This is a genomic window from Streptomyces liliifuscus (assembly GCF_016598615.1).
In the GTDB taxonomy this organism is placed as follows: Bacteria; Actinomycetota; Actinomycetes; order Streptomycetales; family Streptomycetaceae; genus Streptomyces; species Streptomyces liliifuscus.
On the sequence record NZ_CP066831.1, the window covers coordinates 7,334,883 to 7,449,980 of the forward strand.

Sequence of the window (115,098 nt, forward strand, 5' to 3'; positions counted from 1 at the left end):
GATACCCCGGGGCGGCATGACCTGTGCCCCGTCAGGGGCGCGGGGAACTGCGCGCTCGGTCACGACGAACCCGCACCCGACCTACAAGCTCAGCCCACCCCCTCCACCCTCTCCACCCGCACCGCACAGGCCTTGAACTCCGGCATCCGCGACGTCGGGTCGAGCGCCGGATTGGTCAACGTGTTGGCCCGCCCCTCGCCCGGCCAGTGGAACGGCATGAACACGGTGTCGGGCCGAATGGAGGTGGTGATCCGCGCGGGCGCGACGGCACGTCCACGCCGGGACACCACGGCCAGTGGCTCCCCCTCCACGGCCCCGACCCGCTCGGCCAGCCGAGGATGCAACTCCACGAACGAACCGGGCGCGGCGGCGTTCAGCTCGTCGACCCGCCGGGTCTGCGCACCGGACTGGTACTGCGAGACCACCCGCCCGGTGGTCAGCAGCACCGGATACTCCTCGTCCGGCTCCTCCGCCAACGGCCGATGGTTCACGGCGACGAACCGCGCACGCCCGTCGGGGGTGGCGAACCGATCGAGAAAGAGTCGCGGCGTACCAGGATGAGCACCCGGTTCCTGGACCCCACCCTCCCGATCCTCGGCGGAGCCACCCGCGGAGCCACCCGCGGAGCCACTCGTTGATCCACCCGCGGAGCCATCCACTGAGCCGCTCCCGGAACCCTCCGCCGAGCTGTCCGCCGAGCCGTCCGCCGGACACGGCCAGAAAACCCCGTTCTCCTCCGCCAGACGCCGATACGTGATGCCCGAGTAGTCGGCGGGCCCGCCCGCGCTGGCCCGGCGCAGTTCCTCGAAGACCTCCTCCGGGTCGGTGGGGAAGCCCTTCTCCACGCCCAGCCGGTCGGCGAGTTCGTGCATGACGTGCAGATCGCTGTGGACGCCCTCCGGAGGAGTGATCGCCTGCCTGCGCAGCAGGACCCGCCCCTCCAGGTTGGTCGTCGTGCCGCTCTCCTCGGCCCACTGGGTGACGGGCAGGACGACGTCCGCGAGCTCGGCCGTCTCGGACAGCACCACATCGGCGACCGCGAGGAAGTCGAGGGACTTCAGCCGCTCCTCGACATGGGCCGCCCGAGGCGCGGACACCACCGGGTTCGACGCCATCAGCAGCAGCGCGCGGATGTCCGTACCCATGGCATCGAGCAGCTCGTACGCGCTGCGGCCGGGCCCCGGCAGCGAGTCGGGGTCGACGCCCCAGACCTCGGCGACGTGACGGCGGGCCGCGGGATCGTCGAGCTTGCGGTAGCCGGGCAACTGGTCGGCCTTCTGGCCGTGTTCACGCCCGCCCTGCCCGTTGCCCTGCCCGGTGAGACAGCCGTACCCGGAGAAGGGCCGCCCCGGACGCCCGGTCGCCAGGCAGAGGTTGATCCACGCGCCGACGGTGTCCGTGCCCTTGGAGTGCTGCTCGGGCCCGCGCGCGGTGAGCACCATCGCGGACTCCGGCTCGCAGAACATCCGTACCGTCTCCCGGAGTTGGGGGACGGAGACGCCCGTGATCCGCTCCACGTACTCCGGCCAGTGCGCCATCGCGGCGGCCCGCGCCTCCTCCCAGCCGCTGGTGCGCTCCTGGATGTACGCCTCGTCCGTACGCCCCTCCGCCACCACCAGGTGCAACAGCCCCAGGGCCAGGGCGAGATCGGTGCCGGGGCGGGGCGCGAGGTGCAGGTCCGCCTGCTCGGCGGTCCGGGTGCGGCGCGGGTCGATGACGACCAACGTGCCGCCGTTCTGCTTGAGTTCGGTGAGATAGCGGAGCGCCGGCGGCATGGTCTCGGCGAGGTTGGAACCGACCAGGACGACGCACCCCGTCCTCGGGATGTCCTCCAGGGGGAAGGGCAGCCCCCGGTCCAGGCCGAAGGCCTTGATGCCACCGGCCGCCGCCGAGGACATGCAGAAGCGGCCGTTGTAGTCGATCTGCGAGGTGCCGAGCACGACCCGGGCGAACTTCCCGAGCGTGTACGCCTTCTCGTTGGTCAGCCCGCCCCCGCCGAACACCCCGCACGCGTCCGGGCCGTGCTCCGTGCGCGTGCGGGCCAGCTCCTCGGCGATCCGGTCGAGCGCCTCGTCCCAGCCGGCCGGCTCCAGCACTCCCGCCCTGCGGATCAGGGGCGAGGTCAGCCGCACGCCGGGGGAGAGCAGTGCGGGCGCCGTACGGCCCTTGCCGCACAGGGCGCCCCGGTTCACCGGGAAGTCCGGGCGCTCCGTCACCTCGACCGGACTGCCGCCGCCGTCCGGCGTGGGCGTCAGATTCATGCCGCACTGCAACGCGCAGTACGGGCAGTGGGTGGGCGTGGCGGTGGTCTGCATACCGGTCAGCGTGCGTCGGCCGTGTTTCGCGGCGCGACGCTCCCCGTTACACGGCAGGCACGGGGACCTCCCCGCCGGGATCGGCGGGACGTGAGGACGTCCCGCCGGCCCGCTCAGGAGCAGCGCTCACTCAGCCGCTGGTTCAGCACACGTACGCGTAGTACGGGACGTCGCCCGGGTCCAGACCGATGCGTCCGACCCCGCCGGGGCCGATCTGGATACAGCCCGGGTCGAAGCCGTCGACTTCGACAGTGGCCTTGATCGTGTAGTTGCACACGTTGTGGATGTCGGCCCAACCGTCGCCGTAGGCACCGAGCTTGGCGCATCCCGGCTCCTTCGCGGCGTCATCGTCCGCCACGGCGGTTGTCATGGCGGCCGGAACCGAGAACAGCGCGGCCGCCATGGCGGCGACGAAGGCGGTACGCAGACCAGTCATCATGTGTCCTTTCTCGTGGGCCCGGTTCGGATCCGAGCCCCTGAAAAAGACACTATCCGTAATCAGTTGACTACAGAGTGCTGCGGAATCGGTTTCACGCGGCAGGGTGAGCGGTCCGCGTCAAACCAGGCGGCCCACGTGATCTGCGTCTCGTCGACTATCGGCCACCCGCCGCCAACGCCCGTTCCACGCCCGGCTCTTGGGGCCCGAGGAAGTGGGGATCCGGCTCGAAGACCGCGTCCAGGAGTGCCTTCCCCGCCGCGAGGACCTCCCGGGCGCCCCCGTAGTACCAGGTCGCGTCGTGCACGGCGTCCACCCCGACCCCGTACGACGTGACGCCCGCCTCCTCGCAGAGCGCGACCGCCCGCCGGATGTGGAAGCCCTGGCTGATCAGCACGGCCTTGTCGACGCCGAAGATCTTCTTGGCGCGAACGCAGGAGTCCCAGGTGTCGAAGCCCGCGTAGTCGCTGACGATCCGCGCGTCGGGCACGCCACGATCCGTGAGATACGTGCGCATGGCGTCCGGCTCGTCGTAGTCCTCGCGGCTGTTGTCGCCGGTGACCAGAACCACCTCCACGCGTCCGTCCCGGTACAGCTCGGCCGCCGCGTCCAGCCGGTGCGCGAGATACGGCGACGGCTCACCGCGCCACAGCCCCGCCCCGAAGACGACCGCCACCTCGGTGCGCGGCACGTCCGCCGTGGTCCGCAGCCGGTCGCCCGTGACCACGTACATCCACGTCGACGGGAGCAGCGCGAGGACACACCCGGCCATCACGGCCTGCACGGCCCGGCGCTGCCCCGTCCGGGTGCGCGGCAGGCGTAGTCGCGGCAGGCGCGGTCTCGGCAGTCGTGGCCGCGGCAGCTTCGGACGACGCATCGGGCGGTCCCTCCCCAGGTGGCCTCGACCCTGAGGACGCCGATTACGGTGATCCGGTTCGCCCGGCACACGGTGACCAGCTTCACGCGGGGAGCCGCAACCGCAGGTCACCGCGCCTCACAGACCCCGTACACCCCACCGTGAACCCCCGGAAAACACCCGTCATTCCCACGCAACGGGGAGGCAACCTCCGACCCGCACCATCGGTGCATGACGGCGTCGAACCCTCCTCGCGACGAGTCCAAGCCCCGCCCCGGCGGCCAGCCGCCGCGTGGCGCCCACCTCGACAGTACGGCGCAACTCATGAACCGGATCAGCAGTCAGCTCGGCAGCCAGCTCAGCCTCGTGTCCCTCGACGGCACCCGGCGCCCCGCCCCGCCCGCGCTCGTCCTCGTGGGCCACGGCAGCCGCGACCCGCGCGCCCTGAGCACCGTCCGGACCCTCCTGGACCGGATCCGCGACCTGCGCCCCGGCCTGCCCGTGCACCTGGGACACATCGAGCTGAACGAGCCCCTGCTGCCCGACACGCTCGCGGGCCTCGGCACCGGCGACGCCGTCCTCGTACCGCTGCTGCTCAGCCGCGGCTACCACGTCAAGCAGGACATCCCCGAGGCCGCGGCCGCCGCGCGGGCGCACACCCGGGTCGCCGCGCCGCTCGGCCCGCACCCGCTGCTCGTGGAGACGCTGTACGAACGCCTGACGGAGGCCGGCTGGCGGGCACCGAGGGACGAGACGGAGCGCCGGGGGAGCGGGGTCGTGCTCGCCGCCGCCGGTTCCCGCGACCCCGACGCGGCCGTCGACACCCGCCGCACCGCGGGCCTCCTGGCCGAGCGGCTCGGCGTCCCCGTCGTCCCCGCGTACGCCTCCGCCGCGGCTCCCACCGTCCCCGCGGCCGTACGCGCCCTCGCCGCCCGGGGCCGTCACCGCGTCGCCGTCGCCTCCTACTTCACGGCCCCCGGCCGCTTCTCCACCGAGTGCGCGGCGGCCGCCCCCTGGATCGCGTCGGCCCCCCTGGGCGCCCACCCGTCGATGGCCCGCCTGATCCTCCACCGCTACGACCAGACCCTGGCGACCCCGGCCACCCCGGAACGGGCACTGGCCTCGGCGTAGGCGCTCCGCTTGGCGCGGTGTGTCGACTGCGAGTCAGTTGTGGCTGGTCGCGCAGTTCCCCGCGCCCCTTCGGGGCGCAGTCGGCGCCGATGCTTTTAGGGGCGCGGGGAACTGCGCGACCAGCCCAACTCAACCCGCAGCCGCAAACGGACAACCCCCGGCAGACGCGCAGGCGCAAACACCCCCGCCCCAATTGTCAGCCGCTCCGCTTACTGTTCAGGACATGGAAGGCACCAGCACCGACACCACCCAAAACCCGCACGAGCACCACATCGCACCCCCCGGCTACGACCCCACGTCAGTGGAGCGTTGGGCCACAGAGCCCGACAAACGCCCCGGCCGCACCGCCTTCCAGCGCGACCGCGCCCGCGTCCTGCACTCCTCGGCCCTGCGCCGCCTCGCAGGCAAGACGCAGGTCGTCACGCCCGGCACCAGGAGCCAGGTCTGGGACGCGAGCCCCCGCACCCGCCTGACCCACTCCCTGGAGTGCGCCCAGGTCGGCCGCGAGCTGGGCGCCGCCCTCGGCTGCGACCCCGACCTCGTCGAGGCGTCCTGTCTCTCCCACGACCTGGGCCACCCGCCCTTCGGGCACAACGGAGAGCAGGCACTGAACGAGTTCGCGGAGGACTGCGGCGGCTTCGAGGGCAACGCGCAGTCGCTCAGACTGCTCACCCGCATCGAGCCGAAGCGCTTCGTGAGAAGCGAGACCATGCCATCGGCCTCCCCCGCGCTCGAACGCGGCTCGCGCGGGGGCACCCCCATCACGGCGGGCGGCGGCGACCTCGTCAGCGTCGGCCTCAACCTCACCCGCGCCACTCTGGACGCCGCCACCAAGTACCCCTGGCCGCGAGGCGCCCACCCGACCGACCCGAAGTCCCCGAAGTTCGGTGTCTACGACGACGACCGCCCCGTCTTCGACTGGATCCGCGAGGGCGCCCCCGGCACCCGCACCACCTTCGAGGCGCAGGTCATGGACTGGGCGGACGACGTGGCGTACTCCGTGCACGACGTCGAGGACGGCCTGCACGCGGGCCACATCGACCCCAACTGCCTGCACGCGGAGCCCGAGCGGCAGGAGATCTTCGCGGTCGCCGTCGGGCGGTACGTCCCGGTGGACACCGACCCCGCCGAGCTCGCCGAAGCCCTCGACCGCCTCCTGGACCAGGAGTGGTGGCCGCACGGCTACGACGGCTCGGCGGTCGCGCAGGCCCGGCTGAAGGACGCCACCAGCCAGCTCATCGGCCGGTTCTGCCTCGCCGCGGAGGGCGCCACGCGCACGGCGTACGGGACAGGTCGGCTCACGCGGTACACGGCCGAACTGGTCGTCCCGCGAGCGGCCCGGCTGGAGTGCGCGGTCCTCAAGGCCGTCGCCGACCGGTACGTCATGCAGCGCGCCGAGCAGGAGCGGCTCCGCGCCGACCAGCGGATCGTCGTCGCCGAACTCGCTCACGCACTCACCGCCCGCGCGCCGGACGGCCTGGACCCGCAGTTTCGAGCCCTGTTCGACCAGGCGTCGGACGACCGTGCCCGCAAGCGGGTGATCGTCGACCAGATCGCGTCCCTGACGGACGCCTCCGCGCGATCACTGCATGCGAGGCTCACGGGGTAGCTGTGGCGTCCGGACGGGGAGGGCGTGACCCTGCGTGGCCTGATCGGGCCACTCCCTCTTCCCCCATCACGCTCCGTGCGGGACGCTCGCATATGGCGACATCCTTACGAGGAGGCATCAAGTGGTCGACGCAGATCAGACATTCGTCATCGTCGGAGGCGGGCTGGCCGGCGCGAAGGCGGCCGAGACGCTCCGGGCGGAGGGCTTCACCGGCCGCGTGATACTGATCTGCGACGAACGCGACCACCCGTACGAACGTCCGCCGCTGTCCAAGGGCTATCTGCTCGGCAAGGAGGAGCGCGACAGCGTCTTCGTCCACGAGCCCGCCTGGTACGCGCGAAACGACGTCGAGCTGCACCTCGGCCAGACCGTCGACGCCATCGACCGGACCGCGAAGACCGTCCGCTTCGGTGACGACGGCACACTCGTCCACTACGACAAGCTGCTGCTCGTGACCGGCTCCGAACCGCGCCGCCTCGACATCCCGGGCACCGATCTCGCGGGCGTCCACCACCTGCGGCGCCTCGCCCACGCGGAGCGCCTCAAGCACGTACTGACCGCCCTGGGCCGGGACAACGGCCACCTCGTCATCGCGGGCGCGGGCTGGATCGGCCTGGAAGTCGCCGCGGCCGCCCGTGAGTACGGCGCCGAGGTCACCGTCGTCGAGCCCGGGCCGACCCCGCTGCACTCGGTCCTCGGCCCCGAGCTCGGCGAGCTCTTCGCCGAGCTGCACCGCGAGCACGGCGTCCGCTTCCACTTCGGCGCCCGGCTCACCGAGATCACCGGCCAGGACGGCATGGTCCTGGCGGCCCGCACGGACGACGGCGAGGAGCACCCCGCGCACGACGTCCTGGCCGCCATCGGCGCCGCCCCGCGCACCGGCCTCGCCGAGGCCGCCGGCCTCACGATGGTCGACCGCGCGCAGGGTGGCGGCATCGCGGTCGACGAGCAGCTGCGCACCTCCGACCCCGACATCTACGCGGCCGGTGACGTGGCCGCCTTCCACCACGCGCTGTTCGACACCCGCCTGCGCGTCGAGCACTGGGCGAACGCCCTGAACGGCGGCCCGGCGGCGGCCCGCGCGATGCTGGGCCGCGAGCTGACGTACGACAGGGTGCCCTATTTCTTCTCCGACCAGTACGACGTAGGGCTCGAGTACTCGGGCTGGGCGCCCCCGGGCACGTACGACCAAGTGGTGATCCGGGGAGACGCGGGCAAGCGCGAGTTCATCGCCTTCTGGGTGAAGGAGGGACGGGTGCTGGCCGGGATGAACGTGAATGTGTGGGACGTCACGGACCCGATCCAACAACTGATCCGGACCCGGACCCAGGTGGACTCCGAGGCACTCGCGGACCCGCACGTTCCGCTGGACAGTCTGGTCTCATGACCGACGGCGGCGCTCGACTGTCACACCGTCCCCGTAGAATCCATGCGTGGCTGGAAGGATCAACGACGAGGACGTGAAGGCTGTTCGGGACGCGGTCCCGATCGACGCCGTGGTCTCGGAGTACCTCCAGCTGCGCAACGCGGGCGGCGGAAACCTCAAGGGTCTCTGCCCCTTCCACGACGAGAAGTCGCCCTCCTTCCAGGTCAGCCCGAGCAAGGGGCTCTTCCACTGCTTCGGCTGCCAGGAGGGCGGCGACACCATCACGTTCGTGATGAAGGTCGACCACCTCACCTTCTCGGAGTCGGTCGAGCGCCTCGCCGCCCAGGCGGGCATCACCCTGCGGTACGAGGAGGGCGGCTACAACCCCTCCCACCAGCGCGGCGAGCGCATCCGCCTGGTCGAGGCCCACAAGATCGCCGCCCAGTTCTACATCGAGCAGCTCGACACCGGCTCCGAGGCCGACACCGGCCGCAAGTTCCTCGCCGAGCGCGGTTTCGACCAGGCGGCGGCCACCCACTTCGGCGTCGGCTACAGCCCCCAGGGCTGGGACCACCTCACGCGCTACCTCCGCGGCAAGGGCTTCTCCGACAAGGAGATCCTCCTCTCCGGCCTCTCCCAGGAGGGCCGCCGCGGCCCCATCGACCGCTTCCGCGGCCGTCTCATGTGGCCGATCCGCGACATCGGCGGCGAGGTCGTCGGCTTCGGCGCCCGAAAGCTGTACGAGTCGGACAACGGCCCGAAGTACCTGAACACGCCCGACACGCCGATCTACCGCAAGTCCCAGGTCCTGTACGGCATCGACCTCGCCAAGAAGGACATCGCCAAGAGCAGCCGGGCGGTCGTGGTCGAGGGCTACACGGACGTGATGGCCTGCCATCTCGCCGGCATCACCACGGCCATCGCGACCTGCGGCACGGCCTTCGGCGGCGACCACATCAAGATCCTCCGACGATTGCTGATGGACAACGGCACGGCGCGTGTCATCTTCACGTTCGACGGCGATGCAGCGGGTCAGAAGGCGGCACTGCGGGCGTTTGAGGATGATCAGAAGTTCGCTGCCTCGACATACATTGCGATCGCTCCGGAGGGCATGGACCCGTGCGAACTGCGCCTGGCGAAGGGCGACGAGGCAGTGGCGGAGTTGGTCCAGCCGCACACACCTCTGTTCAAGTTCGCACTGCAACAGATCGTGCAGCGCTACGACCTGGAGACTCCGGGAGGTCGAGCGGCTGCCCTGGACGAGGCAGCCCCCGTGGCCGCCCGGATCAAGGAGCGCACCGCGCGGCGCGAGATGGCTGTGGAACTCGCTGGCCTGGTCGGCATCCTGGACCAGGAGTTCGTGGTGGATCGTGTCGGCTACCTCCATCGGCGTAGTGGCGGTGGCGGTCAGGGCCCCGTACCCACGCCTACACGTTCCCCTCAGGCCGAGGCAGCTCCATCGAGAGCATTCGGGGGTCCTCCTTTGACCTTGCGTAATCCCGCACATAAGACGGAGCGTGAACTCCTCAAACTGGCGCTCCAACGCCCGGAGCTGGTCTCTCCGGCCTTCGACGCGTTCGAAGCTGACGAATTCACTGCGCCGCCCTACGCTGCCGTACGCCAGGTGATCATCGAGGCGGGCGGAGCCGAGTACGGTGTCCAAGATCCTCAGGATTACCTAGTTAAGGCCCGTGAGGCGGCCCCGGACGACTCGGTCCGCGCGATGGTCACGGAGTTGGCAGTCGAAGCCATCATGCGTCGCACGGTCGACGAACTGTACGCGGGCGAGCAGCTGGTCACCGTCCGCCGCCGCGCCGTGGAGCGCCGCGTCCGGGACGTCCAGGGCGCCCTCGCCCGCGCCAGCGCCCAGGGAGACCCGGCCCAGCTGGCCGCCGTACAGAACGAGTTGTGGGTGCTCCAGCAGTACGACCAGGCCCTGCGCGAGAAGGGCGCGGGCGCGCTCTGACACGGGTCGGGCCCGCGCTTCGAGACGGCCGGACCCGCGCTCCGGGGCGAGTGGGGCCGGCGTTCCGAGCCGGGTCAGTCCCCGGCCGGGGAGTACGGCGGACCCGGTGGCCGTCCGTCGAACGTCGGCGTCACGGCCCGCACCAGCCGGTCCGCGAACTCCCGCTCGGCGTCCGCGAACCGCGGATACTCCGTGACGAAGTGCTCCCACTCCACATACCCCACCGCCTCCACCAGGTCCTCCAGGAAGACCCCCTCGCGGTACTGGCGGGGCCACTCGCCCGACAGCCGGAACACCTCGTGCAGCAGCTCGTGGCGCAGCGGGTGCCGTTCGGCGAGCAGCACGGCGTCGTACAGGTCCTTGCCCTGCGCGTGCATGTCGTTGACCAGCCACATCAGCTTCCAGGCCAGCGACAGCTCCGGAGTCGCGGCCCACACGACCGCGCCGCCCGGCAGCTCCACCGGCTCCGGCTCCTCGGGCAGCCGCTCGTTGAAGACGAAGTCGAGCTGGACGTGCCCACCGGGCAGCCCGGGCGCACCCCAGGGCAGCACCATGCGGCGCCCCGGCACCCGGTCGTACGTCCAGATGTCCTCGACCACCGCACCGCGCGCCGAGATGCCGACCTCACGCCCGCGCTCGTCGGCCAGCGCCTGGGCAGCCTCGGCGATCCCTTCGAGCATCCGGTCGGTACGTCCCTCGTCGACCCGCCAGGTGCGCGGTACGACGACGAAGTCCAGGTCACCGGGCTCGCGGGCGTCGTCCCCGAACCACGCCGACATCAGCACACTGCCGCGCAGCACCAGCGACTCGACCCACTCCGAGCCGGCGATCGCGGCGAGCACGAGATCCAGCGCCCGGCGCCGCGCGTACCGCCAGGCCTCGCCCCTGGCCGGGTCGGAGAAGCCGGGGTCGGTGGCGCGGTAGGCGTTCTGGTGGTGCTTCATGGCCGGGTCGAAGACCGGCCGCTGCACCGCGTCGTCCGCCTCCACCCAGTGCAGCGTCCGCGGCAGGTCCTGCGCCCGGCGGGTCGCCTCGTCCAGCGGCTCCCGGGGTATCTCGACGCTCCGCCAGCCGAAGTCCTGCCATGTCCCGCTCATCCCAGCACCTCCTCGGCCGCTCTCGGCATCTGCTCCACGCGCGCTCCGTGCGACACGCGCGCCCCGGTTTCCTCGATCCATCCGTCGTCGACCGAGAGATCACTGTCGTGGAGGACGAACTCCCGCTCCACATCGGCCACTTCGAACCCGTACAGCTCCGCCAGCAGCAGCTCCAGCAGCCGCCCGGCGCCCTCCGCGTCCACACCCCGGCACCGCTGGGTCACGAACCGCTCGTGCCGACCACCGGTGCCGTCGATTTCGCTGCCGTGCCCGTCGCCGCGCACCCGCCGGGCGTTCCACGACAGATGGGCGCCGTGCGGGACGACCCTCGCGGCCAGGGCGTCGAGGTCGGTGTCCGCGTCGAGCAGCAGCTTCACGTGGTGCTCGAAGTACCGCTCGTCGCCGCCGGTCCGGCAGGGTTCGCGGGGGACCTCGGGGGCCCACGGGGACGACTCGATCTTGACGCGTACGGGCACGAATCCATCGGCCCGCAGACGTGCGGCGACTTCCCGGGCCCGGGCCGATTCGGCGGCGTACGACGGGGAACCCGCCAAGGTGACCATCGGCTGCGAAGGCATCCGGCCGCGTGCCAGCACGATGTGCGTCAGCTTGAGACCGGACCCGGCCGCCCAGCACCGCAGCCGTTCCGATTCGGCGGCGCTGTCGCAGCGGACCGTCACGTGAGTTTCGTAATGGGAACCGGACACTCGGGGATCGTGCCAGATCAGGGTACGAACGGGCACGCGAGTTTTCCGCGAGGGTAACCACGCGGTCACGGACCGGACTCAAAAAGTCACCGCACGCCCCTCGTGGCGACGATGTGTCGTACTCCACACTGGGTTCCGGTGCCTGAGTCCTCGGAGCGCGGCCGACCCGAACGCGACGGGTCCATTGTCCCCGCGGTTCCGCTCAACGTGTTCGGGACGGACAGCGGCAAGGCCGTCGTCCCCGTCCCGCTGCCGCACGCCTCAGCAGCGACATTCCTGGAGGTCGCCCCCGTGCAGACCCAGACCCTCACCCAGACCGACAACACCGGCGACACGGACGCGGATTCCGACGTCATCGGGGCCGTGCCCGCGCAGAGCCGTGTCGCGCACCACCCCGAGACGGCGGCGGAACCGGAGGGCTCGCAGGCCGAGCCCGAGGAGCCGCCCGTCACCCTCGTGGAGACCGAGGCGCCGGAGCCGGTGGAAGTGCCCCGCGGGCGTACGGACACCGGTGGGCCCTCGTCCGACCTGTTCCGCCAGTACCTGCGGGAGATCGGCCGGATCCCGCTGCTCACCGCGGCGGAGGAGGTGGAGCTGGCGCGCAGGGTCGAGGCCGGCCTCTTCGCCGAGGAGCGGCTGCGGCTGGCCCCCGACCTGGACAGCCAACTCGCCCTGGACCTCGACAAGTTGGTGGTCATGGGCCGGATGGCCAAGCGCCGGCTCATCGAGGCGAACCTCCGGCTGGTCGTCTCCGTCGCCAAGCGGTACGTGGGCCGCGGGCTGACCATGCTCGATCTGGTCCAGGAAGGAAACCTGGGGCTGATCAGGGCGGTCGAGAAGTTCGACTACGCCCGTGGGTACAAGTTCTCGACGTACGCGACCTGGTGGATCCGCCAGGCCATGTCGCGGGCCCTCGCCGACCAGGCCCGGACGATCCGAGTGCCCGTCCACGTGGTCGAGTTGATCAACCGGGTGGTGCGGGTGCAGCGGCGGATGCTGCAGGAACGGGGGTACGAGCCGACGCCGGAGGAGGTCGCGGCGCACCTCGACCTTCCCAGTGAGCGGGTCAGCGAGGTCCTGCGGCTGGCCCAGGAGCCGGTGTCCCTCCACGCTCCTGTGGGCGAGGAGGACGATGTGGCTCTCGGGGACCTCATCGAGGACGGGGATGCGACGAGTCCTGTGGAGTCGGCGGCGTTCCTGCTCCTGCGCGAGCACCTGGAGGCGGTCCTCTCCACTCTCGGGGAGCGTGAGCGGAAGGTCGTTCAACTCCGGTACGGGCTGGCGGACGGCCGTCCCCGCACGCTGGAGGAGATAGGCCGCATCTTCGGCGTCACCCGCGAACGCATCCGCCAGATCGAATCCAAGACCCTGAACAAACTCCGAGACCACGCCTTCGCAGACCAACTACGGGGCTACTTGGACTGACCTGGTCTTTTCTCGCCCCCGCCGCCCCTACCCATTCCCGTCCCCTGGGGCTCCGCCCCAGACCCCGTGGGGTGTGTTGTCGGGTGCGGGTGGGTGGGGGCTGGTCGCGCAGTTCCCCGCGCCCCCAGGTACCTGGGGGCGCGGGGAACTGCGCAGTCTTTTGGGGGTTCGGGGGCGGAGCCCCTGAGTAAGTGACGGGAATGGGTAGGGGCGGCGGGGGCGAAAAAACCCGCCGACCCCCGGGTCACCCCTCAGTCCACCTCCACCACGGCCTCCGCGAACTGGGCCTTGTAGAGGCGGGCGTACGCGCCGTCCGCTGCCAGCAGGTCCGTGTGGGCGCCCTGTTCCACGATGGACCCGTTCTCCATGACGAGAATCGTGTCGGCATCCCGGATCGTCGACAGACGATGAGCGATGACGAACGACGTCCGCCCGTGCGCGAGCTTCGCCATAGCCTTCTGGATCAACACCTCGGTACGGGTGTCGACGGAACTCGTCGCCTCGTCCAGCACCAGAATCACCGGATCGGACAGGAACGCCCGAGCGATGGTGATGAGCTGTTTCTCACCGGCGCTCACCCCCGACCCCTCGTCGTCGATGACGGTGTCGTACCCCTCGGGCAACGTCCGCACGAACCGGTCGGCATGGGCGGCCCGAGCCGCCTCCTCGATCTCCCCACGCGTGACCTCACGCGAAGCCCCGTACGCGATGTTCTCCGCGATCGTCCCGCCGAACAGCCAGGTGTCCTGCAGCACCATGCCGATCCCGGCCCGCAGTTCGTCCCGGGACATCTTCGCGATGTCGACCCCGTCGAGGGTGATGCGCCCGCCCGTCGTCTCGTAGAACCGCATCAGCAGGTTCACGAGCGTGGTCTTGCCGGCACCGGTCGGGCCCACGATCGCGACCGTGTGTCCCGGCTCCACCTTCAGCGACAGGTCCTCGATGAGCGGCTTCTCCGGGTCGTACCGGAAGGAGACCCCCTCCAGCGCCACCCGCCCCCGCAGTTCCTCCGGACGCGCCCCGGTCACCGGGTCCGCCTCCTGCTCCTCCGCGTCCAGCAGTTCGAAGATCCGCTCCGCCGAGGCGACGCCGGACTGCACGAGGTTCGCCATGGACGCGACCTGGGTGAGCGGCATGGAGAACTGCCGGGAGTACTGGATGAAGGCCTGGACGTCACCGATCGAGAGGGCGCCCGATGCGACGCGCAGCCCGCCGACCACGGCCACCAGCACATAGTTCAGGTTCGACACGAACATCATCAGCGGCTGCATGACCCCGCTGTTGAACTGCGCCCGGAACCCGGCCTCGTACAGCTTCTCGTTCTCCTCGGCGAACTGCGCCGCCGACTCGTCCTGCCGACCGAAGACCTTGACGAGGTTGTGGCCGGTGTACATCTCCTCGATGTGCGCGTTGAGCTTGCCGGTGGTCCGCCACTGCTGCACGAAGTGCGGCTGCGACCGCTTGCCCACCCGGGTGGCGACGAAGAACGACAGCGGCACGGTGACCAGTGCGACGAGCGCGAGCAGCCACGACACCCAGAACATCATCGCCAGCACACCGACGATCGTCAGCAGCGAGTTGACCAGCTGGCCCATCGACTGCTGGAGGGTCTGCCCGATGTTGTCGATGTCGTTCGTGGCGCGGCTGAGCACCTCACCGCGCTGCCGCTTGTCGAAGTACGACAGCGGCAGCCGCGACAGCTTCGTCTGTACGTCCTCGCGCATGTTGTACATCGTCTTGTTGACGGCCCGGTTCACCAGTCGCGTCGCCACGGTCATCAGCAGACCGGCCACCAGGAACGCCACGAGCGCGAGCAACAGCACCTCGCCGACCGCGCCGAAGTCGATGCCCTTGCCCGGCGTGAAGTCCGTCCCGGAGAGCATGTCGGCCATGCCGCCGTCGCCGCGCTCCCGCATCGCCGCGAGGGCCTCGGCCTTCGTCTGGCCGGCGGGCATCTCCCGTCCGACGACCCCGGCGAAGACGAGGTCGGTGGCCCGGCCCAGGATCTTCGGCCCGAGGACCGAGAGGCCGACGCTGAACACCACGGCGACGAGCATCACGTACAGAGTGGTGCGTTCCGGCTTGAAATGCGCCAGTAGCCGCTTTCCGGACTTCTTGAAGTCCATCGAGTGATGGTCGGGGCCCGTCCCGGCCATCATCCGCCCCATGGGCCCGGCCATCAGGCTGCCTCCGCTTCCGTCAGCTGGGAGAGCACGATCTCCCGGTATGTCTCGTTCTCCGCCATCAGCTCGTGGTGGCGGCCCGCGCCGACGACCCGGCCCTCGTCGAGGACCACGATCCGGTCCGCGTCCCTGATGGTCGACACCCGCTGGGCGACGATCACGACCGTCGCCTCGGCCGTCTCCTGCGCGAGCGCCCTGCGCAACGCCGCGTCCGTCGCGTAGTCGAGCGCCGAGAAGGAGTCGTCGAAGAGGTAGATCTCGGGGCGCTGCACAAGGGTGCGGGCGATGGCGAGCCGCTGCCGCTGACCGCCCGACACATTCGTCCCGCCCTGCGCGATCGCCGCGTCGAGACCGTTCTCCAGGCCCTCCACGAACCCCTTGGCCTGCGCCACCTCCAGCGCGTGCCACAGCTCCTCGTCGGTCGCGTCCGGATTCCCGTACCGGAGATTGGTCGCGACCGTGCCCGCGAAGAGGTACGGCTTCTGCGGTACGAGACCCACCGTGCGCGCGAGCAGCCGCGGCTCGACCGTGCGTACGTCGACGCCGTCCACCAGCACCTGGCCGTCGGTGGCGTCGAACAGCCGGGGGACCAGGCCCAGCAGCGTGGACTTGCCGCTGCCGGTCGAGCCGATCACGGCGGTGGTCTCACCCGGCAGGGCCACCAGGTCGATGGTCCTCAGCACCGGCTCCTCGGCACCCGGGTAGCGGAACCCGGCGCCCCGGATCTCCAGATGGCCGTGCCGCCGCAGCTCCAGGACCGGCGCCTTCGGCGGAACCACGCTGCTGGAGGTGTCCAGGACCTCCTGGATGCGCTCGGCGCACACCTCCGCGCGCGGCACCATCATGAACATGAAGGTGGCCATCATCACGGACATGACGATCTGCATCAGGTAGGCGAGGAAAGCGGTCAGCGCGCCGATCTGCATCCCGCCGCTGTCGATCCGGTGGGCGCCGAACCACACCACCGCGACCGACGACACGTTCACCACCGTCATGACGATGGGGAACATCAGCGCCAGCATCCGCCCGGTGCCCAGCGACACCTCGGTGAGGTCGGCGTTCGCCTTCCGGAAGCGCTCCTCCTCGTACGTGTCGCGCACGAAGGCACGGATGACGCGGTTGCCGGTGATCTGCTCGCGCAGCACCCGGTTCACCGTGTCGAGCCGCACCTGCATCGTGCGGAACAGCGGCCGAAGGCGGCGCACGATGAGGCTCACCGAGATCCCGAGCACCGGCACCACGGCGAGCAGCACCCCGGACAGCGGTACGTCGAGACCGAGCGCCAGGACGATGCCGCCCACGCACATGATCGGCGCCGACACCAGCAGCGTGAACGTCATCAGCGTGAGCATCTGCACCTGCTGCACGTCGTTCGTCGTGCGGGTGATCAGCGACGGCGCCCCGAAGTGACCGACCTCACGCGCGGAGAACGACTGCACCCGGTCGAAGATGCCGGCTCGGATGTCCCGCCCGACCGCGGAGGCCGTACGGGCGCCGTAGTAGACGGCCCCGATGTTGCAGACGACCTGGGCCAGCGAGATGCCGATCATCAGGGCGCCGAAGGACAGGATGTAGCCCGTGTCGCCCTCGACGACACCGTTGTCGATGATGTCCGCGTTCAGCGTGGGCAGGTAGAGCGTGGCGCAGGTCTGCAGGAACTGCAGCAGTACGAGCAGGGCGATGGGTTTCTTGTAGGGCGTGAGATAGGTACGCAGGAGTCGTATGAGCACGCTGGGTCTCTCGGAGTCGGCGGCGGGGCGGTTGGTTGCCCTTGGCCCCTATCGTCGAACACTCCACCCGTGTTACCTCAACTGATTAAGCCAAGAGAGGTCCAAGAGCGACCCGGCCTCGGTCCGAAGCCGTACGCCGTTCGAGTCGCCCGGGCTCCGGAAGGCCTCAGGGCCGGAAGGCGCCCGGGTGGGTCTGGTCCCGCACCGACACGTACTGCTGCCGCACGGCCTGGCCCACCGCCAGCTCCTCGCCGGGCTCCAGGATCTGCGCGGCCGCGCCCTGCCAGACGGGCGGCAGGCCCGGCTGGATCGTGCCCTGCGAGGTGCCGAGCGCCCAGGCCGCCTGCCGGGCCGCGCCGATCGCCGCGTAGTCCGCGGGCTGCGGCACCACGATCTGCGTACCGAGCAGCGCGGGAGCGCAGGCCTGCACCGCGCTCAGCTCGGCGGCCTGGCCGAGGAGGAAGATCCGCCGCACCTCCACGCCCCGCTTGCGCAACACGTCCAGCGCGTCCGCGAGCCCGCACAGCATGCCCTCGAAGGCGGCCCGCGCCAGATGCTCGGGCTTCATCGACTCCCGCCGCAGCCCGGCCAGCGTCCCCGCCGTGTGCGGCAGGTTGGGCGTCCGCTCACCCTCCAGATAGGGCAGCAGCACAAGCCCGTGGGAGCCCGGGGTGGACTTCATCGCCAGGTCCGACAGGGCCTCCAGGTCCGGCACGCCGAGCAGTTCGGCGGCCCCGCGCAGGGCCCGTACGGCATTGAGCGTGGTGACGACCGGCAGGTGCATCCCGGTCGCGTCCGCGAGGGAGGTGATCATTCCGGAGGAGTCGACGAGCGCCTCGTGGTGCACGGCCATCACGGAACCGGAGGCGCCGAGCGACACCACCGCGTCCCCGAGCCCGATGCCCAGGCCGAACGCCGCGGCCATCGTCTCGCCCGTCCCCGCCGAGATCAGCAGCCCCTCGGGTGTCGTCCCCGCGGCCTCCCAGGGCCCGAGCACATCGGGCAGCAGCGCCTGGTGCCCGAGCGCCAGCTCCACGAGATCGGGCCGGTACGCACCGGTCGCCGCCGACCAGTACCCGGTCCCGGAGGCCCCGCCCCGGTCGGTGGTCCGGCGGGCCGGGCGGCCCAGCAGCTGCCACACCAGCCAGTCGTGCGCCTGGAGCAGCACGCTGGTGCGCAGCGCAGCCTCGGGTTCGGTCTTCGCCAGCCAGCGCAGCTTCGTCACCGGCTGCGCCGCCTGCGGCACGCAGCCCACCGCCTGTGCCCAGGCCTCGCGTCCGCCGAGGGCGTCGACCAGGTCGGCGGCCGCGACCTGCGCCCGCTTGTCACCGCCGACCATCGCGGGACGCACCGTGTTGCCCTGGGTGTCCACCGGCACGAGCCCGTTCTGCTGCGCGGACACTCCGATGGCCTGGACGCCTTCGAGGAGCCCGCCGCCCGCGGCCTCGCCCAGGGACAGCAGCCAGGCCTGCGGGTCGACGTCCGAGGGCCGGCTGCCCTCGGACATGCCGTCCATCGGATGCGGGGCATACCCCTGCCTGAGCACGGCTCCGCTGTCCGCGTCGCAGACGACGATGCGAGTGAAATCGGGCGAACTGTCCAGCCCGGCGACTATCCCCATGGCGGAAATTCTGCCGTACGACCGGAGCAGGCCGTACCGGTCCGGCGGAGGCGGTCGTACCGGTTACGTGTTGCTGGTGCCCCAGTCGTCATCGGTTCGCGTGCCGTTCGTGTTGCGCTCGCGCAGGTGGCGGACCCTGTCGGCCACCGAGTCGGGGACCCGGTCACCGACCTTCTCGCTCACCACGTGGTACGCCTTCCCGGCGAACTCGCGTCCCTGCTGGGCCGCGGACTCGGCGGTGTTGCGCACCGCCGGGTTCTGAGCGACCTGCTGTGCGGTCTTCCTCAGCTGCTCGTAGCGCTCGCGCCCGGCACGCGTGCCGAGCACGTATCCCAGGGCCAGTCCGGCGACGAACGTGAGCCGGTAGCGCATGGCTGCCACCCTTCTCTTGTGAGTCGGTCCCTTGCGGCGGCGTCGGTCGCAGGCGGGGATTACCGATTGGCGGAGCACCCCCCTGCTTGCGCTAATGTATGTGTCGCAGCGAGCGCACGCCCCCTGGCGAATACCCAGGGAGGTACGTTCGATGCAACGAGGCAATCCCCTGTAGCTCAATTGGCAGAGCAGCCGGCTGTTAACCGGCAGGTTACTGGTTCGAGTCCAGTCGGGGGAGCTTCGGTCTTCCGTAGCTCAATTGGCAGAGCAGCCGGCTGTTAACCGGCAGGTTACTGGTTCGAGTCCAGTCGGGAGAGCAAGGGAACGAGGACCCCGTTGGGGTCCTTTTTCATGTCCTCGGGAACCGCTCCGCCCCAGGTGGGGTCCTCCAGGGCAGGCGAAGTCGACCATCCGAAGCAGGAGATCGTATGAGCGGCTATGCTGCGGCAGACGGCGCGCACAAATGTGCGCGACGCGCCGTAATGGGGCGGTAGCTCAGCCGGTTAGAGCAGCGGACTCATAATCCGTCGGCCGTGGGTTCGAGTCCCACCCGCCCCACCAGGCGCTACGCGTGAAGAATCGATCCGACCAGGTGTTTAGCTGGTGGGGTAGCGCCCTTGAGGGGTGGTCAGGTCTCCTGAGGCTGTTGGGCCGGGAGCGGACATCGGCGCCACCGCGTTCTCACCCCGCCGGGCCCTCGCGGAGTACTCCGCGCACGGTGTCGAGACGTACACCCGGGTCGAACTCCGGCAGCCACCACGTCGCCCCGGCTCTCGCGTACGGCTCGGGATCCACGCCCAGCGGCAGACCGACGGCGATGTCGTACGAGTCCATCTCTCCGTCGCGCAGTTCGGTGAGGGTGTCGACGACCTCGGCGAGTTGGTCCGGGTGTTCGAGATTGGCGGGGAAGAAGCCGTCGAGCCGGGCGGCCCGGCGGATCGGCTTCGCGTTGCCCGGGAATCCGGCGGCCCACACCGGCACACCGGGCCGCTGAACCGGCCGCGGCAGGAACGCGATGCCGTCGACGGTGTAGTGCTCGCCGCGGTGGCGCACCGGCTCGCCGGACCAGGCGGCGGCCAGGATCGCCAGGGACTCGTCGAGCATCTGCCCGCGCAGCCGGTCGTCGAGCTCCTCGCCCGTCCTGGACAGCTCACCGGCGAACCGGTCGCTGCCGAGGCCGACCCCGAGGGTGAGGCGGCCCTCGCTGAGCCGGTCCAGTGTCGCGGTCTCCCGCGCCAGCTTGGCCGGACGTCGACGGGCGGGCGTCGACACCATCGGGCCGAGCCGCAGCCGCCGGGTCACGGTCGCGATCGCCGCCAGCGCGATCCAGGGGTCGGCGACCTGCCGGACCGGCGCCCGCCAGCACAGCTGATCCCATACGAAGCAGCCGTCCCACCCGGCCTCCTCCGCGTCGGCGGCGAGACGCGCGACCTCCCGCGGGTCGGCGAGGTCGTCGAAGAGCGGCAGCCAGAGCGCCGATCGCAGCCGGTTCATGAGCGGGCTCCTTCCGTGTGCGACACCAGGGCCGACACGAAGTCGTCCCACACTGGCCTCGGCAGGTCGTGTCCGGCGCCCTTGAGGACCAGCAGCCGTGCACCGGGGATCGCGTCGCGCAACGCCTCGCCGTGCGGCAGCGGCAGGAGCGGGTCGTGGTCGCCGTGGACCACGAGCGTCGGAGCCGTGATGTCGCCGAAGCCGCCCCGGGCCGGCCCGTCGGGCTCGACGGCGTAGTGGTTGACCAGAGTCGACGCGTAGTTCCTGGCGCGCGCCACGTCATGTTCGGCCAACGCCCGGATCGCGGCCTCGTCGAAGTACGGCGAGCCACCGGCGAACGCCCTCGCGCCCGCGACCACGTACTCGACGACCGCGGCGGCGTCGGAGGAGTCCGGCTCGGCCGGCATGGCCAGGTCGCCCGACGGCGGCGGCAGGTCGTCGGCCCCGGTCGAGGTCGAGACGAACGTCAGCGACGCGACCCGGTCGGGATGGTCCACCCCGAGGACGAGTCCGCTCCCGCCGAACATCGACTGACAGACCACATGGGCGCGCCCGATGCCCAGGGCGTCCTGGATGGCGAGCGCGTCCAGGGTCAGGTCGTTGAACGAGTACGCCGGCTCTCCGGGCGGGTAGCAGGTCGAGCGGCCGGTGTCCCGATGGTCGTAGCGGACCACGAACCGGCCGCGGGCGGCGAGCTGTTCGCACAGTCCGGCGTCCCACCAGAGCATCGAGGCGGCCGCCCCGGCGACCAGCACGATCGCCGGGGCCGCCGGGTCTCCGAAGGTCTCGACGCACAGCTCGACGCCGTCGGTCTTGAGGAGTTGTTCGCCGTGGGACTGATGTGAGGTCATGTCAGGCACGCTATGGCGCATGGGTCCATTGTGAAAAGCGATGATTTTCGATCAATTCGATCGCTTGTGGCAATGGTCGTGGCTATGGTGGGCCCGTGACCGACGTCGAGCTGCGCCATCTGGCGGCCCTGGCCGCCATCGCCGAGGAGGGCTCGTTCGGCCGGGCGGCCGCCCGCCTCGGGTACACCCAGTCGACGGTGAGCCAGCAGATCGCCGCGCTGGAGAGGGCCGTCGGCGGTGCGGTGTTCGACCGGCCGGGCGGTCCCAGGCCGGTACGGCTCACCCCGCTCGGCTCCGTGGTCCTCGGCCACGGTCGTGAACTGCTGGCGAAGGCCGAGGCGCTGGCCCACGCCGTGGACCGGTTCAGGGCGGGAGACGGCCGGATCGACATCGGCACGTTCCAGAGCGTGTCCAACGTGATCCTGCCGTCGGTCGTACGCCGGCTGCGGGACGAGCACCCCGGCTGCGACATCAGGCTGTCCGAGGAGGAGCCGGAGCAGCCGCGGATCGGCGACCTCGACCTGCTGTTCTACGACGGCCGCCTCGACGGTGACGTCGAGCACCTCAAACTGCTCGACGATCCGTACCTGCTGGTGGCGGGCGCCGGCACCTTCCCCGCCGGGCCGGTCCCGCTGGAACTCCTCGACGGCGCGCCGATGGTGGCCTGGCCGCTGACCTGCGACCAGCCCGCGATGGAGCAGGCGGTCGCCCGGGGCGGAGCCCGTCCGCAGATCGTGTTCCGCAGTGCGGTCAACGACACCCTGTTGTCGATGGTGCGCGCGGGACTGGGCTCGGCGGTGCTGCCCTGGCTCGCCGTCCGCGGTGCCGACGTACCGTCCGACGACAGGCTCCGCGTCCACGAGCTGCGGCCGTCCCCGCCGCCGCGGGAGATCTACCTGCACTGGCGGGCCGGACGTACTCATTCGCCACTTGCCGGACGGGCCATCGAGATCGCCACGGAAGTCGCCGAGGAAGTCGCGGCCGAGGTCGCGCCGTCGTCGGCCAGTGCTTGATGGCGAATCAATCCACTTTGTTTCGGGCGGCCCTGTCCTGGCCGTGCCCGCGCCCGTTGGGATGGACCTGCTTCCGTTGCAGCTGCCTGAAAGGCACTTGATGACCATGCCGCGCACCCGCTCGTTCGTACAGGTCGACGTGTTTTCCACGAGCCCCTACTCCGGCAACCCGGTCGCGGTCGTCCTGGACGGGACGGATCTGAGCGATGAGGAGATGCAGCGGCTGGCGCGTTGGACGAATCTGTCGGAGACGACGTTCGTGCTGCCCCCGACCGTCCCGGAGGCGGACTACCGGCTGCGGATCCTCACTCCGGACGGCGAGTTGCCGTTCGCCGGGCACCCCACCCTCGGGTCCGCGCACGCCTGGCTGGACGGCGGTGGCGTGCCGCGGCACGGCGACCGGGTCGTGCAGGAGTGCGCCGCCAGGCTGGTCACCGTACGCCGTGGCGAGGGCGCTCTGGCCTTCGCGGCTCCTCCTCGTGTGCGCGAGGGGGCGCTGGACGAGGAGTATCTGAAGCAGATCGTGGGCGCGTTCGGCATCACGCGTGACCGTGTCCTCGCCCACCAGTGGGTCGACAACGGGCCCGGCTGGGCCGTGATCCGGCTGGCGACGGCCGAGGAGGTGCTCGCCCTCGAACCCGACCTCTCCCTCATCCCGGACGCGATGGTCGGCGCGATCGGGGCCCACCCCGACGGGTCCGCGCACCGCTTCGAGATGCGTACCTTCGCCCCTGGCGTCGGCGTACCCGAGGACCCCGCGTGCGGCAGCATGAACGCCGGCGTCGGGCAGTGGCTCACCGCCACCGGAGCCGCACCCTCCTCCTACCGGGTCTCCCAGGGCGCGAGACTGGGAAGGGCCGCGAGCATCGAGGTCACCGCCGACACGGACGGCACGGTCTGGGTCAGCGGCGCCACCGTCGTCTGCGTCCGCGGAACCATCACGCTCTGACCGTCATGGGGTGCCGGTGCCGGTGCCGGTGCCGGTCCCTGTGCCTGTGCCTGTGCCGATGTCGGCATCGGCTGTGAGCACGGTCTGCTGCGGGACACCACCACGTTCGTGCACGGCGGGCGTTGGCGGCCGGCCTGCGTCCGACGCTGTCCACCGACGACGTCCCCTCGGTCGGCGGCGACATGTTCTCCACGATGCGTACGGACTTCGCCGTGCAGCGCGGCCTGGACGGCGGCCTGCGCTCCCGCGACCTGCTGGAGTTCACCACGGTCGACGCCGCCCGGTCGTGCGGACTCGACGCCCGGACGGGCAGCATCACGCCCGGCAAGGACGCCGACATCATCCTCCTGCGCACCGACGACCCGACCGTGTTCCCGGTCACCGACCCGGCCGCCACCGTTGTCAGCGCCGGCCACCCCGGCCTGGTGGACACCGTCCTGGTCGCCGGCCGCGTGGTCAAACGCGACGGCGTCCTGGTGGGCGTGGACCTGCCGGCACTGAGGACCCGCCTCCTCGAATCCCGCAACCGCGTCGCGGCGGCCGCGGGCGCTCCACTCGACGGCACGTGGCGCCCGCGGCCGGTGTCGGACTAAGGACCCCTAGGGCTGTACGGGCTTGCCGCGCCCCCAGGACCAGGCGAGGCGGTCGGCGCCGGACTGGTTGGTGGTGGTCAGCCAGGGGCGGGCCGGATCACCCGTCAGGGTCTGCAGCGAGTAGGTGTCGTCCGTGCGCAGGCCGGGCCAGTACACGGAGCCCATCTTGAGCTCGCGGAACGTGTCGGTGACGGCCTGGAGGTAGTTGATGAAGTTGTTGTCCGGGGTCGGCTTGTTGTAGTCGAAGCCGGTGGTCATCGGGGAGCCGAACTCGTCCGCGACGGTCCGGTTCGCGCAGTCGCCGATGCGCACCTTGAGGTCGGCCACCCACTGGTCGTACGTGGCGTAGTCCTTCCAGAACCCGTAGTGGTGCAGCGACAGATACGTGCCCTTCAGGCGCGGGTCGGCGCAGACGGACGTGACGTGGTCGTTGTAGCCGGCGCCACTGACGAAGACCCTGTTGCGGGGGACCTGCCGGTACGTGTCCAGCCACTTCGCGGCTATGTCAGCCCACTCCGTGTCGGTGTAGCCGTGCGGCTCGTTCATCGGCTCGAAGTAGACCCGCTTGTCGCTCTTGTAGGCCTTGACCACGGTGTTCCACATCGGCCAGTAGGTGGCCGTGTCGTCGATGAAGCCGTCCTTGCGTGGTCCCGTTCCCTCCCAGTAGGACAGGATGACCTTGAAGCCCTTGTCCGAGGCCGCGTCGATGACTCCGCGATACGACTTCCAGTAGCGGCCGTTGACCGTGTACGGGTTGATGGGCAGCCGGACCGTGTTGGCACCGAGGTTCGCACGGAAGGCCGAGATCACCCGGCTGGCCTTGGTGTACGTCTGGGCGTAGGTGTCGGACGTCGACAGGCCGGACAGCACGACCGGGTCGTCGGCGAAGTTGTCACGCGGGTCGGCCCAGTTCACGCCCTTGAACTGGGTCGTGTCCTTGCTCAGCCCACTCGTGTGTCCGCCCGTGTGTCCACTCGACGTGGCACCGGCCGGGCTCGCGGCGATGGTCGTGCCGCTGGTCCCGGCGATCAGGAGCGCCACGAAGGCGGCCCGCAGCCGGGGGGTGAATCGGGTGCCGGCGGGGGTTCTGCGCATCAGCTTGCCCTTTCAGGAGATGGCGGCTCGGTGCATGGGGCTGGTGCCCGCGCGTGGCTGAGCGGCCGTCGGTGGCGTGCCGGGCCGGACGGGCGGTGTTTACGTAAACATCGGAACGAAGAGTCGAGCCCGACCTCGCGGCCGTGGGCTCGACTTGGGGTGATGTTTACGTAAACATCGCGGCGCCGGAATCGTGGCACCCGGCGCAGCGATCGTCAAGGTTTCCTACGCGTAACAGCTGTTGGGTCGTGGGGCTCGATGGGATGGGATGGGTGGGTTGGGGCGGGGTGAGGCTGTTCGGCTCACGGGTGTGGTCGCAGGGGGGACTGCCATGTCACCGTCGTCCCGGTTCCGGGTTCGTCGGCCCTCTCCGGCTCCGGCTCCCTCTCCGGCTTCCTCTCCAACTCCCGGTCCCTCTCCGTCTCCGCATCCGCGTCGCCGTCGTCGTACACCGTCAGTCGTACGCCGGGGCGGCCGTCCGGGAGGGTCGTCGTCGCGTCGATCGAGACGGTGACGCGGGTGGTGCCGGTGCGGCGGGACGCGGCCGCGAGGGCGTCGCGGAGGGCGGTGAGTAGGCGGGTGGCCACCGGGTTCGGGACGCGGGCGTCGACGGGCCCCGTGAACTGTACGGAGGGCTGGAATCCGAGGGCCGCCGCCGCGCCTGCCGTCTCGCGGAGGACCTTGCCCCGGAACGTGGTGGGGGCGTCGGCGGGCGGCTGCTGCAGCGCGAAGATCGCCGTACGGACCTCCTGGACGGTCGACCGGAGTTCCTCGACGGCCCGGCCCAGCATCGCGTGGACCTCGGCGTCCTGCTCCTCGTCGGCGGTGCGGCGCTGGGTGGACTCCAGCATCATGCCGGTCGCGAAGAGCCGCTGTACGACCAGATCGTGCAGGTCACGGGCGATCCGGTCACGGTCCTCGAAGACCGCGAGCCGCTCCCTGCGCTGCTGGGCGTCCGCGAGGACGAGCGCGAGGGCGGCCTGCGAGGCGAACTGCGTGGCCAGCAACTGCTCCACGGACGTGTACGGACGGTCGCCGCGCCGACGCGGGAGGGCGAGGGTGCCGATGAGCCGGCCGCCGGCCTGGAGCGGCAGCAGCATGCTCGGCCCGAACCGGTGCCGTACCTCCGTCGTCATACGCGGGTCGGTCGCCGAGTCGTCGACGAACACCGGCTCCCCGCCCAGGAGTTGATCGAGGACCGCACTGCCCGGCGCGATGGTCGTACCGACGAGACCGCCCGGGTCGTCGGGCGTCGACGCCGTCACGATCTCCATGCCGCCCTCGTCGGTGGGCTGGAGGATCACCCCGGCCGAGGCATCGGCGAGCATCCGGGCGCGCTCGGCGACCGTCATCAGCGCGTCGGCCGCCGTCTCACCGGTGAGCAGTGCCGTGGTCACGGCCGCCGCGCCCTCGATCCAGCGTTCCCGCTGACGGACCGTCTCGTACAGGCGGGCGTTGCCGATCGCGATGCCCGCCTGGGTGGCCAGCACGCGCACCAACTGCTCGTCCTCGCCCGTGAAATCGCCGCCGTCGCGTTTCCCGGTGAGACGGAGGCGTCCGTACGCGTCATTCCGTACGTGCACCGGCACGTCGAGGCGGCTGTCCGTGTCCTGCCCGGCAGCCGGTGGTTCGGCCGTGTGGAACTCCGTCGGGCAACCGTCGTCGTCACCGTGATCGCCAACGTGTCCGGGGTCGGTGGCCTCCAGGGTCGCGTGCCGGGCGTCGGTCAGCTCGGCCGCGGTGTCCACGATGTGCTGGAGCGTGGCAGGCAGCTCCGGGTCGGCGCCGACGCCCAGGACGGCTTCGAGCAGGCGGGGGAGCGGGCCACGGGGAGTGGACGGCTCGCTGGGTTCGACGGGCTCAGGGGGACCGACGGGCTCGGGGGGTTCGGAGGCTTGGCTCATGCGGGCGGCGGAGGGTCCGGCTCTCTGCGTACGGGCTGCATACGGTCTGCGTAGGGTCTGTGGGCGGTCCGCGTTCGGGGTGGCGCTCAGGTGGCCAGCGGGTCGAGGGCCAGGGGCTCGATCCTGCCCTCCAGCATCGCGCCCAGGCCGAGGACCGCGCACACGTCGGGGCGTTCGGCGATGTGCACCGGCATGCCCGTCGCGTGCCGCAGCATCTGGTCGAGGCCCGGCAGCAGGGCGCTGCCGCCGACCATCATGATCCCGCGGTCGGCGAGGTCGGCCACCAGGTCCGGCGGGCAGACGCGGAGCACCTTGCCGATGCCGTCGAGGACGGCGGTCAGCGGGGTCTGGATCGCGTCGCGCACGGCGGCCGTGTCGACCTGCACGGAACGGGCGAGGCCGGTGGCCACGTCCCTGCCGTGGATCTCGGTGGAGGCGGGGCCGTGCGGGGTCAGCCCGTTCCCGGAGAGGGCGAGCTGCAGCGGTCGTACGGACTGCGACGGAAGCATCAACTCGTGCTGGTGGCGCAGGTGTTGGACGATCGCGTGGTCGATGGCCTCGCCGCCGACCGGGATGCGCGCGGCGGTCACGATCGATCCGAGGGACAGCACCGCGACCTGGGTGGCGGCGGCCCCGCACACCATGATCATGGTCGCCTCGGGCCGCTCGACGGGCAGCCCGCAGCCCACTCCGGCGGCGATGAGCGTGTCGACGAGCTCGACGCGCCGCGCACCGAGTCCGACGAGCGTCTCGACGGCGGCGCGCTCCGCGAGCGGGTCGGCGTCGTGCGGGGTGCAGATGGCCGCCCGCAGCCGGGGCTTGCGGCGCAGGGCGCGGCGCACCTTGTCGCCGAGCAGCTGGCGGAGCATGCGCTGGGCCATCTCGATGTCGACGACCGTGCCGCCGGAGACGGGCCGTACGACGCGGATGTAGTCGGGCGTGCGGCCCGTCATCTTCTCCGCGAACTCGCCGACGGCGATCAGGGCGCCGGTCTTCGTGTTCACGGCGGCGACGCTCGGCTGGTCCACGACGAGCCCGGCGCCCTTCACGAACACACGCGTCCTCGCCGCCCCCATGTCGACGGCGAAATGGCAGCGGCGCAACTGCTCCAGGCTGGCGGTCATCGCGGGTCCTCCCGAGAGCACGGACGGTGGGACTCGGCCGGGCGGCGGTCCTCCTTCGCATCGTGGGGGACCTGACGGGGTGTCGCCTTTTGAGGTGGGCCGGGTGGGGTGCCGCTGGATGGGTGGTCTTGGGCGAGGGCGTGGGTCCCGGTGGTGGGCGCGGGGCTCAGGTGTTGGGGAGTGCCTGGATCAGGGGCGCCCATGAGGCGGTGGTCAGCTCGCAGCCCGCGCGGAGCAGGCGCTGTCTGTGCGGCTCGGAGCGGGTGTAGCCGAGGAAGCGGAGGCCGATGGCGTTCGCGGCGGTCAGCTCGGCGACCGACGAGCCGACCAGCACGGCGTCCGACGGCGACGCGCCGAGCTGGTCCAGGGCCCGCAGGAGGCAGTCCGGGTTCGGCATCAGCCGGGTCAGGTCCTCGGAGCGGCCGTGCACCCCGCCGTTCACCAGGCCGGTCAGCCGTCCGTGGGCCTGCAGATACATCCAGACGGCGCTCGGCGCGTTGTCCGCGACGACGGCGACGCGCCGGCCGAGGGCGTTGAGCGTGGTGATCAGGGAGTCGGAGAACGGGGTGGCCGTGGCGGTGGAGACGGCCCGCTCCTCGATGCGGTTGAGCCGGCGGCGCAGATCGGCTCCCAGGGGGTGCCCGGCGAACTCCCGCAACAGGTCGAGCGGGTTCGAACGCCCCTCCAGGCGTGATGTGGGTGCGCCCCCCGGCGACAGCGGCTCGCCGCTCGGCTCGCCACGCGGCACGGCGCTCGGCGCGGCTTCGGGGTGGCGCAGTTCGGCGAGGAGCGCGGTGAGCTCCTGGGTGACCTGGTCCTCCTTGGCCCGGGTGTAGAGGCGTACGAGAGGGCCGTCGAAGCCGATGAGTACGTGGGGCACGTCGACCAGGAAGGGGGCGGCGGCGTCCGGGGGCGGGGCGAACGACTCGGCCGCCGGAGGGAGGAACGGCGGCTCTTCCTTCGGCTTCAGCCGCACCGAGCACGTCACCGAGAGCCCGGGAACCGGCCAGCTGTGCAGCTCGTTGTGGAGCGCGCCCCGCGTGGGCACACGGTGGACCGGGTGACGACGGGTGACGCGTCCGGCCTCCTTGATGACGTGGCCGAGGAGGCGTTCGGTCACGTTGCCGGTGTCACCGCCCACGAACGCCACCGGGTCGTTCACGTGCCAGGCGAGCTCCACGGACGCGGCGAAGGTTCCGCCGCGGGAGCTGGGGAGGGACAGCCGGTGGCCGGACCGCTGGGGGGTGAGGTCGACCTCGTAGTACGTGATCGGGCGCCCCGAAGCGGGTGCCTCGTGGAGCCGGTCGGGGTCGAGGAGCGTCAGCGCGCCGCCGGAGGGCTTGATGACGATGGCGGTGCGGCCGGGCTCCGGAAGGGGGATCCACCTGGGCGGGCGGGTGGTGAACGGGCCGCGGACGAGGTCGCCCTGCTCGATCTCGGGATCCGGGGCGAGCTCCGGAAGGTTCAGGGGGCAGTACCAGGCGAGGACCGGACCGTCGCGCTGCTCCGCGTGCAACGGCCGGAAAAGAGTGAGGTCGACGGGGAGGTCGCTGTTCGCGAGTTCCTCGTACAGGACGGGCGAGAGGAGGAGCGCGATGTCCGACTGCTCCGGTGCCGGCAGAGACTCCGGGGTGGGGGGCTGCGCGGTGTGCCAGAACGTCAACCGGACCCTGGGCGGCTCGTCCGCCTCCAGGAGTATGCCCGGCAGGTCGCGCAGGGCCGCGTTCAGTACGGCCAGCACGGACCGTACGGACAGCGCGGGACGTACGGACTGTTCGGGCCGGGTCGGTGGCTCGGCTGCGGTGGACACGACGTGGGCGTTGTCGACGGAGCGCATCTCGTAGTCGTCGGGAGCCAGGCCGCCGAGCGAGAGCAGCCAGACCAAGGAGTGGGAGAGCCTGTTGTGAGCCCTCCGGTGGTCGTCCGCGTCCGCGCACTCCATCGTGATGGTCGGCCGAGTGGCGTCCGCGATGCGGCTCAGGTTGCTGAGGGCGAGGAGGTGCAGTCGGCGGAGGTCCTCGTGTTCGGGGTGCGTGCGGAGCAGGTCGCCCAGGTCGCTGGCCGCCTGTTCGAAGTGGCCCAGTTCCAGGTCGAGTTCGGCGCGGGTGACGTGGAGCGAGAGACGCAGGGCGCGCAGCCGGGTGCGGGTCGCCTCGGCGGCGGGGCCGGGGACTCCGTCGAGGGGTTCGCCGTACCAGAGGTCGAGGGCGCGTTGGACGGCGTCGCGGGCCGTCGTCGGGTCACCGTCCTCGCGACGGGACTTCGCCTCGGCGACGAGCTCCTCGCAGCGGTTCACGTCGACGCTGTGGTGCGGCGCGTACAGGGCGTAGCCGTCCCCGGTGGTGGTGAGAAGGCCGGGACCCAGGATCTTCCGCAGCCCCGAGGAGTAGGTGGACAGTCCTCCCGCGCGGCCCGGGGAGTGCCGCCCCCACAGTCCCTCGGTCAGCTCGATGTGTGTCACAGGACTGCCGTGTCGCAGGAGCAACATGCACAGCACGGCCTGTTCCTCGGGGGAATGGTTGTGGAGGACGTCGTCGTCCCGCTCGATCCGCACCGGACCGAGCAGGCCGTAGCGGTGTCGGTCCGCGGCGAAGGCGGCCGCGCTCGCGCCGAAGGAGGGGTCCATGAGGAACTCGGCGGCGCGACGCTGTCGGTCCGTGTCCGGAGAGAGCAGAAGACGGACGGCTGCGGCGAGCCGTGACCTGAACGCCCGCGCGAACTCCCGGAGTTCCTCCGGTGCCTCCTCCGTGCCCAGGCTCTCCAGCAGGTGTCCGAGGTCCTCCAGGTCCTTCGACTCGCCGTTCTCCCGGTCCCGCACCAGCTCGAAGTGCGTGATCCTGACGGTGCCGTCCGGAGACATCAACAGGCTCTGGGGTGTGAGGCGACCGTGTGCGACACCCTGTTCATGCAGGGCCGCGAGACCCAGCGCGATCTGCCGCACCACGGACACGCACGCCGTGAAGGGCAGTCGTGAGCTCTCGGCGGGTGTGGCTCCCTCCACGAACTCCGTGACCAGATACGCCATGTCGTCCTCGACACCGAAGTCGTGGACGTCCATCACGTTGGCGTGCCGGACACCGGAGAGAACGCGCGCGGCGCTCAGGAAATGCTCATGCCGCTCCGGCCCGATCGGGCGCGGGTACACGGCGACCGTCCTACCGGACCGGATGTCCTCGGCCTCCATCACGTGCTTGCCCCGCCCCAGCCGCCGTACGAGCCGGTACCTGCCGAGCACCAGCCCGGTGGCCGGCCTCGGCGGGGCCCCGCCCATCCTCCGTACGCTCTCCTCCTGTACCGATGTGAACGGCTCGCCGTCGGCCGTGATGTTGCCGGGGCCCGGCACGGCGACGGGGAAGTCACCGGCCGCCACTCCGGCCCGCGCGTCGATCAACGCGCCCACTCGCTCGACGAGTTCGGAGGTGCGGCCGAGTGCCGTGCGGGGCAGGGTGCGCTTCAGCAGTTCGCGTACACCGGGGCGGAAGGCGTACGAGCCCGCCCTGCCCGGGACCGCGATCAGGGCGCCGCTGAGGATCACCTCGGCGAGGTGCTGCGGCTGGGGATTCCGCTCGATCGCCGCCTGGACCAGACGCATGACCGGCAACTCGGGGCGCCCGACGGCGAGATGACCGGCGAGCCGGAAGGCCTCGGGGGAGGCGAGAGAACGGAAGCGGAGCAACAGCTCCTCGGGGGAGAGCTGCTCGATGTCGCTGCGGCCCCATTCGTCGACCGGCGCGGGCGGCGGGGCGGCGCCCAACAGGCCTACCGCGCCCGGCAGTCGGCCCCCGCCCGCCACCAGCGCCGACCAGTTCGCCAGCCAGGGCGCCGAGGCCTCCAGGACGGGGAGGGGGAGCGCGTCCCGGGGGAGGTCCTCCATGGCGTACGAGTCCACGTCGTACGCGGAGTTGGGCGCGGCGGGCCCCGGTGCGGCGATCCGGGCGGTGGTGGCGGGCAGTGCGGTGGTGCGCCACAGGCGTTCCGGGAGCGGCTGGACCACGGCGACCGGCATCCTGGCGGACCAGCGGCGCAGCGTGGCGTACCAGCGGTTGCCCGCCGGGCCGTCCCGCCACTGCGGGCCCATGCAGTCGCTGATCAGCAGAGTGACCGTTCGCCCGTCCGCGTACGCCTCCTGCGAGCCCGGGCGGCGTACCGTGCCGTCGGTCTCCAGCCGGTGCAGCTCCACCGTGCGGAAGATGCCCGACTGGGCGAGCGCCGAGTGCAGTTCGCGGACGAGCGGGCGCCAGATGGGCATCGTCGGGCCGGTGTCGTGCACGAGGTGGAGCGTCAGCCAGCGTTCGGTCGCGGGGCGCAGGACGGGCAGCCACCACTGCGGGGCGGCTCCGAGCCGGGCGATCCGGTGTGCGGTGGCCGCCTCGTCCAGTTCCTGTCCGAACGGGGCGGGGGCGCTTCGCTTGAGGGGGCGGAGGGCGCGTTGGAGTTTCAGGGGGTGGGGGAGCATGGGTGGGGCGGGGGCCAGTAGTGAGGTGTACGGGGTGGTGTTCGGGGTGGCCGCCTGGGACGTGTCTGTCTGTGTGGATGTGCCGGGTAGGCGCAGGGGGACCCTGTTGTGTGGGTGCTCGGGGATTTGGGGGTGGTGGGTGGGGTGCGGTGGGGGGTTTGCTGCGGGCTCGTTGTGGCTTGTCGCGCAGTTCCCCGCGCCCCCAAGATTTGGGGGTGCCGTGGGTGAATCCGTGCCCGAGCCCGCGTCGGCGCCCGAGCCCCCGCCCGTGCCCGAGTTGGGAGCGGTCGAGGGCGTGGTTGGAGAGTTGGTCTCGGGGGGCTTCATGTGGCCGGCCAGCCATAGGAGTTCGGCCAGTTCCACGGAGGTCGGGGTGGGGCCGTTGCCGGCCTCCGTGAGGACGTCGGCCAGGCGGGCGGCGCCGGGACCGGTGTCGGCGCCGGTCGTGGCGTTGACACCGGTGGTGGCGGCGGCCTCAGAAGACATCCGATTCGTCTCCCGTGCGGCTCAGGTACGGCATCAGCTGCTCCGCCAGGTCGTCGCGCGACGACGCGTCGATGCCTGCCGTGCCCGTGAGGTAGATGGCGTTGAGGAGTTGGTCCGTGGCGAGTTCGCCGTCCGTTCCCCGGGACAGGAAGCGCTCGATCAATTCCCGTGCGTGCGCGTCGGGTTCGCCGAGATGGGCGCGGACGATGCTCTCCAGATGGGCGGCGCGGGGCTGGTGGAGTTCGAGGCGGACACAGCGGCGGAGGAACGCGGGCGGGAACTCCCGCTCGCCGTTGCTGGTGAGGACCACGAAGGGGAAGGCGCGGCAGCGGACCCGGCCGCGCGAGACCTCGACCCGTTCGTCCGTGCCGTCGACCATGACCTCGGCGGAGGGGGTGTGCCGGGCGGCGCGGACCAGCTCCGGGATCTCGTACTGGCCCTCCTCCAGGATGTTGAGGAGGTCGTTCGGCAGGTCCAGGTCGCACTTGTCGATCTCGTCGATCAGCAGGGCGCGCGGACGGCCGTACGGCAGGAGTGCCGTGCCGAGCGGGCCGAGGCGCAGATGGTCCTGGAGCCCGCCATCGGTGGGGAGTTCATCGTCCGGCGGTACCTCGCGGGCGGCGGCGCGTCCTGCCGCGTACAGGCGGGAGAGCGGATCGTACTGGTAGAGGCCGTCGTGGAGTGTGGCTCGGCTGGTGATGTTCCAGCGCAGTACGGGGCCCAGCCGCAACTCCCTTGCCACCGCGTACGCGAGGCTCGACTTGCCGCTGCCCGGCGGGCCCGTCACCAGGAGCGGGCGGCGCAAGTACAGGGCCGCGTTGACGAGTTGGACCGCCCGGTCCGTGGCGCGGTAGGTGCGGGCGCGGTGCCGACGGTCCGGGGAGGTCGCCGAGGCGTCGTCGTTCTCGGCGGGGGTCGCCAGCTCCGGGCCGCCGTCGAAGGCGCGCCAGGGTGGTGGCGCGGGCAGCTCGGCGATGCCGTCGTGCGGTTCGCTCGTACCCGTGTAGACGGGCCACAGGGACATGGTCTCTCCGAACGTGTTCCGTGTTCCGTTGTGCGTTCCGTGCTTCAGTCGACGGCTTCGGGCCGCCTTTCATCAACCGATTTCCAGCGGCATCCTCAGCGGTCTCCTCCATGGCGTTCTCAACGGCCTTCTCAACGGCCTTCTCAACCAACGGGGTTGTGCGCGTAGCCGACGGGGTCGGGGAGGCATTCGGGGTCCTCCCAGAGCAGTGCCAGATCGTGCGCCCAGTGCGGTTCAGCGGTGCCGGACGCGTACGCCGTCTCGCGCAACTCATGGACGTACTGCGGGAGTTCGTGGGGCGGCAGGTCCGCGAGGTGTTCGGCGAGGCGGTCCAGGAACTCCGAGCCCGGGCAGTCCGCGGGCCGCCCGCACTGATGCTCGCCGCGGCAGCCGGAGCGCGGCCACAGCATCACCGGCACGGCCGCGTTCAGGCTCGCCTGGAACAGCCGTCTGACCCCGTCGGCGCGGGGCGGCGTGCCGAAGCCCACCATGTCGGCGTCCCGGCGCAGGTCGATGGTCAGTTTCACCTGGTCCTGGCCGACGGCCCAGCAGTCGATGCGGTGCAGCCGGGCCGCCGACCCAGAGTCCAGGGACCGCCACTTCTGTCTCAGCTTGTGCTGCAGGCCGCCGCTGCGCCGCCGCTCCAGGTCCATCACGACGAGCGGTGCGAAGGAGCCGAGCGGGCTGTCGTCGTCGGCGCTGCGCTTCCAGCGCGCCACATCCGCGTTGAGCCAGCGGCGCGGCAGTACGAAGGCGATCAACTCCCGGGCCCCTGGCTCCAGTTCGTGGTACGCCTCGTCGATGCGTTGCAGCGCGTACGGGCGGACGCGGTCCACCGGGAGGCGGCGGGAGCCGACCACTCGGCGGTGCCGGTCGTTGTACGCGGACACCTCGACCAGGAAGTCCCGGTTGCCGGAGCCGCTGGGGGCGATCTCCACGAGGATCGGCGACCAGGTGTGTGCCGTGGAACTCGCGCGGGTCGCGGGTGTGTTTGCGGGGGCCGGGCTGCGGTTGGTGTGTGGGTGTGGCCAGCTTCGGAGCGCCGACCGGAGCCGGGTGTCGTCCACGAAGTCGGCCAGGCGGGTCGCGAAGCGGGGGGTGGCGGACGGGTCCGTCACCTCTGAGAGGAGGTACCAGGCCGCGGACCAGAGGGAGCCGAAGCCGTGTGGGGGGAGTGGCGGCCCGAGGGGGCCCACCGCGTCCAGGTACAGCCGTTCGGGGCTGCATTCCGGAGTGCGGGGAGTCCTGTTGTGGCTCGGCTGCGCGTTTGTGGGGGCTGGGCCCGCAGTTCCCCGCGCCCCTGACGGGGCGCTGTGCCGCGGCGCGGTTGCCTCCTGAAGCCTCTCCGCCGCCTCAACCAGGTGGCGCAGGCGTTCCTTCTGGGGCTGGTCGTACTCCGGGGTGGGGATCAGGTCGCCGAGGCGGGGCCAGTAGCGGGCCATGATCTGGGCGGGGAGCATGCGGCCGTTGCGGATCTCGGGGCTGCGGGCGGCGGCGGAGACCATGCCCACGACGCGGCCGGTGTCCGCGAGGGTCACCGCGGCGCCGCTGAAGCCGGGGGCCAGCGGCTGTCCGTGCGCGGCCCACGCCTCCAGCTGGACCCACTCGCCGGCGATCAACTGGTCGGCGGTGGCCCGGTATTCGGCGAGCGTGCCCTCGTCGTACCGCTTCGGGAAGCCGTAGGCGAGGAGCCTGCGCGGGGGGTCCCCGTACGCGTCGGAGGGTGTCGCGAACTCCGCCGGCTTCAGCGACACCGGGCGGTCCAGTTCGAGTACGGCCAGGTCGCCCGGGTCGGTGTCACGGCCGTCCCAGCCGCCGTGCGCGATCACCCGGGCGGGCACCTCTCCCTCGCCGCCGTGTGCGAACGACACGGCGACCGGGGCCGTGTCGCTGTGCGCGACGACATGGGCGCAGGTCAGGACGTGCCGCTCGGTGACCAGGAAGCCGGCACCGGTGTCGCGTCCGCAGTTGATTCTCGCGTGCCAGGAAGCGCTGCTCATGAGACCGGGGTGGCCTCCGGGGAGCCCGGGGCGGGCTCGGGCGAATCGTCCGACCCACCGGACCCAGCAGACCCAGTAGACCCACCGGACCCGCCGGGAGACCAGGAGAGCTTGACCACGAGATGGCCCTCGACCGCGCTCTTTGCGATCAACGCGCCCGCCTCCGCGGTCAGTTTGACGCCGAACTCGATCTCCACGTTGTCGGGCTTCAGCGAGCCGTCCCGGAAGACGCGGAGCGCCGACTCGGCGGCCGCCCGCACCCCGTCCAGGGAGCCCTCGAACGTACGAGCCGCCTGGACCGTGCCGTCCGCGCGCGCGACCAGCCGGGAGCCGGACTCGTCCTCGACGCCTTCGACGACGATCACGGCACCGTCGTCGGTCTTGAACTCCACTAAACCGTCCATGCTGTGGCAGAACCCCCGTTTTCCGTGACTGTTGACCTACCCATTGTCACGGACGGTGCTTGGCGCTGTCGCGGTTTCCACAGGTCGTTCACCGGCTCTCTGGCGGAAAACCGCCAGGGCAGCTTTCCGCCAAGTCCGGTCGGCACCGCCGCAACACCGGCCCCCCGAGACTCTTCGCAGCATCCGGGCACCACCCCGGTCCGAGAAGAATCCGCGAAGATCCGAGAAGAAGAGGTACGGATGACCAGAGGATCCGCGAGACGTGGGGCGGCGCTCGCCTCGGCCGGGCTCGTGCTCGCGCTGCTGCCCACGGGCGGGGCCGAGGCACAGGAAGCCGAGGGACAGGACACCGGAACCCGGGCCCGTACCCGCGACGCCTCCGCCGCCCGCACCGTCACCCTCGTCACCGGCGACAAGGTGACCGTCACCGACCTCGGCGGCAGGAAGACGGTCGCCGTCGAACGGCCGCGGGGCGCCACCGGAGCCGTCCGTACGCAGACGGCGAACGGCGCCCTGACCGTCGTACCGGACGAGGCGCTGCCCTATCTGCGGGCCGGCACCCTCGACCAACGACTCTTCGACGTCGGCGAGTTGATACGGCAGGGCCTCACGGACAGCAGCACCGGCGAACTGCCGCTCATCGTCACGTACGAGAAGGGCGCGCGGGTGGCGACTCCGCGCGGCGCCGAGAGGACGCGCGGGCTGCCCAGCGTCCACGGGGCGGCTGTCGACGCCGACAAGGGGCGGACGTTCTGGCGGGCGCTGACCCGGCAGGACGGGATCGACAAGGTCTGGCTCGACGGGCGGGTCCGCGCCGACATGGCCGAAAGCAATGCCCAGATCGGTACGCCGGAGGCGTGGGAGGCAGGGCTGACCGGCAAGGGCGTCACGGTCGCCGTGCTGGACACGGGGGTGGACGTCGGCCATCCCGATCTCGACGGGCGGGTCTCCGCTACCCGGAGTTTCATCGAGGGCGAGGAGGTCGCCGACCGCAACGGCCATGGCACACACGTCACTTCGACCGTGGGCGGCAGCGGCGCCGCGTCCGACGGCAAGGAGAAGGGCGTCGCGCCCGGCGCCACCCTCGCCGTCGGGAAGGTCCTCGGCGACCAGGGCTCGGGCAGCGAGTCGCAGATCATCGCGGGCATGGAGTGGGCCGCGCGGGACGTCGGCGCCGAGGTCGTCTCGATGAGCCTCGGGTCGACCGAGCCCAGCGACGGCACCGACCCCATGGCCCAGGCCGTCGAGACCCTTTCGAAGGAGACCGGCGCCCTCTTCGTCGTCGCCGCGGGCAACACCGGTGCCCCGTCCTCCATCGGCTCGCCCGGCGCCGCCGACTCCGCGCTGACCGTCGGCGCGGTCGACTCCGCAGATCAGGCCGCGTACTTCACCAGCGCGGGCCCGCGATACGGCGACAACGCGCTGAAGCCCGACCTGTCCGCCCCCGGCGTCGACATCCTCGCCGCCCGCTCCGGCCTCGCGCCCGGCAGCGGCGACTACACCGCCATGAGCGGTACGTCGATGGCGACACCCCATGTCGCGGGCGTCGCCGCACTCCTCGCCGAGCGGCACCCCGACTGGACCGGAGCGCAGCTCAAGAGCGCGCTGATGTCGACGTCGAAGCAACTCGACGCGTCCGCCCATGTGTTGGGCGCCGGGCGCGTGAGTGTGCCGGAGGCCGTGAAGGCCGGGGTCACCGCCACGGGAAGCGTCGATCTGGGCTTCCACCGCTGGCCCTACGAGTCGAACGAGCCGGTCACCAGGACCGTCACCTACACCAACTCCTCCGACTCGACGGTCGAGTTGACCCTCGCCGTGCGGGGAGCGTCCGAGGGGGTCGCGACGCTCGCCGACTCCACGCTGACCGTGCCCGCGCACGGGACGGCCTCCACGACCGTGACCGGGGACGGCGACAAGGCCCCGGTGGGCAACACCAGCGGGCAGATCGTGGCCTCGACGGCCGATGGAACGACCGTCGCGCACACGGCCTTCGGCCTGGTCAAGGAGGAGGAGCGGTACACGCTCACCGTCCACGTCAAGGACCGCGCCGGGGACCCGACCGCCGCCGACCTCGTCGTGCAGCGACTCGCCGAGGGCGTCGACCCGTTCCCGGCCGCGGTCGGTGACTCCGGCACGGTGGAACTGCGGCTGAAGCCCGGCACGTACAGCCTGAACACCTTCCTCGACGTACGCGGCAGCCGTGGCGCCGACTCGCTCGGGCTCGGCTTCCTCGCCGCACCCGAGATCGACCTCGACCGGGACCGCGAAATCACTCTGGACGGACGCAGGTTGAGGGAGGTTGCTGCCCGCGTCGACCGGCGGACCGAGACCCGGCAGCTGCTCATGGAGTACGACCGCGCGGCGAACGGCTCGGATCTCTTCGGGGCCGTCCAGGTGCCGGTCAAGTACGACAGCGTCTTCGCGGCACCCACGGCGAAGGTGACGGAAGGCAGCTTCGAGTACCGGACCGTGTGGCGGCTCGGGAAGCCGATGCTGGAGGTGAAGGGGGTCGGGGAGGCCGTCGTCCAGCCCGGGAGCACGCTCGTCGAGGGGCGCCGCAGGCTGCCGCTCGTCGATGTCGGCACCGGGGAGTACGGCGGAAAGGACGTACGCGGCAAGGCAGTTCTCGTCCGGATGCGCGAGGGCGCGGTGCCCTCGGAGATCGCGCAGGCCGCCCAGGACGCGGGCGCCGAGGCGTTGTTCGTCACGGACGACGTGCCCGGACGGCTCAACGCCTGGTTCGGCACCGACGACAACGCCGACCGGCCGATCCAGATCGCCACGGTGAACACGGCGGACGCGGCCCGTCTGCGCGCGGCCCGGAAGGTCGAGACGAACGGGACGCGCAACACGCCCTACACATACGACCTTTCGGAAGGGCATCGCGGGAGCATCCCGGCACGCGACCTGACGTACGAGCCCTCGCGCGGCCAACTCGCCGTGCTGGACACCAGGTTCCATGCCGTGAAGCCCGTGTCCGGGAGCGAGTTCCGTTACTCGCTCACCGACGACTCCTTCCCCATCGGCATCGGCTTCCAGGAACGGATCGACTTCCCGGCCGAGCGCACCGAGTACGTCTCCACAGGACCCGGCCAGCTGTGGCACGAGTCCGTCAACGTCGGGGCCGGGGACCTGGAGGAGCGCAGCGGGCTCGTCCGCTATCGCGGGGGCACACATCCGGACCTCGACTGGTTCCGTCCCGTCTGGCATCCGTGGCTCGGCACCGGGCTCGGCTGGGGCCAGCAACGGGCAGGCGGTCAGATGCAGTTCAACACCCCGGGCTGGGGCGACTCCGGGCCCGACCACACAGGCTTCGGCAATGTGTGGAGCGACGAGACCGGAATGACCCAGTTCACCGAGGTGTACCTCGACGGGGAACTGGTCGACCGGCGGATGAGCTCCGGCGCCTATGTCTCGGACGCCCCCGCGGACGAGCACACGTACAAGGTCGTCACGGACACGACGCTGGACGCGGACCGCTGGAAGCTGAGCGCGTTGGGCCACTCCGAGTGGACGTTCAGGTCGGCGGCCACCCCCGAGAACCGCTGGACCGTACTGCCGCTGCTCAACCTCGGCTTCGACGTCGACACGGACCTCGCGGGGAACGTTCGGGGCGGGAGCCGGCTGCCGGTGGGGATCCACTCCTCGTACGTGGCGGGTGCGACGGACACCGGCGCCACGGGGGCCATCGGCGGCGGGAAGCTCGAAGTCTCCTACGACGACGGGAAGTCGTGGCGGACGGTACGGCTGTCCGGATCGGGCTCGGGTGAAGCCGCCTGGAAGGGGACCCTCACCGTGCCGCGCGGCGCTGAGTACGTGTCGCTGCGGGCCTCGGCGAGCGACGACCGGGGTGGTTCGGTGACACAGGAGATCATCCGGGCGGTGGGCGTGCGGTAGGTACGGCACGGAACCGTACGGACGCGGACGGCGCCGCCTCCCCCTGGGGCCGGGAGGCGGCGCCTTCGTTCCGGGAACGGGCCTGCTAGGACGGCGACTTCAGTGGCTCCACGATGCCGCGTACGACACCGAGGTCCACCAAGTCCTGCGGTCGGATGCGGAGTTGGTCGGCCGTGGCCCGGACCTTCTCCGGTGGCCGTTTGAGGATGGCCGCCGCGAGCTCGGGGGCGATGACCGAGAAGTAACTGTCCGGCGTGGCCCAGGTGTTGTCCGGTGCGGCGAGGGCCAGCGCGCCGCCCGAGCCGCCCTCGCCGATCAGCAGCGTGGTGAGGGGCGTTCCGGCGGCGGCCACGGCTCCGAACACGTCCGCGATCGCCGCACCCGCGCCCTGCCGTTCCGCCTCCGCGTCGTTGGCGGCACCCGGGGTGTCCACCAACGTCAGTACGGGGATGCGGAGTCGGTCCGCGAGCCGGATCAGCCGGGCGGCGGTGCGGTAGCCGGCGGGGCGGGTGGCGGTACCCGTCTGGGCCGCGTAGGCCACGGTGCGGCCGCCGTCCTTCAGCACGCCGAACCCGCAGAGCATCCCGTCGTCCGTCCCGCCGCAACGGTCACCGCTGATCGCCGCACGACGGGCGAAGTGGGCGTCCAAGTAAGCGGTGGCGCGGGGGCGTTGTGAGGAACGGGCGTTGTCCACCGCCTCCCAGCCGGTGGCCGGCAGATCGGTGGCGGCCAGTGCGGGCGGAGGCGGGACCGGCTCGGCCGACGGGTGGGTCAGCAGGTGCAGCCACAGCCCCAGCAGCTCGGGCAACTCCGCCGGTGGCACCACCGCGTCGACCGCTCCCGCCGCCAGCTGCGCCTCAGCCGTGTACGCCGCCGGGTCGGCCTCGGGCGGACGTACGCGTGAGCCCGCGAAGCCCACCTGGGCGCCCGGGAGCGCGAGGACGACATCGGCGCCCGCGCCCAGGGTGGCCCAGCCGCCGCCCGTCGTGGGGTCGCGCAGGACCGCGATCTGCGGCAGCCCGGCCTCGCGGGTGAGCGTCGACTGCCGTGCCACGCGCTGGAGTTGGACCAGCGCCCGCATGCCCTCCTGCATACGGCTGCCGCCCGTGGCGACGAGGGAGACGACCGGGAGCCGGTGCTCGCGCGCGTACGCGTGGGCCGCCTCCAGCCGGTCGCCCGTACGCTCGCCCAGCGATCCGCCCAGGAAGCCGAACTCGAACGAGATGAGCACGGTCGCCGTCCCGCCGACGGTCGCCGTACCGCAGACGACCGACTCCTCCTCACCCGTGCGGGCGGCGGCGCGGGCGCGCGAGGCGTCGTAACCCTGCCAGGACAGGGGCCCGTCCGGCCCGTACTTCCTTACGGGGCCTACGGGGCCTACGGGGCCTACGGGGCCTACGGAGCTTGCAGGGCTCGCGGGTTCCACGGGCTCGGTCAGTTCGGTGAACCCGGAGGTGACCAGGTCGATCGCCTCGCGGGCCGTGTACCGCGGCACGGACTCAGTCATGGGTCAGCGCACGCTTCATGATCTTGCCCATGTCATTGCGGGGCAGGGCGTCGAGGTGGTGGACGACACGGGGCCGCTTGTGGGGCGCGAGGCGGCGGGCCACATGGTCGGCCAACTCGTCGACGGATGGCGGCGATTGGGGATCCGCGGGCACGATCCACGCCACGATCCGCTCACCCAGGTCGGCGTCCGGTTCACCGGTGACCGCGGCCTCGCGCACGCCCGGGTGCTCCAGCAGCGCGTTCTCGATCTCGCCCGCCCCGATCTTGTAGCCGCCGCTCTTGATCAGGTCGGTGGCCTTTCGGCCGACGATGCGTACGTAGCCGTCGGGGTCGCGCACCGCCATGTCGCCGGTGCGGAACCAGCCGTCCTCGGTGAAGGCCGCCGCGGTCGCCTCGGGCCGGTTCAGATACTCGGTGAAGAGGTTCGGCCCGCGGACCTGGATCTCGCCGACGGTCTCCCCGTCGTACGCCTCGACGGCCGTCGTCCCGTCCTCCTCCGTCAGCCGCAGTTCGACGCCCGGCAGCGGGACACCGACCGTGCCCGCGCGCGGCTCCCCGTCGGCGCGGACGCTGGTGTTCATCAGGGTCTCCGTCATCCCGTACCGCTCGATGACCCGGCGCCCGGTCGCCTGCGCGATCCGCTCGTGGTCGTGCACGGGCAGGGCCGCCGACCCCGACACGAGCAGCCGCGCCCTGGCCAGGGCCTTCGCGAGCGCGGGGTCTTCGGGCACGGTCTCCGCGATCCGGTGGTACATCGTCGGCACCCCGAACAGCATGGTGGCGCCCTCGCTCAACTCCCTTGTCACGCCCGCCGTTTCGAAGCGACCCAGATGCCGTACGGATCCGCCGCGGCGCAGCGGGCCGAGGATGCCCAGGATCAGTCCGTGCACGTGGAAGAGGGGGAGACCGTGCACGAGGACGTCGTCACCGGTCCACTGCCAGGCGTCCGCGAGGGCGTCGAGGGTGGCGGCGACGGCCCGGCGGGGGATGACGGCGCCCTTCGGGGGGCCGGTGGTGCCGGAGGTGTAGACGATGAGGGCGGGGGTTTCGGGGGTGAGACCGGGGGGCCCGATGGTGGCGGGGGCGCCTGTGGCGGGAGATGCCACCCCCGTGCCGCGTACGTCGATGTCCGCGTCCACGTCGACGCGCTCCAACGCGTCGAGTGCGGGCGGGAGTTGAGTGCCTGCCGCCGCGAGTACCAGGGTCGGGGCGCTGTCCGACACGATGTGCCCCAGCTCGCTCTCGCCCGACTTCGGATTGAGCGGTACGGCCGGGACGCCGGCCAGCAGCGCGGCGACCACGGCGACCGCGGTCTCCAGGGTGGGCGTGGCCCAGACGGCGATCCGGCCCGCCTCCGCGACGCGGGCGACGAGGGGGGCGGCGGTGGCCGCGAGCTCGCCGTAGGTCAGGGCGCGGTCGCCGAAGCGCAGGGCGGGCCGGTGCGCGCCGGGGCCGTCCGGGTCCGCCCGGGCCTCGGTCAGGGCCGGGAAGAGATCCGGGGAGTGAGCCGGGGAGAGAGGGGACACGCGTCGTACTCCTTAGGTCGAACGTCGAAGGCCGCCCGTCGGCAGCAGCCCGTCGGAGGCTGCCCGTCGGAACGCACGGCCCGGCCGGTGTCATCCCCAGTCGGGGACCACCAGCGCGAGCCACACCACGGCGGGGACCACGGCCACCACGATCCCTCCGTACATCATCAACTGCCGGAAGAAACGCTCCCGGTCGACGCCGGGTGCCGCCGCGAGCACCAGCGCGCCGTTCGTCGAGAACGGGCTCACGTCCACCACCGTCGCCGACACCGCGAGCGCCGCCACCATGCCGACCGCCCCGATCTCGCCCTGCGCCAGGAACGGCACCGCCAGCGGGATCAGCGCCCCCATGATGCCGACGGACGAGGCGAACGCCGAGACCAGCGCGCCGATGTAGCAGAGGAGCACGGCGGACAGCAGCGGGACGCCGATGTCGCTGACGCCCTCCCCGGCCCAGTCGATCGTGCCCATCTCGTCCAGGACGCCGACGTACGTCAGCACACCGCAGATCAGCAGGACCGTGGGCCAGGCGATCTGGCCGACGGCGTTGCGGCTGTCCTCCGGCCAGCAGGTGCTGAGCAGGACGGCGAGCGTGATGGAGGTCAGACCGGCGTCCAGGTCGAAGGCGAGCACGGCGACGACCAGGGCGACGAGAGCGGCGAGGGTGGCCATGCGGGCGGGGTTGAGCCGCGTGGCGTCGTCCTCGCGTTCCTCCGAACGGTCCTCCGAACGGTCCTCTGCACGATCCTTCTCAAGGTCGACTTCGCGGCCCGCGGGCGCGCTCTTCGTGTCCGCGCCCGCGCCGGCCGAGACCGTGGACGACGAGGCCGACGCCGAGACCGGGGCAGTCTCCGCGACCGTGCCGTCGTTGCGCAGCTTCAGCCCGCCGAACAGCACGAACACCACAGCCGCGATCACGAGGTTGACGACGAGCGAGGCGAGGAATAGGGCGATCTCGTTGCCGGGCAGCTTCTCGCGCTCGACGATGCCGTTGACGATCGTCCCGTAGATGCTGATCGGGGAGAAGCCGCCGCCCTGCGCGCCGTGCACCACCATCGCGCCCATCAGCAGCGGGCTGATGTGGTAGCGCGCGGCGAAACTCAGCGCGATCGGCGCCACGATGGCGACGGCGGCCGGGCTGACCGCGCCGATCGCGGTGAGCGCTCCCGTCAGCACGAACATCACCCACGGGATCAGTACGACCCGCCCGCGCACGAGCCGGATCGAGGCGTGGACCAGCCAGTCGGTGGTGCCGTTGGCGCGGGCGATCGCGAACAGATAGGTCACGCCGACGAGTACGACGAAGAGGTCGCCGGGGAATCCGGCGAAGATCTTGTCGGTGTCGAGGTCCGCGACCAGTTCGCCGACTCCGAAGGCGGCGGCGAAGGCGAGGGCGCCCATGTTGATGGAGCGGGTGGTGGCGATCACGAACACCACGACGAGCACAAGGATCGAGATCAGTTCGGCGGACATACGGGCTCCCGTCTTTGGGTCCCTTGTCGAGCGGATGGCGAGTGGGTGGCGAGCGGATGGTGAGCGGGGCGGCAGATTGGCCAAGTGGCTGAACCACATTGGGTGGTGCTCGTGGAGAGCGTCAAGAGAAGTGACGTAAATTGGCTCAGCCACTCATCCACTGGGCCACTTGCCCACAGGAACGCTGAGCCGGTCACCCCCGGTGTTACGCTGCGCCCGCAGGGGGACGAACCACCCGCAACAGGGGACAAGGGGGACGGGCATGACCGACGCACTGCGCCCGATGACTGCCAAGCCGCGCCTGTACGAGCAGGTCCTCGACCGGTTGCGCAGTTACGCGGCCGAGGGTGGTCTGGGTGCCGGCGACCGCCTCCCGCCCGAGCGCGACCTGGCGGCCCGCCTCGGCGTCAGCCGCGCCTCGGTGAAGCAGGCCATCGTGGTCCTGGAGGTGCAGGGCCTGGTGGAGGTCCGCCACGGCGGCGGGACCTACCTGGTCCGCGACACCCTCGACGCCGAACCGGTGGAGCAACTCGTCGAGCGGCGACGCCGGTTGCCCGACGTGCTCGACGCCCGAGAAGCCCTGGAGACCAAGCTCGCCGAACTTGCCGCCGAGCGCCGCACGGACGAGGACGTCTCCGCCATGGACTCCGCCCTCGTCCACATGCGGGACGAGATCCAGGCGGGCGGACACGGAATCGAGGGCGACCGGCTCTTCCACGCGGCGGTCACGGCCGCCGCGCACAGCGGCATCCTCGCCGAGTTCATGCGCTCCATCGCCGACCAGATCACCGAGAGCCGCCACGAGTCGCTGCGCCAGCCGAGCCGCCCCACCCGTTCCCTCACCCAGCACCGCGCGATCTTCGACGCGATCGTCGCCCGGCAGCCGGGCCGGGCGGCCGCCGCGATGCGCCGGCACGTACAGACGGTGGCGAGGGTACGACTGCTGGACTGGGACCCGGAGGAGAACGACGAACAGGGCACGTGACGGCCCGTAGTGACGAACAGGAGCTGTGAGGGCCGTGACGGCCCTGGTGACGAACGGTGACGGCCGTAGTGACGAACGGACGCTCCGACGGCCGTGGTTAGGATCCGGTGCCATGACCGCGTCCGACACCACGCCCCATACTTCCCCGGCATCCCATGATGCCCCTGCATCCCCTGCATCCCCTGTGAACGGGCGAGAGCCCACGATCCTCGCCACCTCCGGCGGCCACCGTGCAGGGGGCGGCCGGACCATGGTCACGTTCAACTCCCTTGTGCACCACGCGGTCGAACTCTCGGGCGCCCACGGCCGCCGCCCCCGCGTGCTGTACGTCGGTACGGCCATAGGCGACGCGGAACACTTCACGGCCCGTATGACCGAGGCAGCACGCGTGGCGGGCTTCGACCTCACGCCCCTCAACCTCTTCCCGATGCCGAACCTCGACGACATCGAGGGCACCGTCCTCGACCAGGACGTCGTCTGGGTCATGGGCGGCTCGGTGGCGAACCTCCTCGCGGTCTGGCGGGTGCACGGACTCGACGACATCCTCCGCAGGGCCTGGCGCTCGGGCGTCGTGCTCAGCGGGGTCAGCGCGGGCTCGATCTGCTGGTTCCGGGGCGGCACCACGGACTCCTTCGGCCCCGAACTCCGCCCGATCACCGACGCGTTGGGCCTCCTTCCCTACGGCAACGGCGTCCACTACGACACCGACGCCGGCCGCCGCCCCCTGGTCCACGAACTCGTCGCGGACGGCACCCTCCCCACCACCCACTGCACCGACGACGGAGTGGGTCTGGTCTACCGCGGCACCGAACTGGTCGAAGCGGTCACCGAAGTCCCCGGCAAGGGCGCGTACATCGTGACCCGCGACGGCGACACGGCCGTCGAGGAACGCGTCGAGCCGCGCCGGCTGCCGGGCGTTTCTTAGCGCCGTGCGCCCGCATGTCCCGTTGTTGGTTCCGCTACTGATCGCCGCGCAGATAGCGGGTGACCATGGCGACCAGTTCGTTCCCGAACGTCTCGACCGGGATGGTCCGCGGGCCGGCCATGAGCATGTGGGTGTTCATCTCCACCGTGGTCACGATCAGTTCGGCCGCGGTGTCGAGGTCCCGCACACGGACATCCGGGTGCCGGGCGAGGAGGTCGCGCACCTGACCGACGCGGTTCCTTCCGTGCCGTTCGATCGTGTCGATCACTTCCTGCGAGAACGACGCCTCCTCGATCATGATCCGCAGCAGCTGCGGATCGTCGCGGTGGTTGTCGATCGCGTCGCGGACCAGCGCCCGCACCGTCGCCTCCAGACTTCCGGGGGACAGGTCGAGTTCGTCGGCCTGCGCCCATGTGCCGCGGTCGATGTGCCGCACCAGCAGCTCGGCGAGGATGGCGTCCTTGTTCGGGAAGTACTGGTACAGCGAGCCGATGGAGACACGGGCGCGTTCGGCGATGCGGTTGGTGGTCCCGGCGGCGTAGCCGTACTCGGCGAAAACGTGAGCAGCGGCGGTGAGGATGCGGTCACGGGTGAGCTCCGCGCGCACCTGGCGGGGCCTGCGACGTGGCTGAAGACGACGGTCGGCAGACGACATCGGGAGCCCTCCTCAGGGCGCGAAAAGCGAGTAGCCAAAGAGCTGAGCCATTGCTCACAATAGTGCCATGACCTGCGAAAACAAGGCCACGTCCGATGCGCGGGAGAACCGGCCGAGTGCCCTGCGCCGACTGACGACGGTGGACGAGGTCGAGACGACCGTCGGCCGCCCGGCGTCGGCGGTCATGCTCAAACAGATCAGCGCCCTCGACGGGGGCTGCCGGACCGTCCTCGCCCGGTGTCCCATCGCGGCCTTCGGCTACCGGGACGCCGACGGCACCCACCGGACGACCTTCATCGGCGGCAGGCCGGGGTTCGCACGCGTCCACTCGCCGACCCGGATCTCGTTCTCCCTGCCCGAGTCCGGCGACCCGCACGGTCCGGTCTCGTTCTTCTTCCTCCTGCCGGGCGTCGGGGAGATCCTGCGCGTCAACGGTTCGGTGGCCGCCCGGAAGGGCGCGGAGACGACCGTCGACATCGCGGAGGCGTACGTGCACTGCGCACAGGCAGTCCTCCGGTCCCGCCTGTGGCAGCCACCCGCCCCGCTTGCCCAGGCCGCTCCGCTCGCCTCGGCCGGACCGGTCGCCCAGGCCGCCCCGCCCGCCGAGTTCGCGGGTGACGGGCCCTTGTACCAGCCCGGCGTCGCCGAGTTCCTGGCCGCGGCGCCCTTCCTCGCCCTGTCCACCTGGGACTCGTCCGGCGGGAGCGACACGAGTCCGCGCGGGGACCGGCAGGAGGTGGCGCGGATCCTGGACGGCCGCACGCTCGTCATCCCGGACCGGAAGGGCAACAGACGCGCCGACACGCTCCACAACCTGCTCAAGGACGACCGGCTGTCGTTCGCCGCGCTCGTTCCGGGGCGCACCGGTGTGCTGCATGTCCGTGGCCGTGGCGCGATCACCGACGATCCCGCGCTGCTGGAGACGATGGCGCTGCGCGGGATGCCCCCGCACCTGGCGCTGCTCATCGACGTCGAGCACGCCGAGGTGACCGCCAACGACGCCGTGGCGCGCTCACGGCTGTGGACCCCCGGCGCGCACGTGGACCGCGGCACTGTGCCGGACCTGATGGCACTTGCGGGAGAACACCTCGCGGCCGGTTCCGCCGACGCCGAGGGCGGGCCACCCGCGTTCCTGCTCAAGGCGGTCGGGGCGATCCCGGGGATGGCCCGGTTGCTGCGGCTGGTGATGAACCGCGCCTACCGTTCCGGGCTGCGGAAGGAGGGCTACGAGGTAGCCAAGGAGGACATCGACGAGGACGTCCGGCCCGGCGCGGGCGGGGGCCGCCGCGGCTTCCTGCGCCGACGCCGTGCCGACGACCGAGGAACTGACGACGGACGAACCGGGGTCGGAGGAGCCGGTGCCGGAGCGACGGAGCACCCGCTCCGGGACGTGCGCGTCGCCGAGGTGCGCAGGGAGACACCGAGCGCGGTCACCCTCGTACTGGAGGACCTCGTCCCGGAGGACACCGGCGTGAACCCGGGCTCGTTCGACTTCCGGCCCGGCCAGTTCTTCACGCTCGTCGCCGACATCGACGGCCGCCCGGTGCGAAGGGCCTATTCGGCCTCGTCGGTGCCAGGTTCGGCCCGGCTGGAGGTCACCGTCAAGCACGTCGAGGGCGGCCGGTTCTCCACCCATGTGCACCGGAGTCTGCGCGCCGGGGACCGTCTCGCGGTGCGCGGCCCGTCGGGGTCCTTCCACGCCGAGCCGCGTCCCCCGGACGCCACGGATGCCCCGGACGCCCCCGGGGCCTCCGACGAGATCGTGCTCGTCGCCGCGGGCAGCGGTGTGACGCCGATGATGAGCATGATCCGCACCCGGCTCGCCGTCCGGCCGGGCCGCGACCGGATCGCGCTGCTCTACAGCAGCCGCAGCGCGGACGAGATCATCTTCGCCGACGAGCTGACCCGGCTGGCGAAGGACCATCCCGACCGGCTGTCGGTCACCCACGTCCTGACCAGCCGGGACGGCAGGCTCGACGCGGACGGCGTACGGCGTTGGGTCACCGGCCTCTCCCCGGCCCCGGGCGCCCGCTACTACACCTGCGGTCCCGGGCCGTTGATGGATGCCGTCCAGGGCGTGCTGGCCGGGCTCGGAGTCCCGGACGAACTGGTGCACCAGGAGCACTACACCAGCGGTGCGGACACCCGGGCCGTGGCGACGTCGGTGCCGCAGGAGATGACCGTCGAGGACGACGGACGCCCCGTCGGCACGGTGCTGGTCGAGCCCGGCCAGACACTGCTCGACGCGGGACTGGCCGCGGGGCTGCCGATGCCGTACTCCTGCACGGTCGGGAACTGCGGCGACTGCATGGTGCGGCTCCGCGGCGGAGAGGTCGCACAGAACGAGCCGAACTGCCTCACGCCACAGCAGAAGGCCGACGGGTACGTACTGACCTGCGTGGGCTGTCCACTGTCGAAGGTCACCCTCGACATCGCGGAACAGTGATCGCCTGCCGAGACCCCGTGAGGAACCTACTGGGATTCAGCGTTCACGAGGTCGGCCACCACACAACTCACGTTGTCCGGGCCGCCGGAGTCGTTCGCCGCCCTGACCAGTGCCCGGGCGGCCTCGGCCGGCGCGGAGGCAGTCGTGAGCGTGTCCCTGATGATGTCCTCGGGCACGACGGCCGACAGCCCGTCCGAGCACAGCAGATAGCGGTCGCCGGCGAGGGCGTCGTGCAGCCGCACGTCGAGGTCCGGGGCGGGCCCGCCGCCCGTCAGCGCCTTCAGGAGCAGGGCGCGCTGCGGATGGGCGGTGGCCTCCTCCGGGGTCAGACGGCCCTCGTCGAGCATCGACTGGACCATCGTGTGGTCGTGGGTGATCCGGAACAGGCCGCCGTCGCGCAGGAGATACGCGCGGGAGTCGCCGATGTGGACCAGGGCCAGTTGGGAGCCCGTCCACACCATCGCGGTGAGGGTGGTGCCGATCTCGGCCGTCGGGCCCGCCACCTCCTGGACGGCCCGGGTGGCGCCCTGGACCGCGTCCTCCAGGAGGTTGAGGACGCCCCCGGCGGGGAGCGGTTCGTGGTCGAGGAACTTCAGGGCCTCGACGGCCGCGCTGCTCGCGGGCGCGCCCCCGGACCCGAAGCCGTCGGCGACGGCCAGGACACGGGTGCCCGCGTACGCGGTGTCCTGGTTGGCGGGGCGTACGAGGCCGGTGTCGGACAGGGCGGAGTAGCGGAGTTCCAGCATGGCGGTGTCCTTACTCGGATTGCCCGGAGCGCCTGGCTTACCTGGCTTCTCCGGGACGGTTCGTGACAGGTGGTCGACGAGGAAGGCGGCCAGGTCACGGCGGGTCGCCGTCTCCGACTCGATCCGCGCCCAGAACGCGCGGATCTCCCGTGCCGCTGCCGCCGGTTCAAGCGCGCGGACCTCGCGGATCCCGGCCAGCGGCATGCCCAGCCGTCGCAGCCACGCCACCAGGCGTGCCTGCTCCAACTGCTCGGGCGCGTAGTAGCGGTAGCCCGTCTCCGGGTCCACCCGCGCGGGGCGCAGCAGCTCCAGCTCGTCGTACAGCCGAAGTGCCTTCGGCGACAGCCGGGTCGCCTTCGCGAACGCCCCGATCGTCAGCATCTCCATACCCGCACCCCCATGAGCAGCCGGTCCGCCTGTCGCCAGGTCGGTCGTTCCTCGTCTCGTCACCGATGCTGTGGCCTCCCCAAAGGTGAAGGTCAAGCGGCCCGATCCGGTTCCCGGGGCGGTTGTTAGTCTGCGAGCGGGATCACTGGAGCCGACGTACCCATGAGGAGCCCGCCGTGGCACGCACCGCCGCCCGCATCGCACTTGTCACCTGCCGGGAGGTCGAGGCGTCCGGATACGACCGTGACCTGCCCGTTCTCGCGGACGCGGTGGAGCGGGCCGGGGCGGAGGCCGCCGTCGTGTGCTGGGACGACCCCGACGTCGCCTGGGACGGCTTCGACCTCGCCGTCATCCGCTCCACCTGGGACTACAGCTGGCGGGCCGCCGAGTTCGTGGCGTGGGCCGAGCGGTGCGGGGCGCTGACGGCACTGGCGAACCCCGTGGCCGTCGTCCGCTGGAACACCGACAAGCGGTATCTCGGCGACCTCGCGGCCGCCGGGGTGCCCGTCGTCGACACCCGCTACCTCGCCCCCGGCGACCCGGCCGACCTGCCCGCCGACCGCGAGTACGTCGTCAAGCCGACCTCGGGGGCGGGCGCCCGGAACGCCGCCCGCTACACGCCCGAGGACCACGAGAGGGCCGTACGGCATCTGGAGTGGATGCACGCGGAAGGGCTGACCGCGATGGTGCAGCCGTACATGGCGAGCATCGACACGGCGGGCGAACGGGCCCTGCTGTTCTACGGCGGGCGCTTCCTGCACGCCATCCGCAAGGGCGCAGTCCTGGAACCCGGCACCGCCTACGACGCGGACAAGGTCCCGCACCCGAACCTGCGGCCGTGGGAGCCGACCCCCGCCGAACTCGCCGTAGCCGAACGGGCGTTGGCCGCCGTGCCGGACGCCCCCGAACTGCTCTACGCCCGCGTGGACCTGGTGGACGGCGACGACGGCGCACCCCGCGTCATGGAGCTGGAACTCGTCGAGCCCAACCTCTTCCTCTTCCTGCACGAGGCCTCGGTGCCGGTCGTCGCCGAGGCGATCGTCAAGGCCGCCACCCGCTGACGGGCTTGCCGCCGGTCAGGCGCGCGGCCCGGTGACCGCCATCCGCTGAAGCAGCCCGTACGTGAACTCCGCCGCGCAGTCGTGCGGTACGCCCGATGCGTCCGGAGCCGTGAACGCGAGACCCCAGCGCGTCGGCGCCGACCCCTCCAGCGGCCGGGCGGGTGCGAAGGCGCGGGCCGCCTCGTCGACCGTGCAGGACCAGGGGGTCAGGTCCTCCAGGGTGCGCAGTTCGGGGGAGGGGGCGCCCGGCGCGCGGACCAGCCACTCGTTCCAGGCCGCGCCGTTCGGGGCCACCAGCACCTCGAAGCGGAGGTCGGACCAGAGGGGGACCGGCCACAGGAGCGCCTCGCAGGACAGGTCGCCGATCTGCCGGGGTGTCACCGACTCGGGTTCGCCGAGGATCGAGCGGTAGCGGGAGACGGCTCCCCGGCCCCGCGGCACATGCCGCATCGCCTGCCAACGCCGGTTGGCCTCGCGCATGTCCGCGATCGAGGCACCCAGCGCGTGGCGGGCGTCCTCCACGAGGTCCGGGTTGTGGTCGGCCATGCGGCGCAGCAGGACCAGCTGGAAGTCGAGCGGGGTGAACGGGCCGGCGGGCCTATCGGGTCGCTTGGCGGGAGGCATGCGTCCCATCGTGGCGTACGTGTCCGGCGCGGTGCGCGTCGCCCGGGGTGCGGCCCGTCGGGAGGAAGAGCACCGAGTTCACGTACCGGACGTACCCCGGGCTCCGGACGGTCAGTACCCGCCGCAGCAGGCCCTGGGAGACCACGTGCGAGGCGTGGGCCTGGTGGGACTCCAGGTCGAAGGAGGACAGGGGGAGCCAGGTGTCGTCGGGCAGGACCCAGCCCCTGTAGCCGCGCTCGGCGAGGAACGACACGACGGGCCTGATCGGCTGGATGCGGGCCTCCAGCTCGATGAACAGGGCCGGGCGGTCACGGGTGAGGAGGGTGGTCGCCCCGCGCAGCACCGCCAGCTCGTTGCCGTCCACGTCGATCTTGACGAAGCCGACGTCGTGGAGGTTCAGGCTGTCCAGGGTGAGACAGGGGACGTCCAGGGCGCGGGCGTGGATGTCCCGGCGGACGAGCGACGAGACACCCCGGTCGCCCTGGTCGCCGGACGGCAGCCACAGACGGGCCGTGCCCCGGCGGTCGCTCGCGGCGGCCCGGACCACCCGGACGTTCCCGGGCGTCGCGGCGGTGAGCAGCCGGGCCAGGTGCGGGACGGGCTCGACCGTCACCACGCGGTGCGCCCGCTCCGACAGCCGGCGAGTCCAGGGGCCGTACCAGCCGCCGACGTCCACGGCCGTGCCGCAGCCGGGCGGGCAGAGATCGCCGAGCCGGGCCAGTTCGGGCTCGAAGCGCGGATAGACGAACCGGGCGGCGGCGGCGACCAGCCGCACCGGCACGAAGGGGGCCAGACGGGCTGCCAGGGTCATGAGGTCGACATCCGTTTCAGCAGGTGTTCGTGTTCGTTGTCCGTCACCTGCTCGCCGGAGGACGGGAGGAGCTGCGGGATGCCGTCCACGATCGGATAGCGGCGGCGCAGACGTGGGTTGTAGAGAGCGTCCTCAGTACTCTCCGGACCCTCCGTCTCCCTTTCGAGGAGATGCAGCGGCCCCTTGTCCAGCGGGCACGCCAGTATCTTCAGCAGCGGGTCGTCGGGGTTCATCAGTGGTCAACTCCCTTGTGGGGGCGGGGGGTTGGGGCTCGGGCGAGGGATCGGGTCGCGCCGGCGGATCGTGCTTGGGCATCGCCAGGAGTACGGACACCGCCAGCGCCGTACCGCCGATGCGCAGCGCAAGACGCAGCGGATCCTCGGGCAGTGCCTCGCCGAACGCGAGCGTGCCGAGCACCGCGGTGAACAGACAGGTCACCGTCGTGCAGACCGGCACGATCAGCGAGGCCCGGCAGCGCTGCAGCGCCGCCTGCGACATCACCAGGCCGAACACGCCGGTGAACAGCAGGAGATAGGGGTACGGGGAGCGCAGCAGATCGACCACCGCACCGCCGAGGCCACTGGTGGTGAGGTGGCTCGACACCCCCTTGATGGCCAGCGAGCTGACCCCGTACAACAGGCCCACCGCCACGCCGTATTCGACGCCCGTGGTCGGCATGCGGTGCCGGTGGCGGGCGCGGCGCTCGGCGGACGCGTACAGCCAGACGCCCAGCGCGAGCGACGGTACGCAGACGAGCAGGATCAGCGGGGCGGGGGCGCTGCGGCTGACCGTGTCCGAGCCCTCCTTGAGGGACAGGACGACCATCAGCAGTGCGATCAGGATCGCGCCGATCGCGTACCGCTCGCGGCCCGAGGTCTCCTCGCCGAGCAGCACCGAGGAGAGCAGGACGAGGATCACCAGGCCGGAGACGAAGATGCCCTGCGCGGCGGCGATCGGCAGCGTGCGGTAGACGACGAGCTGCGCGCCGAAGCCGGACGCCAGGGCGAGGGAGCCGCCGATCCACAGCGGACTGCCCAGGACCAGCCGCAGCAGACGGGCGGGCTGCCGGACGGTCACCTGGGGCATCGCCGCCAACGCCCGCTTCTCCAGCACGAATCCGGTGCTGTACAGCACGTTCGCCAGCAGGGCCGCGGCCACCCCCCACCACATGGTCTACGTCCTTCGCGCGTGCAGGAGCAGGATCGAGGACATCGACGGCACGGCACACGCCAGCCGGTCCAGCGGGCGCAGCGGCCGCGGCACGCCGTGGAAGGGCGCGCCCTTCAGCCGTACGACCTCGAAGCCCGAGGCGGTCACGAACTCCCGCAGCGCGCGGGCCGTGTAGAGCCGCAGATGGCCCACGACCTCCTTGCCGGGGCGGCCGTGGATGGCGCGCAGGCTCACCTCGGAGAAGACGGGCTGGACACCGGCGAGCAGCAGAGCGCGGTTGTACCAGGCGGCCAGGTTGGGTGTGGACAGCATGAGATGACCTCCCGGGCGGAGGATCCGGTGGATCTCGTCGAGCGCCGCGTCCGGGTCCACGAGGTGTTCGACGACCTCGCTGAACAGGACGGCGTCGGCGGAGGCGGACCTGAACGGCAGCCCGCCGTCGGTGAGTTCGCCGCGTACCGCGTACGGCAGGTGCGCGTGGGCGCGTCTGAGGGCGTCCTGGGACCAGTCCACTCCGACGATGCGATGGCCGGCCAGGAGCGGAGCCGCCGTCGCGGCCGCCGAGCCGTCGCCGCAGCCGATGTCGAGGACCGTCCGCGCACCGGACGTGGCCGGGCCGAGCGCGGCGGCCAGCATCCGGGCCTGGCGCAGACTGCGGGGCGCGCCGGAGGCGACCGGTACGGCAGGGTCCTCGTAGAAGTCCCGCAGCCCGTGCGGAGGTTGGCCGCCGGACGGCCTGCGGGGCGGAGCCGTGGTCATGGGGCACTCTCCGTGGCGTGTTCCGTGGCGTGCAGGTAGTGCTCGAAGAGGTCGCGGAGATGGGAGCCGTCGCCGTGGCTGAGCAGCGTGCGGGACCAGCGGAACGCCACATGCAGCCGGCCCGCCGTGGACGCCGTCGTGACCGTCAGTCCGCGCGGCATCCGGGCCGGCGCCGAGAACCACACCGCGTGCGCCCGCCCCGCCCCCTCGCCGAAGTCGAGGGCGTACGGAATGCGGCCGATGTTGCTCAGCAGGGTGGTCGACGTCCAGGGCCCGGCGGCCCTCCGCAGCACCCGGGTGAACGCGGCCCGCCAGGCCACCGGGACCACCGGCGCGGTCAACAGAGCTGCTCCGTGGCCGAGTTGGGGACGCGGCAGCGCCTTGAGCGCACGGGTGCGGTCCGCCGTGCGCCGCAGCAGGCCCGCCATGTCGGAGGCGTCCAACTCCCCGGGCGCGAAGGGCACTTCGACGAGCCGCGTGCCGTTGCCGATCGGCATGTCGGTGTCCCGGGTGCGGTCGTCCACCGGCATCGTGATCCGCAACGGGCGCGGCCGGGCGCCGTGTTCCCGGTTCCAGTGGGCGATCATCAGCGCCGTGGCCACCATGAGCTGGTCGTTCACGGTGTACGGGGAGCCCTTGGGCCGACGCGGTACGCCGAACTCGGCGACGAGCATGCCGTTGCCGGGCGAGGGCTCGGGCGCGCCGTGCGCCACCCGCGCGGGCGGGGCCCAGGTGGAGGGCGCGTCGACCGGGCTCGGCACCTCGGCCGTCGTACGGGTCGGGGGCGCCGTGGGGGAGTTGTCCCGGCCGCCGTACAGCTCGGCGGCGGTGGCGAGGACCCGCAGACAGGCCGGGCCGTCGAGGGCGGTGTGGTTGATGGTGACGAAGAGGACCGTGTCGTCGGCCTCCGGATCGAGGACGACTTCGAGCCGGATCGGCGGCGAGGCGGACAGCGGCGGGGCGTCCTGGAGCGCCCGGTCGCGGGCGTGCTTGAGGGCGTCCCGGTCCGGCGGCGGGAACAGGACGACCTCCACGTCCGCGTCCGGGGTGAGCTCCCACTCGTACCGCCGCCCGTACCAGGGCCGTCGCGCCTCGCGCATCAGAATCCGCGGATGGCGGTGCAGGGCCCCGGTGAATGCCCCGCGCAGCCGGTCCGGGTCGAGACGGCCCGGCAGATGCACCTCGATGTGGACGGTCTCCGGCTCCTCCTCCTGGAGGCAGTGCCGGGCGACCTCGTCCACGACGGGGAACGGGATACGGGCGGGCGGCTGTACGGGGCCGTCCGTGCCGTCGCGTGCCGGGTGGTCCAGCGTGGTCATGTCTGTTCGCCTTCCCCCGTCTCCTCGGGTCGGGCCGGCCTGGCGTCCTCCGGGTCCGCGGGCCTCGCCGCTTCGGGCCGTTCCGGACGCGACTCCTGAGGCGGTGTCGCCTTGAACTTCGGCTTCCGGAAGCCGAACCGGGTGGTGGGCGGGTCGGGATCCGGTTGCGCGGACCCCGGCCCACGGGCGGAGACCGTCGGACCGGACGCCACCCTGGGGGCGGGCGGGGGCCCGGCCTCTCCGGAGGCGGGCCCGGCTCCTTGCTCCGGAGCCGCGCCGGGGGTGGGCGACGCTCCTGGGACCGTCGGCGCTCCGGCCGCTCCGGTTGTCCCGGCCGACCCGACCGCCCCAGCCGCCCCGGCTGTCCCGGCCGTCCCGGGTATTCCGGGCATCCCGTGCTGTGCCTCGGGTGCCGGGGATGCTTCGGACGCACCAGGCCCCGCACTCTCCCCCCGCCGCCGCTGGGGCAGCGGCTCGGTCGGCGCCTCGGTCCCCGGCGCAGGCGGTGGCAGCGCGCTCGCACTGGGAGCACCTGGATAGCCCGGAGCGGCGGGAGTACCGGAATACCCGGGAGCGCCGTGAGCGCCGGAAGCGGCGGGATACCCGTGGGCGGCGGAAGCCGCGAAGCCCTGACCCCCGCCGGGACCCTGACCCCCGCCAGGCCCCCGAGCCCCGTATTGCGCCTCCCCGACCGACACCAACCCGGCGAACAGCCCGATCAGCGCCAGCAGTTGGGCCGTGGGCCCGAATGCCCCCGCGCCCTCGGAGACCGGCTCCCCGGCCCCGGTGGCGGCGGCGATCCCGGCCCCGGCGAGCGCGAGGAACGCGATGGGCACCAGCAGGGCGTGCCGCCGCCACGCGAGCAGCGCCAGCAACGGCACCAGCAGGGCGAAGAACCCGGCGATCACGATCCCGACCAGGGTCAGCGCGACCGTGCCCAGGATCAGACCGGGCGGCGGCGGCACCGGCGAGGGCTCGTCCGTGTTGGGCGAGTTCCGCCGGTAGAGCACGAGCCCCGCGAGCAGGAGCACCGCGACACCGCCGCCGATCAGCCCGGCCTCGTACAGCGTGGACGGTTCGTACGAGAGCTCGACCGTGCCGCCCGCGCCCGCCGGGACCCGCCAGCCCTGCTGCCAGCCGTCGAGCCGTACCGGGTCGAGCTTCTTGCCGTTCAGCGTGGCCTTCCAGCCGTCGTTGAAGTTCTCGTACGTCGTCAGGTACGAGGCCGCGCCCGAGCCGACGGTCACTTCGCGGCGGTCGCCGAGCCAGTCACGTATGCCGAGTTCACGGTCGAGCGCGGTGGGTGTGGTGAGCGTGCCGCGGGTCAGCGTGACATCGGTGACGGCGAGCGGTCCCGCGTCCCCGGCCTCGACGCGGTGCGAGCCCGAGCCGAGGGACAACTCCGTGTCGGTGCGCCCCTCCTGGCAGAGCGTCAGCTCGATGGGCCGCCGCTCGACGAGGTCCTGAACCGTGCCCTTCGCGCTGGTCTCGTACAGCTCGTCGTCGATGGCGAGGGTCGGGCCCTGTCCGCAGGGGACGTCGAAGGTGCGGGTGCCGCGGGGCTGCGGGGTGCGGTACTGGTCCAGTGCCGGGATGTACGCCTCGGTGAGGCCGACCGGCAGTTGCAGGTCCTCGTCGGCGAGCGGGTTGTGGACGGTCATCGGGGCCGTCTCGGTGATGGTGATGTCGAGCCGGTCCGTGGTGATCGGATCGAAGCGGACGACACCGTTCTCGTCGACGCCCGCGATCGTCGCGCCGTCCGGGGAGCTGATGTCGACCTCGGTCGGCCGGGTGGAGAGACCGCCCGCCGGGGCCAGCACGATCTCGCCGACGGCCTGCTTGTCCGGCCAGCGCAGATGGATGGTCGGGTTGTCCCCGGCGATCCACGCGGTGGTCAGGCTCCCGTCGGTGAGGTTGCGCGGCGAGAGTCCGGTGCCGAGCAGGGCCGTCGAGTCGGCGGTCGCGGTGATCCGGTTCTGCTGCTCGGGGGCGACCCTGTAGAGCAGCGCGTCGAGCTCGTCGCTCGGCACGGGGATCGCGCTCGCCTTCACCTCGTACGTGCCCGCCGACTCCGAGGTCCAGCGGCGGTGCAGCCCCGCCTCCGTGCCCGTCGGCGAGAAGCCGCCCGGGTCGGTGGCGCGGTGCAGCGAGACGACCTCGGCGGCCGCGTCGGTGCGCTCGGCGTCCGTCGGGAGCCGCAGCATCCGGGTCACCTGGACGTCGGGAATGGTGATCTCGGAGAAGCCCGCGCCCGACAGGTCGGAGTGCCGGGCGGCCGAGTCGACGATGGTGACCTTGAGCCAACTCGTCGCCCCTTCAGGGGCCTTGATGCGCTGGCGCATCCCGTTGGCCTGGAGGGTGCTCGTCTCGGAGCCGCGTTCCGTCTCCACACGCACCCGGGTCGGCGCCGACCGCACACTGTCCTGCGGCAGCGGGGTGACCCGGATCGAGTCGGGGATCTCCGTCTCGTCCGTGAAGCCGATCCGCAGCCACTCTCCGTCCGCGGAGCCCGCCGCACCCTCGGCCCAGGCGGTGTTCGGGTTGCCGTCGAAGGCGTTCACCGGGTCGTACTGCGGCAGATAGAACATCCAGTTGCCGCTCGACGACGCCGAGACCGAGCGCGCGCCGCGCAGTTCGGCCACCGTCTGGTGCTCGATCCCCTCGGTCGGCAGGATCTGGTGCGGTTTCTCCCCGGCGTCCTGGAAGCTGCCGGAGTGATTGCGTTCGTTGCGGGTGTACGTGTAGGAGGTGTTGGCGTTGACCAGGCCGAACCGGGTGTCGGCGCGCCGCAGTCCGTCGCCCACCACCTGCATCTCGGGGGCACCGAGTCCGGGATGGTTGTCGCCGGTCAGCACGGCGGCCCGGTCCCGCATGGTCGGGTCGGCGGACAGCGGCAGCAGCGCCTCGGGCCCGCCGGAGACGACGGCCGTGTCGGCGACCGCCTTCAGACCGGCCTGCCCGGGCCGCGGCACGTCCGCGCTCGCCGGCTCGTAGATCTCGACGGCCCGCTGCCGCGGGTACAACCCCTCTATCTGTATGGGGGTGTTCTCCGCGATGCGCCCGCCCGTCATCACCGGACCGAGGCCGGTCACCCGCCGGTAGCCCGACTCCTCCAGGGTGCGCTTGACGGTCGTGGTCGGTACATAGCCGAGCTGGTCGGGGTCGAGATCGTTGCGTACGACGACGTAGTAGAGGCCGGCCCGGCTCAAGTAGTCGGCCAGGCCCGGGACTTCGCCGCCCGTCAGCAGGGACTGCTCGACCGCGTCCATCGCGCGCCGGTTGCCCGCGGTGCCGAACGGCACGTAGTCCCGCTGGGCCCAGCGGGAGTCGGCGAGCACGTCGAGGGGCTGGTCGATGGGCGAGCCCCAGGTGTAGATGCCGTGCGCGGTGGCGGGCACGACCAGGGCGCGCGAGTCCGGCGAGTACTTCTCCAGCCAGTCGGCCGTGGACTGCCAGTACTTGGGAAGCTGCTGGAACGAACCCGGCTGCAGGATCGACCCGTTGAGGTAGGGCCAGGCGAGACCGGGGAGTACGAGGACAGCCGCGACCAGCGCCACATACCGGCGGCCGCGCACGGGACGGGCCCCGCGCGACTGCGAGGCGACGCCGACCAGGTGCATCAGCCCGAAGACCAGCGCGAGGGCGAGCCCCGTCTGGAACTTGTAGATGTTCCGGAAGGGCACGAGCCCGCCGTCCAGCCAGTCCTGGACGACCCCGTGGAAGGGCGCGCCGAACGAACCGCCGTACCCGGCAAGGGTGATGAGCACGACCGACAGCACGGTCAGCACCAGCCAGCGCCGCTCGGGCAGGTCACGGCGGGCCAGTCCGGCGAGACCGAGCCCGGCCGCGAGCGCCGACGAGACGATCACGACCACCGAGGCCGCGACCGTCCAGCCGGCCGGCAGCCAGGCCTCGCCGAAGTGCAGATACGCGACCCAGTTCCCGGCCCCGCGCAGGGCCTCCGTGGCCGCCATGGTGTCCGTCGTGGTCTGCGAACTCTCCACGTACGGAAGGAAGTTCTCGCCGTAGAAGCCCAGCATCAGCAGCGGGACCACCCACCAGGCGGTCGCCAGGAGCACGCCCGGGATCCACCAGGCGATCAGCTTGCGCTGCCGGGGGCCGCGGGGGCGGGACAGGAGATACAGGCCGACCGGCAGCAGGGAGGCCAGGGTCGAGGCCGCGTTGACACCGCCCATGAAGGGGATGACCAGCGCCGAGCGCAGGGCGGCGACCCGGGCGCTGTGGCGCTCGTTCGTCAGCGGCAGCAGCACCCACGGCAGGAAGGCGCCAGGCAGCGCGGCAGCCGAGGTCGAGCCGACGACGATCGTGAACACCGGCCACAGCGCGTACGCGACCGCGCCGAGCAGCCGGGACGCGTGACTGCCGATGTCCAGCCGCTCGGCCAGCCGCAGCGCGCCCCAGAAGGCGACCGCCACGATGAGCGACATCCACAGCCGCTCGGCCAGCCACACCGGGAGGTTGATCAGCTCGCACAGGCCGTAGTACGGCAGCATCGGGAAGGCGTAGCCGACGTACTGGTCCGCTATGCCGCCGAAGCCGCCCCGGTCGTGCCAGAGCTGACCCAGGTCGGACAGGAACTGCCAGGGGTCGAGCGCGACGCCGAGCTTCGTGTCGAAGGTCTGCCGGCCCGGGTCCACGGCCAGGAACAGCACGAACACCACGGCCCAGAACCCCAGCAGCCACCGCCTCGACCTCGGTCCCTGCGGGGGACCGGGGGCGGGGGCGAGCGGGCGGGTGCGCGCCGGGGGAGGGGCCTGGACCGTGCTGGTCATGGACACCGCCGGAGAATGAGGAGGAGATTCCAGGTGGCGAACTCGCGCAGCCCGGGCGCCTTCGCGACGGCCTGGGCGAGGAACGGCCAGTAGCGGGAACGCGCCGAGACGACCGTGACGTCGTCCCGGGCGCGCACCTGCCGCAGGGTGGGTCCGATGTGTACGGCGAAGAGGTTCTCGCCGAGGGTGTGCTTGGCGGGCCTGCCGGTACGACGGCTGTAGCGGGCGCGGGCCCGCTCGGCGCCCAGGTAGTGCCAGGGCGCCCACTCGTGACCGCCCCACGGGGACAGCCAGTTGGTGAACGACACGTAGATCAGCCCGCCGGGTTTCGTGACCCGCACCATCTCGCTGAGGAAGGTCTGTGGGTCGGACACGTGCTCAAGGACGTTGGAGGAGAAGCAGACGTCGGCGACGCCGTCCGCGAGCGGCAGCAGATAGCCGTCGGCGACCACCGCGCCCTCCGGCGGCTTCGGTCCGAGCTCGCGCATGTCGGGCTCGAAGAGATAGCCGTGCGCGCCGCGCCGCCGGAACTCGTCCGTGAAGTAGCCGCCCCCGCCGCCGATGTCCACGACGGTCCGGCCCTTCACCGGACCGTCGTACGCCTCCACCTGGTCGGCCGCGTCGCGCGCGAGCAGCGAGTAGCAGCCCTCCGGGTCGTCCTGTTCATGGCGGAAGGCGCGGAAGAGGGCGAGGGAACGGCGGAAGGAAGGGTCCTTGAATCCCGTACCGGTGCCTGGGCCTGTACCGGTGCCTGGGCCCGTGCCTGTGTCCGGGCCCGTGCCTGTACCCGGGCCCGTGTCTGGACCCGTACCCCGGTGTTCCGGCCGATTCCCCCGAGCTGGCGTCATGGCGTCCAGTTCCTCACCGCCTCCGTCGCCACCGCTCGGAACTGGCGGACCGTGCGGTGCCAGCGGAACTGGGTGGCGCGGTCGCCCGCCGCCTTGCCCATGAGCGTCCGTCGGTGGGTGGACAGGGCGAGGGTGCACCAGGCCGCCGCGAACGAGGACTCGCCGCGGGCCAGCAGGCCCGTCTCGCCGTCCACGATCGAGTCGCGCAGACCGGGTACGTCGAAGGCGATGGCCGGGGTCTCGCGGGCCGCCGCCTCCGTCACCACGAGGCCCCACCCCTCGACCGCCGAGGGGTGCAGCAGCAGCCAGGCGGCGCAGAGCAGCCGGTGCTTCTCGGCCTCGGAGACATGACCCCTGAACTCGACGCCAGGGCCCGCGAGTTGTTCGAGCCGCTCGCGCTCGGGTCCGTCGCCGACGATGACCAGCCGGCCGCCGGTGACCGGGCGGACCCGCTCCCACAGCCGCAGCAGCAGATCGATCCGCTTGTACTCGACGAGCCGTCCCATCGCGAGGAACAGGGGTTCCGGGGAGCGCTCGGCCGGCGGGCCGGGCTCCTCGACACCGTTGTGGACGACCCGGATGCGCTCGCGCTCGACGCCGATCGCGCGCAGGGCGTGTGCCGTCGACGGGGAGACGGCGACCAGCAGGTTGTGGCGCTGTGCGCCGGCCAGTGCCCAGTGTTCGAGTCTTCGCCCGAGCCGGGCGGCGGGCGCCAGCGGTCCGTTGAACCGCATCCGCCACAGGTCGGTGTGCACGTGGTTGACCAGGCAGAGGGTCGGCCCGCGATGCCACAGCGGGGCCAGGTACGGCATGCCGTTGCAGACCTCGACGAGCAGGTCGCAGTCGCCGATCTGACGCTGGAACGCCGATCTGGCGCGCAGATAGTGGCCCAGGTCGCCGCCCGCCGACACGACACGGTAGTCGCGATAGGCGGCGGGGCCGCCGCACAGCAGGGTGACCTGGTGGCCGAGGTGGGTCAGGCCCTCGGCGAGTCTGTCGACGAGGAGTTCGGAGCCGCCCGCGGCTTCGTTGCCGAAGTCACGACGGGCGAGGAAAACGATTCGGCGCGGCTGTGGGGGGAGCGCCGGGGGTCGCTGCGCGGAGCGGGGGAAGGCGGCGCGCAACGACGAAGGCACGTGCTGGGGCATGGGTGCTCCAACTCGTCTCGGGGTGCGGAACCAGCGTGAGGGTGGGGTGGGGGGTGAGGTGGGGCTCGGTGCGATGGCGGTGACGGTCTCCCGGTGCGGATCGGTGGTGTCTCGCGGTGCGGGTCGGTCAGGTCGCGCGGTGCGGATGGGTCGCGGTCGGGGTGGGGGGTGGTGCGGTTCTGTCGGTCCTCGCGGCGCGGGATGTGCCGCGAGTTCCCCGTTCCTGTGGTGCCGATCCTCACGGCTTCGATGTGGTTCGGCGCGGGAGTCCTGAATCTCCCGCGGACCGAATCCGTACGGATCTGTGGGACGGAACCTGTGGGGCTGATCGGTGTGGGTGATGCGGGCCGGCTGTGATGGGGATGTGGTCGGGCTGTGTTCGGGTGGGGTGGACAGTTTTCGCCCGCTGGTTCGTCGCGGCTACTCACCGAAGTGACAATTTCGGGGCTTTATCCAGCTGACGTCTCATCACATTGTGAGCGGCTGCTGGGAGCTCTCGGACGTTTCGGGATGCGGACGCCCGCGTACCACCAAAACGACCCCCACAAGTGCGAGCAGGAAGCCCGCCACACCCGTCCCGATCGGCAACGTCTGCCCCACCATGCGCAGCATTCCGCTGTCCGTGTCGGCGAGATCGACCTGTTCCTTCTGGGTCTCGGTGGTGAAGGCGATCCGCTCGCTGTCGAGCAGCACCACGGCGTCCTTGTCGCCGCCGGGAGCCCGGAGCGTCTTGCGGGGGCCGATCGCCGCGTAGATGATCCGGCCGGTGCGCTGGTCGGCCACGAGCTCGATGCCGTGGTTGGCGTACCACTCCTCGGCGAGCACCTGGCCGCCGTCCTTCTCGCCCACGATCGTGCCCGGTACGAGCCGGGTTCCGGTCTTGGTGGCGGGCACGGTTCCGGTGAAGCGGAGGCCCTCGTACCCCTGGATCTTCTTCGTGCCCTTGTACGCCAGGGTGACGGTCGAGCCGAGCGTGCTGTCCCACCAGATGTAGGAGCGTTTCTGCACGTCGAAGGGGAACTTCAGATACGCCTCGCCCTCGTAGTAAGGCTCCTCGTCGCAGCAGTGGACCGGCTTGTTCGTCTTGCGGTCGGTGACCCAGCGCTCCATGGTCCACTGCAGCGAGTCATGGGGATCGGCGGCGGGCAGCGACTTGTCGGTGTCCACGGACGTGGACACGTCCCAGACGGCCCGGCCGCTCTTCTCGCTGTCGGCGACATCGCCGCGGACCTGGCGGGTGATGGTGATCTTCTTGTCGCGGACGGTCTCGATCTCGTCCGTGTCGAAATAGCTGCCCGTACCGGTGAAGACGGTCTTCGAGTCGATGTCCACGGGCGTGCGTTGAGCACGTGGCTCGACGTACCAGGCGAGCAGGGGGGCCAGGACGAGCAGGAACACGCCCAGACCCAGGACGACCAGTGAAAAGGGTGAGGCAGTACGGCGCATCCGGGCACTCCAGGGGCTCGTGGTGACACGGCACGGGCTGTGCCGGCACGGTGGGGGAGGGTGCACGTGCGGTATGGGGCGGGAACCGTAGGCGCACCCTTGACGAAGTGTCAATGCGTTGTCGAGACTGGGGGCTCGCCGGACGGGACCGGCGAACAGGGCTGGGGCCCGCGAGCCGTAATCGCGGGTGTACCGGGGTGGGTGGACCTCCGACAGAGAGGCTGACCCGCGATGCCCAGACTGCTGGCCGCCCTGCTGACCGTGGCGGCCGCCGCCGCACTAGCCGTGGGCGCCGCCCTCGGTATCGTCGCGCTGCTCGATGCGACCCCCGACCAGCCGAACACGCCGCTCATCACCTATGAGACGGCCGGCCAGGAGCGCTGACCATGGCCCTACGCCGGGGACCCGTCACCGTGCGCTCGGCCTGGCACGACGTGCCGCGCCTCCAGGTGCGCCAGTTCGCGGCGCTCGCCATGGCCGAGGCGCCCGTACTCGCCGAGGAGATCCTTCAGGAAATACGTCACGAATATCCCCATCTGCCCGTCGTGCTCGACGACTCGGGCGAACCGATGGCGCTCGTCGGGATCCGGCGGGCCATCGAGGTGTTCGTCCAGCACCTGGAGACCGCCGAGGGCCGCCCGCGCGTCCACCCCGAGGTCTTCCAGGAGTTCGGCCGCGGCGAGGGCCTGCACGGCCGCAGCCTCGACTCGCTCCAGGCGATCTACCGGCTCGGCGTACGCCTCGCCTGGCGCCGTTTCGCCGAGATCGGGACGCGGGTGGAGATACCGCCGCCCGCGATGTACGAGCTGGTCGACGCCGGTTACGAGTACCTGGACGGGCTGGTCGACCAGTCCGTACGCGGATACGCCGAGGCCGCCGCCCGGCAGGCCGGGGAACGCCTGCGTCTGCAACGGCGGTTGATGGAACTGCTGCTCGCCGAGCACCACCGGGGCGATCCGGCCGAGGCGCTCTCGGAGCGGGCCGCCCGGATCGGCTGGCCGCTGCCGGACAAGGTCGCGGTGGGCGTACTGCTGCGGCCCGCCCGCGAGGCCGTCGCGCCCGCCGTCGGACAGGGTGTGCTCCTCGACATGGAGTACGAGCAGCCCCGGATGGTCGTGCCCGAGCCGGACGCCGCCGGGCGCCCCGAGCTGCTGCACCGGGCGCTCACGGGGTGGGCCGGCGCGATCGGTCCGCCCGTCCCGCTGGCCGACGCGGCGAAGTCGCTGCGCTGGGCCGAGGCGGCGGTACGGCTCATGGAGCGCGGGCTGCTGCCACCGGGCGAGGTGCTGTACTGCACCGAGCACACGGAGGCGCTGGTCCTGCTGCAGCCCGAGGAACTGATCGACGACCTGGCGCTGCGGTGTCTGGAGCCGCTCGCTCACTGCGGGCCCACGCACGGGCGGCGGCTCGCGGAGACCCTGCTGGCGTGGCTGGAGACGCGGGGCGGGGCTCCCGAGGTGGCCGCGCGCCTTGGGGTCCATCCACAGACCGTGCGGTATCGCCTCCGGCAGATTCGGGAACTGTGGGGCGACGAGGTCGACGATCCGGACCGTCGCTTCGAGCTGGAACTGGTGCTGCGCGCTCAGCGGCTTCGGGGGGAACTGGGCGATCCCCGCGCCCGGCGATAACCGATTTTTCCCACCCACCCACCCGTTCACCGCGTGCCCTCCGGTGGCCCTCGGGCACACCCCCACCCGTAACCGCTCGCCCACCCGTTGTCGCAAGGCCATTGCCCGGCCGTAATCGGTATGAGTAGCCTGTGTTCGCTATGCCGATCGTCTGTTGAAATTTCGAACACAAGGGAGGGGGCCAGTAGTGGGACGCCTCGTACCTGCCGTAACCAGGGCTCTCGACATACTGGAGCTATTTCTCGACGGAGACGGCACGCTCTCCGCTCCCGACATCGTGCGCAAGCTCCAGTTGCCGCGCACCACCGTGCACGAGCTGGTGACGACACTTGCCGCCCGTTCGTACATCACGCCCGTACCGGGTCAGCCGGGACGTTACCGGCTCGGGGTGCGCCCGTACCAGCTCGGCAGCCGCTATTCCGAGCAGCTCGACCTCGCCGCCGAGGGTCAGCAGGTCGCCCGGTCCGTCGCGGAGACCTGCGACGAGACCGTGCACGTGGCGATCCTGGAGGGCACGGACGTCATCTACATCGCCAAGGTCGACTCCACGCACGCCGTGCGCATGGTGTCCGCCGCGGGCCGCCGGCTGCCCGCCCACTGCACCTCCGTGGGCAAGATGCTGCTCGCCTCGCTCTCCGAGCCCGAGCTGACCTCGCGGATCCCCGACGACGCCGACCTGGTCCGGATGACGCCCAACAGCATCACCGAGCCGGCCGCCCTGCGTGAGGCCCTCACCGAGATCCGCGCCCGCGGCATCGCGGTGGAGAGCCGAGAGTCGAACCCCGACGTCAGCTGTGTCGCCGCGCCGGTGCGCGACCGCACGGGGCAGGTCGTGGCCGCGCTCTCCATCTCCGTGCCGATGATCCGCTGGAGCGACGAGCGCCGCGGCGAGCTGGAGCAGCTCGCCGCGAAGGGCGCCGGCGAGCTGTCGGAGCGGCTCGGGCACCGGAGCGTGGGATGACGTACGCGTACGAGGTCGCCGTCCGGGCGGAGGCGGCCCTCGGCGAAGGCCCCACCTGGGACGCCGATGCTCAGCGGCTGATCTGGATCGACATCCTCGGCTCCCGGGTCCACACCTACGACCCGGTCTCCGGCCGCCGCACGGTCATGGCGACCGAGCAGCACGTGGGCGCCGCGAAGCCGCGCGCGAACGGCGGGCTGATCGTCAACCTCCGCGACGGCGTGGGCCTTTACGGGCCGGGCGGGGGGCCTTCGGGTGTCTCGGGTGCGTCGGGTGCCGTAGGTGACTTGGACGGCGGGGGCGACTCGGACGGTTCGAGCGACTCGGATGGCTCGGGCGGTTTTCGGTGGTTGCACCGAGAGGTCGTCCCCGGTCGCCGCGCCAACGACGCGGCGGTCGCGCCCGACGGCGCCCTGTGGGCGGGCACCATGCGCTACGACGAGGCGCCGGGCGGCGGCACGCTCTCCCGTGTCGCCCCCGACGGCACGGTCGAGACGGTTCTCGACGACGTGGCGGTGAGCAACGGCACGGGCTGGAGCCCCGACGGCCGCCTCATGTACTACATCGACTCGCCGACCCGCCGGATCGACGTCTTCGACTTCGACGGCCAACGGGCCACCGGCAGGCGCGAGTTGGCGGTCGTCGAGGAGGGCGACGGCTTCCCCGACGGCCTCACCGTCGACGCCGACGGCTGCGTCTGGGTCGCCCTGTGGGACGGCGGCGCGGTCCGCCGTTACACCCCGGACGGCAAGCTGGACCGTGTCGTGGAACTGCCCGTCCCACGCCCGACGGCCTGCACGTTCGGCGGCGCCGACCTGACCGATCTGTACATCACGACGGCCCGTACGGGTCTGGAGGCGCCGCATCCCCTCGCAGGCTCGGTGCTCGTCGTCCCCGGGGCGGGCAAGGGCCTGCTCCAGCCTCCGTTCGCCGGCTGACCGCGCGGCGGCCGACGTCCCGTAGAGCACCGGGAAAGCATCCGGGAAAGCACCTGCGAAGCACCTGGGAAAGCGCCCCGAAGCCCCCGTCCGATCGCCGGACGGGGGCCGCTGTTTTTGTGCAAACCATTGACTAGTAAGCGCTTCCTATCTACGGTCCCGTTCGAAGTTACGAGCATTCATCGAAATTTCGAACAGTTAGGCAAGGTATGGGACGACCTGGCCTGAATCGCAGGCAGATCCTGGCGGGACTGAGCGGGCTGACGGTCGCGGGCAGCCTCGGATTCGCCGCACTCGGCACCGGGGCGGACGCACTCGCCTCCGGCGCGGACACCCGCGTCCGCTACTGGAACCTCTTCAGCGGCGGCGACGGGTACAACATGATCGCGATGCTGGACGCCTTCCGCGAGGCGAACCCCGGCATCGACGTGAAGGACTCCACCCTCCAGTGGGGCAGCCCCTTCTACACCAAGCTGGCCATGGCGGCGGCGGGCAACCGCGCGCCCGACCTCGGCGTCATGCACATGGGCCGGGTCACCGGCTTCTCGCCGGACCGGCTCCTGGACCCCTGGGACACCGCCCTGCTCGCCAAGTACGGCGTGCGGGAAGCCGACTTCAACCCCGAGCTGTGGAAGCGAGCCGTCATCGACGGCACGCTGTACGCCCTCCCGCTCGACATCCACGTACAGCTCTGCTGTGGGGCCTCTACCTCAGTTTCACGGACGCCAACATCTCCGGCGACGCCACGAGCTCCGATCGGCCTCGACAACTACCGCGAGGCCCTGAGCGACCCGCTGGCGTGGATTTGCCCGGCCACAGCGCGTACGTCACGTTCCTGGTCGTGCCGTTCATCACGGAGGAGGCCACCTTCATCGACGGTGGGGGCCGCTGGCGGGTCTTCTGCACCATCATCGCGTCCAGGAACAACTTCCTGGCCGTACATGGTGACCAACAACCGTTCCTAAAAGCTGAGCGGGAGTGAGTCCTGTTGCCAGAACCCATGTTCAGCCGCGTGTCCCGAACGGTGTTGGGCACGCTGGTTCCCCGCTGTTACTGCACGGCCGGTCGCCACCCTCTGGGGGCTGGTTCCGTTCCGTGTCCGGCGGAGTTCCTCACGCCCCCGAGTACCACGATCGGCCTGGAAGGTCCGATGCCCGCCACCATCGCTCTGGTGGTGGCGGGGCGGTTTCGTCCGTCGCCGGATCGGGTGCCCGAGGGCGCGCCTTCCGATCGCGATGCCCGCCGCGTCGTGGCGGGTCATCGCACGCTTGCTGCTGGTCAGGGGTGTCTTCCAGTGCTCGGCGCCCCACTTGGAGGTATACGCCGGGTCGACGGCGACCAGGGCCAGACCGTGCTCAGCGGCCATGTTCACCAGCCTGGCCTTGACCTTGCTGGTGGGGATGCCGTGGATGAGCTGCCGGAAGCGCTTCTTGCGGCCGAACCTCTCGCGGGTCTTCCCGTCAGAGAAGTCCAGGTCCTCGACGGCGATCGCGGTGACGCCGGTCCGGGTGGCCCAGCGCAGCAACTGGCTGAGTGCGTGGCGCAGCTGCGCGTCGCGGTGGTCCGCGTTGCCGGTGAGGTCGTACCAGAAGCGCTGCGGGTCACCGACCGGGTTGCCGTGCGCATCGAGGCGGTACGCGGCGAAGTGGTCGGCGTTCGTGTCCACGCCGATCAGTCCGCCCGCCCGCGCCGCGTCCAGCCCGATGGCCTGTACGACGGGGCGCTTCCACGAGGCGGTCAGGTACCAGCGGTCCTTGGCCACGTCGTAGTGGATCTCGTACGCGACCGCACGGTTGTGGGCGATGCGGTCGGCCCACTCCTGGCCCCGGTGCTGGAACGCGATGCGGCTGGTCAGGACGTACCGGCCGCGCGGGCTGTTGGCCAGGTGCTGAAGCGGCTTGGGCAGCTTGATCGAGACCTCGCCGTCCGGGGCGACGCGGATCGTCTCGTTCCCGAACCGCTTCCCCGACTCGCCGTCCGCGCTCAAAAACCAGCGGGCGGCCTCCCAGCGTTCCCGCCATCCGGTCTTGGTGAGCTCGGCGGCGGCCAGGTTGTGCCGGTTGTTCGCGAGTCTCTTCCCTCCGCGCACGACGTGCACCCGACCGGTCGCGATGTCCTCCTGCACGGCCGCGAGACGGGCCTTGAGGATGTGGAGTCGGCGGGACTTGCGGAACCACTCCGCCTGCGACCGGTACCCACCCGGCCTGCCCTTGGTGCCCTTCTCTCCGATCGGGAGGGACAGGCGGTGGCCAAGCATGCGGATGCCGTCGGTGAGCTTGTCGCGGTACGCGAACTGGCCGCGGCGGGCCAGGGCGTACTGGTCGTGGGTGCCCTTGGTGACGGCACCGGCCCAACGCGACGACGACTGGGCGGTGACATCCTGCTTGCGAGTGGCCCAAGTCTGGTTGGTGCGCTCGAAACCGGCCCGCGAGTACAGGGCGAGGTCAGTGGCTGCGAGAGAACCGAGGTGGGTGCCGACCAGGCGCAGGACCTTGTCGTCCTGGGGTGTGAGGTCCTTGAGCCGTTCACGGATCGCGACACCCGTCGCGTCCTGGACCACGAACGGGTCCCGAACCGGACGGAACGGCTTCTTGTGTTCGTTCACTCCGCGGCAGCCTCAAGCGCTTTCTGCGCGCGGTTCATCGCCGAGCGGCGTCCGTACAGGCGGGCGCAGAACGATGTCAGGACCTCGGTCATGTCGCGGACCAGGCCGTCCTCGGCCTCGCCCTCGTCGAGGACGACCAGGCGGCGGCCGTGCGCAGCCAGGGCGGCCTCGACGAGCTCAATATTCATCTGGCCCAGGCGGTCCTTGCGCTCGACGACCACGGTCGTCACGGCCGGGTCAGCCAGCAGGCGTCGCACGTTCACCCGCGCTCCGTTCATGCCCGAGGCGATCTCCGACTCCACCCGCACGACCTGGCACCCGGCCTTCGCCGCCCACTTGGCGAGGCGCGCGACCTGCCGCTCCAGGTCAGCCTTCTGGTCATGGGAGGAGACCCGGGCGTACAGGCCCGCACCACCGGTGACATCGACGGCCTGGCTGGCCTCGATGTTCACCAGGATCGTGCGCGGACCCACCCGCATCGCGGGCACCGGCAACGTTCCCTCACGAAACCAGCGGCGTGCGGTCTGCGGGTGGACACCCTGGGCCTTCGCCCACTCAGTCAGATTCACACTCCCGACCGTAAAGAGCACTCACCTATGAACGCTCGTAATCGCTCGTTCTTCACTAGAACGAGTGCAGTTCAACCCCGACCTGATGACCATGCCGAACGGCATCGCGACCGTCATGAACTCCTACGGCATCCAGTGGGCCCAGCTCATGGCCGGCGGCCTGATGGCGGGCCTGCCGCTGATCATCGTCTTCGTCTTCTTCCAACGCCAGATAGTGACGGGCATAGCCCACACGGGCCTCGCAGGCCAGTGAGGGACGACTGTCGTTTTTCAGGGGCGCGGGGAACTGCGCGACACGCCACAACGAACCCGCACCCGCCGACGAACCACCAGCCCCCACCCCGAAAGGCGAACAAGGAACCCATGCAGGACAAGGCCCGCTTCACCCTCGACCCCGCCTTCACCATCGGCCAGGTCAACCCCCGTCTCTTCGGCTCGTTCGTGGAACACCTCGGCCGCTGCGTCTACACCGGCATCTTCGAGCCGGACCACCCGGCGGCAGACGAGGCGGGCCTGCGGACGGACGTGCTGGAGCTCGTCCGCGAGCTCGGCGTCACCGCCGTCCGCTACCCCGGCGGCAACTTCGTCTCCGGCTACAAGTGGGAGGACTCGGTCGGCCCGGCCGAGGAGCGGCCCCGCCGGCTCGACCTCGCCTGGCGGTCGACGGAGTCCAACCGCTTCGGGCTCTCCGAGTACATCGCCTTCCTGAAGAAGATCGGCCCGCAGGCCGAGCCGATGATGGCGGTCAACCTCGGGACCAGGGGAGTGGCGGAGGCCCTGGAACTCCAGGAGTACGCCAACCACCCGGCCGGCACCGCCCTGTCCGAGCAGCGGATCGCCCACGGCGACAAGGACCCGTTCGGCATCAGGATGTGGTGCCTCGGGAACGAGATGGACGGCCCCTGGCAGACCGGCCACAAGACCGCCGAGGAGTACGGACGGGTCGCCGCCGAGACCGCCCGCGCGATGCGGCAGATCGACCCCTCCGTCGAACTGGTCGCCTGTGGTTCCTCCAGTCAGTCCATGCCGACCTTCGCCGAGTGGGAGGCGACGGTCCTGGCGGAGACGTACGACCTCGTCGACTACGTCTCCCTGCACGCCTACTACGAGCCCCAGGACGGCGACCTCGACTCCTTCCTGGCCTCCGCCGTGGACATGGAGTCGTTCATCGAGAACGTCGTCGCCACCTGCGACCACATCGGCGCGAGGCTCAAGTCGAAGAAGAAGATCAACCTCTCCTTCGACGAATGGAACGTCTGGTACATCTCGGGGTGGCACGCGATCGAGAACTCCGCCGATCGGGACTGGGCGGAGGCCCCCCGCCTCCTTGAGGACAACTACAGCGTGATGGACGCCGTCGTCTTCGGCTCGCTGCTCATCGCTCTGCTGCGGCACGCGGACCGGGTGACCGTCGCCTGTCTGGCCCAGCTCGTCAACGTCATCGCACCGATCATGACCGAGCCGGGCGGTCCGGCCTGGCGGCAGACGACGTTCTTCCCGTTCGCGCAGGCCTCGCGGTACGGGCGCGGGCAGGTCCTCGACGTACGGGTCGACTCGCCCACGCACGAGACGAAGAAGTACGGGGAGACCGACCTGCTGCACGCCACCGCCGTGCGTGCGGAGGACGGCTCGGTCACCGTCTTCGCGGTCAACCGCAGCCGGACGGAGGCACTGCCGCTCGAAGTCGCCCTGAACAGGCTGGAGTTGACCTCGGTCGTCGAGCACAGCGTGCTCGCGGACGCCGATCCGGACGCCCGCAACACGCTCGCCGAGCCGGACCGGGTCGCTCCGCGGACCGTGCAGGGGGCCACGCTCCGGGACGGCACCCTGAGTGCCGTCCTGGAGCCGCTGTCCTGGAACGTGATCCGGCTGGCCTGAGGGCCGGTCCGCCCGACGGCTGTCCGTCCGACGCCCGCTCGACCGACGGTCTGTGGTGCCCCGGTCCCCTCCGGCCGGGGCACCCGTATGTGGGGCCTACATGAGGCCTATGTGGGGCCTGTGACGGTGTCTGTGCGGGGTGCTCATCTCCCGCTCAGGCAATCCTCAGTTTCGGCACCTACCGTCCCGTGCGTCCCCTTCCACCTTTCGGGGGGGACAACGCGAGAAGACGGGACGGACACGATGCGCACGCTGGTACTGCTCGCCCTGGCGGGCCTCGGTGCCCAGCTGGTGGACGGCAGCCTCGGCATGGCCTACGGCGTGACCTCGACCACCCTGCTGCTCTCCATGGGCACCAACCCGGCCGCCGCCTCGGCCACCGTCCATCTCGCCGAGATCGGTACGACGCTGATGTCCGGCGCCTCGCACTGGCGGTTCGGGAACGTGGACTGGAAGGTCGTCGCCAGGATCGGCGTACCCGGGGCGGCCGGGGCCTTCCTCGGCGCGACCGTGCTGTCCGGGCTGTCCACCGGGACCGCCGAGCCGGTGATGTCGCTGATCCTGCTGGGGCTCGGGCTGTACGTGCTGTCCCGGTTCACGTTCCGCGGCCTGCCCAAGGGCAACCTCGGCAAGCCGCTGCGCAAACGGTTCCTGTCGCCGCTCGGCCTGGTCGCCGGGTTCCTGGACGCGACCGGGGGAGGCGGCTGGGGCCCGGTCGGTACGCCGGCGTTGCTGGCCGGCGGCCGGATGGAGCCGCGCAAGGTGATCGGGTCCATCGACACGAGCGAGTTCCTCGTGGCCGTGGCCGCGAGTCTCGGCTTTCTCTTCTCGCTCGGCTCCCAGGGGCTGAACTGGGGGTGGGTCGCCGCGTTTCTGCTCGGCGGGATGGTGGCGGCGCCGGTGGCGGCGTGGCTGGTGCGGTTGCTGCCGCCGCGGGTGCTGGGGTCCGCGGTGGGCGGCGTCATCGTCGTCACCAATGTGCGTACGTTGCTGAGGAGCGACTGGGTTGCGGCGTCGGGGGCGGTCAGCGTGGTGGTTTATGTCGTGGTTTATGCGGCTTGGGTCTCGGCTGTGACCTACTCGGTCCGGGCGCATCGGAGGGAGAAGGCGTTGGAGGAGGAGGCGGGGGAGCGGCGGGCCGTTGCCGTCTAGGGGGCCTCGGGCTGTTCGTTCTCTGCGGGGGCGTGGGGGCCGGTCGCGCAGTTCCCCGCGCCCCTGAAGGGCGCCACTCTTCGGGCGCGGCGAATGGTCTCCCCCGTGGACCATTCGCCGCTGCACCGGATGGGTGGGGCGTCGGTGCCGACTGCCCCTCCAGTGAGCACGTTAGGAGGCGGCGTGCTTCGGGGACCACCGTGCACGGTGGCCAGATTCGTCCGTGGGGTGTGCACGGTGCGCAGTCGTGACGCGCAGGGCGTGGACGAGGTCGTGGATGCCCGAACCGGTGGTCAGCAGGTCGCGGTTGAGGAGGCGTTCGGCGGCGCGCAGATGGGCGCGGACCGTGTTGCGGCTCAGACCCACCTGCGCGGCCGTGCGCTGGGCATCGGTGTTGGCGTCGATCCAGGCCTCCACGGTGCGGTACAGATCGCGGTGCCGACTGTCCTGGAGGGGCCGCAGGAAGGGTTCCGCCCAGGCGGTGGCGGGAGCCGTGCGCAGGAGTTCGCCGAGCGGTGGTGCGACCGGCTGGACTGCGTCGGTGGGATCGGGCTGCAGGGGACTGAGGGACAGGGCCAGATCGAGCGTGGCACGCGTGCGTACCTCGCCCAGGTCGATGCCCAGGGCCTCCTCCGCCCGGCGGCAGTGGGCCGTGACGGTGGTGCGGCTGAGGTGCAGCAGACGGGCCACGCCGGACCGGGTGAACGTCACGGCCAGGCGGACGACGTCCACGGTCGGCTTGGGGGCGTCGTGCAGCGGCTCCAGATAGGCGCGCGCCCAGGCGAGGGCCGCCCGGCGGGGCAGTACGTGCACCAGCGAGGGCCGTCCCCGGTAGGCGGCCAGCCGGTCGGGGGAGTTGCGGGCGACGGCCAGGGCGTGCACGGCCTCGCCGTACGCCTCGCCCGTGGCGGCCAGCGGATGGGGCCTGCTGACGCCCAGCGCGTACCCGGGGTTCTCCCTGACCAGCCGGCGCAGCATCTCGCCCTGCTGGAAACGGCCGCCGAGCTCCGGGTCCTCGGCGACGGGGCAGATCAACTGCTCCTTGAACACCGGGCAGTTCACCATCAGACCCGGGCCGTGGTAGCCCGACGAGTCCAGATAGGTCCTGGCCAGCCGGTCACGGTCGGCGGGCGGGCAGTGCAGGAGATGGACCCGTACGCGCTCCGCGTTCAGCAGCGGCGGTACGTCACCCGTGGTCATCCGCCGCGCCAGGGTGACGTCCCCGGCCAGCAGGGCGGTCAGGACCGCGAACCGCAGCTGCGCGGCCTTCGCCTCGTACCCGCGTGAGCCGGCGTCGCCCTCCGAGGCACGTCCCAGCAGTTCGAGGAGGCCACCGGCCTGCGACGCCAGCAGCACGGACTCGCGGGGAAGCGCCGAGGCGCTGACCGTCACCAGCACCGGACGCGGCTCGCGTGCGCCGAAGGCCTCCAGGTGCACCTCCAGCTCGCCGGCCTGCGTCGTGGCCGCGGCCAGCCGTCCGTGGGTCAGGCGTGCCACCTGGTCACGCAGTTCGTCGGCGAGCTGCCGGGGGAAGCCCGCCGTCGCCGCCTCGACCGCGCCCCGGCGGCCGATCCACGCGGCGTCCGCCCCGATCCGCCGCCCGAGCCACCTCAGCACTTCCGCGGGGCTCCCGTGCCGCCGTACGAGCCGCAGCAGTTCGTCGAGACTCTCCGTCTGCCCCAGCGCCTCCACAGCCCGACTCACCTTCCCGCCTCCGCGACGAACCTCCGACGAACCTCCGAATCCGAACCATAAAGGCTGTTCCTGTCTGCCCGCCCCCGTCACGCCACCGCCGTCGGCGCCAGGGACCGCAGTTCGCCCAGCGCCGCCGCGACGGCCGGCCGCTCGTGGCCGCCGGCGCGGGTGCAGGTGAGGAGTTTGCGGTGCGGGTCGCCGGTGCACCGGACGCGGGTGATGGGCAGATGCGGGGTCAGATGGGCGAGCCGGGGGATGAGGGCGACCCCCAGACCGTGGGCGACGAGGTGGGCCATCACGTTCCAGTCCAGCGCGTGGTGGACGACGTCGGGGGTGAAGCCGGCCGCACCGCACGCCGAGAGCACGTGCACCCGGCAGGGGCTGTCCTGGACCGGCGCGATCCAGTCCTCGCGCGCCGCCTCGGAGAGGTCGACCCGGCGCAGCCCCGCCAGCCGGTGACGGTCGGGCACGACCAGGTCGAACGGGTCGTCCAGGAGCGGCTGCTGGTCGAAGCGGGCGTCGCCGAGCGGCGGGTTGCGCGGGGTCGCCTCGACGACCGCGAGATCGGTCTCGCCCTCGAAGAGCAGGTCGAAGCTGGACGGGACCTCCGCCTCCTGTATCCGTACGGAGAGCCGGGGGTGGCGTTCCCGCAGCCGGGCCGCCATCGGGGCGAGCAGCACCGAGATCGCCATCGGGAAGCCGCTCACCCGCAGCAGCCCGGCCGGATCGCCGTGGTCGGCCCGCAGATCCAGTTCGGCCCGGTCCCAGCGGGCCTGGATCGCGTCGGCGTGCGTGATCAGACTCCGCGCGGCCTGGGTGAGCCGTACGCCGCGGCCCTGGGGCTCCAGCAGATCGACGCCCAGCTCACGCGCGAGCTGGCGGACCTGCTGGGAGGCGGCGGACGTCGTGAGGTGCAGGGCGCGGGCGGCGGCGGTCACCGTGCCGTAGTGCTCGACGGCCCGCAGTACGTGTAGCCGACGCAGATCAATCATGAAGTCCACGCTTCAAGGTGAGGTCCAGAAAGTCAACCTGGACGTACACGAAGCTTCCGTTACACGCTGGAGGTGTCGCGACGGCCCCCACCCGACCACCCGCACGAGGAGTTGCAGACCGATGACCAGCACAGCCCATACCCACGACCGGCCCGTCGGCGACGCGTGCCCGTACTGCGGGTGGCCCGACCGTGCCGAGCCCTTCCAGGTGGTGTCCCGGCACGGCACGGCCGCCGGCCAGACCGTGTGGACGCGGTGCGGATGCGGTTCGCTCCAGATGCGCGTCGTGGACGCCCGCGGCATGAACGTCGTTACGCGCAGCCGGCCCGCCACGCGGCGCTCGGCGGACCGGGTCACCTCCGGTGGGGTGGGATGTTCGCTGCGGGCCGGTGGGGGCTGATCGCGCAGTTCCCCGCGCCCCTTGGGGGCGCGCGAAGCGGCGCCCTTCAGGGGCGCGGGGAACTGCGCGGCCCACCCCCACCGGCCCGCAGGCGGCACACGACACTCAGCCCGTTTCGACGCCCAGCGTCAGCGTGCCCGCGTAGCCCGACGTCGCCGAGCCGCCCAGCGCGGTGAGCGTCAGCAGGCCGGACGCGGCGCCACCCTCGTCGTAGATGGAATCCTGCGCGAGGGTCGTCCGGGGCACGGTGTTGGCCGCGTACGCGGGCACCTCCGCCACGTCCTCGGTGACCGCCTCGTCGAAGAACAGCTGCCCGGTGTGCAGTTCCTGACCGCCCTCGAAGGAACCGTCGGAGGTCAGCGTCACGTCGGTGTGCACCTTCACATGGATGTGGATGCACCGCCCCCGGTACCAGCCGGGATAGACGCTGGTGATCCGGGCGACCCCGTCGGAGCCGGTCAGCACCCCGCCCCGCAGGAACGTCCCGTTGTCCGGCTCGTCGTGCCCGTTGCCCCCGACGAACCCGGAGTACTCGCCGAGCGCGTCGCAGTGCCAGATCTCCACGAGCGCGTTGCCGAGCGGCGCGCACGTGTCGTCGTCGACGACGGTGAGCGTGAGTTTCAGCGGGACACCGGTCTTGTCCTCGCTGACATCGGCGCGGACGAGCTGTCCGTCGAGGTAGTAGGGGCCTTCGGTCATCTCCTTGGTGAGGGTGCAGACGGCCGCGGCGGCCACGGGGACCCCGGCGGCCGAGGGGGCTTCGGGGGCCGTGGCTCCCACGGTCAGCGTGGCCGCGGTGGCGCCACCGGCGATGAGTACGGTTCGACGTCGGATCGATGTGTCTGTCATGAGCATGGCACCGTAGAAACGGAGCCTGTCGGGGTGCTGTGCGTTCGGCAAAGTGACGGGGCGTCAAGTCGCTTGTGAGACACCTGGGATGTCGAAAGGCTTTCGACACTTCCCGGGGCGCGAGGGGCCGTGTGAACCGTTGACGCGCAAGGGGTTCGATTCTACTTTCCCGTTCGAATTGATGACCATCGTTCGGCACATCGAACGAACTCTGCCCCTCCCCATGTGCAGGAGGACCCCCGTGAGCCGCATCCCCCACAGCGCCCGCCTCCACAGCGCCCGCCCCCACAATGCCCGGCGCCGCAGGGCCCGTAGAACAGCCCTGCTCGCCGTCCCCGCGGCGATCCTGCTCGCCCTCGTCCCGGGGACCGCGTCCGCCTATCCGAACCCGGGCACCGTCACCGGCTCGACCGTCGTCCACGACCCGACGATGATCCGTACCTCGTCGGGCCAGTACCTGCTGTACGCCACCGGCGGCGGCCTCGCCCACAAGACCTCGGCCAACCGGATCGCCTTCAGCGCGGGCGGGGACGCCTTCGGGACCAGGCCCGGCTGGTGGTCGTCGTACGCCACCGAGGCGTGGGCGCCCGACATCTCGTACCGCGGTGGCAAGTACCTGATGTACTACGCCGTTTCGACCTTCGGCTCGAACAAGTCGGCCATCGGGCTGGCCACTTCACCGACCGGACTGCCGGGCTCGTGGAGCGACCAGGGGACCGTGTACACCTCCACGACCTCCAGCGACTACAACGCCATCGACCCGAACCTCTTCGTGGACGGCGACGGCAAGTGGTGGCTGTCCTTCGGCAGTTGGTGGACCGGGCTCAAGATGATCCAGCTCAACCCGTCGACGGGCAAGCAGCTCTCGTCGAACACCACGCGCTACTCGATCGCCTCCCGGCCGACCGGCACGAAGGCCGTCGAGGCTCCGTCGATCGTCAAACGGGGCGGCTACTACTACCTGTTCGCGTCGTACGACACCTGCTGTGCCGGTACCGGCTCCACGTACAAGGTGAAGGTGGGCCGGGCCACGAGTGTCACCGGGCCCTATTACGACAAGAGCGGCGTCGCGATGACGAACAACGGTGGGACGCCCGTGCTGGAGTCGCACGGCCGGTACATCGGGCCCGGCGGGCAGTCGATCCTGGCGGACTCGGACGGGGACCTGATCGTCTACCACTACTACGACGGCCAGGACAACGGCACGCCCAAGCTCGGGATCAACCTGCTGAACTGGAGCGGGGGGTGGCCTGTCGCCTACTGATGCGCTCCGCGGGAAGGTGGTTCGTTGGGCGCGGGTGGGTGGGGGCTGGTCGCGCAGTTCCCCGCGCCCCTAAAAGATTGCGCAGTTCCCCGCGCCCCCAAAGGCCGAAAGACTGCGCCGTTCCCCGCGGCCCAAAAGCCAAAAGATCGCGCCGTTCCCCGCGCCCCTGAACGGTATGGGCAAGAGGTGCGGGCCCGCGTCTCCCCTCCGAGCGCGGGCCCGCTGCCCCCTGTGCCGGGGCCGGGAGGGTCCTGGACCTCCCGGCCGGCGAGGGCCCCGTTGCGGGATGCGGGGTCCTCGGGCAACCGGTCCGGTGGTCAGCCGACCCGGTCGACAGCGGCGGCCGGCCAGCCGGCGCCGTTCGGCGGCGTGTTGGGCCAGCCGGTGGCCTGCTGCGGCACGGGTTGGGGCACCGGCTGCGGCATGGCCTGGGGCTGCGGTTGCGGGAACCCCTGCGGCTGACCCTGGGCGGCCACGGCGGTCAGCCCGCCCGGCATGCCCGTCGTGCCACGGGTCTGGGCGGCCGTGAGCGGCTGCGGCTGCCCGGGTATCCCGTTCGCCGCAGCGGTGAACTGCTGCGGCTGGCCCATCATTCCGTTCATTCCGTTGGCCGCGGCGGTCAACGGCTGGGGCTGGCCCATCATTCCGTTCGCGGCGGCCGTGAGCGGCTGGGGCTGCCCGGCCATCCCGTTGGCGGCCGCGGCGATCCCCGGATAGCCCTGCCCGTTGGTCGAACTGACGAGCCGGTCCACCGCCGCCGTACCCGAGCTGTAGCTGGTCCCTGTGCCCAGCTCGGGCACGGCGGCTCCCCTCCTGGTCCCGTAGAGCACCGACTCCATGCCGGACACCAGGCGACGCACGTCCGTCTGGGGGCGCACCACGAGCCGCAGGAAGCGACTGGACGAGCCGATCTTGTTGCCGCACTCGCGGACCAGGATCCGGTGCTCGGTGAGCAGGCGGTCCCGGACCACGGTGCCCTCGGCGCCCACGGGGAGGCGCACGAAGAGGAAGTTGCCCTGCGAGGGATAGACCGTGAGGCCGGGCAGCGTGGAGAGCTGGCGCGCCATGTCGAGCCGGTCGCGGCGCACCATGTGCAGGCTCTCCATGTACTCGGCCCCGTAGTCCTTGAGCATGAAGACCACGGTCTCCGCGAAGGCGTTCAGGTTCCACTTCGGCAGCATCGAGCGGATCCTGCCCGCCAGGCCCGGGTTGGCCACCATGTAGCCGAACCGCACGCCGTGCAGCCCGAAGTTCTTGCCGAGGCTGCGCAGCACGATGACGTTGGGGCGCATCACCGCCTCCTCGACGATGCTCGGCTCGTTCTCCGCGTCGGCGAACTCCAGGAACGACTCGTCGATGACGATCAGGTCGAGGTCGGCGAGCGCGTCGCAGAACGCCAGGATCGTCTGCTTGGGCAGGAAGCCGCCGTCAGGGTTGTTCGGGTTGCAGATGACGGCCGCGCGGGTGCCGCGGGAGCGGATGAACTGGATGTACTGGGCCGGGTCGAGGGCGAAGCCGTTGCTCTCCTGGAGCGGGAACATGTCGACGCGCTTGCCGGTCTCCAGCGGCTGGTCGGTCCAGCGGCCGAAGGTGGGGACGGGGATGGCGAGCGACTCCCGGACCAGCAGATGGTCGATCCAGGTGATGAGTTCCGTGGACCCGTTGCCCATCGCCACGCACTGCGGGGGCAGTTGGAGCAGGTTGCACAATTCAGCGGTGATCGTGTCCGCGCTGCTCGGGTAGTACGTGATGATGTCGCGCAGCCGGTTGGTCAGCTCGTCCATCATCCTGGGCGAGGGAAAGTACGGATTGCACGGGATACAGAAGTCCACCGGACCCGCCTCCCCGCTCTCGCGTGCCAGCGCGGCCATCGAGGGGCTGTGCGCGCCGGTGCGGAACAGCGAGGTGACATTGTCGGCCATGGACCCTCCGTCCTTGAGGGGCGGCCCGAGCGGGGATACGCGGGCCGACCCTTAGTACGGGCCGCTGTGTGTCTCTGTTCAACGACTGTGAATCGATGTGGAAATTGTGAACCAGCTGTGAAGAAGGATCACAAGTTGAAGGAGTGAACCGTCGTCGAGCGGTACGTCCCGCCCGGCCTGAGCACGGTCGACGGGAACTCCGGGCGGTTCGGCGAGTCCGGAAAATGCTGGGTCTCCAGGCACAGCGCGCTGCCAGGACCGTATGCGTGGCCGCCGGGGCCCACGAGGTCGCCGTCCAGGAAGTTGCCGGAGTAGAACTGCACACCGGGCTCGGTCGTCGCGATGCTCAGGGTGCGCCCGGAGACCGGTTCGCGGAGGGTCGCGAAGTGCTCGGGTCGCTCCGTGAGCCCCTTGTCGAGGACCAGGTTGTGGTCGAAGCCCCTGGTGTGCAGGAGTTGTGGGTCGCTGCGGCCGAGGTCCTCGCCGACCGTCTTCGGCGTACGGAAGTCGAAGGCGGTGCCCGTGACTTCGGCGAGCTCGCCGGTGGGGACCAGGCGCGCGTCGACCGGTGTGAAGCGGGACGCGGCGACCGTCAGCTCGTGGTCGTGGACCTGGCCGGCGCCCTCGCCCGCGAGGTTCCAGTACACGTGGTTGGTGAGGTTGACGACCGTGGCCCGGTCGGTGGTGGCCTCGTAGTCGATGCGCCAGTCGCCGTTCCCGGTGAGCGTGTACGTGACCTTCGTCGTCAGCGTGCCGGGGTAGCCCATCTCGCCGTCGGGGCTGGTGCGGCGCAGGACCAGGCCCACGTCGGAGCCGGTGGTGAACTCCTCCACGGCCCAGACGTGTTTGTCGAAGCCGTCGGGCCCGCCGTGCAGGTTGTTCCCGCCGTCGTTGACGGGGAGCCGGTGCTCCTCGCCGTCGAGGGTGAACCTGCCGTCGGCGATGCGGTTGCCGTACCGGCCGATGACGGCGCCGAAGTACGGGCTGGACGCCTCGTACTCCTCGATCGTCCCGAAACCGAGCGACACGTTCGCGTACCGGCCGTCGCGGTCCGGGAGTTCCAGGGACTGGACGACTGCGCCGTAGGAGAGGACCCCCAGCCGGGTGCCGCCGTTCTCCAGCGACCAGCGGTGGACCTTCGTGCCGTCGGCGAGCGTTCCGAAAAGTTCCTTCACGGTCGTCCTGTCTTCCAACTGTCTTCTGGAGCTTGGCTGTTGCCGCGGTGCGCAAAGAAGCCGCACACAGAGAAATGGGGCCCCACGGGCATGCGCCCGCGGGGCCCCACCGGCAAGGTTACGAACCGACCTTGCGCTTGTTCCACACGTCGAAGCCGACCGCCGCGAGGAGCACCAGGCCCTTGATGACCTGCTGCCAGTCGCTGCCGACACCGACGAGGTTCATGCCGTTGTTCAGAACACCGAGGACGACACCACCGATGATCGCGCCGAGGACCGTGCCCACGCCGCCGCTCATCGACGCGCCGCCGATGAACGAGGCGGCGATCGCCTCCAGTTCGAAGTTCAGACCGGCCTTCGGCGAGGCCGCGTTGAACCGGGCCGCGAAGACCAGACCCGCCAGCGCCGCCAGCATGCCCATGTTGAGGAAGACCAGGAAGGTGACCTTCTTGTCCCGCACACCGGACAGCTTCGCCGCGGGCAGGTTGCCGCCGATCGCGTAGATGTGACGGCCGATGACGGCGTTGCGCATCACATAGCCGAAGCCGACGACGAGGACGCCGAGGATGAGCAGGACGACCGGGGCGCCCTTGTAGCTGGCGAGCATCATCGTGACCGTGAGGACGGCGGCGACGAGCGCCACGATCTTCAGCAGGAACAGCTTGGTGGGCGGCACCTCGAGCGCGAACTCCTGCTGCCGCCTGCGGTCACGGAACTCCTGCAGCACGATGAACGCGATCACGGCGAAGCCGAGCAGCAGCGTGAGGTTGTGGTAGTTGGTGTCCGGGCCGACCTCGGGAAGGAAGCCGTTCGAGACGTCCTGCAGACCCTTGGGGAACGGGCCGACCGTCTGGCCCTCCAGGAAGATCTCCGTCAGACCGCGGAAGAGCAGCATTCCGGCGAGGGTGACGATGAAGGACGGTATGCCGAGATAAGCGATGAAGAACCCTTGCAGGGCACCCGCGGCGGCGCCCAGGAGCAGGCACAGCACGACGGCCAGTGGCCAGGCCATGTCGTGATTGACCATCAGTACGGCACCCACCGCGCCCACGAAGGCGGTGAGCGATCCGACCGACAGGTCGATGTGGCCCGCGATGATGACGAGCATCATGCCGATGGCGAGGATCAGGATGTAGCTGTTCTGCAGCACCAGGTTGGAGACGTTGCGCGGCAGCAGCAGGTCGCCGTCGGTCCACACCGCGAACAGCACTACGATCAGGCCGAGGGCGATCAGCATGCCGTACTGCCGCATGTTGCGGCGCATACCGTCCACCATCAGCTGCAGCAGGCCGTCGCCCCCGGTCGAGCCGCCCTTGCCGGCGGGCGCCGGCGCGGGGGACTTGGCGGTCACGTTCGTGCTCATCGGTCTTACCTCTTGTCCTTCGTCATCTGGCGCATCAGCACTTCCTGCGTGGCCTCGGCCCGCTGGACCTCACCGGTCAACCGTCCGGCGGCCATCGTGTAGATGCGGTCGCACATTCCGAGCAGTTCGGGCAGCTCGGAGGAGATGAAGACGACCGCCTTGCCCTCGGCGGCCAGTTTGTCGATGACCGTGTAGATCTCGAACTTGGCGCCCACGTCGATCCCGCGGGTCGGCTCGTCCAGGATCAGCACGTCGGGACCCGCGAAGATCCACTTGCTGAGGACGACCTTCTGCTGGTTGCCGCCCGACAGCTTGCCGACCGGCTCGAAGACGGTCGGAGCCTTGATGTTCATCGACTTGCGGAAGCCCTCGGCGACCTGCCGCTCCTCGTGCTCGTCGACCACGCCGCGCTTGGCGACCTTGCCGAGGGCACTGAGGGAGATGTTCCGGTTGATGGTGTCGATGAGGTTGAGGCCGTAGTGCTTGCGGTCCTCGGTGACGTAGGCGATCCCGTGCTTGATCGCGTCGGACACGGTCTTCGTACGGATCTCCGTGCCGTCCTTGAGGACGGTGCCGCCCGCGTACCGGCCGTAGGTGCGCCCGAAGACGCTCATCGCGAGCTCGGTGCGCCCGGCGCCCATGAGTCCCGCGATGCCGACTATCTCGCCGCGGCGCACCTGGATCGACACGTCGTCGACCACCTTGCGCTGCTGGTCGATCGGGTGGTGGACGGTCCAGTTGCGGATCTCCAGCGCCGGTGCCGAGCCCACCTCCGTGTCGTGCGGGGTGCGGTCCGGGAAGCGGTGGTCGAGGTCGCGTCCGACCATGCCGCTGATGATCCGGTCCTCGGTCGTCTCGGCCGCCTTCACGTCGAGGGTCTCGATGGACCGCCCGTCGCGCAGGATCGTCACCGAGTCCGCGACCCGCTCGATCTCGTTCAGCTTGTGCGAAATGATGATCGAGGTGATGCCCTGTTCCTTCAGACCAAGGATCAGGTCCAGGAGCTTGCCGCTGTCCTCGTCGTTCAGAGCCGCCGTGGGCTCGTCGAGGATCAGCAGCTTCACCTTCTTCGACAGCGCCTTCGCGATCTCGACGAGCTGCTGCTTGCCCACGCCGATGTCGGCGACGCGGGTGTCCGGGTGCTCGTTGAGCCCGACCCTGCGCAGCAGTTCCGTCGCGTGCTTGAGCGTCTCGGTCCAGCTGATGAACCCGCGCGTGGCGTGCTCGTTGCCGAGAAAGATGTTCTCCGCGATGGAGAGATAGGGCACCAGGGCGAGCTCCTGATGGATGATCACGATGCCGTGCTGCTCGCTCGCCCGGATGTCCTTGAAAGAGCAGGCCTCTCCCTCGAAGAGGATCTCGCCCTCGTAACTGCCGTGCGGATGGACGCCGGAGAGGACCTTCATGAGGGTCGACTTTCCGGCGCCGTTCTCACCGCAGATGGCGTGGACCTCGCCCGGCCGGACGCTCAGGGAGACGTCCGAGAGCGCCTTGACGCCCGGAAAGGTCTTGACTATCGAGCGCATTTCCAGGACGGGTCCCGCCATGGTCGTGCCTTCCAATCCCTAGGGGGTGGCGGTTAGTTGACTGCGTCGGCCTTGATGAAGCCGGAGTCGATGACGACCTTCTGGTAGTTGCTCTTGTCGACGCTCACCGGGGTCAGCAGGTACGCGGGCACGACCTTCGAGCCGTTGTCGTACGACTTGGTGTCGTTGATCTCGGGCTTCTTGTCGTTGAGCACCGAGTCGACCATGTTCGCGGCGACCTTCGCGAGCTCACGGAGGTCCTTGAAGACGGTCGCCGTCTGCTCGCCGGCCTTGATCGACTTCAGCGAGGCGACCTCGGCGTCCTGTCCGGTGACGATCGGCAGCGGCTTGGCCTTGGAGCCGTAGTCGTCCGACTTCAGCGCCGACAGGATGCCGATGGAGATGCCGTCGTACGGCGAGAGCACCGCGTCGACCCGGTCCTTCTTGTATGCCGCGGTGAGCACGTCGTCCATGCGCTTCTGCGCGGTGCCGCCGTCCCAGCGCAGCGTGGTGACCTGGGTCAGCTTCGTCTGGCCCGACTTGACCACCAGCTGCTTCTTGTCGATGTACGGCTGAAGGATCTTCATCGCGCCGTCGAAGAAGTACCGGGTGTTGTTGTCGTCGTTGGAGCCCGCGAAGAGCTCGATGTTGAACGGGCCCTTCTTCGAGCCGTCCTTCAGACCGAGCTTCTCGACGATCTGGGTGCCCTGCAGCTCGCCGACCTTCTCGTTGTCGAACGACGCGTAGTAGTCGACGTTCGGCGAGTTGAGGATCAGGCGGTCGTAGGAGATGACCGGGATGTCGGCTTCCTTGGCCTGCTGGAGAACGTTGTCCAGCGACTTGTTGTCGATCGCCGCGATGATCAGCGCGGACACACCCTGCGTGATCATGCCCTCGATCTGCTGGACCTGGGTGTCCGGGTCGTCCTCGCCGAAGGCCAGCTTGGTCTTGTAGCCGGCCGCCTTGAGGTTCTTCTCCACGTTGGCGCCGTCGGCGATCCACCGCTCGGAGGACTTCGTCGGCATCGCGATGCCGACGGTGGAGCCCTTGGCGTCCTTCTTGGTGTCCTCACTGCCGCCGTCGCTGTCCTGCCCGCAGGCGGAGAGGGTGAGGGCCAGGGAGGCGGCCGCGGCTATGGCGGAAAGCGCTGCTTTGCGATTGCGCATGATCATCTTCCTTGATGTTCTGACGGGGCTCGGTCTGGAGCTACGAGGAGCCGGAGTGAGGAACGGACCGAGAGCAAGTGTGTGGGATTGTGTTCGGCCGCGTCGTCTTTTGTGAAGGGGGTGTGTTCGGAACGTTATGAGGGAATGTCAAACCGTTGGAGTGCGCCCGGGAGCCGGGAGCCGAGCGGCGCCATGTCGCCGTCCGCCCCGTGCCGCGCGAGCAGGTCCAGGGCGAGCCGACCGCGCCGCACCCTCTCCCTGGCCGTGGACAGCGTCACGTCCCGCATGTGGTGGCCGTACGGGTAGATCCCGGGAGCCTTGGACAGGCCGAACTTCAGGTACAGCGGGGCGCCGCGGCGGATCAGCTCGGCGACCTCGTACATGCGCACGTACCCGCCGAGATCGTCGGGGGCCTCGATGTACATGTCCATGGGGGCTGCACTCACCCGGCGGATCTCCGTCAGGTGGTCGAGCGTGAGATCGCTCGGCACGTTGATGGAGTCGCCGCCGAGTTGCTCGTACACGGCGTACGCGGCCGGGTTGACCGGGCCTATCAGCGCCGAGACCTTGAGCGTCGTGTCCGCCGGGATGATCCCGGCGACGCGGGCCCTGTGCAAGGTCCACAGGACGCCCTCGTCAGCCACGAGGAGGCACTTTACGCCCAACTCCGTTGCACGGACGGCGTCTTCGAGACAACCTGCGACCGCATCGTGACCACGGGCGCGCAGCCCGCCGCCCCGTGAGTCGGTCCGGGTCGAGCCGCCGATGTCCCACGTGCCGCGCGGGCCCGTGAAGAGGCAGAGCTCGATGTCGCGCTCTTCGGTGGCCTCGACCATCTCGGTTATCTCGGCGTCGGTCAGCATCCAGACGCCGCTGCCCTGGCTGATCCGGTGGATCGGCACATCGAGCCGCGAGGACTCCTTGAGGACCACCGCGAGCGCCTCCGGCCCCTCGCACGAGGGGATCTCGGTGCGCCAGCGGCCGCCCTCCGGGAAGGCGTGCGGTGAGGCGTCGGCGGGGGAGAGGGCGGGCGCGCCCAGGCCGAGCGCGGCGAGCGCCTGCTCACCGGGTCGACGGGCCGCCTTGGGAGAAGCGTCGGTCACTAGCTGTCCTTAGCTGGCTTTGGCGGATTCGCGTTCGATGTCTCGGACGTGGTTCGTGGCGGTGGATGTACGCCGGTACGGAGCGTCAGGTCTCCGTACCGGCGTACGGATCGGGGGGCGGCCGGTACCGCCGGGCCCGGGGTCTGTCACGGGAAACCGCAGACAGACCCTAGGGCCGCAGCAGTACCTTGCCGACCTTCGGGTCGCCGGACCCCACCAGCTCGATGGCATGAGCGAACTCGTCCAACGGCAGCTCGTGCGTGACCAGCGGAAGGGGATCGAGGAGACCGGCGCCGAAGACCCGCACCGTGTGCGCCCAGGCCTCCGGCGGCGCCCCGAACACGGTGTGCACCTCCAGCTGCCGTACGACGAGATCGGTGGGGTCGAGGCCGACGGCACCCGGAGCCGGGATACCGGTGAGGACGAGACGTCCGCCGCGCCGGAGCAGGGAGGCGGCGGTGGTCGCGGCGGACGCCGACCCGGCGGTCTCGATCACCACGTCGAAATCGTCGGGCAACTCCTGGTCCCTGGTACGGAAGTCGGTCGCGCCGAACGTCTTCGAGAGCTCCTCGCGGTCCGGGCGGGTGCCCACCACGAGCAGCTCCGAGGGCGAACCCGCCTTCAGGAACTGCACGGCGAACATGCCGAGCGTCCCGGTGCCGACGACGGCCACCCGCTCGCCGGGCCGCGCGTTCGCCTTGAGCGCGGCCGCCGCGATGCAGGCCGCCGGCTCCAGCAGCGCCGCGGCCGTCAGATCGGCGTCCTCCGGCAGGATGTGCAGCAGCCGGGCGGGCAGCGTGAGCGTGGTGGCCATGGCGCCGGGCTGGGTGAAGCCCGTCTCCTCGTAGCCGGCCGTGCACAACGTTGTCTCGCCCTCGTGGCAGCGGTCGCAGACCTGGCAGTTGCGGAAGCCCTCACCGACCACCTTGCGGCCCACGAGCCCCTCCGGGACCCCGGGACCGACCGCCTCGACCGTGCCGGACCACTCGTGCCCCGGCGTCAGCGGATAACGGACGTACCCCTCGGGCCTGTTGCCCTGGTACACCTCACGGTCACTGCCGCAGATACCGCTCGCGTGGACCCGTACGAGCGCCTCGCCGGCGGCGGGCGCCACGGGCTCGTGGGCGGCGAGCCGGTGCTCGCCGGGACCCTCGATCACGACGGCCTGCGCGGGGGCGCTCATGAGTGCTCCGTGGCGGTGGGGCGGGTCGACTCCGCGATGGTGCCGCGCGCCGGGGCTTCGAAGGGGCGGCCGGCATCCCTTCGATCGGCCGCGGCGGCGCTCGACCACAGCGGCGCGTTGCGGTGGTGCAGAACCGTCCGCGGCCCGCCGCCCACCCCGGTGCCGGGCGCCGTCACTTGCCACCGCCCTGCGAGGACGGCTTGCGCTGCTCCCAGCCGTCCGCCCACAGGTCGAAGCGGGCCTGCTGCTGCGGGAACTCGGCCGCCGCGTCCGTGTCCAGCTCGACGCCGAGACCCGGCTCGTGCGACAGCTCGAAGTAGCCGTCGACGACCTGCGGGGCACCCTTCACGACCTTCTTGATCTCCGCGTCCGCGAAGTCGTTGAAGTGCTCCAGGATCTTGAAGTTCGGGGAGGTGAAGCCGACTTGGAGGGAGGCGGCGGTGAGGACCGGGCCGCCCACGTTGTGCGGCGCCACGAGTACGTAGTGGGCCTCGGCGGTCGCCGCCAGCTTCCGGGTCTCCCAGATGCCGCCGATGTGGCCGACGTCCGGCTGGATGATGTCCACGGCCTGGCTCTCGAAGAGCTCGCGGAACTCGATGCGGTCGTGGATGCGCTCACCGGTCGCGACCGGGATGTCGACCTTCGCCGCCACCTTCTCCAGCGCCTTCAGGTTCTCCGGCGGGACCGGCTCCTCCAGCCAGGCCGGCTTGAAGGGCGCGAGCTCGCGCGCGAGGCGGATCGCGGTGGCCGGCGAGAAGCGGCCGTGCATCTCCAGCATCAGCTCGGCCTCGGGGCCGATCGCGTCCCGGACCGCCTCGATCAGCGAGACCGCGTACAGCGACTGCTCGTGGTCGAGCTCGAAGTGACCCGTCCCGAAGGGGTCGATCTTCAGCGCCTTGTACCCGCGCGCGACGACCTCCTGGGCCGCCTTGTGGTACGCCTCCGGAGTGCGCTCCGTGGTGTACCAGCCGTTCGCGTACGCCTTCACCCGGTCGGTGACCTTGCCGCCCAGCAGCTGCCACACCGGTACGCCCAGGGCCTTGCCCTTGATGTCCCAGCACGCCATCTCGATCACGGCGATGCCGGACATCACGATCTCTCCGGCCCGCCCGTAGTCGCCGTACTTCATGCGACGCACGAGGTCCTCGACAGCGAAGGGGTCGGAACCGAGAATGTGGTTGGTCTCCGCCTCTCGCAGATAGCCGAGCAGCGCGTCGGTGTGCCCCAGCATGCGAGTCTCACCGACTCCGGTGATGCCCTCGTCGGTGTGCACCTGGACATAGGTCAGGTTGCGCCACGGCGTCCCGACCACGTGTGTGCTGATTCCGGTGATGCGCACGGAAATTGCCCCTTGTGGCTCTACGGCTCTGTTCGAAATTTCGTCACACGTTCGAAATGCTGGCCAGACAGTAAGGATTCGGCGGCGGCAGTGTCAATGGGTCGAACGCACAACGGTTTCGACGCGATGGCACTGGAAGGCGGCGAATGGTCCGGCCTGTCCTCAACTCGCCCAACCGGAACGGGCAGTTCAGCACAGAACTTTCACAGCTGTGACTGTGAACGTGACCTGCGCGGAGTTTAGTCTTCCGGCGTCATGGACTACTGCCACCCGTGCCAAAGGCACCTCAATGGCGCCCTCGCTTGCCCGGGGTGCGGTACATCGGCCGAAGCGTGCCGGGAGTACGCGGCTTCCCTGGAGGACCGCGAGGACGCCGTCGACGAGTTCGACGACGACCCGGAGGGCGACGAGCCGGCGGCCGGTGGACGCCGGTCCCGGCGCCGGGGCGGCCGCGGGGTGCGGGCCAGTCGGCGCGACCGGCGTGCCGCGCTGCACCGGCGGCGGCGAAAGCGGGTGCTGCTCGTGGGGGCGGGGCTGTTGCTCGCGGCGGGCGGGCTCAGTCTGGCCGAGCTGGGTATAGAGGCCCCCTCCTCCGAGCCGAAGGCGGCAGCGGCGGACGGGGCGTCGTCCGGTTCCTCCGCCTCCGCGGACGGTTCGGCGCTGTCCGACGACGAGGCCGGTTCCGCCGGCGGGGCGGGCGCGGAGTCCCCGGACGCGTCGGCCTCCCCTTCGGCCTCGGAGTCGAAGAAGTCCAAGAAGGACGAGGACAAGGACGACGACGAGAAGAAGGAATCGTCGACCCCGTCCCGCTCGACCGACCCCGGCTCCTCGGTCCCGGCCCCGGACGAGACCACCCCGGGGGACACCACCCCCGCAGACCCCACCACCCCGGACCCGGCCCCCACGGCGGAGGACCCGTCCCCCGACCCCACCCCCACAGAAACGTGCACACGCTTCCTGTGGTGGTGCTCGTAGCCTCCGACTCCCTGAGGGCATGGCCCGAGGTCTGATTCGCCGGGTGCGGCCCGGTGGGGGCTGATCGCGCAGTTCCCCGCGCCCCTAAAGGGGCGCCTGAGGCTGAGCCGCGCCCGTAAGGGGCGCGGGGAACGGCGCGAGCAACCCAGGTCGGCGGTCAGGCGGCGGACAACCTCAGCCACCGGTCTTTCAGGGGCGCGGGGAACGGCGCGAGCAACCCAGGTCGGCGGTCAGGCGGCGGACAACCTCAGGCACCGGTTTTTCAGGGGCGCGGGGAACTGCGCGACAAGCCCCCACCGGCCCGCGGACTACGAACCGCCCGGTCCGTCCACCCCCGCGGAGCCGGACCCGTCGAGCATCCGCAGAAGCAACCCCCGCAAAGCCACCCGCTCCTCCCGCGAAAGCCCCGCAAGCGGCTCCCGCGCAAACCGCAGGGAGTCCCGCAGGCTCCGCGCAACCCCCAGCCCCTCCTCCGTCACCGCGGCCAGCTTCACCCGCCGGTCCGCCGGATCGGGCCGCCGCTCGACCAGCCCCCGCACCTCCAGCCGATCCACGATCCCGGTCACATTGGACGGCTCGCACTTCAGCTTCTGAGCCAGCCGCCGCATCGGCAACGGCTCCAGCGAGAGCAGACTCAGCAGCCGAGCCTGCGCCCCGGTCAGCGCATGCTCCGCCGCCGCCTCCTCGTACTCCTCGTGGTAACGCGCCACCACCGTGCCGATCAGGTCGACGACCTCGAGTGTCAGAGGGTCGATCCGGGGAGTCTTCTGCGTGGACATGTTCTCCAGGCTACCCCCATTACTTGACATCATGAAATATTCAGGTGCATGGTTGTTTCAGTTACTGAAGTATTTGCGACGTAGAGCCGCTGCCCCACGGAAAGGCGCCCCTCATGACCGACACCTCCGCCCTCCCCGCCACCAGCCGCGAATGGCACCTCGTCAGCCGCCCCGTCGGCTGGCCGAAGCCCGAGGACTTCGCCCTGGTCGAGACCGAGGTGAAGCAGCCCGGCCCGGGCCAGGTCCTGGTGCGCAACGAGTACCTGTCCGTGGACCCGTACATGCGCGGCCGCATGAGCGCCGCGAAGTCGTACACCGCCCCCTTCGAGCTCGGCAAGGTCATGCAGGGCGGCGCCGTCGGCGAGGTCATCGCGTCGAACGCCGAGGGCTTCGCGGTCGGCGACCGCGTCCTGCACTTCTTCGGCTGGCGCGACCACGCCACGTTCGATGCCAAGAGCGCCGTCAAGGTCGACCCCGAGGCCGCGCCCCTGAGTACGTACCTCGGCGTCCTCGGCATGACCGGCCTCACCGCGTACGCGGGCCTGCTGCGCACCGCCTCCTTCAAGGAGGGCGACACCGTCTTCGTGTCCGGCGCGGCGGGAGCCGTGGGCAGCCAGGTCGGCCAGATCGCCAAGCTCAAGGGCGCCTCGCGTGTCATCGGCTCCGCAGGATCCGACGAGAAGGTCAAGCTCCTGGTGGAGGAGTACGGCTTCGACGCCGCCTTCAACTACAAGAACGGCTCCGTGAGTGAGCAGCTGAGGGAGGCCGCCCCCGACGGCATCGACGTCTACTTCGACAACGTCGGCGGCGACCACCTGGAGGCCGCGATCGGCTCCCTCAACCTCCACGGCCGTATCGCGATCTGCGGGATGATCTCCGTCTACAACAACACGGAGCCCGCCCCCGGCCCGAAGAACCTCGCCCGTCTCATCGCGACCCGCGGCCGTATCGAGGGCCTCCTCGTCGGCGACCACTACGACCTGCAGCCGCAGTTCGTCCAGGAGGTCGGCCCCTGGGTCGCCTCCGGCGAGCTCAAGTACCGCGAGACGGTCGTCGAGGGCATCGAGAACAACCTGGAGGCGTTCCTCGGCGTCCTGCGCGGCGAGAACACCGGAAAGATGATCGTCAAGCTCTGACTTCGAATCCGGGCTTCTGCTGGACTTCCGACATGCGGTAACTTCTTTCCGAAACTGTCGCGAATCGTGGGCGCGAGTCGTGGCGGACCAAGGAGGAAGCCACCGCATGTCCATCCAGCAGACCGACGTCCTCTACACCGCCGTCGCCACCGCCGAGAACGGTCGCGACGGCCGTGTCGCGACCGATGACGGCAGGCTCGACGTCGTCGTCAACCCGCCCAAGGAAATGGGCGGCAGCGGCACCGGCACCAACCCGGAGCAGCTCTTCGCCGCCGGGTACAGCGCCTGCTTCCAGGGCGCCCTCGGCGTCGTCGCCCGCCAGGAGAAGGCCGACATCTCCGGCTCGACCGTCACAGCGAAGGTCGGCATCGGCAAGAACGCCGAAGGCTTCGGCCTCATAGTCGAGATCTCCGCCAGCATCCCGAACACAGACCCCACCACGGCCCGCTCCCTCCTGGAAAAGGCCCACCAGGTATGCCCCTACTCGAAGGCCACCACAGGCAACATCACAGTCACATTGACCTGAGCCACAGGCCCTTCAGGGGCGCGGGGAACGGCGCGAGCAACCGAGGCCGGCCCGTCACGTGACGTACGGGCCGGGCCACCGGTTTTTGGGGACGCGGGGAACGGCGCGAGCAACCAAGGCGGACGGTCACGCGACGCACGACCCCAGCCACCGGTCTTCCAGGGGCGCGGGGAACTGCGCGACCAAGCCCCCACCACCCCGCACCCTCAACACAACCCCCGGTTCATGAGGGGGCGTTCGCGCCTAACCAAGCGCGAGCGCCCCCTTATGAACCACCCGGACCAACCGCTGATTCTCCGGCGCGGCCCCACCGGGAAACGCGATCCGCCGCCGTGTATACCCATACGCAAGCCCACTCCGCGGATCCGCGAACCCCTGCGATCCCCCCGCCCCGCTGTGCCCGAACGCCCCGGCCCCCAGAAACGGATGCCACATGTCCGCGGTGGCCTGAAACCCGAGCCCGTACGACTTGTGGGCGCGCGCGATCAGGTCGTAGCCGACCGAGTGGATCTGTCCCACCTCCCCGACCGCGTCGGGCTTCAGCAGCGGCCCCCGCCCGTCGACCTGACTGATCGCCGCCGCGTACATCCCGGCGAGCCCCCGCGCGGACGCGACCCCGCCCGCCGAGGCGGAGCCCAGGGCACGCACGGCACGGGAGTTGGGAAAGTCCACCAGCGGCACGGCCCCCGGCACATGCTCGTTGAACGCGATCGACGACAACGTGTGCGGCCCCCTGGGCGTGGCGTCGAGCAGCGCCTGCTCCGGCGGAGTCGGTGCCATCGGCAGGACCGGAAGATACCGGTGCTCCTCCGACTCGGGCAGCCCCAGATAGAACCCGAGCCCGTACGGCGCCCGGATCCGCTCCTCGTACAGCTCCTGGAGCGTACGGCCCGTCGCCCGCCGTACGACCTCGCCCGTGAGCGCGCCGATCACCAGCGCGTGATAGCCGAACGCCGAGCCCGGCCGCCAGAACGGCCGCTGGGTGGCGAGGCGTTCGGCCACCACCCGGTCGTCGGCCAGTTCCTCGACCGTGAAGCCCGCGTCCGCCCCGACCACGCCCGCCCGGTGCGCGAGCAGCTCCCGCAGGGTCACCGCTCCCTTGCCCTCGGCGGCGAACTCCGGCCAGTAGTGGGCCACTTCACGGTCGAGGTCCAGCGTGCCGTCCTGCACGAGCAGGGCGACCACCAGATGAGCCGCCCCCTTCGTGGAGGAGAAGACACCGAACAGCGTGTCGCCGTCCGTGTCCGCGCCTGTCCAGAGATCGACGACCCGCCGCCCCCGTACGTACGCGCTCAACTGGCCCGCGTAGTCGGGACGTTCGGCGGCGACGACGGACGCGAACTCCTCGCGCACCGCCTCGAAGCCTTCGGCGACGGTGCCGTGGATCTCCTGTGTCATCCGTACTCTCCTCGTGTCACGGTTGTCTGGGAACGTCCCTCAGGACACTGTCAGCAAAGCACGTGCGACCTGTGGGAACTGCCCCTTCGGATGATCACGGAACAGCGGCTCCGTGCCGAACAGGACGGCATGCGGACCGCTGACCACCGAGGCCCGCCCCGCGGCCTGCGCCGGACCGCCGCTGCCGTCCTCCAGTGCACGCCAGTGCCCGGACACGAGCGGGTTCCCGGCCGCGTACGACTGCTCCACCCGGACCCCGGGGCCGAGGTCCGTGAACCACAGCGGCGCGTAGACGAAACTGTGGTCCGGGGCGCCGGAGGTCACTCCGCCGGCCGAATTGACCACGCGCACAACGCCGTTGGCGTCACCGTTGCCCTCGACGGGCTTGACCGCCAGAAGCCCCGCGGCGGCGTTGAGGGCCGCTCCGGTGGCTCCGCGGCCGACGAGGCCCTCGCGGTCGAGGAAGGCGTCCAGGGCGGCGCGTGCGGCCGTGTTGAGGCCCGCGTGGTTCAGACCCGCGGAGGCGAACAGCACGTCCGCCTTCGACCAGTCGAAGCCCGCGTTGAGGATCGCCGTGGAGACGGGCGTCACGTCGAAGTTCATCTCGCGCAGCGCGAACAGCTCGCCGGGCGTGACGGCCGCGGCGACCCGCACGCGGTGGAGCGGGGCGGTCCCGGCCGCCTTCGTCGCGTCGAAGGCCACGTCGTACTTCTTCGCCAGGGCCGCAGCCCTCGTACGGGCCGAGGCGGGCACGATCGCACTGCCGTCGGCCGCCCCGCGCACCGAAACCCCGTCCGCGAGAAGGGAGTTGAGGGCCGCGATCTCACGGGCGTCGTCGAGCCGCAGCCGGAGCGTGCCGCGAGGCGCCACATAGCCGACGTTCGCGGCCTCGTGCACCGCGCGGTCCGGCACGGAGAGCTTCGACGTCCGTACGGTGTCGACGGTCGCGCCCCACAGACGGCCGAGACTCCAGCCCGAGATGTCGTACATCACGGACACCTTGTCGCTGATGTCCCGTCCGTCCGCCAGCATCACATTGGCCATGCCGCGTTTGGGCTGGCGCAGATCGACGACGTACGACCCCTTCGCGTATGTCTTCCCGCCGAGCCCGAAGTCCTTTGTCGCGCGCCGGACCTGGACGTCGTTGGCGAGCAGGTGGTCGACGAGCCGGGCCGCGGCGGTGGCCGAGCGCTGTGCCTTCGCGCCCGCCGGGATCACGTACGCGCGCGGGAAGTCCGTCGTGTAGACGTCCTCAGGGCCGATGCCCGGCACGCCCGGAACCGTCTCCGGCGAGACCGGGACCTGCGCGGCGCCCGTGACACTCCGGCGGAAGACCTCGATCTGGTCGGCGATCAGCGAAGTGCGGTTCGCCTGTGTGTAGTCGAGGCTCGCGCGCATCGCCGCGCCCGCGATGGCGACGTTGATCGCCGAGCGGCGGCGCAGCTCGGTGACGGGCAGGTCGTCGTACTCGTCGTTGTTCACCGCCATCGGGAACTCGACCGTGTGCGCCGCGACCGCGCCGTGGAACGGCATGTACTGAGGGGTGAAGATCGGCGGCCAGTCGTCCCAGCCCTCCTCCTGGTCCCGGAACGGGATCTGGGCTGGCTCCACGCCGTCCTTGGCGGGCGTGTAGCCGAGGCCGTTGACGGCGGCCTCCATGCCCAGGGCGTTGGCGTAGGTGTTCTTCAGGAAGAGGTCGTACTCGTAGTTCTCGCCGTGCGGGGGAGTCGTGGGCTCGATGAGCGTGCCGTTGACGTACCCGTGCAGGTCGACCATGACTGCCGGCTGCTTGTCGATCGCGATCCGGCGCATCGCGCGGACCTCGGGCTGCGAGGCGGTCACGAAGTCACGGTTCAGATCGAAGCCGTTGGCGTTGGCGCGGGTGCCGGCGACACGGCCGTCCGGGTTCGCGGTGATGTTGAAGTACACGCGGTTGCGGGCGAGCAGATCGGTGGTGGACCGGTCCTGGGCGGTGGCGAGCTTCTCGATCAGCTTGAGGGCCGCGTCCGTGCCCTCCCACTCGTTGCCGTGGATGTTGTTGTTGAAGAACACGGGCGTCTTGTAAGTGCGCTTGACCGACGGGTCCTTGGCTGCGGCCGAGGGCGCGTTCTCGATCAGTTCGCGCATACGTTCCTGGGCGCGGGCCTGGCGCGTGGACTCCGGCGCGGTGACGGTGACCAGGTAGAGACGGTGTCCGCCGGCCGAGCGCCCCGCCACCTCCACGCTCACCCGGTCGCCGAGCCGCTGGAGGGCGTTCAGCTTCGGGGCGATGGCGTGGTACGGGGTGAGGCCCAGCTTGATGGACTTGTCGGCCGGGTTCTCCGGGTCCGGGGTGAGCACCTGCTCGCGGGGGTAGCCGCGGGTGCCTCCGGCGGTGCCGGTGCCGTCGGTGAGCTCGGTGACCGGGGCGGTGAGGGCGCGGTCCGTCGTGCTCTCCGGGGCTCTGGCGGCCGCCCGGTCGGAGAGATCGGAGAGACCTGAGCCCTCGCGGACCGGGGGAGCGGACTGGGGTGCGGGACCGGGCGTGGGGTCGGCGACCGCGCCGTTCGGGGTGAGCAGGAGCGTGGCCGCCGCGGTGGCGGTGGCCGTGGCGATCAGGGCGGGTCTCGGTAGACGCACGCGTACCTCCGCTGGAGTTGCTGTGGACATGCCTGACATCGGTACGCGGAGGTCTACCTGTTCGACTCACGTGCAACAAGAGGGCGTTGGCGTCACCGGGGCCACGGGTTGCCGCGGGTTCCCGCTGATGGTGGGTCCGAGTGTCGGTGGAGCGGGCATGCTGTGCGTGAGGCGAGGAGAGTCCATGGCAACGATTCCGTCGCTCCCCAGCAGGGATGACGTGGCACGTATCGCGCGGAGCACGACCGACATCACCGGCCAACTGCTCGACACGGCGGGGAACATCACGCGTATCGCGATCAACACCTTCGATCCCAGAGACGGTTCGGGGGCGGAAGTGCTGCGGGTGCTGCGGCAGACGACCGCCGAGCTGGCCGAGGCCAGTGCCTCGCCCGAGGCGCAGGAGGCCTTCTACCGGATCGTGGACACGTTGACTCGGCTGGGGACGAGTGGGGCGCCGCTCGCCGTTCATCCGGTCAGCGAGCCCGCGCAGGCGTTGCTCACGGCGCTCGGGGACAGTCTGCTGCCCGTCCTCGACGCGGTGGAGCCCGCGGTGGAGGAGGCGGCGGAGGCGCTGGGCGAACTGGTGGACGCCACGTCGCCGTTGCTGCCCGCGGCGGCGGGGGTGGTGGCGGGGGTGCTGCTCGCGCTCGCGCCGTTGATCCGGGCCGCGGCGGATGTTCTGCGGGACTCGTCCCCCGAACTGCGGCGGATCGCTGACGCGTTGACCGCGGCGTTGGCTCCGCTGGTGCCGTTGCAGGTGGCGTTGGCCGAGCGGGCCGCGGCTGCGGGGGTGGGGGTTGTGCGGGTGGCTCTGCCGCCTCTGGCGGACATTACGGAGGCGGCGGCTGCGGGTCTGAAGGCCGGCCGTCCCCTGCTGATCGCCGGGGAGGAGTTCGTGGTGTCCGGCCTCGAACGGCTGCAGCCGTTGCTGCTGGTGTCCGCTTCGCGGGTGGGGAGGGTGGCTCGGGCGGGGGCTGTCCGCGTCACCGCGGCGGTGTCGCCTGCGGCGGAGCGGGGGGTTGTGGTGGCGGTCCATCCCGTGTGACGTGGTCCGCGGGACGCGTTGTGGCTGGTCGCGTAGCTCCTCGCGCCCCCAAGTGCCCGTTTCCCACACTTCGTTGGTTGCCGGCGGCCTGCCGTCGAGGCTGGGAGACGACCCGGTGTGTCGAAGCGGGGACGGGCGGCACTTCGAACACGGTCAGGACCGACCCTTGTTGCTCTGGACGGTCCCGACCCGACTACGGAGAGCGGCTGCGATTGCGGTGAGCAGTCCGGCTGTGCCTAGGGCTGCTGGTCGTCGGCGGCCGGCCGGTACCTGACGTTGATCTCGGCTGTGGGGATGTCGCCGTTGAGCAGTCGGAGTTTGACGGGGGCGCCGCCGGGGTTGTCGAACAGGCGGATTCCGTCGCCGAGCAGGACGGGGGCGATGTGCAGGTCGATCTCGTCGATCAGACCGAGTTCGAGGGCCTGCCGGCCGACCGAGGCGGAGAGGATCTCCAGGTTCTTGCCGTCGGCGGCCTCGAGGCCGATCCGGACCGCTTCGGCCACACCGCAGTTCAGGAACGTCGTCCTCGGGGTGGGCGGGGCGTCCTCGGGGTGGTGGGTGAGGATGAACACGGTTCCCTGCATCGTGCCGTCGTAGGTGGAGTCGGCGTCGGGGAAGGCGTCGAAGCCGTCCCGGCCGCCGAGGATGGCGCCGGTGGTCTCGACGTACTCCTGGGTGATGTCGGCCCGGGGGTTGACGATCCCGGTCATCCAGTTCATCGCGTGGTTGGGGCCGGCGACGAAGCCGTCGAGCGACATCGTGAAGTGCCAGAGGACCTTGCCTGCGGCGGTCTGCGGTGCGGTGTCGGGCAGTGAGTACGTCATTTCGGTCTCTCCTTGGTGAGTTCTCATCCGATGGCGACGAGGACGACGGCGGCTCCGCAGGTGGCGAGGCCGAGGCGCTGGGTGGGGCGGATGCGTTCCTTCAGGCACACGACGGCCAGCAGAACCGTGATCGCCGGGTAGAGCGAGGTGAGGACCGCGGTCACGCCGAGGTCGGCGGCCTGGGTGGCGGCGAGATAGAGACAGGTACCGACCGCGCCGAGCGTGCCGGCGACGACGCCCCAGTGCAGGTGCCTGACACCAGAACGCCAGGGCCGGCGGAGTGCGGTGGCGATCACGGCGATCACGACGGCACCGATCAGCTGGCTCACGGCCAGCGGCAGCACGCCGGCGGAGGACGGAATCTGAGCGGTGGCGACGAACAGGCAGCCGAAACCCAGCCCGGCGATTCCGCCGTCGATCATCGCCGGCCGGCGACCGGCCGCCGGGTCTGCGCCACTCTCGTGAGCCACCAGCCAGATACCGGGCAACGCGACGAGGACGCCGAGCCAGACGAGCGAGGTCGGCCGCTCGCCGAGGGCGGAGCCGACCAGGACGGGCAGGATCGCGGCGCCGACGGCCGAGACCGGTGCCGCGGTCCCCATGCTGCCGGAGGCGAGACCGCGATAGAGGAAGGCCGACCCGATCGCACCGCCGAGACCGGCCAGCGTCGCCCAGCCGAAGTCCCGCAGTGACGGGGTCCCGGGCATCGCCAAGCTGACACCGACGATGGCCGCCGCACCGGCCAGCTGCCCTGTGAACGCGACCGCCCAGGCCGAGACCCGCCCCGAGCCGAAGCCTCCGATGAAGTCGGAGGTGCCGTACCCGACGGCGGCCAGCAACGCCAGCAGGATCCCGATGGTCATCGGAGCCCACCGCCGTCGTGAGCGCTGAATGTCGAGGTGATCATCGGGTCCTCCTGCTGGGGTCGTTGCCAGTACCTCGATCCTCGACGAAGATTGGTCTTGCCTGCAGGGCCAATCTGAAGGCTGCGGAGTGGACCACTTGGGGTGGCGTTGATGGCGGTGCGCTGGGTCGGGATCGGGCCGGAACTGCTCATCGGCCTGGACCGGTCAAGTCCCGAACCGATCGGACAGCAGCTCCAGCGCGAGCTGCGCGGCGCGATCCGCGCCGGCCGGCTCTCCGCGGGGGAGCGGTTGCCGTCCAGCCGGTCCCTCGCCGGGCAACTTCAGGTGTCCCGTGGTCTGGTCGTGGAGTCCTACGACCAACTGGCCGCGGAGGGCTACCTGATCACCGCGACCGGATCCGGCACGCGGGTCGCTCCGAGCACGTCCGCACGCGATGCGCCGCGGCGACCGAAACGGGACGACCGCACGCGGCCGGCGCCGATCGAGGTCGACTTCGAGTACGGAATCCCTGACCTCCTGTCGTTCCCGATGCAGGACTGGCTGTGGGCGCTCACCCAGGCCGCACGGGGGGCGGGATCCGCTGCCATGGGCGATGAAACGGGCTCGGGCTCCGTACAGCTCCGCGGTGTCCTCGCGGGCTACCACCGGCGCGTCCGAGCCGGTACCGCCGAAGCCGAGGACGCGATCATCGTGAACGGCTTCCGGCACGGCCTCAACCTGGTCTTCGGTACGCTCGCGCACGCCGGCCACGACACGGTCGCTCTGGAGGACCCTGGACCCCGCGAGCACGACGAACTCGCCACCCGGGCAGGCCTTTCACCGATCGCGGTACCCGTCGACGAGGAGGGTGTGGACGTGGAGGCGCTGGCCGCGTCCGGAGCCCGCGCCGTCCTGGTCACACCGGCTCATCAATGCCCGACCGGAGTCGTCCTGAGCGCACAGCGCCGCCGCGACCTGATCGCCTGGGCCGAGGAGGTCGACGGACTCGTTCTCGAAGACGACTACGACGCCGAGTTCCGCTACGACCGTCAGCCGGTCGGCTCGCTGCAGGGCCTCGCACCGGACCGGGTCATCGCGCTCGGTTCGGTCAGCAAGACACTGGCGCCAGGCATCCGGATCGGCTGGCTGCTGGCCCCACCACGACTCCTCGAACCGTTGGCGCGGGAGAAACACCTGACCAGCCGCGGAGTACCCGCGCTCGACCAGACCGCACTGGCGCTGCTGATCGAGTCCGGACGCTTCGACCGGCATCTGCGCAGGATGCGCGACATCTACCACGCGCGCCGCCAGACCCTGGTCACCGAACTCGCCGAGCACGCCCCCGGCATCCGGCTCGACGGCTTGGACGCAGGCTGCCACGCCCTCCTGCGGCTCCCCCCGAAGCCGACCGAGAAGGACCTGGTGGACCGCATCGCCGCCCAGGGCGTCCAGGTCTACGGTCTCGATCGCTACCGCACCGCCGGCGCGACCGGTCCGACCGCGTTCAGCCCTGCCCTGGTACTCGGCTTCGGCAACGTCAACGAGTCCAGGATCAGCCACGGCGTACGAATCCTCGCGGCAGCGCTGAACACCTGAGTCCGCCCACAAGTCGTCGAGCGGCTCGCGGAGTTCCTTACGGGACTGCGACGGCAGACACAAGACCCGCTCGCCGCACGGTTGCTGCCCTCGCGTGTCGTCGTGAGCCGCGGCCACCGTCCCCTCCGGGCGGTGCCCTTCCAGGGGCGCGGGGAACTGCGCGACAAGCCACAACGGGCCCGCAGCCGACCACAACCCCCCGGCGGAGCCCCCGGTATGGTGCAGGTATGCATGATCTTGGCGTGGGGTTCGGCTACTTGGTGCGGGGACAGCGGTGGGTGACCCGCCACGGAAAGCAGTTCGGCTTCGGACTGATCCCCGGCCTCATCACCCTCGTCCTGTACGCCGCAGCCCTCACCGCCCTGGCCCTGTGGGGCACGGACTTCACCGCCTGGGCCACCCCCTTCGCAGACGACTGGTCGAGCCCCTGGCTCGGCCTCTTCCGCGGATTCCTGACGGCCGTCCTCTTCGCCCTCGCCCTCCTCCTCTCCGTGATCACGTTCACCGCCGTGACGCTCCTCCTCGGCCAGCCCTTCTACGAGAACCTCTCGGAGAAGGTGGACAGGGACGTCTCCCCGGACGGCACGGCACCCGAGTCGGGCCTGCCCCTGTGGCGCGAGCTCCTGATCTCCGCACGGGACAGCCTCAGGGTCGTGGCCAGGGCCCTGGTCTGGGGCGTACTGCTCTTCGCGCTCGGGTTCATCCCGTTCGTCGGACAGACCGTCGTCCCGGTGATCGGCTTCTTCGTCACGGGCTTCTTCCTCACCGAGGAACTGACGGCGGTCGCCCTGCAACGCCGCGGTGTCGTACTCCGCGACCGCCTCACCATGCTCCGCTCCCGCAAGAGGCTGATCTGGGGTTTCGGCACTCCGCTGGGCCTCGCCTTCCTCGTCCCCTTCGTGGCCGTCTTCCTGATGCCCGGCGCGGTCGCGGGCGCCACCTTGATGGCTCGCGATCTGATGGGCGAGGAGACCCGCGAAGAAGAGGACGAGGACGAGGGAGAGCAGGCCGGCAGCGTCAGCCGGTGACGTCCGCCGCCACCTTCAGGATCGATCGGACCTGGGCGATGATGTCCAGCCGGTTCTGGATGAACTGGGGGTCGGTGACCGTCCCGCTCGCCGGATCCGTGTTGCCCGTCCCGAACTGCAGGACCGGCGTGTGGACATGACCGCCGGGGAGCGAGGCGGTGAGGCCCAGCCGGTCCCGCAGAAGCGTCGCGCGGTACGCGATCTCGTTGGAGAGGTAGTCGCCTCCGCCGCCCGCGCGGGCGGTCGAGCCGGCGGTCGGTCCCTCGGGGCGTACGACGGGAGTGGTGCCGCCCGCCGGGATCTCGGTCACCGACGTGTTGTCGTACACGGGGAATCGGCCCGTGCTCGCGGCCACGATGTCCTTGTACGGCAGGGTCGTCGACGTCCACTGCGGCTGCGAGGCCGGGTCCGTGACCGGGATGGTCTCGGTGCGGGAGAGATTCTCGTTGTCCCCGAAGCCGCCCCGCCAGGCCCCGTTGGTGCGCTCGACGTCGAACCGGCCCACCCGGCCCTGGCTGACCGTCGTGAACAGGTCGACACGGGGGAGCTGCGGGCGCAGGGTCCGCTCCACCGTGCCGTCGGCGAAGTCCTGCCAGCGGACCGGGAAGACGGCGGTCTCGATACGGGCCGGGCCGTCCGCCGTCTCGATCACCGTGCCGTCGAGCGCGAGGGCCGTGGCTCCGGACGGGTTGGAGATCCGGATGTCCCGGTCCAGCGTGAACGGGTCGAAGCCCGTCACCAGGATTCGCTTGATGCCCTTGGAGTGCGGGTAGCGGATGGTGTCCTGCCCGCGGGAGGTGCGCTCGAGTGAGGTGAGCAGACGGGTCCGTTGGGCTTCGGTGAGGCCGAACCGCGGCTCCCACTGGCGTACTTCACGGGTCATGCCGAGCCGAGCCCAGTACAGCGGGCGGTCGTCGTCCCGGCTCAGGTCGCCGCCCGCCGGGCCCCGGCCCTGCGCGCGGTCCACGGCCCGCTGCCACAGTCGCGCGCCCTGCCGTTCGACCACCCGCTCGGCCTGCGCGTACGAACGGGTCTTGCCCAGTGCTCGTACGAACTCCGGTGCCACTGTGGCGAATCCGGAGCGGGCCAGGATCTCCTGGGGCGCCGCCCTGTCGAGTCGCCGTTCCTCCACGGTGGGCGCGGCGGCGGGGTCCTCCGCCGCGTGGGCGGGCGGGGCCGCGAGGCCGGTCAGCAGGGCCAGGCCGAGGGCGCCGAGCTGAACACGTATGTGCGTCAAGGTAGTTCAGGTCCTTCCGTCGCGAGTGGGGGCCGTCGTCGGATGGCCGCAGTATGCGTGACGGACGGGGCGTGCGCCATGGCGCGTGAACGCAGGGGTGTGCGAGTCAGGTGCGGGGCGAGGGGATCTTCGCCGCCGCCTCGCGCAGGGCGGCCAGGAACGCCGACGTGGACGGCTCCGGGTGTCTGCCCCGGGCCGTCGCCGCGTACACCGCCCGGGCCGGCGCCCCCTCGTCGTGGACCGGCAGGAGAGCGATGTCGGGGCGTACGGACTCGGCGGCCAGCGCCGGGATCAGGGTCACCCCGAGCCCGGCGGCCACGTACCCCTGCTTGGCCGTCCACTCGGCGACGACGTGTGCCACACGCGGGCGGAAACCGTGCAGCAGAGCCATGTCGAGGAGGGTGCCCTCGGGGCGGGAGCTGCCGGATATCCAGTCGGCGTCGGCGAGTTGGGACAGCTGGATGGACGGGAGGCCGGAGAGGGGATGGCCCGCCGGGACGGCCACGTACAGGGACTCGTCGAGGAGGTGGTGCAGTTCGTGGGCGTCCAGCGGGGCGCGGCCCGTCGTGGAGACGACCGCGAGGTCGAGGTCGCCCGCGGTGAGGGCGTCGAGGAGGGCCGGTGTCAGCCCCTCCTCGCGGGTGAGCCGGACCCCCGGGTGCCGGGCGCGGAAGGCGGCGATGGCGCGAGGCACCAGCGCCGCGTCGGCCGTCGCGAACGCACCGACCCGCAGTCTGCCGCTCGACGCCTCGCGCAGTGACGCCAACTCCCGTGCCGTGTCGCGGAGTCGCTCGGTGACGGCCTCGGCGTGCGGGACGAGCGCCCGCCCCGCCCCCGTCAGCCGAACCCCTCTCGGCAGCCGGTCGAAGAGCGGGGCCCCGCCGAGCGCCGCCTCCAGCGAGGCGACCTGCCGCGACACCGCCGACTGCGTCCAGCCGAGCACCCGCCCCGCCACCGTGAACGACCCGTGCCGGGCCACCTCCAGGAAGACCCGCAGCCAGACGGTCGAGAGGCCCGGCACGTCGTCCGGGCCGCCGGTCCCCACCCCCACGGCCCCGCCGACCAGGGCGTCGGCGTCGCTTTCGGTATGCGGTGTCTGCATGGCGGCCATGCTAGACATTCGCTTGTCGCATCGCCCGCCCACACCTAGCGTCGAGGACACGTACAAGGCCGAGGACACGTACAAGAAGGACCACCGAAGGAACACGTGAAGATGCAGACGACGCTCGACAACCCGCCCTCCGCCCCGCAGCCCGCCAACGCCTACTACTCCCAGGTCGCCCGGGTCGAACTCGACGGCGGGGGAGTGATGTTGTACCTCTCCGGACAGATCGCCGACGGAGACACCCTGGCCGAACAGTCCCGCGGGGTCTTCGAGACCATCGACGCCCTGCTCAAGGCGCACGGAGCCACCCTCGCCGACGTCATCAACATCCGTACGTATCTGACGGACATCGACAGACTCCACGAATACGGCTCCGTACGACGGGAGTTCCTCACCGGGACCGCCCCCACCAGCATGACCTTCGAGGTGTCCCGCCTCTTCAAGCCGGAGGCCCTCGTCGAGGTGGAGGTCGTCGCCGCCGTCAGCCCCCGCTGACCCCGGGGCCTTCGCCCAGCAGCGTGAGGAAGTCGCGGAACGCCGCCGGCATGTCCACCGACTCCGGCGCGAGCAGCCACTGGTACTGCAGCCCGTCCATCACCGCGACGAGCAGGGGAGCGGCCCGCTCAGGCGTGAGCCCGCTCGGCAGCCGCTCCCCGTAGTCGGCCCGCAGCACCTGCGCCATGTTCGCGCGCACCGCCTCGTACCGCTCGGTGAAGAACTCACGGGCCGGGTGCCCCTCCGTGACGCTCTCGCCGAGCAGCGCCGAGAAGGTCTGCACGATCCCGGGCCGCATCGCGTTGTACTCGACCAGCTGGTCCAGCAGATCGAGCCGCAGCCTGGTGGCGGGCATCGCGTCCCACTGGTCGCGCTCCGCCATCACGGCGACGAGCAGCGCCTCCTTGGTGGGGAAGTGGTGCAGCAGCCCCTGCTGGGTGAGCCCGACCCGCTCGGCGACGGCGGCCAGGCTCGCGCCCCGGTAACCGCGCTCGGCGATCACCTCCAGCGTCGCCCGGAGGATCTCCGCGCGCCGCTCCACGCTCCTGGCCGACCGGGGCGCCTTGCTCGTCATGACGTCACCGTACGACACGGGCACATCCCCCGGCCCACTGAAAGTAACGTACAGATAACTAAACCTACCGATCTACAGGTAACGCGTGCAGGATGGAGGGACGGTACGGACTTCGACGAGGAGGCACCGCCATGGCGGGAACCCAGGGAACCCGGTCCACCCCGGCCGACCAGGCACGCGAGGCCGTGGTCGAGACCGCGCTCGCGAAACTCGACCTGGACGCGAAGACGCGGCTGCTCGCCGGACAGGACATGTGGTCCCTGCCCGCCCTGCCGGAGATCGGCCTGAAGTCGCTGGTCATGTCCGACGGTCCGATAGGGGTACGGGGCGTGCGCTGGACCGCCGACGACCCGTCCATCGCCCTGCCGTCCCCGACCGCGCTCGCCGCCACCTGGGACCCCGCCCTGGCCCGCCGCGCCGGCACCCTCCTCGCCCAGGAGGCCCGCCGCAAGGGCGTCCACGTCCTGCTCGCCCCCACGGTCAACCTGCACCGATCACCGCTCGGCGGCCGTCACTTCGAGGCGTACAGCGAGGATCCGTATCTCACCGGGCGGATCGGCTCCGGGTACGTGACCGGCGTCCAGGAGGGTGGCGTCGGCACCACCGTCAAGCACTTCGTCGCCAACGACGCCGAGACCGACCGCTTCACCGTGAACAACGTGGTCTCCCGACGCGCCCTGCGCGAGCTCTACCTGGCCCCCTTCGAGGCGATCGTCGAGAACGCCCACCCCTGGGGCATCATGACCGCCTACAACTCGGTCAACGGCACGACGATGACCGAGCACCGCTACCTGGTCGACGAGATCCTGCGCGGCGAGTGGGGCTTCGACGGCTTCAACGTCTCCGACTGGATGGCCGCCCGCTCCACCGTCGACGCCGTCGAGGGCGGCCTGGACGTCGCGATGCCGGGACCCACCACCGTGTACGGCGAGAAACTCGCCGTCGCCGTCCGCGCCGGAGAGGTGGCGGAGACCAAGGTCGACGAAGCCGTACGCAACGTGCTGCGCCTGGCCGCCCGCGTCGGCATCCTGGACGGCGCCGAACCGGTGGTCACCGACTTCCCGGCGGAGGTCGACGGAGAGTCGCTGGCCCGTGAGATCGCCCGCCGCGCCTTCGTGCTCGTACGCAACGAAGGCGCCCTCCCGATCCCCGAGGGCCGGTCGGTCGCCCTCATCGGCGCCGCCGCCCGCGACGCCCGGGTCCTCGGCGGCGGCTCCGCCGTCGTGTTCCCCGCCCGGGTCGTCTCCCCGCTCGACGGCCTCACCGCCGCACTGCCCGAGGGCACGCTGACGTACGCGGTCGGCGCCGACCCGAACGAGGAACTCGCCGCCGCCGACAAGGGATTCGAACTGCGAGCGGTCTGCCGCGACTCCGCAGGCACCGTCGTCGGCACGGGCTCCGCACCGAGCGGTCACCTCCAGTGGATGGGCGACGACCTGCCCGACGGAGTCACCCACGACAACCTCCACAGCGTCGAACTCACCGGCACCTTCACCCCGCGCGAGAGCGGCCCGCACACCTTCGGCATCAAGGGACTCGGCGCCTTCACGCTCACGGTCGACGGCACGACGTACTTCGACGAGGTCCAACGGGCGGAGAAGGACGACCCGTTCGTGACGTTCTTCGGCGCTCCGGTCGAGCGGGCCACGGTGGACCTGACCGCCGGTGACACCTACGAGGTCTCACTGCGCCATGTCGTCTCCGTCCCCGAGAACGTCCCCATGAAGGTCGTCGCCTTCACGCTCACCCACAAGGAGCCCCAGCGCGACCCGGACGAACTGATCGCCGAAGCCGTCGAGGCCGCCCGCGCCGCCGACACCGCGGTCGTCGTGGTCGCCACCACCGAACGCGTCGAGTCCGAGGGCTTCGACCGCAAGGACCTCCGACTCCCCGGCCGCCAGGACGAGTTGGTCCACGCGATCGCCGCCGCCAACCCCAACACCGTCGTGATCGTCAACTCCGGCTCCCCGGTGGAACTCCCGTGGCGCGACGACGTGTCCGCCGTACTCCTCAGCTGGTTCCCGGGCCAGGAGGGCGGCGCCGCCCTAGCCGACGTCCTCACCGGCACCCACGAGCCCGGCGGCCGCCTCCCCACCACCTGGGGCTCCTTCACCGACGCCCCGGTCACCCGGGTCACCCCCACCGACGGCGAACTCCCCTACACCGAGGACGTGTTCATCGGCTACCGGGCCTGGGAGAAGGAGGGCCGCACCCCGACCTACCCCTTCGGCCACGGCCTCGGCTACACGGACTGGACGTACGACTCCATCGACGTGACGGGCACAACGGTCACGGTCCGCATCACCAACTCCGGCACCCGCGAGGGCCGAGAGACCGTCCAGATCTACCTGGCTCCCACAGAGCCCGACACCACCCGCCCGACGCGTTGGCTGGCAGGCTTCGCAACGGCGGAGGCACTCCCGGGCGAAGCAGCCACAGTCACCGTCGAACTCCCCACCCGAGCCTTCGAGACCTGGGACGAGAAGACCAACGCCTGGACACCGAGGAGGGGTTCATACGAGATCGAGGCGTCCCACTCGATCACCGACTGCAGGCTGAGGGCGAGCATTGAAGTCTGACCCGCACTTTGGGCTTTTGGTCTTTTGCGCTTTTGGTCTTTAGGGGCGCGGGGAACTGCGCGACCAGCCACAACGAACCCGCAGCTCAAAACGGCGCCCCACCCCTCACGCAGGAGGCGTACGCGAGGTCACAGCCGCGTACGCCATCTCAGCAAGCCGGGCCTGCCCGTTCTTGCTGGGATGGAACCAGTCCCAGTGACTCAACTGCTTCGTACCGAACCGATACTCGAACACCGCCCCACCATCGAACCGGCACCGCTCGTCCTTCGCGCACACTTCCCGCAACACCGAGTTGTACGACTCCACCCGATCCTGCACGGTGTCCCGCCGCAACGTCGCAGCCGAGTCCAACGCGTCGGCGTCACCCAGCATCGACGGGCAGATCCCGAGCTTCCAGATCTGCTTGCTCAGCTGGTTGGTCCGCCCCTCCGACCACAACCGCTTCAGATCGGGCACGCTGGACACGTACACCTGCGTCTTCGGCAGAGCCTCCCGCAGTGTGGTCAGCGCGTCCTGGAACTGGGTGCGGAACTCCGCCACCGAGGTCATCGCGGACACCGACGAACGGCAGGCGTCGTTCGCGCCGGCCATCACCGTGACCAGCTCGGGCTTCTTCGTCGCGGCCTGGGCCATCTGGCCGGGCAGATCGGTCATGCGGGAGCCGGTCTGCGCGTAGTTCCAGCTGCGCTGGGCGGCACCGGCCGGGCCGAGGAGCCGTACCGCGAGGCTGTTCACCTTCAAGTCGGTGCCGGTCGCCCACGAGACCTCGGGGCAGTCGGACAGTACCGAGCAGGCGTCGAAGCCGCGGGTGATGGAGTCGCCGACGGCGGCCAGTGAGCGGGGGCTGCTGTCCCAGGCGGGAGTGGGTTTCGGGGACGGTTTCGCGGCCCGCGCGGAGGTGCCGGAGGGCCCCGGGGAGTTGCCGCCACTGGCGTCGCATCCGGCCAGTCCCGCGACACCCAGCAGAGCCGCCACCGCGGCCGCGGCGACACCTCGTGAACCGTGACCACGCTTCCGCATTCCCAGTTCCCCTCGTTCGTCACGCAACGGCGGCCCGCCCAGGAGCGTCCCCCTGGGTGAAACCTCCGTGTTTCCGGGCGCTGGGACCGACGGTACGTCACACTCCTTGCGCCGCCGCACGGTAGCCTCGCCACGTGGCTGCCCAGCCACTGACGTTCCGCCAAAGTGCAAGATGCCCGCTCTGTCCGGAGGTCCCAGTGACGACACGTGGAGTTCTCTACGTGCACTCCGCGCCGCGTGCGCTGTGCCCGCACGTCGAATGGGCAGTCGCGGGTGTGCTCGGCACACGGGTCAGCCTCGACTGGATCCGGCAGCCCGCGTCACCCGGCACCTGGAGATCCGAGTTCTCCTGGAAGGGCGAGGTCGGCACGGCCTCCAAGCTCGCCTCGGCGCTGCGCGGCTGGCAGATGCTGCGCTTCGAGGTCACCGCCGAACCGTGCGCCACCGCCGAGGGAGAGCGCTACAGCTGCACCCCTGAGCTGGGCATCTTCCACGCCGTGACCGGCATCCACGGCGACATCCTGATCCCCGAGGACCGCCTGCGCGCCGCCCTGGTCCGCTCCCAGCAGGGCGAAACGCAACTGGAGTCCGAACTCACCAAGCTCCTCGGCAAGCCCTGGGACGACGAACTGGAGCCCTTCCGCTACGCGGGCGAGGGCGCCCCGGTCCGCTGGCTCCACCAGGTGGTCTGAGACCTTCGGACGGGCGCGCCCGTAAGGGGCGCGGGGAACTGCGCGACAAGCCCCCACCGGCGCGCGGCCGACAACCAACGAACGACAAGTGGCCCGGGTTCCTCAAGGAGGAGCCCGGGCCACTCACCGTAGGCACAAATACGGCCGAAATCAGACCGTACGGAACGCCAGAACCACGTTGTGCCCACCGAACCCGAACGAGTCGTTCAGCGCGGCGATCCGCCCCTCGACGGGCAACTTCCGAGCCTCACCGCGAACGATGTCGGCGGCGGCCTCCGCCTCGGGGTCGAGGTTGTCGACGTTGATGGTCGGCGGTGCGATCCGGTGGTACAGCGCGAGCACCGTGGCGACGGACTCGACACCACCCGCGCCACCCAGCAGATGCCCGGTCATGGACTTCGTACCGGAGACCGCGAAGTGGTCGGTGTCGTCGCCGAAGACCTTGCGCAGCGCCTTCAGCTCGGCCACGTCACCGGCCGGCGTGGAGGTCGCGTGCGCGTTGACGTGCACGATCTCCGCCGGGTTCAGGTCCGTGTTGTCCAGCAGGTTCTGCAGGGCGTGGGCGATGCCCCGCCCTTCCGGCTCCGGCTGCACGATGTCGTGGCCGTCGGCCGAGATGCCCTGGCCGACCGCCTCCGCGTACACGCGGGCACCGCGCTTGGCGGCGTGCTCGGCCGACTCCAGGACGATGACACCCGCGCCCTCGCCGAGGACGAAGCCGTCCCGGCCGAGGTCGTAGGGACGCGAGGCGCCCTGCGGGTCGTCGTTGTTCTTGGACATCGCCATCATGTTGCCGAAGGCGGCGATGGGCAGCGGGTGGATCGCCGCCTCCGTACCACCGGCGACGACGACGTCGGCGCGGCCGGTGCGGATCATCTCGATGGCGTAGCCGATGGCCTCGGCGCCCGACGCGCAGGCGGAGACCGGGGTGTGCACACCGGCGCGGGCGCCGACGAGCAGACCCACGTTGGCCGAGGGGCCGTTCGGCATCAGCATGGGGACGGTGTGCGGGGAGACGCGGCGTACGCCCTTCTCCTTCAGCACGTCGTACTGGTCGAGCAGGGTCGTGACGCCACCGATGCCGGAGGCGATGACCGCGCCCAGACGGTCGGGGTCGACCGCCGCGTCCTCGCCGGCCTTGTCGGTGTAACCGGCGTCCGCCCAGGCCTCCTTGGCCGCGATCAGCGCGAACTGCGCCGAGCGGTCGAGGCGGCGGGCCTGCGGGCGCGGAATGACCTCGCCCGGCTCCACGGCGATCTGTGCCGCGATACGGACCGCCTGGTCGGCGGCCCAGTCCTGCTCCAGAGGGCCGACGCCGGAACGTCCGGCGACCAGGCCCTCCCAGGTAGAGGCTGCGTCGCCACCCAGCGGTGTGGTTGCGCCGATACCGGTGACGACCACGGTGCGATTGGTCGGGCTCACGGGAATTCTTTCTCCAACGGATACGAGGATTCAGCGGCGCCACCGCCGGGTGGCGGGGCTAGCAGCGTCTGGGCTGGGGGTTGGCTCAGCCCTGGTGCTTGAGGATGTACTCGGTCGCGTCGCCGACCGTCTTGAGGTTCTTGACGTCGTCGTCGGGGATCTTGACGTCGAAGCGCTCTTCGGCGGCGACGACGACCTCGACCATGGACAGCGAGTCGACGTCCAGGTCGTCGGTGAAGGACTTCTCCAGCTGGACGTCCTCGACCGGGATGCCGGCGATCTCGTTCACGATGTCGGCGAGACCGGCGACGATCTCTTCCTGAGTGGCGGCCATGTCAGGCGCTCCTTCTTGTGTATCCAGAGGGTGTGGCGGTACTCCCGCCCGGAAGGATCCGGGCGGTGTGCCTAGGGGAGGGTAACGACCGTCGCGGCGTACACGAGACCCGCCCCGAAGCCGATGACGAGCGCGGTGTCGCCGCTCTTCGCCTCGCCGGTCGCCAGGAGCCGCTCCATCGCGAGCGGGATCGAGGCGGCCGAGGTGTTACCGGTGGTGCGCACATCACGGGCGACCGTGACGTGTTCCGGCAGCTTGAGAGTCTTCACCATCGAGTCGATGATCCGCTCGTTGGCCTGGTGGGGAATGAAGACGTCCAAGTCGTCCGCAGTGAGTCCGGCGGCGTCCAGCGCCTCCTTGGCGACCTTCGCCATCTCGAACACGGCCCAGCGGAACACCGCCTGGCCCTCCTGCGTGATCGCGGGGAACTTGACCTCGCCCTTGGAGTCCAGGGGCAGCTGGGACACGTCGCCGATCCGGAAACGGTCCCAGGGGATGGTCTGCTTGATCGTGTGGGACTTGTCGCCCTCGGAACCCCACACGGTGGGGCCGATGTGCGGCTCCTGGGAGGGGCCGACGACGACCGCGCCCGCGCCGTCACCGAACAGGAAGGCCGTCGCGCGGTCCTCCAGGTCGGTCAGGTCGGAGAGCCGCTCGACGCCGATGACAAGCACGTACTCCGCGGAGCCCTCGACGACCATGCCCTTGGCGAGGGTCAGTCCGTAGCCGAAGCCGGCGCAGCCCGCCGAGATGTCGAAGGCCGCGGCCTTCGCCGTGCCGAGCTTGTCGGCGATCTCGGTGGCGACGGCCGGGGTCTGGCTGAAGTGCGAGACGGTCGAGACGACCACGGCGCCGATCTGCTCGGCGCTGATCCCGGCGTCGGCGATCGCCTTGCCGGACGCCTCGATCGACATGGCGGCGACGGTCTCCTCGTCGTTCGCCCAGTGCCGGGTCTCGATGCCGGAGCGCGAGCGGATCCACTCGTCGGACGAGTCGATCGTTTCGAGGATCACCTCGTTCGGCACGACACGGACCGGGCGGTAGCCACCGACACCGAGGATGCGCGCGTACGGGGCGCCCTTGCTGGGCTTGATCTTCGACATGCTCTGTCGGCTCCTTACGCGCTCAGGCGGAGGCGTGCTCGGCGATGAGCTCGCGAGCCGCGTCGAGGTCGTCGGGTGTCTTCAGCGCCAGCGTCTTCACGCCGGGCAGCGCGCGCTTGGCGAGACCGGTCAGGGTGCCGCCGGGGCACACCTCCAGGAGCGCGGTCACGCCGAGTTCCTTGAAGGTCTCCATGCACAGGTCCCAGCGGACCGGGTTGGCGACCTGGCCGACCAGCCGGGCCAGCACCTCGGAGCCCGCGGCGACGGCCTGCCCGTCCTTGTTCGACACGTACGTGACCGTCGGGTCGGCGGGAGACAGCTCGGCCGCGGCGCGGCCGAGGGCGTCGACCGCCGGGGCCATGTGGTGCGTGTGGAACGCGCCCGCGACCTTCAGGGCCACCACGCGACGTACGCCCTCGGGCTTGTCGGCCTCCAGGGCGGCCAGCTCCTCCAGCGTGCCGGCGGCCACGATCTGGCCGGCGCCGTTCACGTTCGCCGGGGTCAGACCGAGCTTCTCCAGGTGCGGGATCGTCACTTCCGGGTCGCCGCCGAGCAGCGCCGACATTCCGGTGGCGGTGGCGGCGGTCGCCTCCGCCATGGCCAGCCCGCGGAGGCGGACGAGGCGGACGGCCTCCTCGTCGGGGAGTACCCCGGCGAGCGCGGCGGCGGTCAGTTCGCCCACGCTGTGTCCGGCGACGGCGCCGACCTTGAGCGGCAGCTGGGCGGGGTCGTCGAAGAGCGTGTACGCCGAGGTCAGTCCGGCCGCGACCAGGAGCGGCTGCGCCACCGCGGTGTCACGGATCTCCTCCGCGTCCCCCTCGGTGCCGTAACGGATCAGGTCGAGCTCCACGGCGTCGGACCACGCCTCAAGGGCACCGCGGACACCGGGGAGGTCGAGCCAGGGAGTCAGGAAGCCGGGCGTCTGGGCGCCCTGGCCGGGAGCGACGAGTACGAGCACTCTCACACTCTCTCTTGTGGACGGGCACCGCCGCCCGTGGGGACAGGGACGAAGAACAGGAGGGGGAATTGTAGGGCCCCGACAAAAGCCTAGAGCTGGGGATCTCCATCGGCCAGACGCCCCAGGATCAGCGCGATCCGCAGCGTGAACGCCGAACGTACATCCGAGGGCGACCAGCCGGTGACGTCAGTCACACGTCGAAGCCGGTAGCGCACGGTGTTGGGGTGCACGAAGAGCATCCGGGCCGCACCTTCGAGACTGCTCGCCTGTTCGAGATAGACGCTCAGCGTCTCCAGGAGAGCGGACCCCGCTTCTTCCAGTGGTCTGTAGATCTCCTCCACCAGCTGTTCACGAGCAGAGGG

90 protein-coding genes, 3 tRNA genes and 3 pseudogenes (1 of these 96 cut by a window edge) are annotated in these 115,098 nt (G+C 70.9%); 36 read left to right on the plus strand and 60 right to left on the minus strand.

Annotated features, from left to right (window positions below):
• Positions 1-89 precede the first annotated feature (89 nt).
• The 3 genes from JEQ17_RS31590 to JEQ17_RS31600 form a co-directional block, all read right to left on the minus strand.
• Complete coding sequence (locus JEQ17_RS31590; RefSeq protein ID WP_200398307.1) at positions 90-2,315, minus strand: molybdopterin oxidoreductase family protein; 2,226 nt, start codon at positions 2,313-2,315, stop codon at positions 90-92.
• Positions 2,316-2,457: 142 nt separating this feature from the next.
• The gene (locus JEQ17_RS31595; protein ID WP_200398308.1) at positions 2,458-2,751 is read right to left on the minus strand and encodes a hypothetical protein; all 294 of its coding nucleotides are present in this window, start codon (positions 2,749-2,751) and stop codon (positions 2,458-2,460) included.
• Between the two features lie 157 nt (positions 2,752-2,908).
• A complete protein-coding gene (locus tag JEQ17_RS31600) occupies positions 2,909-3,628 on the minus strand; it encodes a SanA/YdcF family protein (RefSeq protein WP_200398309.1) in 720 nt (239 codons plus the stop codon).
• A gap of 210 nt (positions 3,629-3,838) precedes the next feature.
• On the opposite strand from JEQ17_RS31600, the gene JEQ17_RS31605 reads away from it, so the two are divergent.
• The 4 genes from JEQ17_RS31605 (at position 3,839) to dnaG (ending at position 9,679) form a co-directional block, all read left to right on the plus strand.
• Positions 3,839-4,738 carry a sirohydrochlorin chelatase gene (locus tag JEQ17_RS31605; protein WP_200398310.1) on the plus strand — a complete coding sequence of 300 codons (900 nt, stop codon included), beginning with the start codon at positions 3,839-3,841 and terminating at the stop codon, positions 4,736-4,738.
• A gap of 223 nt (positions 4,739-4,961) precedes the next feature.
• Complete coding sequence (locus JEQ17_RS31610; protein WP_200398311.1) at positions 4,962-6,347, plus strand: deoxyguanosinetriphosphate triphosphohydrolase; 1,386 nt, start codon at positions 4,962-4,964, stop codon at positions 6,345-6,347.
• Positions 6,348-6,468: 121 nt separating this feature from the next.
• The gene (locus tag JEQ17_RS31615; protein WP_200398312.1) at positions 6,469-7,734 is read left to right on the plus strand and encodes an NAD(P)/FAD-dependent oxidoreductase; all 1,266 of its coding nucleotides are present in this window, start codon (positions 6,469-6,471) and stop codon (positions 7,732-7,734) included.
• A 46-nt stretch (positions 7,735-7,780) separates the two neighbouring features.
• Positions 7,781-9,679 carry a DNA primase gene (dnaG, locus tag JEQ17_RS31620; RefSeq protein WP_200398313.1) on the plus strand — a complete coding sequence of 633 codons (1,899 nt, stop codon included), beginning with the start codon at positions 7,781-7,783 and terminating at the stop codon, positions 9,677-9,679.
• Between the two features lie 74 nt (positions 9,680-9,753).
• Here dnaG and JEQ17_RS31625 read toward each other — a convergent pair whose 3' ends face one another.
• On the minus strand, positions 9,754-10,776 hold the full coding sequence (locus tag JEQ17_RS31625; RefSeq protein ID WP_200398314.1) for a nucleotidyl transferase AbiEii/AbiGii toxin family protein: 1,023 nt from the start codon (positions 10,774-10,776) through the stop codon (positions 9,754-9,756).
• Positions 10,773-11,456 (minus strand): hypothetical protein, encoded by a 684-nt coding sequence (locus JEQ17_RS31630; protein ID WP_200398315.1) that lies wholly within the window; start codon positions 11,454-11,456, stop codon positions 10,773-10,775. The genes JEQ17_RS31625 and JEQ17_RS31630 overlap by 4 nt, the downstream gene beginning before the upstream one ends.
• 165 nt (positions 11,457-11,621) lie before the next feature.
• Between JEQ17_RS31630 and JEQ17_RS31635 the strand changes: the two genes are divergently transcribed.
• Positions 11,622-12,908: an RNA polymerase sigma factor gene (locus JEQ17_RS31635; protein ID WP_200398316.1), complete on the plus strand. Its 1,287-nt coding sequence runs from the start codon at positions 11,622-11,624 to the stop codon at positions 12,906-12,908.
• Positions 12,909-13,159: 251 nt separating this feature from the next.
• Here JEQ17_RS31635 and JEQ17_RS31640 read toward each other — a convergent pair whose 3' ends face one another.
• The 4 genes from JEQ17_RS31640 to JEQ17_RS31655 form a co-directional block, all read right to left on the minus strand.
• Positions 13,160-15,088: an ABC transporter ATP-binding protein gene (locus tag JEQ17_RS31640; protein ID WP_200398317.1), complete on the minus strand. Its 1,929-nt coding sequence runs from the start codon at positions 15,086-15,088 to the stop codon at positions 13,160-13,162.
• On the minus strand, positions 15,088-16,821 hold the full coding sequence (locus tag JEQ17_RS31645; protein WP_200398318.1) for an ABC transporter ATP-binding protein: 1,734 nt from the start codon (positions 16,819-16,821) through the stop codon (positions 15,088-15,090). Before JEQ17_RS31645 ends, JEQ17_RS31640 begins: the two co-directional genes overlap by 1 nt.
• A gap of 166 nt (positions 16,822-16,987) precedes the next feature.
• Positions 16,988-18,442 carry an FGGY family carbohydrate kinase gene (locus JEQ17_RS31650; protein WP_200398319.1) on the minus strand — a complete coding sequence of 485 codons (1,455 nt, stop codon included), beginning with the start codon at positions 18,440-18,442 and terminating at the stop codon, positions 16,988-16,990.
• A gap of 63 nt (positions 18,443-18,505) precedes the next feature.
• On the minus strand, positions 18,506-18,814 hold the full coding sequence (locus tag JEQ17_RS31655; protein WP_200398320.1) for a YtxH domain-containing protein: 309 nt from the start codon (positions 18,812-18,814) through the stop codon (positions 18,506-18,508).
• A gap of 165 nt (positions 18,815-18,979) precedes the next feature.
• Between JEQ17_RS31655 and JEQ17_RS31660 the strand changes: the two genes are divergently transcribed.
• From JEQ17_RS31660 to JEQ17_RS31670, 3 genes are all read left to right on the plus strand, one after another.
• Positions 18,980-19,052 (plus strand) — tRNA-Asn (locus JEQ17_RS31660).
• Between the two features lie 6 nt (positions 19,053-19,058).
• Positions 19,059-19,131: transfer RNA gene (locus JEQ17_RS31665), tRNA-Asn, on the plus strand.
• A 167-nt stretch (positions 19,132-19,298) separates the two neighbouring features.
• Positions 19,299-19,375 (plus strand) — tRNA-Ile (locus JEQ17_RS31670).
• 120 nt (positions 19,376-19,495) lie between these two features.
• Here the strand turns inward: JEQ17_RS31670 and JEQ17_RS31675 are convergent.
• Entirely contained in the window at positions 19,496-20,308 is an 813-nt protein-coding gene (locus tag JEQ17_RS31675; protein ID WP_200398321.1) for an LLM class flavin-dependent oxidoreductase, read from the minus strand.
• The gene (locus JEQ17_RS31680) at positions 20,305-21,159 is read right to left on the minus strand and encodes an alpha/beta fold hydrolase (RefSeq protein WP_200398322.1); all 855 of its coding nucleotides are present in this window, start codon (positions 21,157-21,159) and stop codon (positions 20,305-20,307) included. Before JEQ17_RS31680 ends, JEQ17_RS31675 begins: the two co-directional genes overlap by 4 nt.
• Positions 21,160-21,254: 95 nt before the next feature.
• Here JEQ17_RS31680 and JEQ17_RS31685 point away from each other — a divergent pair, with 95 nt between their 5' ends.
• The 3 genes from JEQ17_RS31685 to JEQ17_RS31695 all read left to right on the plus strand — a co-directional run bounded on the left by JEQ17_RS31685 (position 21,255) and on the right by JEQ17_RS31695 (position 23,714).
• Positions 21,255-22,172, plus strand: coding sequence for a LysR family transcriptional regulator (locus JEQ17_RS31685; protein WP_200398323.1), 918 nt, complete (start codon positions 21,255-21,257; stop codon positions 22,170-22,172).
• Positions 22,173-22,272: 100 nt separating this feature from the next.
• Entirely contained in the window at positions 22,273-23,121 is an 849-nt protein-coding gene (locus JEQ17_RS31690; RefSeq protein ID WP_200398324.1) for a PhzF family phenazine biosynthesis protein, read from the plus strand.
• A gap of 122 nt (positions 23,122-23,243) precedes the next feature.
• On the plus strand, positions 23,244-23,714 hold the full coding sequence (locus JEQ17_RS31695) for an amidohydrolase family protein (protein WP_234048451.1): 471 nt from the start codon (positions 23,244-23,246) through the stop codon (positions 23,712-23,714).
• A gap of 6 nt (positions 23,715-23,720) precedes the next feature.
• Here the strand turns inward: JEQ17_RS31695 and JEQ17_RS31700 are convergent, their stop codons facing one another.
• From JEQ17_RS31700 to JEQ17_RS31730, 7 genes are all read right to left on the minus strand, one after another.
• A complete protein-coding gene (locus JEQ17_RS31700; RefSeq protein ID WP_200398325.1) occupies positions 23,721-24,809 on the minus strand; it encodes a glycoside hydrolase family 5 protein in 1,089 nt (362 codons plus the stop codon).
• Between the two features lie 302 nt (positions 24,810-25,111).
• Positions 25,112-26,713, minus strand: coding sequence for a sensor histidine kinase (locus JEQ17_RS31705; RefSeq protein WP_200398326.1), 1,602 nt, complete (start codon positions 26,711-26,713; stop codon positions 25,112-25,114).
• Between the two features lie 86 nt (positions 26,714-26,799).
• Positions 26,800-27,837 carry a rod shape-determining protein gene (locus tag JEQ17_RS31710; RefSeq protein ID WP_055618758.1) on the minus strand — a complete coding sequence of 346 codons (1,038 nt, stop codon included), beginning with the start codon at positions 27,835-27,837 and terminating at the stop codon, positions 26,800-26,802.
• 166 nt (positions 27,838-28,003) lie between these two features.
• Positions 28,004-32,779 (minus strand): SAV_2336 N-terminal domain-related protein, encoded by a 4,776-nt coding sequence (locus JEQ17_RS31715; RefSeq protein ID WP_200398327.1) that lies wholly within the window; start codon positions 32,777-32,779, stop codon positions 28,004-28,006.
• Positions 32,769-33,803: an AAA family ATPase gene (locus JEQ17_RS31720; RefSeq protein WP_200398328.1), complete on the minus strand. Its 1,035-nt coding sequence runs from the start codon at positions 33,801-33,803 to the stop codon at positions 32,769-32,771. The genes JEQ17_RS31715 and JEQ17_RS31720 overlap by 11 nt, the downstream gene beginning before the upstream one ends.
• A 143-nt stretch (positions 33,804-33,946) precedes the next feature.
• Positions 33,947-35,803, minus strand: coding sequence for a VMAP-C domain-containing protein (locus tag JEQ17_RS31725; protein ID WP_200398329.1), 1,857 nt, complete (start codon positions 35,801-35,803; stop codon positions 33,947-33,949).
• The gene (locus JEQ17_RS31730; RefSeq protein ID WP_234048452.1) at positions 35,800-36,207 is read right to left on the minus strand and encodes a CU044_2847 family protein; all 408 of its coding nucleotides are present in this window, start codon (positions 36,205-36,207) and stop codon (positions 35,800-35,802) included. Before JEQ17_RS31730 ends, JEQ17_RS31725 begins: the two co-directional genes overlap by 4 nt.
• Positions 36,208-36,447: 240 nt before the next feature.
• Between JEQ17_RS31730 and JEQ17_RS31735 the strand changes: the two genes are divergently transcribed.
• Positions 36,448-40,104 (plus strand): S8 family serine peptidase, encoded by a 3,657-nt coding sequence (locus JEQ17_RS31735; protein WP_200398330.1) that lies wholly within the window; start codon positions 36,448-36,450, stop codon positions 40,102-40,104.
• Positions 40,105-40,189: 85 nt separating this feature from the next.
• Here the strand turns inward: JEQ17_RS31735 and JEQ17_RS31740 are convergent, their stop codons facing one another.
• The 3 genes from JEQ17_RS31740 to JEQ17_RS31750 all read right to left on the minus strand — a co-directional run bounded on the left by JEQ17_RS31740 (position 40,190) and on the right by JEQ17_RS31750 (position 44,612).
• Entirely contained in the window at positions 40,190-41,611 is a 1,422-nt protein-coding gene (locus JEQ17_RS31740) for a carboxyl transferase domain-containing protein (RefSeq protein WP_200398331.1), read from the minus strand.
• The gene (locus tag JEQ17_RS31745; protein WP_407700099.1) at positions 41,604-43,139 is read right to left on the minus strand and encodes an acyl-CoA synthetase; all 1,536 of its coding nucleotides are present in this window, start codon (positions 43,137-43,139) and stop codon (positions 41,604-41,606) included. The genes JEQ17_RS31740 and JEQ17_RS31745 overlap by 8 nt, the downstream gene beginning before the upstream one ends.
• Before the next feature lie 90 nt (positions 43,140-43,229).
• Positions 43,230-44,612: an SLC13 family permease gene (locus JEQ17_RS31750; RefSeq protein WP_200398332.1), complete on the minus strand. Its 1,383-nt coding sequence runs from the start codon at positions 44,610-44,612 to the stop codon at positions 43,230-43,232.
• A gap of 262 nt (positions 44,613-44,874) precedes the next feature.
• Between JEQ17_RS31750 and JEQ17_RS31755 the strand changes: the two genes are divergently transcribed.
• Positions 44,875-45,597: a FadR/GntR family transcriptional regulator gene (locus JEQ17_RS31755; protein ID WP_200398333.1), complete on the plus strand. Its 723-nt coding sequence runs from the start codon at positions 44,875-44,877 to the stop codon at positions 45,595-45,597.
• Positions 45,598-45,847: 250 nt separating this feature from the next.
• Positions 45,848-46,522 (plus strand): Type 1 glutamine amidotransferase-like domain-containing protein, encoded by a 675-nt coding sequence (locus tag JEQ17_RS31760; RefSeq protein WP_407700100.1) that lies wholly within the window; start codon positions 45,848-45,850, stop codon positions 46,520-46,522.
• A 34-nt stretch (positions 46,523-46,556) separates the two neighbouring features.
• Here JEQ17_RS31760 and JEQ17_RS31765 read toward each other — a convergent pair whose 3' ends face one another.
• Positions 46,557-47,177 carry a TetR/AcrR family transcriptional regulator gene (locus tag JEQ17_RS31765; RefSeq protein WP_200398335.1) on the minus strand — a complete coding sequence of 207 codons (621 nt, stop codon included), beginning with the start codon at positions 47,175-47,177 and terminating at the stop codon, positions 46,557-46,559.
• 67 nt (positions 47,178-47,244) lie between these two features.
• Between JEQ17_RS31765 and JEQ17_RS31770 the strand changes: the two genes are divergently transcribed.
• On the plus strand, positions 47,245-49,623 hold the full coding sequence (locus JEQ17_RS31770; protein WP_200398336.1) for a 2Fe-2S iron-sulfur cluster-binding protein: 2,379 nt from the start codon (positions 47,245-47,247) through the stop codon (positions 49,621-49,623).
• 26 nt (positions 49,624-49,649) lie between these two features.
• On the opposite strand, the gene JEQ17_RS31775 is transcribed toward JEQ17_RS31770, so the two are convergent.
• Positions 49,650-50,756, minus strand: coding sequence for a MerR family transcriptional regulator (locus tag JEQ17_RS31775; protein ID WP_200398337.1), 1,107 nt, complete (start codon positions 50,754-50,756; stop codon positions 49,650-49,652).
• A gap of 176 nt (positions 50,757-50,932) precedes the next feature.
• On the opposite strand from JEQ17_RS31775, the gene JEQ17_RS31780 reads away from it, so the two are divergent.
• Complete coding sequence (locus JEQ17_RS31780) at positions 50,933-51,817, plus strand: ATP-grasp domain-containing protein (RefSeq protein WP_407700101.1); 885 nt, start codon at positions 50,933-50,935, stop codon at positions 51,815-51,817.
• 15 nt (positions 51,818-51,832) lie between these two features.
• On the opposite strand, the gene JEQ17_RS31785 is transcribed toward JEQ17_RS31780, so the two are convergent.
• The 10 genes from JEQ17_RS31785 to JEQ17_RS31830 all read right to left on the minus strand — a co-directional run bounded on the left by JEQ17_RS31785 (position 51,833) and on the right by JEQ17_RS31830 (position 64,735).
• Positions 51,833-52,450, minus strand: a complete 618-nt coding sequence (locus tag JEQ17_RS31785) for a hypothetical protein (RefSeq protein WP_200398338.1) — start codon at positions 52,448-52,450, stop codon at positions 51,833-51,835.
• Positions 52,416-53,252, minus strand: a complete 837-nt coding sequence (locus JEQ17_RS31790; protein ID WP_200398339.1) for an FkbM family methyltransferase — start codon at positions 53,250-53,252, stop codon at positions 52,416-52,418. The genes JEQ17_RS31785 and JEQ17_RS31790 overlap by 35 nt, the downstream gene beginning before the upstream one ends.
• Positions 53,249-53,485: a Trm112 family protein gene (locus tag JEQ17_RS31795; RefSeq protein ID WP_200398340.1), complete on the minus strand. Its 237-nt coding sequence runs from the start codon at positions 53,483-53,485 to the stop codon at positions 53,249-53,251. The genes JEQ17_RS31790 and JEQ17_RS31795 overlap by 4 nt, the downstream gene beginning before the upstream one ends.
• Positions 53,385-54,410 (minus strand): hypothetical protein, encoded by a 1,026-nt coding sequence (locus JEQ17_RS31800; protein ID WP_200401831.1) that lies wholly within the window; start codon positions 54,408-54,410, stop codon positions 53,385-53,387. Before JEQ17_RS31800 ends, JEQ17_RS31795 begins: the two co-directional genes overlap by 101 nt.
• 15 nt (positions 54,411-54,425) lie before the next feature.
• Positions 54,426-55,181, minus strand: coding sequence for a class I SAM-dependent methyltransferase (locus tag JEQ17_RS31805; RefSeq protein WP_200398341.1), 756 nt, complete (start codon positions 55,179-55,181; stop codon positions 54,426-54,428).
• Positions 55,178-56,500 (minus strand): condensation protein, encoded by a 1,323-nt coding sequence (locus JEQ17_RS31810; protein ID WP_200398342.1) that lies wholly within the window; start codon positions 56,498-56,500, stop codon positions 55,178-55,180. The genes JEQ17_RS31805 and JEQ17_RS31810 overlap by 4 nt, the downstream gene beginning before the upstream one ends.
• Positions 56,497-61,293: an alpha-(1->3)-arabinofuranosyltransferase gene (locus JEQ17_RS31815; protein WP_200401833.1), complete on the minus strand. Its 4,797-nt coding sequence runs from the start codon at positions 61,291-61,293 to the stop codon at positions 56,497-56,499. Before JEQ17_RS31815 ends, JEQ17_RS31810 begins: the two co-directional genes overlap by 4 nt.
• Entirely contained in the window at positions 61,290-62,141 is an 852-nt protein-coding gene (locus tag JEQ17_RS31820; RefSeq protein ID WP_234048453.1) for a class I SAM-dependent methyltransferase, read from the minus strand. Before JEQ17_RS31820 ends, JEQ17_RS31815 begins: the two co-directional genes overlap by 4 nt.
• Positions 62,138-63,289, minus strand: coding sequence for a glycosyltransferase family 4 protein (locus JEQ17_RS31825; protein WP_143631762.1), 1,152 nt, complete (start codon positions 63,287-63,289; stop codon positions 62,138-62,140). Before JEQ17_RS31825 ends, JEQ17_RS31820 begins: the two co-directional genes overlap by 4 nt.
• A 468-nt stretch (positions 63,290-63,757) precedes the next feature.
• Positions 63,758-64,735 (minus strand): DUF3068 domain-containing protein, encoded by a 978-nt coding sequence (locus JEQ17_RS31830; RefSeq protein ID WP_200398343.1) that lies wholly within the window; start codon positions 64,733-64,735, stop codon positions 63,758-63,760.
• Positions 64,736-64,966: 231 nt separating this feature from the next.
• Between JEQ17_RS31830 and JEQ17_RS31835 the strand changes: the two genes are divergently transcribed.
• From JEQ17_RS31835 to JEQ17_RS31860, 6 genes and pseudogenes are all read left to right on the plus strand, one after another.
• Positions 64,967-65,119, plus strand: a complete 153-nt coding sequence (locus JEQ17_RS31835) for a hypothetical protein (protein ID WP_186000974.1) — start codon at positions 64,967-64,969, stop codon at positions 65,117-65,119.
• Between the two features lie 2 nt (positions 65,120-65,121).
• Complete coding sequence (locus JEQ17_RS31840; protein WP_200398344.1) at positions 65,122-66,363, plus strand: PucR family transcriptional regulator; 1,242 nt, start codon at positions 65,122-65,124, stop codon at positions 66,361-66,363.
• Positions 66,364-66,550: 187 nt separating this feature from the next.
• On the plus strand, positions 66,551-67,324 hold the full coding sequence (locus tag JEQ17_RS31845) for an IclR family transcriptional regulator (protein WP_200398345.1): 774 nt from the start codon (positions 66,551-66,553) through the stop codon (positions 67,322-67,324).
• On the plus strand, positions 67,321-68,262 hold the full coding sequence (locus JEQ17_RS31850) for an SMP-30/gluconolactonase/LRE family protein (RefSeq protein WP_200398346.1): 942 nt from the start codon (positions 67,321-67,323) through the stop codon (positions 68,260-68,262). Before JEQ17_RS31845 ends, JEQ17_RS31850 begins: the two co-directional genes overlap by 4 nt.
• Before the next feature lie 209 nt (positions 68,263-68,471).
• Positions 68,472-68,957, plus strand: a pseudogene (locus tag JEQ17_RS31855) (ABC transporter substrate-binding protein); the annotation flags it as partial.
• Positions 68,954-69,118, plus strand: a pseudogene (locus tag JEQ17_RS31860) (sugar ABC transporter permease); the annotation flags it as partial. The pseudogenes JEQ17_RS31855 and JEQ17_RS31860, both read left to right, overlap by 4 nt.
• Positions 69,119-69,223: 105 nt before the next feature.
• On the opposite strand, the gene JEQ17_RS31865 reads toward JEQ17_RS31860, so the two are convergent.
• Positions 69,224-70,867 carry a transposase gene (locus tag JEQ17_RS31865; protein WP_200398347.1) on the minus strand — a complete coding sequence of 548 codons (1,644 nt, stop codon included), beginning with the start codon at positions 70,865-70,867 and terminating at the stop codon, positions 69,224-69,226.
• Positions 70,864-71,436: an IS607 family transposase gene (locus tag JEQ17_RS31870; RefSeq protein WP_200398348.1), complete on the minus strand. Its 573-nt coding sequence runs from the start codon at positions 71,434-71,436 to the stop codon at positions 70,864-70,866. Before JEQ17_RS31870 ends, JEQ17_RS31865 begins: the two co-directional genes overlap by 4 nt.
• A gap of 73 nt (positions 71,437-71,509) precedes the next feature.
• Between JEQ17_RS31870 and JEQ17_RS31875 the strand changes: the two are divergent.
• The 3 genes and pseudogenes from JEQ17_RS31875 to JEQ17_RS31885 form a co-directional block, all read left to right on the plus strand.
• A pseudogene (locus JEQ17_RS31875) lies at positions 71,510-71,689 on the plus strand (carbohydrate ABC transporter permease); the annotation flags it as partial.
• Positions 71,690-71,799: 110 nt separating this feature from the next.
• Positions 71,800-73,314, plus strand: coding sequence for an arabinosylfuranosidase ArfA (gene arfA, locus JEQ17_RS31880; RefSeq protein ID WP_200398349.1), 1,515 nt, complete (start codon positions 71,800-71,802; stop codon positions 73,312-73,314).
• A 243-nt stretch (positions 73,315-73,557) separates the two neighbouring features.
• Positions 73,558-74,466 (plus strand): sulfite exporter TauE/SafE family protein, encoded by a 909-nt coding sequence (locus tag JEQ17_RS31885; protein WP_200398350.1) that lies wholly within the window; start codon positions 73,558-73,560, stop codon positions 74,464-74,466.
• A 171-nt stretch (positions 74,467-74,637) separates the two neighbouring features.
• On the opposite strand, the gene JEQ17_RS31890 is transcribed toward JEQ17_RS31885, so the two are convergent.
• Complete coding sequence (locus tag JEQ17_RS31890) at positions 74,638-76,170, minus strand: helix-turn-helix domain-containing protein (RefSeq protein WP_234048454.1); 1,533 nt, start codon at positions 76,168-76,170, stop codon at positions 74,638-74,640.
• A gap of 77 nt (positions 76,171-76,247) precedes the next feature.
• Positions 76,248-77,153: a LysR family transcriptional regulator gene (locus tag JEQ17_RS31895; RefSeq protein ID WP_200398351.1), complete on the minus strand. Its 906-nt coding sequence runs from the start codon at positions 77,151-77,153 to the stop codon at positions 76,248-76,250.
• Positions 77,154-77,274: 121 nt separating this feature from the next.
• On the opposite strand from JEQ17_RS31895, the gene JEQ17_RS31900 reads away from it, so the two are divergent.
• Positions 77,275-77,553, plus strand: coding sequence for a hypothetical protein (locus JEQ17_RS31900; protein WP_200398353.1), 279 nt, complete (start codon positions 77,275-77,277; stop codon positions 77,551-77,553).
• Positions 77,554-77,658: 105 nt separating this feature from the next.
• Here JEQ17_RS31900 and JEQ17_RS31905 read toward each other — a convergent pair whose 3' ends face one another.
• Complete coding sequence (locus tag JEQ17_RS31905; protein ID WP_200398355.1) at positions 77,659-78,402, minus strand: intradiol ring-cleavage dioxygenase; 744 nt, start codon at positions 78,400-78,402, stop codon at positions 77,659-77,661.
• A 241-nt stretch (positions 78,403-78,643) separates the two neighbouring features.
• Between JEQ17_RS31905 and JEQ17_RS31910 the strand changes: the two genes are divergently transcribed.
• Positions 78,644-79,666, plus strand: coding sequence for an arabinan endo-1,5-alpha-L-arabinosidase (locus JEQ17_RS31910; protein WP_407700102.1), 1,023 nt, complete (start codon positions 78,644-78,646; stop codon positions 79,664-79,666).
• Positions 79,667-79,983: 317 nt separating this feature from the next.
• On the opposite strand, the gene JEQ17_RS31915 is transcribed toward JEQ17_RS31910, so the two are convergent.
• The 8 genes from JEQ17_RS31915 to JEQ17_RS31950 form a co-directional block, all read right to left on the minus strand.
• Complete coding sequence (locus JEQ17_RS31915; protein ID WP_200398358.1) at positions 79,984-81,588, minus strand: pyridoxal phosphate-dependent aminotransferase; 1,605 nt, start codon at positions 81,586-81,588, stop codon at positions 79,984-79,986.
• Between the two features lie 128 nt (positions 81,589-81,716).
• Positions 81,717-82,829, minus strand: coding sequence for an aldose epimerase family protein (locus JEQ17_RS31920; protein ID WP_456115141.1), 1,113 nt, complete (start codon positions 82,827-82,829; stop codon positions 81,717-81,719).
• A gap of 52 nt (positions 82,830-82,881) precedes the next feature.
• Entirely contained in the window at positions 82,882-84,126 is a 1,245-nt protein-coding gene (gene mmsB, locus JEQ17_RS31925) for a multiple monosaccharide ABC transporter permease (protein WP_200398362.1), read from the minus strand.
• 5 nt (positions 84,127-84,131) lie between these two features.
• Positions 84,132-85,673: a multiple monosaccharide ABC transporter ATP-binding protein gene (gene mmsA / locus JEQ17_RS31930; RefSeq protein ID WP_200398364.1), complete on the minus strand. Its 1,542-nt coding sequence runs from the start codon at positions 85,671-85,673 to the stop codon at positions 84,132-84,134.
• Positions 85,674-85,705: 32 nt separating this feature from the next.
• Positions 85,706-86,818: a multiple monosaccharide ABC transporter substrate-binding protein gene (chvE, locus tag JEQ17_RS31935; protein WP_200398366.1), complete on the minus strand. Its 1,113-nt coding sequence runs from the start codon at positions 86,816-86,818 to the stop codon at positions 85,706-85,708.
• Positions 86,819-86,952: 134 nt separating this feature from the next.
• A complete protein-coding gene (locus JEQ17_RS31940) occupies positions 86,953-87,921 on the minus strand; it encodes a hypothetical protein (protein ID WP_200398368.1) in 969 nt (322 codons plus the stop codon).
• 169 nt (positions 87,922-88,090) lie between these two features.
• On the minus strand, positions 88,091-89,104 hold the full coding sequence (locus tag JEQ17_RS31945) for a zinc-dependent alcohol dehydrogenase (RefSeq protein WP_200398375.1): 1,014 nt from the start codon (positions 89,102-89,104) through the stop codon (positions 88,091-88,093).
• Between the two features lie 172 nt (positions 89,105-89,276).
• Complete coding sequence (locus JEQ17_RS31950) at positions 89,277-90,443, minus strand: mandelate racemase/muconate lactonizing enzyme family protein (protein ID WP_200398376.1); 1,167 nt, start codon at positions 90,441-90,443, stop codon at positions 89,277-89,279.
• 255 nt (positions 90,444-90,698) lie between these two features.
• Between JEQ17_RS31950 and JEQ17_RS31955 the strand changes: the two genes are divergently transcribed.
• Positions 90,699-91,418, plus strand: a complete 720-nt coding sequence (locus JEQ17_RS31955) for an SCO2400 family protein (protein WP_200398378.1) — start codon at positions 90,699-90,701, stop codon at positions 91,416-91,418.
• Between the two features lie 308 nt (positions 91,419-91,726).
• Here the strand turns inward: JEQ17_RS31955 and JEQ17_RS31960 are convergent, their stop codons facing one another.
• Complete coding sequence (locus tag JEQ17_RS31960) at positions 91,727-92,197, minus strand: MarR family winged helix-turn-helix transcriptional regulator (RefSeq protein ID WP_200398384.1); 471 nt, start codon at positions 92,195-92,197, stop codon at positions 91,727-91,729.
• A 113-nt stretch (positions 92,198-92,310) separates the two neighbouring features.
• On the opposite strand from JEQ17_RS31960, the gene JEQ17_RS31965 reads away from it, so the two are divergent.
• Entirely contained in the window at positions 92,311-93,333 is a 1,023-nt protein-coding gene (locus tag JEQ17_RS31965) for an NADP-dependent oxidoreductase (RefSeq protein ID WP_200398386.1), read from the plus strand.
• 106 nt (positions 93,334-93,439) lie between these two features.
• Positions 93,440-93,859: an organic hydroperoxide resistance protein gene (locus JEQ17_RS31970; RefSeq protein WP_200398388.1), complete on the plus strand. Its 420-nt coding sequence runs from the start codon at positions 93,440-93,442 to the stop codon at positions 93,857-93,859.
• A 243-nt stretch (positions 93,860-94,102) separates the two neighbouring features.
• Here the strand turns inward: JEQ17_RS31970 and JEQ17_RS31975 are convergent, their stop codons facing one another.
• Complete coding sequence (locus JEQ17_RS31975; protein WP_200398389.1) at positions 94,103-95,257, minus strand: serine hydrolase domain-containing protein; 1,155 nt, start codon at positions 95,255-95,257, stop codon at positions 94,103-94,105.
• Positions 95,258-95,296: 39 nt separating this feature from the next.
• A complete protein-coding gene (locus JEQ17_RS31980; RefSeq protein ID WP_200398391.1) occupies positions 95,297-97,906 on the minus strand; it encodes a M14 family zinc carboxypeptidase in 2,610 nt (869 codons plus the stop codon).
• A 154-nt stretch (positions 97,907-98,060) separates the two neighbouring features.
• Here JEQ17_RS31980 and JEQ17_RS31985 point away from each other — a divergent pair, with 154 nt between their 5' ends.
• A complete protein-coding gene (locus JEQ17_RS31985) occupies positions 98,061-98,924 on the plus strand; it encodes a hypothetical protein (RefSeq protein WP_200398393.1) in 864 nt (287 codons plus the stop codon).
• Positions 98,925-99,160: 236 nt separating this feature from the next.
• Here the strand turns inward: JEQ17_RS31985 and JEQ17_RS31990 are convergent, their stop codons facing one another.
• Together JEQ17_RS31990 and JEQ17_RS31995 are read right to left on the minus strand one after the other, a co-directional pair.
• Entirely contained in the window at positions 99,161-99,748 is a 588-nt protein-coding gene (locus JEQ17_RS31990) for a dihydrofolate reductase family protein (RefSeq protein WP_200398395.1), read from the minus strand.
• Positions 99,749-99,771: 23 nt separating this feature from the next.
• Entirely contained in the window at positions 99,772-100,611 is an 840-nt protein-coding gene (locus JEQ17_RS31995) for an EamA family transporter (protein WP_200398397.1), read from the minus strand.
• Between the two features lie 153 nt (positions 100,612-100,764).
• Between JEQ17_RS31995 and pdxR the strand changes: the two genes are divergently transcribed.
• Both pdxR and JEQ17_RS32005 read left to right on the plus strand, forming a co-directional pair.
• Entirely contained in the window at positions 100,765-102,189 is a 1,425-nt protein-coding gene (gene pdxR / locus JEQ17_RS32000; RefSeq protein WP_200398399.1) for a MocR-like pyridoxine biosynthesis transcription factor PdxR, read from the plus strand.
• 227 nt (positions 102,190-102,416) lie between these two features.
• Complete coding sequence (locus tag JEQ17_RS32005) at positions 102,417-103,217, plus strand: EI24 domain-containing protein (RefSeq protein WP_200398401.1); 801 nt, start codon at positions 102,417-102,419, stop codon at positions 103,215-103,217.
• Here JEQ17_RS32005 and JEQ17_RS32010 read toward each other — a convergent pair.
• The gene (locus tag JEQ17_RS32010; protein ID WP_200398403.1) at positions 103,207-104,454 is read right to left on the minus strand and encodes a C15 family peptidase; all 1,248 of its coding nucleotides are present in this window, start codon (positions 104,452-104,454) and stop codon (positions 103,207-103,209) included. The genes JEQ17_RS32005 and JEQ17_RS32010 overlap by 11 nt on opposite strands.
• Positions 104,455-104,560: 106 nt before the next feature.
• Complete coding sequence (locus JEQ17_RS32015; protein WP_407700103.1) at positions 104,561-105,565, minus strand: LysR family transcriptional regulator; 1,005 nt, start codon at positions 105,563-105,565, stop codon at positions 104,561-104,563.
• A gap of 102 nt (positions 105,566-105,667) precedes the next feature.
• On the opposite strand from JEQ17_RS32015, the gene JEQ17_RS32020 reads away from it, so the two are divergent.
• Positions 105,668-106,054: a RidA family protein gene (locus tag JEQ17_RS32020; RefSeq protein WP_200398407.1), complete on the plus strand. Its 387-nt coding sequence runs from the start codon at positions 105,668-105,670 to the stop codon at positions 106,052-106,054.
• On the opposite strand, the gene JEQ17_RS32025 is transcribed toward JEQ17_RS32020, so the two are convergent.
• Positions 106,041-106,646 (minus strand): TetR/AcrR family transcriptional regulator, encoded by a 606-nt coding sequence (locus JEQ17_RS32025; protein WP_200398409.1) that lies wholly within the window; start codon positions 106,644-106,646, stop codon positions 106,041-106,043. The genes JEQ17_RS32020 and JEQ17_RS32025 overlap by 14 nt on opposite strands.
• A 113-nt stretch (positions 106,647-106,759) precedes the next feature.
• Here JEQ17_RS32025 and JEQ17_RS32030 point away from each other — a divergent pair, with 113 nt between their 5' ends.
• Entirely contained in the window at positions 106,760-109,207 is a 2,448-nt protein-coding gene (locus tag JEQ17_RS32030; RefSeq protein WP_200398411.1) for a beta-glucosidase H, read from the plus strand.
• Positions 109,208-109,312: 105 nt separating this feature from the next.
• Here the strand turns inward: JEQ17_RS32030 and JEQ17_RS32035 are convergent, their stop codons facing one another.
• Complete coding sequence (locus JEQ17_RS32035; protein ID WP_200398413.1) at positions 109,313-110,227, minus strand: SGNH/GDSL hydrolase family protein; 915 nt, start codon at positions 110,225-110,227, stop codon at positions 109,313-109,315.
• Between the two features lie 197 nt (positions 110,228-110,424).
• On the opposite strand from JEQ17_RS32035, the gene JEQ17_RS32040 reads away from it, so the two are divergent.
• On the plus strand, positions 110,425-110,919 hold the full coding sequence (locus JEQ17_RS32040; protein WP_055611750.1) for a DUF3145 domain-containing protein: 495 nt from the start codon (positions 110,425-110,427) through the stop codon (positions 110,917-110,919).
• Between the two features lie 150 nt (positions 110,920-111,069).
• Here the strand turns inward: JEQ17_RS32040 and JEQ17_RS32045 are convergent, their stop codons facing one another.
• From JEQ17_RS32045 to fasR, 5 genes are all read right to left on the minus strand, one after another.
• The gene (locus tag JEQ17_RS32045) at positions 111,070-112,341 is read right to left on the minus strand and encodes a beta-ketoacyl-[acyl-carrier-protein] synthase family protein (RefSeq protein ID WP_200398414.1); all 1,272 of its coding nucleotides are present in this window, start codon (positions 112,339-112,341) and stop codon (positions 111,070-111,072) included.
• 85 nt (positions 112,342-112,426) lie between these two features.
• Positions 112,427-112,675, minus strand: a complete 249-nt coding sequence (locus JEQ17_RS32050) for an acyl carrier protein (RefSeq protein ID WP_055611752.1) — start codon at positions 112,673-112,675, stop codon at positions 112,427-112,429.
• A 71-nt stretch (positions 112,676-112,746) separates the two neighbouring features.
• On the minus strand, positions 112,747-113,778 hold the full coding sequence (locus tag JEQ17_RS32055; RefSeq protein ID WP_200398416.1) for a ketoacyl-ACP synthase III: 1,032 nt from the start codon (positions 113,776-113,778) through the stop codon (positions 112,747-112,749).
• Positions 113,779-113,800: 22 nt separating this feature from the next.
• Positions 113,801-114,736 carry an ACP S-malonyltransferase gene (locus JEQ17_RS32060; RefSeq protein ID WP_200398418.1) on the minus strand — a complete coding sequence of 312 codons (936 nt, stop codon included), beginning with the start codon at positions 114,734-114,736 and terminating at the stop codon, positions 113,801-113,803.
• 89 nt (positions 114,737-114,825) lie between these two features.
• Positions 114,826-115,098 carry the end of a fatty acid biosynthesis transcriptional regulator FasR gene (gene fasR / locus JEQ17_RS32065; protein WP_189838055.1) on the minus strand. The gene runs 933 nt beyond the window's last position, so only the last 273 of its 1,206 coding nucleotides appear in the window; its start codon lies beyond the right edge, outside the window — the gene reads right to left on this strand; it ends in the stop codon at positions 114,826-114,828.

What these genes read in the sequence shown, in the direction of transcription:
- JEQ17_RS31605 (WP_200398310.1), top strand. Translation starts at nt 3,839, where the DNA reads ATGACGGCGTCGAACCCTCCTCGCGACGAGTCCAAGCCCCGCCCCGGC.
- JEQ17_RS31700 (WP_200398325.1), bottom strand. Translation starts at nt 24,809, where the DNA reads ATGCGCAGAACCCCCGCCGGCACCCGATTCACCCCCCGGCTGCGGGCC.
- JEQ17_RS31900 (WP_200398353.1), top strand. Translation starts at nt 77,275, where the DNA reads ATGACCAGCACAGCCCATACCCACGACCGGCCCGTCGGCGACGCGTGC.
- JEQ17_RS31825 (WP_143631762.1), bottom strand. Translation starts at nt 63,289, where the DNA reads ATGCCCCAGCACGTGCCTTCGTCGTTGCGCGCCGCCTTCCCCCGCTCC.
- JEQ17_RS31770 (WP_200398336.1), top strand. Translation starts at nt 47,245, where the DNA reads ATGACCTGCGAAAACAAGGCCACGTCCGATGCGCGGGAGAACCGGCCG.
- JEQ17_RS31675 (WP_200398321.1), bottom strand. Translation starts at nt 20,308, where the DNA reads ATGAACCGGCTGCGATCGGCGCTCTGGCTGCCGCTCTTCGACGACCTC.
- JEQ17_RS31755 (WP_200398333.1), top strand. Translation starts at nt 44,875, where the DNA reads ATGACCGACGCACTGCGCCCGATGACTGCCAAGCCGCGCCTGTACGAG.
- JEQ17_RS32005 (WP_200398401.1), top strand. Translation starts at nt 102,417, where the DNA reads ATGCATGATCTTGGCGTGGGGTTCGGCTACTTGGTGCGGGGACAGCGG.
- JEQ17_RS31830 (WP_200398343.1), bottom strand. Translation starts at nt 64,735, where the DNA reads ATGCGCCGTACTGCCTCACCCTTTTCACTGGTCGTCCTGGGTCTGGGC.
- JEQ17_RS31945 (WP_200398375.1), bottom strand. Translation starts at nt 89,104, where the DNA reads ATGAGCGCCCCCGCGCAGGCCGTCGTGATCGAGGGTCCCGGCGAGCAC.
- JEQ17_RS31905 (WP_200398355.1), bottom strand. Translation starts at nt 78,402, where the DNA reads ATGACAGACACATCGATCCGACGTCGAACCGTACTCATCGCCGGTGGC.
- JEQ17_RS31600 (WP_200398309.1), bottom strand. Translation starts at nt 3,628, where the DNA reads ATGCGTCGTCCGAAGCTGCCGCGGCCACGACTGCCGAGACCGCGCCTG.
- JEQ17_RS31610 (WP_200398311.1), top strand. Translation starts at nt 4,962, where the DNA reads ATGGAAGGCACCAGCACCGACACCACCCAAAACCCGCACGAGCACCAC.
- JEQ17_RS32055 (WP_200398416.1), bottom strand. Translation starts at nt 113,778, where the DNA reads ATGTCGAAGATCAAGCCCAGCAAGGGCGCCCCGTACGCGCGCATCCTC.
- JEQ17_RS31955 (WP_200398378.1), top strand. Translation starts at nt 90,699, where the DNA reads ATGGACTACTGCCACCCGTGCCAAAGGCACCTCAATGGCGCCCTCGCT.
- JEQ17_RS32015 (WP_407700103.1), bottom strand. Translation starts at nt 105,565, where the DNA reads ATGGCCGCCATGCAGACACCGCATACCGAAAGCGACGCCGACGCCCTG.
- JEQ17_RS31990 (WP_200398395.1), bottom strand. Translation starts at nt 99,748, where the DNA reads ATGACGTACTCACTGCCCGACACCGCACCGCAGACCGCCGCAGGCAAG.
- JEQ17_RS31895 (WP_200398351.1), bottom strand. Translation starts at nt 77,153, where the DNA reads ATGATTGATCTGCGTCGGCTACACGTACTGCGGGCCGTCGAGCACTAC.
- JEQ17_RS31820 (WP_234048453.1), bottom strand. Translation starts at nt 62,141, where the DNA reads ATGACGCCAGCTCGGGGGAATCGGCCGGAACACCGGGGTACGGGTCCA.
- JEQ17_RS31815 (WP_200401833.1), bottom strand. Translation starts at nt 61,293, where the DNA reads ATGACCAGCACGGTCCAGGCCCCTCCCCCGGCGCGCACCCGCCCGCTC.
- JEQ17_RS31690 (WP_200398324.1), top strand. Translation starts at nt 22,273, where the DNA reads ATGACCATGCCGCGCACCCGCTCGTTCGTACAGGTCGACGTGTTTTCC.
- JEQ17_RS31710 (WP_055618758.1), bottom strand. Translation starts at nt 27,837, where the DNA reads ATGACCGCCAGCCTGGAGCAGTTGCGCCGCTGCCATTTCGCCGTCGAC.
- JEQ17_RS31705 (WP_200398326.1), bottom strand. Translation starts at nt 26,713, where the DNA reads ATGAGCCAAGCCTCCGAACCCCCCGAGCCCGTCGGTCCCCCTGAGCCC.
- arfA (WP_200398349.1), top strand. Translation starts at nt 71,800, where the DNA reads ATGCAGGACAAGGCCCGCTTCACCCTCGACCCCGCCTTCACCATCGGC.
- JEQ17_RS31795 (WP_200398340.1), bottom strand. Translation starts at nt 53,485, where the DNA reads ATGAACCCCGACGACCCGCTGCTGAAGATACTGGCGTGCCCGCTGGAC.
- JEQ17_RS31715 (WP_200398327.1), bottom strand. Translation starts at nt 32,779, where the DNA reads ATGTCTTCTGAGGCCGCCGCCACCACCGGTGTCAACGCCACGACCGGC.
- JEQ17_RS31850 (WP_200398346.1), top strand. Translation starts at nt 67,321, where the DNA reads ATGACGTACGCGTACGAGGTCGCCGTCCGGGCGGAGGCGGCCCTCGGC.
- JEQ17_RS31975 (WP_200398389.1), bottom strand. Translation starts at nt 95,257, where the DNA reads ATGACACAGGAGATCCACGGCACCGTCGCCGAAGGCTTCGAGGCGGTG.
- JEQ17_RS31915 (WP_200398358.1), bottom strand. Translation starts at nt 81,588, where the DNA reads ATGGCCGACAATGTCACCTCGCTGTTCCGCACCGGCGCGCACAGCCCC.
- JEQ17_RS31680 (WP_200398322.1), bottom strand. Translation starts at nt 21,159, where the DNA reads ATGACCTCACATCAGTCCCACGGCGAACAACTCCTCAAGACCGACGGC.
- JEQ17_RS31590 (WP_200398307.1), bottom strand. Translation starts at nt 2,315, where the DNA reads ATGCAGACCACCGCCACGCCCACCCACTGCCCGTACTGCGCGTTGCAG.
- mmsA (WP_200398364.1), bottom strand. Translation starts at nt 85,673, where the DNA reads ATGGCGGGACCCGTCCTGGAAATGCGCTCGATAGTCAAGACCTTTCCG.
- JEQ17_RS31720 (WP_200398328.1), bottom strand. Translation starts at nt 33,803, where the DNA reads ATGTCCCTGTGGCCCGTCTACACGGGTACGAGCGAACCGCACGACGGC.
- JEQ17_RS32050 (WP_055611752.1), bottom strand. Translation starts at nt 112,675, where the DNA reads ATGGCCGCCACTCAGGAAGAGATCGTCGCCGGTCTCGCCGACATCGTG.
- JEQ17_RS31640 (WP_200398317.1), bottom strand. Translation starts at nt 15,088, where the DNA reads ATGGCCGGGCCCATGGGGCGGATGATGGCCGGGACGGGCCCCGACCAT.
- JEQ17_RS31725 (WP_200398329.1), bottom strand. Translation starts at nt 35,803, where the DNA reads ATGAGCAGCGCTTCCTGGCACGCGAGAATCAACTGCGGACGCGACACC.
- JEQ17_RS31995 (WP_200398397.1), bottom strand. Translation starts at nt 100,611, where the DNA reads ATGACCATCGGGATCCTGCTGGCGTTGCTGGCCGCCGTCGGGTACGGC.
- JEQ17_RS31785 (WP_200398338.1), bottom strand. Translation starts at nt 52,450, where the DNA reads ATGGGACGCATGCCTCCCGCCAAGCGACCCGATAGGCCCGCCGGCCCG.
- JEQ17_RS31840 (WP_200398344.1), top strand. Translation starts at nt 65,122, where the DNA reads ATGGCCCTACGCCGGGGACCCGTCACCGTGCGCTCGGCCTGGCACGAC.
- JEQ17_RS31650 (WP_200398319.1), bottom strand. Translation starts at nt 18,442, where the DNA reads ATGGGGATAGTCGCCGGGCTGGACAGTTCGCCCGATTTCACTCGCATC.
- JEQ17_RS31625 (WP_200398314.1), bottom strand. Translation starts at nt 10,776, where the DNA reads ATGAGCGGGACATGGCAGGACTTCGGCTGGCGGAGCGTCGAGATACCC.
- JEQ17_RS32035 (WP_200398413.1), bottom strand. Translation starts at nt 110,227, where the DNA reads ATGCGGAAGCGTGGTCACGGTTCACGAGGTGTCGCCGCGGCCGCGGTG.
- JEQ17_RS31730 (WP_234048452.1), bottom strand. Translation starts at nt 36,207, where the DNA reads ATGGACGGTTTAGTGGAGTTCAAGACCGACGACGGTGCCGTGATCGTC.
- JEQ17_RS31960 (WP_200398384.1), bottom strand. Translation starts at nt 92,197, where the DNA reads ATGTCCACGCAGAAGACTCCCCGGATCGACCCTCTGACACTCGAGGTC.
- JEQ17_RS31985 (WP_200398393.1), top strand. Translation starts at nt 98,061, where the DNA reads ATGGCAACGATTCCGTCGCTCCCCAGCAGGGATGACGTGGCACGTATC.
- JEQ17_RS31965 (WP_200398386.1), top strand. Translation starts at nt 92,311, where the DNA reads ATGACCGACACCTCCGCCCTCCCCGCCACCAGCCGCGAATGGCACCTC.
- JEQ17_RS31805 (WP_200398341.1), bottom strand. Translation starts at nt 55,181, where the DNA reads ATGACCACGGCTCCGCCCCGCAGGCCGTCCGGCGGCCAACCTCCGCAC.
- JEQ17_RS32020 (WP_200398407.1), top strand. Translation starts at nt 105,668, where the DNA reads ATGCAGACGACGCTCGACAACCCGCCCTCCGCCCCGCAGCCCGCCAAC.
- JEQ17_RS31885 (WP_200398350.1), top strand. Translation starts at nt 73,558, where the DNA reads ATGCGCACGCTGGTACTGCTCGCCCTGGCGGGCCTCGGTGCCCAGCTG.
- JEQ17_RS31735 (WP_200398330.1), top strand. Translation starts at nt 36,448, where the DNA reads ATGACCAGAGGATCCGCGAGACGTGGGGCGGCGCTCGCCTCGGCCGGG.
- JEQ17_RS31655 (WP_200398320.1), bottom strand. Translation starts at nt 18,814, where the DNA reads ATGCGCTACCGGCTCACGTTCGTCGCCGGACTGGCCCTGGGATACGTG.
- JEQ17_RS31750 (WP_200398332.1), bottom strand. Translation starts at nt 44,612, where the DNA reads ATGTCCGCCGAACTGATCTCGATCCTTGTGCTCGTCGTGGTGTTCGTG.
- JEQ17_RS31595 (WP_200398308.1), bottom strand. Translation starts at nt 2,751, where the DNA reads ATGACTGGTCTGCGTACCGCCTTCGTCGCCGCCATGGCGGCCGCGCTG.
- JEQ17_RS31760 (WP_407700100.1), top strand. Translation starts at nt 45,848, where the DNA reads ATGGTCACGTTCAACTCCCTTGTGCACCACGCGGTCGAACTCTCGGGC.
- JEQ17_RS31980 (WP_200398391.1), bottom strand. Translation starts at nt 97,906, where the DNA reads ATGTCCACAGCAACTCCAGCGGAGGTACGCGTGCGTCTACCGAGACCC.
- JEQ17_RS31810 (WP_200398342.1), bottom strand. Translation starts at nt 56,500, where the DNA reads ATGACCACGCTGGACCACCCGGCACGCGACGGCACGGACGGCCCCGTA.
- pdxR (WP_200398399.1), top strand. Translation starts at nt 100,765, where the DNA reads ATGGCGGTGCGCTGGGTCGGGATCGGGCCGGAACTGCTCATCGGCCTG.
- JEQ17_RS31835 (WP_186000974.1), top strand. Translation starts at nt 64,967, where the DNA reads ATGCCCAGACTGCTGGCCGCCCTGCTGACCGTGGCGGCCGCCGCCGCA.
- JEQ17_RS32030 (WP_200398411.1), top strand. Translation starts at nt 106,760, where the DNA reads ATGGCGGGAACCCAGGGAACCCGGTCCACCCCGGCCGACCAGGCACGC.
- JEQ17_RS31740 (WP_200398331.1), bottom strand. Translation starts at nt 41,611, where the DNA reads ATGACTGAGTCCGTGCCGCGGTACACGGCCCGCGAGGCGATCGACCTG.
- mmsB (WP_200398362.1), bottom strand. Translation starts at nt 84,126, where the DNA reads ATGAGCACGAACGTGACCGCCAAGTCCCCCGCGCCGGCGCCCGCCGGC.
- JEQ17_RS31765 (WP_200398335.1), bottom strand. Translation starts at nt 47,177, where the DNA reads ATGTCGTCTGCCGACCGTCGTCTTCAGCCACGTCGCAGGCCCCGCCAG.
- chvE (WP_200398366.1), bottom strand. Translation starts at nt 86,818, where the DNA reads ATGCGCAATCGCAAAGCAGCGCTTTCCGCCATAGCCGCGGCCGCCTCC.
- JEQ17_RS31970 (WP_200398388.1), top strand. Translation starts at nt 93,440, where the DNA reads ATGTCCATCCAGCAGACCGACGTCCTCTACACCGCCGTCGCCACCGCC.
- JEQ17_RS31790 (WP_200398339.1), bottom strand. Translation starts at nt 53,252, where the DNA reads ATGACCCTGGCAGCCCGTCTGGCCCCCTTCGTGCCGGTGCGGCTGGTC.
- JEQ17_RS31775 (WP_200398337.1), bottom strand. Translation starts at nt 50,756, where the DNA reads ATGGAGATGCTGACGATCGGGGCGTTCGCGAAGGCGACCCGGCTGTCG.